This is a genomic window from Pseudomonas sp. SWRI50 (assembly GCF_014269095.1).
GTDB lineage: Bacteria > Pseudomonadota > Gammaproteobacteria > Pseudomonadales > Pseudomonadaceae > Aquipseudomonas > Aquipseudomonas kermanshahensis.
This window is the reverse complement of record NZ_JABWRW010000001.1, coordinates 169129-284471: the sequence shown is the minus strand read 5'-3', so window position 1 is coordinate 284471 and position 115343 is coordinate 169129. Positions and strand designations below refer to the sequence as shown.

102 protein-coding genes and 2 pseudogenes (2 of these 104 only partly in view) are annotated in these 115343 nt (G+C 62.0%); 46 read left to right on the top strand and 58 right to left on the bottom strand.

Annotation, left to right across the window (positions count from 1 at the left end; translation table 11 throughout):
- From ydcS to HU750_RS01325, 5 genes are all read left to right on the top strand, one after another.
- Positions 1-892, top strand: partial view of a putative ABC transporter substrate-binding protein YdcS gene (gene ydcS / locus HU750_RS01345; protein ID WP_186675881.1) — the 3' portion only. It extends 260 nt beyond the left edge of the window; only the last 892 of its 1152 coding nucleotides appear in the window; its start codon lies beyond the left edge, outside the window; its stop codon occupies positions 890-892.
- Positions 893-1024: 132 nt separating this feature from the next.
- Positions 1025-2065: an ABC transporter ATP-binding protein gene (locus HU750_RS01340; protein ID WP_186675879.1), complete on the top strand. Its 1041-nt coding sequence runs from the start codon at positions 1025-1027 to the stop codon at positions 2063-2065.
- Position 2066: 1 nt separating this feature from the next.
- Entirely contained in the window at positions 2067-2999 is a 933-nt protein-coding gene (locus HU750_RS01335) for an ABC transporter permease (protein ID WP_186675877.1), read from the top strand.
- The gene (locus HU750_RS01330) at positions 2989-3795 is read left to right on the top strand and encodes an ABC transporter permease (RefSeq protein ID WP_186675874.1); all 807 of its coding nucleotides are present in this window, start codon (positions 2989-2991) and stop codon (positions 3793-3795) included. The genes HU750_RS01335 and HU750_RS01330 overlap by 11 nt, the downstream gene beginning before the upstream one ends.
- Positions 3796-3812: 17 nt before the next feature.
- A complete protein-coding gene (locus HU750_RS01325; RefSeq protein ID WP_186675871.1) occupies positions 3813-5237 on the top strand; it encodes a gamma-aminobutyraldehyde dehydrogenase in 1425 nt (474 codons plus the stop codon).
- Positions 5238-5537: 300 nt separating this feature from the next.
- On the opposite strand, the gene HU750_RS01320 is transcribed toward HU750_RS01325, so the two are convergent.
- The 3 genes from HU750_RS01320 to HU750_RS01310 form a co-directional block, all read right to left on the bottom strand.
- Positions 5538-6644 carry an NADH:flavin oxidoreductase/NADH oxidase gene (locus tag HU750_RS01320; protein ID WP_186675862.1) on the bottom strand — a complete coding sequence of 369 codons (1107 nt, stop codon included), beginning with the start codon at positions 6642-6644 and terminating at the stop codon, positions 5538-5540.
- Between the two features lie 492 nt (positions 6645-7136).
- Entirely contained in the window at positions 7137-8846 is a 1710-nt protein-coding gene (gene recJ / locus HU750_RS01315) for a single-stranded-DNA-specific exonuclease RecJ (protein WP_186675859.1), read from the bottom strand.
- Between the two features lie 30 nt (positions 8847-8876).
- Complete coding sequence (locus HU750_RS01310) at positions 8877-9419, bottom strand: YaeQ family protein (protein ID WP_186675856.1); 543 nt, start codon at positions 9417-9419, stop codon at positions 8877-8879.
- Between the two features lie 132 nt (positions 9420-9551).
- Here HU750_RS01310 and HU750_RS01305 point away from each other — a divergent pair, with 132 nt between their 5' ends.
- Together HU750_RS01305 and HU750_RS01300 are read left to right on the top strand one after the other, a co-directional pair.
- A complete protein-coding gene (locus tag HU750_RS01305; RefSeq protein WP_085272722.1) occupies positions 9552-10751 on the top strand; it encodes a CaiB/BaiF CoA transferase family protein in 1200 nt (399 codons plus the stop codon).
- Positions 10752-10766: 15 nt separating this feature from the next.
- Entirely contained in the window at positions 10767-11642 is an 876-nt protein-coding gene (locus HU750_RS01300) for a TIGR02285 family protein (RefSeq protein WP_186675853.1), read from the top strand.
- 139 nt (positions 11643-11781) lie between these two features.
- On the opposite strand, the gene HU750_RS01295 is transcribed toward HU750_RS01300, so the two are convergent.
- From HU750_RS01295 to xerD, 6 genes are all read right to left on the bottom strand, one after another.
- On the bottom strand, positions 11782-12063 hold the full coding sequence (locus HU750_RS01295) for a DUF3509 domain-containing protein (protein ID WP_027595730.1): 282 nt from the start codon (positions 12061-12063) through the stop codon (positions 11782-11784).
- 79 nt (positions 12064-12142) lie between these two features.
- Positions 12143-12559 carry a response regulator gene (locus HU750_RS01290; protein WP_027595729.1) on the bottom strand — a complete coding sequence of 139 codons (417 nt, stop codon included), beginning with the start codon at positions 12557-12559 and terminating at the stop codon, positions 12143-12145.
- 130 nt (positions 12560-12689) lie between these two features.
- A complete protein-coding gene (thrC, locus tag HU750_RS01285) occupies positions 12690-14099 on the bottom strand; it encodes a threonine synthase (protein WP_085272719.1) in 1410 nt (469 codons plus the stop codon).
- Positions 14100-14157: 58 nt separating this feature from the next.
- Positions 14158-15462 (bottom strand): homoserine dehydrogenase, encoded by a 1305-nt coding sequence (locus HU750_RS01280; protein ID WP_085272718.1) that lies wholly within the window; start codon positions 15460-15462, stop codon positions 14158-14160.
- Between the two features lie 82 nt (positions 15463-15544).
- Positions 15545-16306, bottom strand: a complete 762-nt coding sequence (locus HU750_RS01275; RefSeq protein WP_027595726.1) for a thioredoxin fold domain-containing protein — start codon at positions 16304-16306, stop codon at positions 15545-15547.
- A 153-nt stretch (positions 16307-16459) separates the two neighbouring features.
- The gene (gene xerD, locus HU750_RS01270) at positions 16460-17356 is read right to left on the bottom strand and encodes a site-specific tyrosine recombinase XerD (RefSeq protein WP_085272717.1); all 897 of its coding nucleotides are present in this window, start codon (positions 17354-17356) and stop codon (positions 16460-16462) included.
- A gap of 68 nt (positions 17357-17424) precedes the next feature.
- Between xerD and HU750_RS01265 the strand changes: the two genes are divergently transcribed.
- Entirely contained in the window at positions 17425-19251 is a 1827-nt protein-coding gene (locus tag HU750_RS01265) for a cation:proton antiporter (RefSeq protein WP_186675850.1), read from the top strand.
- A 3-nt stretch (positions 19252-19254) separates the two neighbouring features.
- On the opposite strand, the gene HU750_RS01260 is transcribed toward HU750_RS01265, so the two are convergent.
- The 6 genes from HU750_RS01260 to ffh form a co-directional block, all read right to left on the bottom strand.
- Complete coding sequence (locus tag HU750_RS01260) at positions 19255-19662, bottom strand: acyl-CoA thioesterase (protein ID WP_027595723.1); 408 nt, start codon at positions 19660-19662, stop codon at positions 19255-19257.
- A 96-nt stretch (positions 19663-19758) separates the two neighbouring features.
- On the bottom strand, positions 19759-20109 hold the full coding sequence (gene rplS / locus HU750_RS01255; RefSeq protein ID WP_027595722.1) for a 50S ribosomal protein L19: 351 nt from the start codon (positions 20107-20109) through the stop codon (positions 19759-19761).
- A 42-nt stretch (positions 20110-20151) separates the two neighbouring features.
- A complete protein-coding gene (gene trmD / locus HU750_RS01250) occupies positions 20152-20904 on the bottom strand; it encodes a tRNA (guanosine(37)-N1)-methyltransferase TrmD (RefSeq protein ID WP_008094486.1) in 753 nt (250 codons plus the stop codon).
- A gap of 3 nt (positions 20905-20907) precedes the next feature.
- Positions 20908-21444 (bottom strand): ribosome maturation factor RimM, encoded by a 537-nt coding sequence (gene rimM, locus HU750_RS01245; protein ID WP_027595721.1) that lies wholly within the window; start codon positions 21442-21444, stop codon positions 20908-20910.
- A gap of 5 nt (positions 21445-21449) precedes the next feature.
- The gene (gene rpsP, locus HU750_RS01240) at positions 21450-21701 is read right to left on the bottom strand and encodes a 30S ribosomal protein S16 (protein ID WP_011535318.1); all 252 of its coding nucleotides are present in this window, start codon (positions 21699-21701) and stop codon (positions 21450-21452) included.
- 259 nt (positions 21702-21960) lie between these two features.
- Positions 21961-23337 (bottom strand): signal recognition particle protein, encoded by a 1377-nt coding sequence (gene ffh / locus HU750_RS01235; RefSeq protein WP_027595720.1) that lies wholly within the window; start codon positions 23335-23337, stop codon positions 21961-21963.
- A gap of 263 nt (positions 23338-23600) precedes the next feature.
- Between ffh and HU750_RS01230 the strand changes: the two genes are divergently transcribed.
- The 3 genes from HU750_RS01230 to HU750_RS01220 all read left to right on the top strand — a co-directional run bounded on the left by HU750_RS01230 (position 23601) and on the right by HU750_RS01220 (position 27203).
- Positions 23601-24410: a cytochrome C assembly family protein gene (locus HU750_RS01230; RefSeq protein ID WP_027595719.1), complete on the top strand. Its 810-nt coding sequence runs from the start codon at positions 23601-23603 to the stop codon at positions 24408-24410.
- 9 nt (positions 24411-24419) lie between these two features.
- Positions 24420-25625, top strand: a complete 1206-nt coding sequence (locus HU750_RS01225; RefSeq protein ID WP_186675848.1) for a transporter associated domain-containing protein — start codon at positions 24420-24422, stop codon at positions 25623-25625.
- Positions 25626-25901: 276 nt separating this feature from the next.
- Positions 25902-27203, top strand: a complete 1302-nt coding sequence (locus HU750_RS01220) for an MFS transporter (RefSeq protein ID WP_099428458.1) — start codon at positions 25902-25904, stop codon at positions 27201-27203.
- Between the two features lie 135 nt (positions 27204-27338).
- Here HU750_RS01220 and purT read toward each other — a convergent pair whose 3' ends face one another.
- The 5 genes from purT to HU750_RS01195 form a co-directional block, all read right to left on the bottom strand.
- Positions 27339-28520, bottom strand: a complete 1182-nt coding sequence (gene purT, locus HU750_RS01215) for a formate-dependent phosphoribosylglycinamide formyltransferase (RefSeq protein ID WP_027595716.1) — start codon at positions 28518-28520, stop codon at positions 27339-27341.
- 76 nt (positions 28521-28596) lie between these two features.
- Positions 28597-29064 carry a 7-cyano-7-deazaguanine/7-aminomethyl-7-deazaguanine transporter gene (locus HU750_RS01210; RefSeq protein WP_027595715.1) on the bottom strand — a complete coding sequence of 156 codons (468 nt, stop codon included), beginning with the start codon at positions 29062-29064 and terminating at the stop codon, positions 28597-28599.
- Positions 29065-29126: 62 nt separating this feature from the next.
- Positions 29127-29330 (bottom strand): DUF1289 domain-containing protein, encoded by a 204-nt coding sequence (locus HU750_RS01205; RefSeq protein ID WP_186676208.1) that lies wholly within the window; start codon positions 29328-29330, stop codon positions 29127-29129.
- Positions 29320-29844 (bottom strand): gamma carbonic anhydrase family protein, encoded by a 525-nt coding sequence (locus tag HU750_RS01200; RefSeq protein ID WP_085272711.1) that lies wholly within the window; start codon positions 29842-29844, stop codon positions 29320-29322. Before HU750_RS01200 ends, HU750_RS01205 begins: the two co-directional genes overlap by 11 nt.
- Positions 29845-29901: 57 nt before the next feature.
- Positions 29902-30501, bottom strand: coding sequence for a CoA pyrophosphatase (locus HU750_RS01195; RefSeq protein WP_027595712.1), 600 nt, complete (start codon positions 30499-30501; stop codon positions 29902-29904).
- 125 nt (positions 30502-30626) lie between these two features.
- Between HU750_RS01195 and HU750_RS01190 the strand changes: the two genes are divergently transcribed.
- The 6 genes from HU750_RS01190 to HU750_RS01165 all read left to right on the top strand — a co-directional run bounded on the left by HU750_RS01190 (position 30627) and on the right by HU750_RS01165 (position 39187).
- Complete coding sequence (locus HU750_RS01190) at positions 30627-31178, top strand: NUDIX hydrolase (protein ID WP_027595711.1); 552 nt, start codon at positions 30627-30629, stop codon at positions 31176-31178.
- Positions 31179-31196: 18 nt separating this feature from the next.
- On the top strand, positions 31197-31751 hold the full coding sequence (locus HU750_RS01185; protein ID WP_027595710.1) for a L,D-transpeptidase family protein: 555 nt from the start codon (positions 31197-31199) through the stop codon (positions 31749-31751).
- 88 nt (positions 31752-31839) lie between these two features.
- A complete protein-coding gene (locus tag HU750_RS01180; protein ID WP_186675827.1) occupies positions 31840-32235 on the top strand; it encodes a hypothetical protein in 396 nt (131 codons plus the stop codon).
- A 9-nt stretch (positions 32236-32244) separates the two neighbouring features.
- Positions 32245-32763 (top strand): GNAT family N-acetyltransferase, encoded by a 519-nt coding sequence (locus tag HU750_RS01175; RefSeq protein WP_186675824.1) that lies wholly within the window; start codon positions 32245-32247, stop codon positions 32761-32763.
- Between the two features lie 200 nt (positions 32764-32963).
- Positions 32964-34631, top strand: coding sequence for a ShlB/FhaC/HecB family hemolysin secretion/activation protein (locus HU750_RS01170; RefSeq protein WP_186675821.1), 1668 nt, complete (start codon positions 32964-32966; stop codon positions 34629-34631).
- Positions 34632-34660: 29 nt separating this feature from the next.
- A complete protein-coding gene (locus HU750_RS01165) occupies positions 34661-39187 on the top strand; it encodes a hemagglutinin repeat-containing protein (protein WP_186675818.1) in 4527 nt (1508 codons plus the stop codon).
- A gap of 145 nt (positions 39188-39332) precedes the next feature.
- Here the strand turns inward: HU750_RS01165 and gspN are convergent, their stop codons facing one another.
- From gspN to HU750_RS01105, 12 genes are all read right to left on the bottom strand, one after another.
- Positions 39333-39992, bottom strand: a complete 660-nt coding sequence (gene gspN, locus HU750_RS01160; protein ID WP_186675814.1) for a type II secretion system protein N — start codon at positions 39990-39992, stop codon at positions 39333-39335.
- Positions 39989-40375 carry a type II secretion system protein GspM gene (gene gspM / locus HU750_RS01155; RefSeq protein WP_186675809.1) on the bottom strand — a complete coding sequence of 129 codons (387 nt, stop codon included), beginning with the start codon at positions 40373-40375 and terminating at the stop codon, positions 39989-39991. Before gspM ends, gspN begins: the two co-directional genes overlap by 4 nt.
- Complete coding sequence (gene gspL, locus HU750_RS01150) at positions 40372-41457, bottom strand: type II secretion system protein GspL (RefSeq protein ID WP_186675807.1); 1086 nt, start codon at positions 41455-41457, stop codon at positions 40372-40374. The genes gspM and gspL overlap by 4 nt, the downstream gene beginning before the upstream one ends.
- Complete coding sequence (locus HU750_RS01145) at positions 41454-42044, bottom strand: PulJ/GspJ family protein (RefSeq protein WP_186675806.1); 591 nt, start codon at positions 42042-42044, stop codon at positions 41454-41456. Before HU750_RS01145 ends, gspL begins: the two co-directional genes overlap by 4 nt.
- The gene (locus HU750_RS01140; RefSeq protein WP_186675805.1) at positions 42041-42409 is read right to left on the bottom strand and encodes a type II secretion system protein GspI; all 369 of its coding nucleotides are present in this window, start codon (positions 42407-42409) and stop codon (positions 42041-42043) included. Before HU750_RS01140 ends, HU750_RS01145 begins: the two co-directional genes overlap by 4 nt.
- Entirely contained in the window at positions 42406-42873 is a 468-nt protein-coding gene (gene gspH / locus HU750_RS01135; protein WP_338109059.1) for a type II secretion system minor pseudopilin GspH, read from the bottom strand. Before gspH ends, HU750_RS01140 begins: the two co-directional genes overlap by 4 nt.
- A gap of 102 nt (positions 42874-42975) precedes the next feature.
- Positions 42976-43410: a type II secretion system major pseudopilin GspG gene (gene gspG, locus HU750_RS01130; RefSeq protein WP_027595700.1), complete on the bottom strand. Its 435-nt coding sequence runs from the start codon at positions 43408-43410 to the stop codon at positions 42976-42978.
- Positions 43411-43427: 17 nt separating this feature from the next.
- On the bottom strand, positions 43428-44630 hold the full coding sequence (gspF, locus tag HU750_RS01125) for a type II secretion system inner membrane protein GspF (protein WP_186675790.1): 1203 nt from the start codon (positions 44628-44630) through the stop codon (positions 43428-43430).
- Between the two features lie 3 nt (positions 44631-44633).
- On the bottom strand, positions 44634-46082 hold the full coding sequence (locus tag HU750_RS01120; protein WP_186676205.1) for a GspE/PulE family protein: 1449 nt from the start codon (positions 46080-46082) through the stop codon (positions 44634-44636).
- Positions 46082-47857, bottom strand: a complete 1776-nt coding sequence (gene gspD, locus HU750_RS01115) for a type II secretion system secretin GspD (protein WP_186675788.1) — start codon at positions 47855-47857, stop codon at positions 46082-46084. Before gspD ends, HU750_RS01120 begins: the two co-directional genes overlap by 1 nt.
- 3 nt (positions 47858-47860) lie before the next feature.
- Entirely contained in the window at positions 47861-48286 is a 426-nt protein-coding gene (locus tag HU750_RS01110) for a pilus assembly protein PilZ (RefSeq protein ID WP_186675786.1), read from the bottom strand.
- Positions 48283-49923, bottom strand: a complete 1641-nt coding sequence (locus tag HU750_RS01105) for a bifunctional UDP-sugar hydrolase/5'-nucleotidase (protein ID WP_186675784.1) — start codon at positions 49921-49923, stop codon at positions 48283-48285. The genes HU750_RS01110 and HU750_RS01105 overlap by 4 nt, the downstream gene beginning before the upstream one ends.
- Before the next feature lie 224 nt (positions 49924-50147).
- Here HU750_RS01105 and HU750_RS01100 point away from each other — a divergent pair, with 224 nt between their 5' ends.
- The gene (locus HU750_RS01100; protein WP_186675782.1) at positions 50148-52226 is read left to right on the top strand and encodes a PhoX family protein; all 2079 of its coding nucleotides are present in this window, start codon (positions 50148-50150) and stop codon (positions 52224-52226) included.
- Positions 52227-52667: 441 nt separating this feature from the next.
- Here the strand turns inward: HU750_RS01100 and gspK are convergent, their stop codons facing one another.
- On the bottom strand, positions 52668-53633 hold the full coding sequence (gene gspK, locus HU750_RS01095; protein WP_186675780.1) for a type II secretion system minor pseudopilin GspK: 966 nt from the start codon (positions 53631-53633) through the stop codon (positions 52668-52670).
- A 147-nt stretch (positions 53634-53780) separates the two neighbouring features.
- Here gspK and tatA point away from each other — a divergent pair, with 147 nt between their 5' ends.
- From tatA to tatC, 3 genes are read left to right on the top strand one after another with little or no spacing between them, the layout of a single operon-like run.
- The gene (gene tatA / locus HU750_RS01090) at positions 53781-54014 is read left to right on the top strand and encodes a twin-arginine translocase TatA/TatE family subunit (RefSeq protein ID WP_099428441.1); all 234 of its coding nucleotides are present in this window, start codon (positions 53781-53783) and stop codon (positions 54012-54014) included.
- Positions 54014-54304: a Sec-independent protein translocase protein TatB gene (gene tatB / locus HU750_RS01085; RefSeq protein ID WP_186675777.1), complete on the top strand. Its 291-nt coding sequence runs from the start codon at positions 54014-54016 to the stop codon at positions 54302-54304. The genes tatA and tatB overlap by 1 nt, the downstream gene beginning before the upstream one ends.
- A complete protein-coding gene (gene tatC / locus HU750_RS01080; RefSeq protein ID WP_027595690.1) occupies positions 54301-55062 on the top strand; it encodes a twin-arginine translocase subunit TatC in 762 nt (253 codons plus the stop codon). Before tatB ends, tatC begins: the two co-directional genes overlap by 4 nt.
- Positions 55063-55165: 103 nt before the next feature.
- Here the strand turns inward: tatC and HU750_RS01075 are convergent, their stop codons facing one another.
- On the bottom strand, positions 55166-55477 hold the full coding sequence (locus HU750_RS01075; protein ID WP_027595689.1) for a YqfO family protein: 312 nt from the start codon (positions 55475-55477) through the stop codon (positions 55166-55168).
- A 3-nt stretch (positions 55478-55480) separates the two neighbouring features.
- Positions 55481-59380, bottom strand: coding sequence for a phosphoribosylformylglycinamidine synthase (gene purL / locus HU750_RS01070; RefSeq protein WP_186675775.1), 3900 nt, complete (start codon positions 59378-59380; stop codon positions 55481-55483).
- A gap of 302 nt (positions 59381-59682) precedes the next feature.
- Between purL and mltF the strand changes: the two genes are divergently transcribed.
- Both mltF and HU750_RS01060 read left to right on the top strand, forming a co-directional pair.
- Positions 59683-61140: a membrane-bound lytic murein transglycosylase MltF gene (gene mltF / locus HU750_RS01065; RefSeq protein ID WP_186676186.1), complete on the top strand. Its 1458-nt coding sequence runs from the start codon at positions 59683-59685 to the stop codon at positions 61138-61140.
- A 234-nt stretch (positions 61141-61374) separates the two neighbouring features.
- Positions 61375-61908 carry a hypothetical protein gene (locus tag HU750_RS01060; RefSeq protein WP_186675773.1) on the top strand — a complete coding sequence of 178 codons (534 nt, stop codon included), beginning with the start codon at positions 61375-61377 and terminating at the stop codon, positions 61906-61908.
- Positions 61909-62007: 99 nt separating this feature from the next.
- On the opposite strand, the gene tadA is transcribed toward HU750_RS01060, so the two are convergent.
- Both tadA and HU750_RS01050 read right to left on the bottom strand, forming a co-directional pair.
- Positions 62008-62505: a tRNA adenosine(34) deaminase TadA gene (gene tadA / locus HU750_RS01055; RefSeq protein ID WP_186675770.1), complete on the bottom strand. Its 498-nt coding sequence runs from the start codon at positions 62503-62505 to the stop codon at positions 62008-62010.
- Positions 62505-63887 (bottom strand): multicopper oxidase family protein, encoded by a 1383-nt coding sequence (locus HU750_RS01050; RefSeq protein WP_186675767.1) that lies wholly within the window; start codon positions 63885-63887, stop codon positions 62505-62507. The genes tadA and HU750_RS01050 overlap by 1 nt, the downstream gene beginning before the upstream one ends.
- Positions 63888-64084: 197 nt before the next feature.
- Between HU750_RS01050 and HU750_RS01045 the strand changes: the two genes are divergently transcribed.
- Together HU750_RS01045 and HU750_RS01040 are read left to right on the top strand one after the other, a co-directional pair.
- Complete coding sequence (locus HU750_RS01045) at positions 64085-67045, top strand: membrane-targeted effector domain-containing toxin (RefSeq protein WP_186675764.1); 2961 nt, start codon at positions 64085-64087, stop codon at positions 67043-67045.
- Between the two features lie 74 nt (positions 67046-67119).
- Entirely contained in the window at positions 67120-67368 is a 249-nt protein-coding gene (locus HU750_RS01040; protein WP_186675761.1) for a hypothetical protein, read from the top strand.
- A 275-nt stretch (positions 67369-67643) separates the two neighbouring features.
- Here the strand turns inward: HU750_RS01040 and guaA are convergent, their stop codons facing one another.
- The 4 genes from guaA to HU750_RS01020 all read right to left on the bottom strand — a co-directional run bounded on the left by guaA (position 67644) and on the right by HU750_RS01020 (position 72215).
- Entirely contained in the window at positions 67644-69221 is a 1578-nt protein-coding gene (guaA, locus tag HU750_RS01035) for a glutamine-hydrolyzing GMP synthase (protein WP_027595681.1), read from the bottom strand.
- 78 nt (positions 69222-69299) lie between these two features.
- Positions 69300-70769, bottom strand: a complete 1470-nt coding sequence (gene guaB / locus HU750_RS01030) for an IMP dehydrogenase (RefSeq protein WP_027595680.1) — start codon at positions 70767-70769, stop codon at positions 69300-69302.
- Positions 70770-70855: 86 nt separating this feature from the next.
- Positions 70856-71413: a hypothetical protein gene (locus HU750_RS01025; RefSeq protein WP_027595679.1), complete on the bottom strand. Its 558-nt coding sequence runs from the start codon at positions 71411-71413 to the stop codon at positions 70856-70858.
- Between the two features lie 46 nt (positions 71414-71459).
- A complete protein-coding gene (locus HU750_RS01020; RefSeq protein ID WP_186675758.1) occupies positions 71460-72215 on the bottom strand; it encodes a sulfite exporter TauE/SafE family protein in 756 nt (251 codons plus the stop codon).
- Positions 72216-72312: 97 nt separating this feature from the next.
- On the opposite strand from HU750_RS01020, the gene HU750_RS01015 reads away from it, so the two are divergent.
- The 4 genes from HU750_RS01015 to leuA all read left to right on the top strand — a co-directional run bounded on the left by HU750_RS01015 (position 72313) and on the right by leuA (position 77617).
- On the top strand, positions 72313-73194 hold the full coding sequence (locus tag HU750_RS01015) for a LysR family transcriptional regulator (RefSeq protein WP_186675755.1): 882 nt from the start codon (positions 72313-72315) through the stop codon (positions 73192-73194).
- Between the two features lie 115 nt (positions 73195-73309).
- The gene (gene xseA, locus HU750_RS01010; RefSeq protein WP_186675752.1) at positions 73310-74689 is read left to right on the top strand and encodes an exodeoxyribonuclease VII large subunit; all 1380 of its coding nucleotides are present in this window, start codon (positions 73310-73312) and stop codon (positions 74687-74689) included.
- 3 nt (positions 74690-74692) lie between these two features.
- Positions 74693-75520 carry a M23 family metallopeptidase gene (locus HU750_RS01005; protein WP_186675750.1) on the top strand — a complete coding sequence of 276 codons (828 nt, stop codon included), beginning with the start codon at positions 74693-74695 and terminating at the stop codon, positions 75518-75520.
- Positions 75521-75943: 423 nt separating this feature from the next.
- Positions 75944-77617 (top strand): 2-isopropylmalate synthase, encoded by a 1674-nt coding sequence (gene leuA, locus HU750_RS01000; protein ID WP_085272692.1) that lies wholly within the window; start codon positions 75944-75946, stop codon positions 77615-77617.
- Between the two features lie 58 nt (positions 77618-77675).
- On the opposite strand, the gene HU750_RS00995 is transcribed toward leuA, so the two are convergent.
- Positions 77676-78413 (bottom strand): monalysin family beta-barrel pore-forming toxin, encoded by a 738-nt coding sequence (locus HU750_RS00995; RefSeq protein WP_186675748.1) that lies wholly within the window; start codon positions 78411-78413, stop codon positions 77676-77678.
- A 22-nt stretch (positions 78414-78435) separates the two neighbouring features.
- Positions 78436-79131: a monalysin family beta-barrel pore-forming toxin gene (locus HU750_RS00990; protein WP_186675733.1), complete on the bottom strand. Its 696-nt coding sequence runs from the start codon at positions 79129-79131 to the stop codon at positions 78436-78438.
- 342 nt (positions 79132-79473) lie between these two features.
- Here HU750_RS00990 and HU750_RS27455 point away from each other — a divergent pair.
- Positions 79474-79709: pseudogene (locus tag HU750_RS27455) on the top strand (transposase); the annotation flags it as partial.
- Between the two features lie 45 nt (positions 79710-79754).
- On the opposite strand, the pseudogene HU750_RS00980 reads toward HU750_RS27455, so the two are convergent.
- Positions 79755-80020 (bottom strand): annotated as a pseudogene (locus HU750_RS00980) (beta/alpha barrel domain-containing protein); the annotation flags it as partial.
- A gap of 266 nt (positions 80021-80286) precedes the next feature.
- Here HU750_RS00980 and HU750_RS00975 point away from each other — a divergent pair.
- The 5 genes from HU750_RS00975 to HU750_RS27385 all read left to right on the top strand — a co-directional run bounded on the left by HU750_RS00975 (position 80287) and on the right by HU750_RS27385 (position 85828).
- Positions 80287-81345, top strand: a complete 1059-nt coding sequence (locus HU750_RS00975) for a hypothetical protein (protein WP_186675720.1) — start codon at positions 80287-80289, stop codon at positions 81343-81345.
- Positions 81346-81347: 2 nt separating this feature from the next.
- Positions 81348-82865, top strand: coding sequence for a hypothetical protein (locus HU750_RS00970; protein WP_186675718.1), 1518 nt, complete (start codon positions 81348-81350; stop codon positions 82863-82865).
- The gene (locus tag HU750_RS00965) at positions 82858-83334 is read left to right on the top strand and encodes a hypothetical protein (RefSeq protein WP_186675716.1); all 477 of its coding nucleotides are present in this window, start codon (positions 82858-82860) and stop codon (positions 83332-83334) included. Before HU750_RS00970 ends, HU750_RS00965 begins: the two co-directional genes overlap by 8 nt.
- Positions 83335-83558: 224 nt before the next feature.
- Positions 83559-84530, top strand: a complete 972-nt coding sequence (locus HU750_RS00960; RefSeq protein WP_186675714.1) for a Rossmann-fold NAD(P)-binding domain-containing protein — start codon at positions 83559-83561, stop codon at positions 84528-84530.
- On the top strand, positions 84521-85828 hold the full coding sequence (locus tag HU750_RS27385) for an MATE family efflux transporter (RefSeq protein WP_186675712.1): 1308 nt from the start codon (positions 84521-84523) through the stop codon (positions 85826-85828). Before HU750_RS00960 ends, HU750_RS27385 begins: the two co-directional genes overlap by 10 nt.
- A 59-nt stretch (positions 85829-85887) precedes the next feature.
- Here the strand turns inward: HU750_RS27385 and HU750_RS00950 are convergent, their stop codons facing one another.
- The 3 genes from HU750_RS00950 to zwf are packed head-to-tail and all read right to left on the bottom strand — an operon-like array spanning position 85888 to position 88755.
- A complete protein-coding gene (locus tag HU750_RS00950) occupies positions 85888-86568 on the bottom strand; it encodes a bifunctional 4-hydroxy-2-oxoglutarate aldolase/2-dehydro-3-deoxy-phosphogluconate aldolase (protein WP_099453051.1) in 681 nt (226 codons plus the stop codon).
- Between the two features lie 17 nt (positions 86569-86585).
- Positions 86586-87299: a 6-phosphogluconolactonase gene (gene pgl, locus HU750_RS00945; RefSeq protein WP_186675710.1), complete on the bottom strand. Its 714-nt coding sequence runs from the start codon at positions 87297-87299 to the stop codon at positions 86586-86588.
- Positions 87286-88755 carry a glucose-6-phosphate dehydrogenase gene (zwf, locus tag HU750_RS00940; RefSeq protein WP_085272690.1) on the bottom strand — a complete coding sequence of 490 codons (1470 nt, stop codon included), beginning with the start codon at positions 88753-88755 and terminating at the stop codon, positions 87286-87288. The genes pgl and zwf overlap by 14 nt, the downstream gene beginning before the upstream one ends.
- A 211-nt stretch (positions 88756-88966) precedes the next feature.
- Here zwf and hexR point away from each other — a divergent pair, with 211 nt between their 5' ends.
- A complete protein-coding gene (gene hexR, locus HU750_RS00935) occupies positions 88967-89830 on the top strand; it encodes a DNA-binding transcriptional regulator HexR (protein ID WP_172960401.1) in 864 nt (287 codons plus the stop codon).
- Here hexR and HU750_RS00930 read toward each other — a convergent pair.
- From HU750_RS00930 to edd, 10 genes are all read right to left on the bottom strand, one after another.
- Positions 89823-90677, bottom strand: coding sequence for a D-hexose-6-phosphate mutarotase (locus HU750_RS00930; protein WP_027595669.1), 855 nt, complete (start codon positions 90675-90677; stop codon positions 89823-89825). The two genes, hexR and HU750_RS00930, sit on opposite strands and share 8 nt — an antisense overlap.
- Before the next feature lie 117 nt (positions 90678-90794).
- The gene (locus HU750_RS00925; RefSeq protein ID WP_099453047.1) at positions 90795-92138 is read right to left on the bottom strand and encodes a carbohydrate porin; all 1344 of its coding nucleotides are present in this window, start codon (positions 92136-92138) and stop codon (positions 90795-90797) included.
- Between the two features lie 41 nt (positions 92139-92179).
- A complete protein-coding gene (locus tag HU750_RS00920; protein ID WP_186675708.1) occupies positions 92180-93334 on the bottom strand; it encodes an ABC transporter ATP-binding protein in 1155 nt (384 codons plus the stop codon).
- Positions 93335-93337: 3 nt separating this feature from the next.
- Positions 93338-94183, bottom strand: a complete 846-nt coding sequence (locus HU750_RS00915; RefSeq protein ID WP_186675706.1) for a carbohydrate ABC transporter permease — start codon at positions 94181-94183, stop codon at positions 93338-93340.
- Positions 94176-95084: a carbohydrate ABC transporter permease gene (locus tag HU750_RS00910; RefSeq protein ID WP_027595665.1), complete on the bottom strand. Its 909-nt coding sequence runs from the start codon at positions 95082-95084 to the stop codon at positions 94176-94178. The genes HU750_RS00915 and HU750_RS00910 overlap by 8 nt, the downstream gene beginning before the upstream one ends.
- 189 nt (positions 95085-95273) lie before the next feature.
- Positions 95274-96560 carry an ABC transporter substrate-binding protein gene (locus HU750_RS00905; protein WP_186675704.1) on the bottom strand — a complete coding sequence of 429 codons (1287 nt, stop codon included), beginning with the start codon at positions 96558-96560 and terminating at the stop codon, positions 95274-95276.
- 145 nt (positions 96561-96705) lie between these two features.
- Positions 96706-98160: an ATP-binding protein gene (locus tag HU750_RS00900; protein ID WP_027595663.1), complete on the bottom strand. Its 1455-nt coding sequence runs from the start codon at positions 98158-98160 to the stop codon at positions 96706-96708.
- The gene (gltR, locus tag HU750_RS00895) at positions 98141-98866 is read right to left on the bottom strand and encodes a two-component system response regulator GltR (protein ID WP_186675702.1); all 726 of its coding nucleotides are present in this window, start codon (positions 98864-98866) and stop codon (positions 98141-98143) included. Before gltR ends, HU750_RS00900 begins: the two co-directional genes overlap by 20 nt.
- 177 nt (positions 98867-99043) lie before the next feature.
- Complete coding sequence (locus HU750_RS00890; RefSeq protein WP_186675700.1) at positions 99044-100003, bottom strand: glucokinase; 960 nt, start codon at positions 100001-100003, stop codon at positions 99044-99046.
- Positions 100000-101826, bottom strand: a complete 1827-nt coding sequence (edd, locus tag HU750_RS00885) for a phosphogluconate dehydratase (RefSeq protein WP_085272682.1) — start codon at positions 101824-101826, stop codon at positions 100000-100002. The genes HU750_RS00890 and edd overlap by 4 nt, the downstream gene beginning before the upstream one ends.
- Positions 101827-102089: 263 nt before the next feature.
- Here edd and gap point away from each other — a divergent pair, with 263 nt between their 5' ends.
- From gap to HU750_RS00855, 6 genes are all read left to right on the top strand, one after another.
- On the top strand, positions 102090-103091 hold the full coding sequence (gene gap / locus HU750_RS00880) for a type I glyceraldehyde-3-phosphate dehydrogenase (protein WP_027595659.1): 1002 nt from the start codon (positions 102090-102092) through the stop codon (positions 103089-103091).
- A gap of 231 nt (positions 103092-103322) precedes the next feature.
- Positions 103323-103835 (top strand): RNA polymerase sigma factor, encoded by a 513-nt coding sequence (locus tag HU750_RS00875; protein WP_027595658.1) that lies wholly within the window; start codon positions 103323-103325, stop codon positions 103833-103835.
- Between the two features lie 91 nt (positions 103836-103926).
- Positions 103927-104889, top strand: a complete 963-nt coding sequence (locus HU750_RS00870) for a FecR domain-containing protein (RefSeq protein ID WP_186675698.1) — start codon at positions 103927-103929, stop codon at positions 104887-104889.
- Between the two features lie 150 nt (positions 104890-105039).
- Positions 105040-107628: a TonB-dependent receptor gene (locus HU750_RS00865; RefSeq protein ID WP_186675697.1), complete on the top strand. Its 2589-nt coding sequence runs from the start codon at positions 105040-105042 to the stop codon at positions 107626-107628.
- Positions 107629-107801: 173 nt separating this feature from the next.
- Entirely contained in the window at positions 107802-108395 is a 594-nt protein-coding gene (locus HU750_RS00860; RefSeq protein WP_027595655.1) for a biliverdin-producing heme oxygenase, read from the top strand.
- Between the two features lie 54 nt (positions 108396-108449).
- Positions 108450-108863 (top strand): YbaN family protein, encoded by a 414-nt coding sequence (locus HU750_RS00855; RefSeq protein ID WP_186675696.1) that lies wholly within the window; start codon positions 108450-108452, stop codon positions 108861-108863.
- Here the strand turns inward: HU750_RS00855 and arcD (HU750_RS00850) are convergent.
- On the bottom strand, positions 108843-110270 hold the full coding sequence (arcD, locus tag HU750_RS00850) for an arginine-ornithine antiporter (protein ID WP_186675695.1): 1428 nt from the start codon (positions 110268-110270) through the stop codon (positions 108843-108845). The two genes, HU750_RS00855 and arcD (HU750_RS00850), sit on opposite strands and share 21 nt — an antisense overlap.
- Positions 110271-110703: 433 nt before the next feature.
- On the opposite strand from arcD (HU750_RS00850), the gene arcD (HU750_RS00845) reads away from it, so the two are divergent.
- The 4 genes from arcD (HU750_RS00845) to arcC all read left to right on the top strand — a co-directional run.
- A complete protein-coding gene (arcD, locus tag HU750_RS00845; protein ID WP_186675694.1) occupies positions 110704-112131 on the top strand; it encodes an arginine-ornithine antiporter in 1428 nt (475 codons plus the stop codon).
- 32 nt (positions 112132-112163) lie between these two features.
- Positions 112164-113426, top strand: a complete 1263-nt coding sequence (gene arcA, locus HU750_RS00840) for an arginine deiminase (RefSeq protein WP_186675692.1) — start codon at positions 112164-112166, stop codon at positions 113424-113426.
- 69 nt (positions 113427-113495) lie between these two features.
- Positions 113496-114506 carry an ornithine carbamoyltransferase gene (locus tag HU750_RS00835; protein WP_099453034.1) on the top strand — a complete coding sequence of 337 codons (1011 nt, stop codon included), beginning with the start codon at positions 113496-113498 and terminating at the stop codon, positions 114504-114506.
- 147 nt (positions 114507-114653) lie between these two features.
- Positions 114654-115343: the 5' portion of a carbamate kinase gene (gene arcC / locus HU750_RS00830; RefSeq protein WP_186675690.1), read on the top strand. Its footprint extends 240 nt past the window's final position; 690 of the gene's 930 nt are visible here — the first part of the coding sequence; it begins with the start codon at positions 114654-114656; its stop codon lies beyond the right edge, outside the window.

Here is a 115343-nt window from a genome sequence, read left to right as displayed (position 1 = left end):
GGGTGGCTACGACCTGGTCACCGCCTCGGGCGACGCGTCGCTGCGGCTGATCGCCGGCAAGCGGGTACAGCCGATCAACACCGCGCTGATCCCCAACTGGAAAAACATCGACCCGCGCCTGCAAAACGGCGGCTGGTACGTGGTCGACAAGCAAGCCTACGGCACCCCGTACCAATGGGGGCCGAACGTGCTGCTGTACAGCACCACGGTATTCAAGCAGCCGCCGACCAGCTGGGGCGTGGTCTTCGAACCGCAAAACCTGCCCGACGGCAAGCCGAACAAAGGCCGCGTGCAAGCCTACGACGGGCCGATCTACATCGCCGATGCGGCGCTGTACCTGAAGTCGGCCAAGCCGGAACTGGGCATCCAGGACCCCTACGAACTGAACGAGACCCAGTACAAAGCGGTGCTCGAACTGTTGCGCCAGCAACAGCCGCTGATTCACCGCTACTGGCATGACGCCACGGTGCAGATGAGCGATGTGAAGAACGAAGGCGTGGCCGCGTCCAGCTCCTGGGGCTACATGGTCAACGGCCTGAAAGCGGAGAAGCAGCCGGTGGCCTCGACCATTCCGAAAGAAGGCGCCACGGGCTGGGCCGACACCACCATGCTGCACAGCGAGGCCAAGCACCCCAACTGTGCCTACAAATGGATGGACTGGTCGCTGCAACCGAAGGTGCAAGGTGATGTGGCTGCCTGGTTCGGCTCGTTGCCGGCAGTGCCTGCAGCCTGCACCGGCAGCGAACTGCTGGGCGCCGAAGGGTGCAAAACCAATGGCTTCGACAACTTCGACAAGATCGCCTTCTGGAAGACCCCGCAGGCCCAGGGTGGCAAGTTCGTGCCGTACAGCCGTTGGACGCAGGATTATATTGCGATCATGGGTGGACGCTAAGGTCGAATGAGCCTGCACCGGCCCCTTCGCGGGACGAGCCCGCTCCCACAAGGGCAGCGTCGCTATGGCCCCTGCGGGCTTGCCCCGCGAAAGGGCCGGTGCAGGCACTACAAGCACAGCTGAGTACCGCCCATGCCCCTAGCCCTCCAGTTCACCCACGTTTCACGCACCTTTGGCGAGGTCAAGGCCGTCGACCAGGTCAGCATCGACATCGAAGATGGCGAGTTCTTTTCCATGCTCGGCCCTTCCGGCTCGGGCAAGACCACCTGCCTGCGCCTGATCGCAGGCTTCGAACAACCCAACACTGGCTCGATCCGCATCCATGGCGTCGAAGCTGCAGGCGTGCCGCCCTACCAACGCGACGTCAACACCGTGTTCCAGGACTACGCACTGTTCCCGCACATGAACGTGCGCGACAACATCGCCTACGGCCTCAAGGTCAAAGGCGTGGCCAAGGCCGAGCGTCACGCCCGCGCTGAAGAGGCCTTGGCGATGGTGGCGCTGGCCGGTTACGGTGCACGCAAACCGGCGCAGCTGTCCGGCGGCCAGCGCCAGCGCGTCGCCCTCGCCCGCGCCCTGGTCAACCGCCCACGGGTGCTGTTGCTCGACGAACCGCTAGGTGCACTGGACCTGAAGCTGCGTGAGCAGATGCAGGGCGAACTGAAAAAACTCCAGCGCCAGCTGGGGATCACCTTCATCTTCGTCACCCACGACCAGACCGAAGCGCTGTCGATGTCCGACCGGGTCGCGGTGTTCAACCGCGGCCGCATCGAACAGGTCGACACCCCGCGCAACCTGTACATGAAGCCGGCCACTACCTTCGTCGCCGAGTTCGTCGGCACCTCGAACGTGGTGCGCGGCGCGTTGGCCGAGCAGCTCAATGGCAGCCCCGCGCCGTTTTCCATCCGCCCCGAGCATATCCGCCTGGGCGAACAGGCCGCTGCCAGCCATGAAGTGCAAGTCAGCGGCCTGTTGCACGACGTGCAGTATCAAGGCAGCGCGACCCGCTTCGAGCTGCAGTTGGACAGCGGCCAGCTGCTGACAGTAAGCCAGGCCAACGACCGCTGGCAGGCACAGCCGCCCACCTGGCAGGCCGGCCAGCGGGTACTGGCGCGCTGGCCCCGTGAAGCGATGACGGCGCTGCAGGAAACCGTGCTCGACGAGGGCCGCTGAGATGAACGCCCCGCGCGCCAACCCAAGCCCGCTGCGCAGGTTCTCTAACCTGTTGTACCGGCGCCCCAACCTCTACCTGATGCTGCTGTTGATCCCGCCACTGAGCTGGTTCGGGGCGATCTACCTGGGCTCGTTGCTGAACCTGCTGTGGCAGGGGTTCTATACCTTCGACGACTTCACCATGGCGGTGACCCCGGACCTGACCCTGGGCAATTTCGCGGCGCTGTTCAACCCGTCGAACTTCGACATCATTCTGCGCACCTTGGGCATGGCAGTGGCAGTCTCGCTGGCCAGCGCGGTGCTGGCCTTCCCGATCGCCTACTACATGGCGCGCTACACCAGCGGCAAGACCAAGGCATTTTTCTACATCGCGGTGATGATGCCGATGTGGGCCAGCTACATCGTCAAGACTTACGCCTGGACCTTGCTGCTGGCCAAAGGCGGCGTGGCCCAATGGTTCGTCCAGGTGCTGCACCTGGACGGCCTGCTGCAGGCGGTGCTGACAGTGCCTGGCGTTGGCGGCAGTACCCTGTCGACCTCGCACCTGGGGCGCTTCATGGTGTTCGTGTACATCTGGCTGCCGTTCATGATCCTGCCGATTCAGGCCTCGCTGGAGCGCTTGCCGCCGTCCTTGCTGCAAGCGTCGGCGGACCTGGGGGCCAGGCCCAGGCAAACCTTCTGGCAGGTGATTTTGCCGCTGTCGATCCCGGGCATTGCCGCAGGGTCGATCTTCACCTTCTCCCTGACCCTGGGCGACTTCATCGTGCCGCAGCTGATCGGCCCGCCCGGTTACTTCATCGGCAGCATGGTCTATGCCCAACAAGGGGCGATCGGCAACATGCCAATGGCCGCCGCGTTTACCTTGGTGCCTATCGTGCTGATCGCGGTCTACTTGTCCATCGTCAAGCGCCTGGGGGCATTCGATGCACTCTGAAAACGCATCAACCGGCTTGCGCCTGGCGGCCTGGGGCGGGTTGCTGTTCCTGCACTTCCCGATCCTGATCATCGTCCTCTACGCCTTCAACACCGAAAACGCGGCGTTCAGCTTCCCGCCCCAGGGCTTTACCCTGAAGTGGTTCAGCGTGGCCTTCGCTCGCCCGGATGTGCTCGAAGCCATCAAGCTGTCGCTGCAGGTTGCCTGCCTGGCCACACTGATTGCCCTGGTGCTCGGCACCCTGGCCTCGGCGGCGCTGTACCGGCGCAGCTTTTTTGGCAAGGAGGGCATCTCGCTGATGCTGATTTTGCCGATTGCCCTGCCCGGCATCATCACCGGTATCGCCCTGCTCTCCGCGTTCAAGAGCCTGGGCATCGAACCTGGCCTGTTCACCATCGTGGTCGGCCACGCGACCTTCTGCGTGGTGATCGTCTACAACAACGTCATCGCCCGCCTGCGGCGGACCTCACAAAGCCTGATCGAAGCCTCGATGGACCTGGGCGCGGATGGCTGGCAGACCTTCCGCTACATCATCCTGCCCAACCTCGGCTCGGCGCTGCTGGCGGGAGGCATGCTGGCCTTCGCTTTGTCGTTCGACGAAATCATCGTGACCACCTTTACCGCAGGGCACGAACGCACGCTGCCGATCTGGTTGCTCAACCAGCTCAGCCGCCCGCGCGACGTGCCCGTGACCAATGTGGTCGCCATGCTGGTGATGCTGGTGACCATGCTGCCGATCCTCGGCGCCTATTACCTGACCCGCGGCGGCGAAAGCGTCGCGGGCAGTGGCAAATGACCCTGGAGGAGTCTTCCATGCAAACGCAGATGCTGATCAACGGTCACCTGGTCGCCGGCGAGGGGCCGGCCTGGACCGTGCTCAACCCCGCCTCGGGCAGCGCCCTGGCGCAAATCAACGAAGCCAGCGAAGCGCAGGTCGACAGCGCCGTGCGTGCCGCCGACCAGGCCTTCGAGGGCTGGTCACAAGCCAGCCCCAAGGACCGCTCCCTGGCATTGCTGGCGCTGGCCGATACCATCGAGCAGCATGGCGAGGAACTGGCCCGGCTCGAATCGCAGAACTGCGGCAAGCCCTTCAGTGCTGCGCTGAATGACGAAATCCCGGCGATTGCCGACGTGTTCCGCTTTTTCGCCGGGGCGGCGCGCTGCCTGGGCGGCTCGGCGGCCGGCGAGTACTTGCCAGGGCACACCTCGATGATCCGCCGCGACCCACTGGGGGTGGTCGCCTCGATCGCACCGTGGAACTACCCGCTGATGATGTTGGCCTGGAAGGTCGCGCCGGCCCTGGCAGCCGGCAACACCGTAGTGATCAAACCGTCCGAACTGACGCCGCTCACCGCACTGCGCCTGGGCGAACTGGCGCAGGGCCTGCTGCCGCCTGGCGTGCTCAACATCCTCTTCGGCCGTGGCCAAACCGTCGGCACGCCGCTGGTCACCCACCCGAACGTGCGCATGGTGTCGCTGACCGGTTCGATCCCCACCGGCGCGCACATCATCAGCGCCACCGCCGACAGTGTGAAGCGCATGCACATGGAGCTGGGCGGCAAGGCGCCGGTGCTGGTGTTCGACGATGCCGACATTGACGCCGCCATCGAGGGTATCCGCACGTTCGGCTTCTACAACGCCGGCCAGGACTGCACCGCGGCTTGCCGCCTGTATGTGCAGGACGGCATCTACGAGTCATTCGTGCAACGCCTGGGCGAAGCGGTGGCCAGCCTCAAGCCCGGCCTGCAGGACGCCGAGGACACGGAACTGGGGCCGCTGATCAGTGCCCAGCACCGCGACAAGGTCGCAGGCCTTGTGGAGCGGGCTATCGCCCAACCGCACATTCGTCTGGTGACAGGTGGCAAGGCGATTGAGGGCGACGGCTTCTTCTTCGAGCCAACCGTACTGGCCGATGCTCTGCAGGATGACGAGATCGTGCGCAATGAGGTATTTGGCCCAGTGGTCTCGGTGACCCGCTTCACCGACGAGGCGCAGGCACTGGCGTGGGCCAACGATTCCAACTACGGCCTGGCGTCATCGGTGTGGACCCGCGACACCGGCCGCGCCCATCGCCTGGCGGCGCGCTTGCAGTACGGCTGCACCTGGGTGAATACCCACTTCATGCTGGTCAGCGAAATGCCCCATGGCGGGCAGAAGCATTCGGGGTATGGGAAGGATATGTCGGTGTATGGGCTGGAGGACTACACCTGTGTGCGGCATGTGATGATCAAGCATTGAGTTGGGGCTTGTCAGTGGATTTGTAGCGCCTCGAGATCGAGCGCCGCCCGCGCGGCGCTTCGCAGCACAAGGCTGCTCCTACATCTGTTTCGGGCCAATTATTCCTGCCATGGGCGCGCGGCTCCTTGGCGCCCGCCTTGATATCGAGACGTACAAACAAGGTGGTCGCGCGCGCAGGCACAGGCGTGACTGGCCCGAAATAAATGTAGGAGCAGCCTTGTGCTGCGAAGCGCCGCGCGGGCGGCGCTCGATGTCAGCACCCCCTTACACCCAAAGCCAGACACCCGCAAACCACTCAGTCTAATCCCGCAAATCCGACTCATGAATCGGGTTAGCCCGGCTGGTAGCCCGTTGATACTGCGCCGGCCAGGTGGCCTTGTTGCCGCCCAGGTCATCGTCGGCATGCAGCGGCCAGTAAGGGTCGCGCAGCAGTTCGCGGGCCAGGAAGATGACGTCGGCCTGGCCGGTACGCAGGATGTGCTCGGCCTGGGCCGGCTCGGTGATCATGCCCACGGTGCCGGTGGCGATTTCCGACTCTTTGCGCACGCGCTCGGCGAAGCGGGTCTGGTAGCCTGGGCCGGTCGGGATCTCGGCGTTGACCGATGTGCCACCGGATGAAACATCGATAAGGTCGACGCCTAGCGAGCGCAGGCGCCGTGCCAGCTCGACGGTTTCGTCAGGGTTCCAGCCGTCTTCGACCCAATCGGTCGCCGATACCCGCACGAACACTGGCAAATCGTCCGGCCAGACATCACGCACCGCCTGGGTGACGTCGAGGGTTAGGCGGATGCGGTTTTCAAAGCAGCTGCCGTACTTGTCACGCCGCTGGTTACTCAGTGGCGAGAGAAACTGATGCAGCAAATAGCCATGGGCGGCATGCACCTCGACCACTTTGAACCCCGCCGTCAGCGCGCGTCGAGCGGCATCGGCGAAAGCCTGGACGATACCGGTGATCTCCCCTTCCGACAGCTCGTGAGGCACTGCATGTTCAGGGTCGAAAGCGATCTTCGACGGCCCGACCGGCTGCCAGCCACCATCCTCGGCCTTCAGGCTGCCATGCTTGCCTAACCAGGGCCGGTGCGTGCTGGCCTTACGCCCAGCGTGGGCAAGTTGCACCCCAGGCACGGCGCCTTGGGCGGTAATAAAACGGGTGATGCGCTGCAGCGGGGCAATCTGTTCGTCATGCCACAGGCCGAGGTCTTCGGCGGTGATACGGCCGTCAGGGGTGACGGCGGTCGCTTCGGTAATGACCAGGCCCGCACCACCGACGGCGCGGCTACCTAAATGGACAAGATGCCAGTCGTTGGCCAAGCCATCGACAGCGGAATACTGGCACATCGGCGAAACCGCGATGCGGTTGGGCAACGTCAGCTTACGCAGGGTGTAAGGCTCGAGCAGCAGGCTCATGAGGGCACCTCCCAAGGACTCCAATGGTGATCCGGCCCGGACACTCAATTGCACGTCCCTGGCCCAGGTCCGGTCATAACTTCAGACTAGACCAGAATGGGTGGGGGGGAGGTTCCATGGGATTTGGGGTGGAATGCTGGGTGTTTGGTTTGATGAGGCAAGGCCTCCAGGTGTATGCCGGCAGGTTTGCAGCGCCTATGAGATCGAGCGCCGCCCGCGCGGCGCTTCGCAGCACAAGGCTGCTCCCACATCTGTTTCGGGCCAATTATTCCTGTGCCATAGGCGCGCGCACCCTAGGTGGATGGCTGGAGATTGATTAAAAACAGCGATGCCCCTTCGATATCGACGGGGCAGACAAGGCGAACAGAGGTGATCTCACAGAAGTGACTGGCCCGAAACAAATGTAGGAGCAGCCTTGTGCTGCGAAGCGCCGCGCGGGCGGCGCTCGGTATCCGCCGCACCACAACACCCAAGCCAATCACCTTGAAACCGTCAGCGCGGCTCCATATGGGCAATCATCAACTGCACGCTCTCATTACCGCGAAACTCGTTCACATCCAGCTTGTACGCCAGCTCCACCCAACGCACGGTAGGGTTCGGCCACACCTCGCGGTCGACGCCGAAGGCAATGCCATCAAGCTTCACCGAGCCACATTCGCTCTTGAGCACCACTTTCAGGTGCCGCTCGCCGACCACTCGCTGCTCGACCAGCTGAAACACACCATGGAACAACGGCTCTGGGAAGTGCTGCCCCCATGGCCCGGCGTGGCGCAGGGCCTTGGCCAGGTCGAGGTGAAACTCTTCCACCGCCAGGCTGCCATCCGACAGAAGCCGGCCGGAGAGGTCTTCTTCGCGCAGCTGGCGCCGCACTTCCTGGTCAAACGCCTCGGCGAATGCCGGGAAGTTGCCTTCAGGCAACGACAACCCGGCGGCCATGGCGTGCCCGCCGAATTTGCTGATCAGCTGCGGATGGCGCGCCGCCACCGCATCCAGCGCATCGCGGATGTGAAAACCCGGCACCGAACGTGCCGAGCCCTTGAGCATGCCGTCGCCGGCATCGGCAAAGGCAATGGTCGGCCGGTGATAACGTTCCTTCAAGCGTGAGGCAAGGATCCCGATCACGCCTTGGTGCCAGTCGGCATCGAACAGGCACAAGCCGTACGGCATCGATTCGACGGGCAGGTCCTTGAGCTGGGCCAGCGCCTCGCGCTGCATGCCCTGCTCGATTGACTTGCGGTCCTGGTTGAGGTCGTCCAGCTGCTGGGCCATTTCCTGGGCCAGGGCGGCGTCTTCGCACAGCAGGCATTCGATGCCCAGGCTCATGTCGTCCAAGCGCCCAGCCGCGTTCAAGCGCGGGCCCAGAATGAAGCCCAGGTCGGTGGAGGTGATGCGCCGGTGATCACGGCGGGCCACCTCAAGAATCGCCTTGAGCCCTGGCCGAGCGCGGCCGGCGCGAATGCGTTCGAGGCCCTGGTGCACCAGGATGCGGTTGTTGGCGTCCAGCGGCACCACGTCGGCGACGCTGCCCAGCGCCACCAGGTCGAGCAGCTCGCCGATGTTCGGCTGTGCTTGCGTGTCGTAGCGCCCCAAGCTGCGCAGGCGTGCGCGCAAGGCCATGAGCACATAGAAGATCACCCCGACCCCGGCCAGCGACTTGCTAGGGAAGTCACAGCCCGGCTGGTTCGGGTTGATGATCGCATCGGCGTCGGGCAATTGTTCGCCCGGCAAGTGGTGGTCGGTGACCAGCACCTTGAGCCCCGCCGCCTTGGCTGCCGCCACGCCATCGACACTGGAGATGCCGTTGTCGACGGTGATCAGCAACTGCGGCTGACGCTGTAGTGCGACGTCGACGATCTCCGGCGTCAGGCCATAGCCGAATTCGAAGCGGTTGGGCACCAGGTAATCGACGTGCGCCGCGCCCAGCAAACGCAGGCCCAGCACGCCAACGGTGCTGGCAGTGGCACCGTCGGCGTCGAAGTCGCCGACGATAAGAATGCGCTGGCGCTGGTCGAGGGCTTCGACCAGCAGGTCTACCCCCGCCTCGATGCCTTTGAGTTGCTGGTACGGCAACAGCCGCGCCAGGCTTTTGTCCAGTTCGGCCTCGGTCTGCACGCCGCGGGCGGCATACAGACGGGTCAACAAGGGTGGCAGGTTACCCAGCAAGGGCAAGGTCGACGGCAGGGGGCGAGGTTCGATACGCATGGGGTCTTCGGCAATCAGGAAAGGGTCAGGTCAGCCACGCTCACCGAGCAGCCACTCCAGCTGCACTTCGTGCTGGCCACGGTCATCGGTGACGAACACCGTGCCTTCGCTGATCATCACGTCCCACTTGATGCTGCGCGGCATGTCGGTGGCCAGGGTTTCCAGCACCTCCTGCGGCACTGCAGCGATGTTCAGGTTCTTCAGGCCCTTGACCGCAGGCACCACCTTGCTCTCCCACACCCGCAGGCTACCGTAGGCCAGCAGGCTGGTGCGCTCGGTGCGACGGGAGCACCAGGTCAGGCGGTCGGCATCCGGTTGGCCGACTTCGATCCAGTGCAGGACGCGATCGTCCAGGCTCTTTTCCCACAACGCCGGTTCGTCGACATCCGACAGACCACGACCAAACGACAATTGCTCGTTGTACCAGAGTGCGTAGGCCAACAGACGAACGGCCATACGCTCTTCGGTTTCCGAAGGGTGACGGGCAATGGTCTGCTTGACGCTTTGGTAGACGTTGCGATCGAGGTCAGTCAGATTCAGTTCGAATTTGTAGGTAGTGGACGGCTGGGCCATGGTCGACGGGCTTCTTGCGCAAAGAAAAGTCACACAGTCTAACCGATCCTGCCCCTCGTTGCGCCGCGGCAGTATCTGCCGCTTCGGAGCTATGATAAAACCACGGCTCTGCCCAGTTGCCACGGATGCCCCATGTCTACGCCCAGCAAACCCCTCGCCGGCCTGAAAGTCATCGAACTCGGGACCCTGATCGCTGGCCCGTTCGCGTCGCGCATCTGTGCCGAGTTCGGTGCCGAGGTGATCAAGGTCGAGTCCCCCGACGGCGGCGACCCGCTGCGCAAATGGCGCAAGATGTACGAAGGCACGTCACTGTGGTGGTTCGTGCAGGCACGCAACAAACAGTCACTGACCCTCAACCTCAAGCACCCGGACGGCCGCGAGATCCTCAAGCGCCTGCTGGCCGAGGCCGATATCCTGATCGAGAACTTCCGCCCCGGGGTGCTGGAAAAGCTCGGCCTGGGCTGGGATGTGCTGCACGCGCTCAACCCGCGCTTGGTCATGGTACGCCTGTCGGGTTTCGGCCAGACCGGGCCGATGAAAGACCAGCCAGGTTTTGGCGCAGTGGGCGAGTCCATGGGCGGCCTGCGCTACATCACCGGCTTTGACGACCGCCCGCCCGTGCGCACCGGTATCTCCATCGGTGATTCGATTGCCGCGCTGTGGGGGGTGATCGGGGCCTTGATGGCGTTGCGGCACCGCGAGGTCAACGGCGGCCAGGGCCAAGTGGTGGACGTGGCACTGTACGAGGCGATCTTTGCCATGATGGAAAGCATGGTCCCGGAATTCGACGTCTTCGGTTTCATCCGCGAACGCACCGGCAATATCATGCCCGGCATCACGCCCTCCTCCATCCACACCAGTGCCGATGGCAAGCATGTGCAGATCGGCGCCAATGGCGATGCGATCTTCAAGCGTTTCATGCAGGCCATAGGCCGCGCCGACTTGGCCGAAGACCCTTCATTGGCCACCAACGATGGCCGCGACCTGCGCCGTGACGAGCTCTATGGGGTGATCGACCGCTGGGCCAACAGCCAGCCGCTTGAGCAGCTCATGCAGGTGCTCACCACCGCCGAAGTACCTGCAAGCCGCATCTATTCTGCCGAGGACATGTTCAACGACCCGCAATACCTGGCGCGGGAAATGTTCCTGCAGGCGCGCCTGCCAGACGGCAAACCCTTCAAGATGCCAGGCATCGTACCCAAGCTTTCGGAAACACCCGGCTCCACCGAGTGGGTCGGCCCTGCGCTGGGCGAACACACTGACGCACTGCTCACCGCCCTGGGCTACGACGCGGCCGCCATCGCCGGCCTGCGCGAAGCAGGCGCGGTCTGACGCCTGCCGCCGCCGATGCGAGCTGCCCACGGGTTACGCACCCTGCTTTTACTGTGCGCGCTGCTGCCTGCACTGGCCGTGCCGCACGCGGCGGCCAAGGAGCGCTTGTTGTGGCTGGTTCGTGACCTGCCGCCCTTCACCATTTTTGAAGGGACAGAGAAAGGCCAAGGGGTCATTGACCGCCTGCTGCCACTGCTGATCGAGCAGATGCCCGAATACGATCACAGTATCGTCCGGGTAAACCGTGCCCGCGGTATCCAGATGCTTCAGGACCCGAACACTTTTACCTGCGACCCGACCTTGCTATGGACGCCGGAGCGTGCCGAGTACGTGCACTTTTCCATACCGTCGCTGGGGGTGTTGAGCGGGGGGCTGGTGGTGCGCAAGGCAGGTGAGGCACTGCTGGCGCCGTTTCTCACCGACAACGAGGTCGACCTGCCCGGGCTGATGAGCCACACCCCGTTGAAGCTCGGCATCGTCGCCGAGCGCAGCTATGGCACGCAGATCGACGAGATCCTGCGCCAACTGCCAGGCTCAGCACTCAGCCGCCACTACGGCAACGATGCCACCGCCAACCAGTTGCAGATGCAACAACTGGGGCGCCTGCACATGGTGATGGGGTATTGGCCAGAAGTGCGTTACCTGATCCAGCAACAAGGCGGGTCACTGGGTGACTACCAGTTTCATCCGGTTCGGGGCGTGAACCGCTATCAGTTTCTGCATGTGGGCTGCTCAGACTCGGCACTGGGTCGAGAGGCCGTTGCGCATATCGACCAGCTATTGCCCACGCTACGCCAAGAGACCTTGCCAGGGCTCTATGCCCGGTGGCTGGACCCTGAGTTGCAGGCAACGTACCTGGAACAGAGCAAGCAGTTTTTCAAACAACCCTAGTACTGCAGACAAAAGAAACCCCGGAACGCTGGGGAGGACGCCCGGGGCTAATTGAAAGTCCCTTGGGACTTCCCGTGACAGCCTGCCAGCACCGGAGCAATGCGCTGGCTAGCTGCCCTTACTGTGTCTGATAAGCAATTCAGGCAAAGGTTCCCGGCATTTGCTGTCGCTGTTGCAAGGCAGCAATCACACAGGGCTGCAAGCGGCCTTCGGCAATCTGCAGGTCACGGTGCAAACCATCTACCAGGTCAATGAGCAGGCGCTGTTCCTGCAACTGGCGCAGGCTCACCGTGCGTTGCAGGGTGATGCCTTCAAGGCTGTCAAAGACGGTCAATTGGCGGTTGCCACTGGCATCGGCAACGCCCAGGTGCGTCTGGTAGGGGGTCAGGGCTTCGTTCAGCAGTCTGCAGATTCTTTCCATCCGGATCACTCGCTGCGTGGTGGGCTATGGAGAAACTGACCAACAAGCGCAGCACAAAGTTCGAAACGCTGCGGCTGTTTCAGTGAGCATGCGGGGCGCAGGTGACAGTTTGAATACGCCCGCCCAGGCGCTGAAGTGCGCGTTGCAGATGGGCCATGGACAGTGGCCACGGCAGCTCGGCGACGACCCACAGCCCCCGTCGCTTCGCCTCCAAGGCCAGGTTCTGCTGTTCGGGTGTGGCTTGGCCGACGAACAACAAGGCGCGCAAGGCGTGGCTACCTGCAAGTTTTTTCAACAGCGCAAGCCCTGCCCTTTTGGGCATGGCGTGATCGAGGATCAGCAAGTCAGGGCAACGCTTAGCGCTCAGGCACGCGTGCAGGTCAGCGGCTTCTTCAGTGATGCGCACATTGAAGATGCCTTGGGCATTGAATGCCTGATGCAGGAGGATTTGATGGGAAGGGCGTGCCTGGTGAATCAGCACATAAGGCCTGGACATGAGCCACTCCTGGAAGAAGGACTGGCAAATCTAGGCAACATCCCAAGAGGGTTAAATAGGAAATATCCGAAATATCAGATGGAAAACCAGACAATCAAGGGCCGCTAAGCAGCCCTTGATATCACCGCAATTAAAGCGGCTTACCGCGGTTACCATGCTGGCTGACAAAGCCCTGAACGGCCTTCAGGTCATTGGCCAGCACCGTGCAACGCTCTTCGCGGCTGAACAGATCGGCCAGGTGTGCAGGCAATTCCAGCGCCTTGCCAACACCTGCCTTCTCCACGGCTTCCGGGAACTTGACCGGATGCGCGGTACCCAGCACCACCATCGGCGTGTCCAGGCTACGACGGCACTCGCGGGCGGCCTTGACGCCGATCGCGGTATGCGGGTCGAGCACTTCGCCGGTGCTGGCGAACACTTCGGCGATGGTCTCGCAGGTCTGCTCGTCACTGACGGCCAGCGAGTCGAACAGTTTGCGCGCTTCGGTCCAGCGGTCTTCGTCAACGCTGAAACCGCCACCCTGCTTGAAGTTGTCCATCAACGCGGCAATGGCTGCACCGTTACGGCCGTGCAGGTCGAACAGCAGGCGCTCGAAGTTGGACGACACCATGATGTCCATCGACGGCGACAGGGTCGCGTGCAGGGTTTCCTTGACGTACTGGTTGCCGCTCATGAAGCGGTGCAGGATGTCGTTACGGTTGGTGGCGACCACCAGCTGGCTGATCGGCAGGCCCATGTTGCGTGCCAGGTAACCGGCGAAGATGTCGCCGAAGTTGCCGGTGGGCACCGAGAACGCCACCGAGCGGGCTGGGCCGCCCAACTGCAGGGCTGCGTGGAAGTAGTAGACGATCTGGGCCATGATCCGCGCCCAGTTGATCGAGTTGACGGCCACCAGGCGGGTGCCCTTGAGGAACGACTGGTCGGCGAAGCTGGCCTTGACCATCTCCTGGCAGTCGTCGAAGTTGCCTTCGATGGCGATGTTGTGGATGTTGTCGCCGAAGATGGTGGTCATCTGCCGACGCTGTACTTCCGACACGCGCTGGTGCGGGTGCAGGATGAAGATGTCGACGTTGTCGCAGCGGCGGCAACCTTCGATGGCAGCGGAGCCGGTGTCACCGCTGGTGGCACCGACGATCACCACACGCTCACCGCGCTTGACCAGCACGTGGTCGAGCAGGCGGCCGAGCAGCTGCAGGGCAAAGTCCTTGAAGGCCAGGGTCGGGCCGTGGAACAGCTCCATCACCCACTCGTTGCTGTTCAACTGGCGCAGCGGCGCCACGGCGGCGTGGGCGAACGCGCCGTAGGTTTCCTCGAGGATCTTTTTGAAGTCGGCGTCGGCGATGCTACCGGCGACGAACGGGCGCATCACGCGGAAGGCCAGTTCGTGATACGGCAGGCCAGCCCAGGAAGCGATCTCTTCCTGGGTGAAGCGCGGCAGGTTTTCAGGGACGTACAGGCCGCCGTCGCTGGCCAGGCCAGCCAGCAGGACATCTTCGAAATTCAGGGCCGGTGCCTGGCCACGGGTGCTGATATAGCGCATGGTGCAAACCTTCGATACTGAGGCCGGGGCCGCGTGCGCGGCCCGACGGCATGATTCGTTAATTGAGCTGTTCGACGCGGATGCGCACGACCTTGCCGACCACATCCTGCAGGGCTTCCAGGGCGACAATGGCGTCGTTGATGCCCTGCTCGACCACGCGATGGGTCAGCAGAATCATCGGCACCAGGCCGTCCTGTTCCTCGGCTTCCTTCTGCATGATCGACTCGATGTTGATGCCACGCTCCGAGAGGATGCTGGCCACCTGGGCCAGCACGCCGGGGTGATCCTTGGCCTGGATGCGCAGGTAGTAGGCGCTTTCACAGGCTTCGATCGGCAGAATCGGGTGCGCCGACAGCGAGTCTGGCTGGAAGGCCAGGTGCGGCACGCGGTTTTCCGGGTCTGAGGTCATTGCGCGTACCACGTCGACCAGGTCGGCGACGACCGACGAAGCGGTCGGCTCCATACCGGCACCTGCGCCGTAGTACAGGGTCGAACCGGCGGCGTCGCCGTTGACCATGACCGCGTTCATCACGCCGTTCACGTTGGCGATCAGGCGATCGCTCGGGATCAATGTCGGGTGCACGCGCAGCTCGATGCCTTCAGCCGTGCGACGTGCCACGCCCAGGTGCTTGATGCGGTAGCCCAGGGCCTCGGCGTAGTTCACGTCAGCGGTGGTCAGCTGGGTGATGCCTTCGGTGTAGGCCTTGTCGAACTGCAGCGGGATGCCAAAGGCGATGGACGCCAGGATGGTCAGCTTGTGGGCCGCATCGATGCCCTCGACGTCGAAGGTCGGGTCGGCTTCGGCATAACCCAGGGCCTGGGCTTCGGCCAGCACGTCCGGGAAGGCACGGCCTTTTTCGCGCATTTCGGTGAGGATGAAGTTACCGGTGCCGTTGATGATGCCGGCCAGCCAGTTGATACGGTTGGCCGACAGGCCTTCACGGATCGCCTTGATCACCGGGATGCCACCGGCAACCGCCGCTTCGAAGGCGACGATGACGCCCTTCTCGCGGGCCTTGGCAAAGATTTCGTTGCCATGCACGGCGATCAGCGCCTTGTTCGCGGTGACCACGTGTTTGCCGTTTTCGATGGCCTTGAGCACCAGGTCGCGGGCGATGGTGTAACCACCGATCAGCTCGATGACGATGTCGATTTCCGGGTTGGTCGCAACGTCGAACACATCAGCGGTAATGGGGGTACCGGTAATCTGGCAGTTCGGGTTCTGCGAGCGCATGGCAATCTGTGCCACTTCAATACCGCGCCCGGCACGGCGGGCAATCTCCTCGGCGTTGCGCTGAAGTACATTGAAGGTTCCGCCACCGACGGTCCCCAACCCACAGATGCCTACTTTGACCGGTTTCACTGTGAACTCCCCATTGAACGGCCGGCACCTGCGCCGACCGTGAAACGTGCCGTCACCCCATGACGACGGCGTACTGTATTGATTACTTGGCTGCTTGCTGCTGGCCGGCCAGGGCCAACTTGGCCACTTGCGGCGCCGGCTGGTAGCCCGGGATTACCTGGCCGCTTTCGAGGACGATCGCCGGCGTGCCGTTGACGCCGATCGACTGGCCCAGCTGGAACTGCTTGCTGACCGGGTTGGCGCACTTGGCGGCCTTGATTTCCTTACCCTCGACCATCTTGTCCAGCGCCGCACGGCGGTCGCTGGAGCACCAGACTGCCTGCAACTGCTGATCACCTGGCGAACCGAGGCCCTGGCGCGGGAAGGCGACATAGCGCACTTCGATACCGCGGCGGTTGAGCTCCGGCACTTCGGCGTGCAGCTTGTGGCAGTACGGGCAGGTGGTGTCGGTGAACACGGTGATGTGCGACTTGGTCTCGCCCTTGGCAGGATAAACCACCATCTCGGCGGCTGGAATGCCGTTGATGAGCTTGGCAACGCCTTGGCGCTCGGTCTTCTCGGTCAGGTTGACCGGCTTGCCGTCCTGGATCTGGTACAGGTAGCCCTGCATGACGAACTGGCCGTCAGCACTGGCGTACAGCACGCGGCCGCCCTGCAGCTTGACTTCATACAGGCCATTGAGCGGGCTGCTGGCGACGCTTTCAACCGGCACTTCCAGTTCGAGGTTCTGCAACGACTTGCGAATGGCCTGCTCGGCACCGGCATTGCTGTCGGTTGCCGCGGCAACGGCAAAGGTACTGGCCAGCGCCAACGCGGCGGCGGCGAAAATCTGGGTCACGCGCATGGGAACTCCTGAAGGCGGACAGGGGCCGGAGGGCGTCGCCTGCGGAAAAAACGCGGCGACCGTGCGGCCCTTGGTGCAAACCGCCCAAGCCTACCACAACACGCTAGCCGTGAAGGGGTCTGCGAGTACCGGTCGGCGGAACATGAAAATCATTCATCCACGCGGGTGATGCTGGGCGTGCAGTTGCTGCAGACGGGCTTTGGCCACGTGGGTGTAGATCTGCGTGGTCGACAGGTCGCTGTGGCCCAGCAGCATTTGTACCACGCGCAGGTCGGCGCCGTGGTTGAGCAGGTGGGTTGCGAAGGCATGGCGCAGGGTATGCGGCGACAGTGATTTGTCGATCCCGGCGACCTGTGCCTGGTGCTTGATACGGTGCCAGAAGGTCTGGCGGGTCATCTGCTCGCCGCGCAGGCTGGGGAACAGCACATCGCTCGGGCGCCCGTTCAGCAGCTCGGGGCGGCCATTGCGCAGGTAGCGTTCCAGCCATACCACCGCCTCTTCCCCCATCGGCACCAGGCGCTCCTTGCTGCCCTTGCCCATCACCCGCAACACGCCCTGGCGCAGGTTGACCTGATCGAGCGTCAGGCTGACCAGTTCGGTCACGCGCAGGCCACAGGCATAAAGGACTTCGAGCATGGCGCGGTCGCGCTGGCCGATGGCTTCGCCGAGGTCCGGCGCCTGCAGCAACGCCTCGACGTCGGCTTCTGACAAGGATTTGGGCAACGGCCGGCCCAGCTGCGGCATCTCGACCTGCAATGTGGGGTCGACAGCGATCAGCTTTTCCCGCAGCAAGTAACGAAAGAAGCCACGCAGCCCAGACAGAAAGCGTGCTGTAGAACGTGGCTTGTAGGCTTGGTCGAGGCGCCAGGCCAGGTGATCGAGGATCAGCTCACGCCCCGCGTCAGGCAAGGCCACGCCCTGCTCCTGCAGCCAGCCATTGAACAGCGCCAGGTCGCTGCGGTACGAAACCCGGGTGTTGTCGGACAGGCCTTTTTCCAGCCACAGGGCATCGAGAAACTGGTCAATCAGGGGGTGGTCGAGGGCGGGCATGAAAACTCGGTGGCAAACGACGAAATGACGCTTAGTCTTTCATAACAACGCCGGCATAGGGAGCCCGCATGAACGAACAGCAGATCCTGCTCAGCGTCGCGGGCATCGGCGGCGCCGCCCTGGCCTGCCAGTGGCTGGCGTGGCGCCTGAAATTGCCGGCAATCCTCTTCCTGCTGCTGGCCGGCATCACCGCCGGCCCGCTGTTCGGCTGGCTCGACCCCCAGGCGCTGTTCGGCCCACTGCTGATGCCCTTGGTGTCGCTGGCCGTGGCACTGATCCTGTTCGAGGGCAGCCTGACGTTGCACTTGTCGCAGTGGCGCGACATCGGCAGCGTGGTCCACCGCCTGGTCACAATCGGCGCCCTCTCGACCTGGCTGGTGATCGCTCTGGCGACTCACTGGCTGCTGGGGTTCGACTGGCCGCTGGCGATCCTGTTCGGCACCTTGACCCTGGTCACCGGGCCGACGGTGATCGTGCCCATGCTGCGCGTGGTGCGGCCGAAGGCGGCGATCGCCAACATCCTGCGCTGGGAAGGCATCGTCATCGACCCGATTGGCGCCCTGCTCGCCGTGGTGGTGTACAGCTTCATCATCGCCAGTGCCGATGGCAATGGCCTGAGCCAGAGCCTGGCCACCTTTGCCGGGGTGATCTTCTGTGGCAGCGCACTGGGCGCGGCCGGCGGCTGGTTACTGGGGCAGGTCATGCGTGAGCAGTGGCTGCCAGAGTACCTGCACAACCTGGCTGCACTGGCGGCAGTGCTGGGCATTTTCATTGCTGCCAACCAGATCGTTCACGAATCCGGGCTGCTGGCCGTGACGGTGATGGGCATGTGGCTGGCCAACATGCGCGGGGTGGATGTGCGGCAGATCCTGCACTTCAAGGAAAACCTCAGCGTACTGCTGATCTCGGGCTTGTTCATCCTGCTGGCCGCACGCCTCGACCTGCATGCCCTGATCGGCCTGGGCCCGGCGGTGCTGGCGCTGTTGCTGGTGATCCAACTGCTGGCGCGGCCGCTGAACGTCTTTTTGTCCACCCTCGGCTCGGGGCTGAACTGGCGCGAACGGGCCTTGCTGGCCTGGATCGCACCGCGCGGTATCGTGGCCGCGGCAGTCTCGGCGATCTTCGCCATCCGCCTGCACGAAGCCGGCCATGAGGATGCACTGCTGCTGGTGCCGCTGACCTTTGCCGTGATCATCGGCACCGTAGTGCTGCAAAGCGCCACGGCCAGGCCCTTGGCGCGCCTGCTCAAGGTGGCCGAGCCTGCCCCCAGCGGCTTTCTCATCGTCGGCGCCAACGGGCCCGCGCGCACCCTCGGCAAAGCCCTGCAGCAACTGGGCTGCCGGGTATTGCTGACTGACTCAAGCTGGGAAAACATCCGCGCCGCGCGCATGGACGGGCTGCCAACCTACTTTGGCAACCCGGCCTCGCAGCATGCCGATGCACACCTGGACCTGGTCGGCCTCGGCCATCTGCTGGGGCTGTCCCCTGCAGGTGAGATCAACGCGTTGGCCTGCGCACGTTTTCGCCACGATTTCGGCCACGGCCGCCTGTTCGTGCTGGCCAGCGGCCTGGAAAAACAGCGCAGCGACAAGCACCGCGCCAGTGAGGAACACCGCGGCCATTTGCTCGGCTCAAGCCCGATGACCTACCAACAACTGGCCAATCGCTTGCACCACGGCGCCGAGCTGTACAGCACCACCCTGACCGAGGGTTTCGACTGGGACAACTATCAGGCACTGCATGGCGAGCGTGCGCACCTGTTGTTCGCCCGTGACAGCCACGGCTGGGTGCATGTGTCGAGCCCTGACAACCCGCTCACCCCGCAACCTGGCTGGACCCTGGTGGCGCTGGTAGAACCGGCGCCAGTCGCGGGCACGGCCACCACACCAGGGTGAACCTCAGGCTGCTGGCAGCACCGGCACCGGGCGCTTGTCTTCGTCGATGGCGACAAAGCTGAACACACCATGGATTGCCCGTTCACGGCCATCCAGGTACATGTTCTCGACGAACACATCCACCTGCACCTGCAGGCTGGTGTTGCCCACTTTGATCACCGTGCCGACCAGCTCGACGATCGAGCCCGCCGGGATCGGGTGCTTGAAGTCGATACGGTCGGTCGACACCGTTACCAGCGGCAAACGGCAAAAGCGCGTGGCCGCGATGAACGACACTTCATCCATCCAGGCCAGCGCAGTGCCGCCGAACAGGGTGTTGTGGTGGTTGGTGGTGTTGGGGAACACCGCCTTGGTCACGCGGGTCACCGACAATTCGGTGCGGCGCTGGATTTCCTGGTCTCGGGTTGTCATGTCGGGTCACATCGCTTGGGGTTCAAAACGCAAAAAAGCAGCCCGAAGGCTGCTTTTTTTCTCGCAAGGCGGCCTGGGCCACCGGTCAAACTGCACTCAGGACAGTTTTTCCTTGATGCGAGCGGCTTTGCCGGACAGGTCGCGCAGGTAGTACAGCTTGGCTTTACGCACGTCACCACGACGTTTCACGGCCAGGCTGTCGATCTGCGGGCTGTAGGTCTGGAAGGTACGCTCTACGCCAACGCCGCTGGAGATTTTGCGCACGGTGAAGGCGCTGTTCAGACCGCGGTTACGCTTGGCGATAACGACGCCTTCGAACGCCTGCAGACGGGAACGCTCACCTTCCTTCACTTTAACCTGGACGATAATGGTGTCGCCCGGTGCGAAGGTTGGGATTTCCTTGCTCATCTGCTCGGCTTCGAGCTGCTGGATGATCTTGTTGGTCATGCTGTGCTCCTAAGATGGATACGTGATCCACCATCGATACGTTTAACTATCGTCCCGCTCGCGGAGGTATTCCTCGAGCAGCTTCTTCTCTTCTCCAGAAAGCGAGCGACTTTCCAGAAGATCGGCGCGTCGTTCGAAGGTCCTACCAAGGGACTGCTTCATCCTCCAACGCCGGATATGTGCATGGTTGCCACTTAGCAACACGTCGGGAACACGCTGATCCGCATACACCTCAGGTCGGGTGTAGTGCGGGCAATCGAGCAGACCGTCGGTGAAAGAGTCTTCCTCCGCCGAGTCCACATGCCCTAAAGCTCCGGGCAGCAGCCGCGTAACCGCATCGATCAGTACCATGGCCGGCAGCTCGCCACCGGAAAGCACATAGTCGCCAATCGACCACTCCTCATCGACATGAGCCTCAATAAAGCGCTCGTCGATGCCTTCATAACGACCGGCGATCAGGATCAACGATTCCTGTTCGGCCAGGCCTTTGACCGCTTGCTGAGTCAGCTTGCGGCCTTGCGGCGAAAGGTAGATCACCTTTGCCGATGCTCCGGTCGCTTGCCTGGCGCTAACCAGGGCGTCTTCCAGAGGCTTGATTTTCATCACCATGCCCGGACCACCGCCAAACGGCCGATCATCCACGGTATGGTGGCGATCTGTGGTGTAGTCCCGCGGGTTCCAGCACGTTACCTGAAGCAACCCCTGTTTTACCGCGCGGCTGGTAATGCCGTACTCCGTGATGGCCGAGAACATCTCGGGGAACAACGTGATGACGTCTACGCGAAGGTTACCCATCGTTTAGAAGTCCGCGTCCCATTCAACCCGCATCACGCCTGCTTCGAGGTCGATTGCCAGCACGCATTGCTCCGTATAGGGCAACAAACGCTCGCGATCATCCAGGCTGCCTGCGCACGGCTTGACCACCATTACATCGTTCGCACCGGTCTCCAACAGGTGATCGACCTTGCCGAACAGATGTTCGTCCTGGTTGATGACCTTCAAGCCCTGCAACTGGTACCAGTAGTACTCGTCGACGGGCAGGTTGGGCAAAAGGCTCCGCGGTATGCAGATCTCGTAACCACTCAGAAGACGGGCTTCATCGCGATCATCGAGGCCTTTCAGTTTCACGACCAGGCCCTTTTGGGAGCCACGACCGCTGACCAGCTCTACCTGTTTTACCTTGCCTTCGTGCTTGAGCGTCCAGCGTGGATAATCCAACAGGTTTTCAATCGGATCGGTAAAGGAATACACCTTCACCTCGCCGCGAACGCCGTGAACCGAAAAAATCTTGCCAACGACGATGAGGTCGTCAGCCTTTTCTGGCGTCGCGTTCATATATCTTAGGCAGCGGCCTTGGCAGCTTCCTTCAGCAGCTGAGCAACACGCTCAGACGGCTGCGCGCCCTGGCTCAGCCAGTAGGTGACGCGTTCCTGGTTGACCGACAGCTTGACTTCGGCGCCCGATGCGATCGGGTTGAAGAAGCCAACGCGCTCAACGAAACGGCCGTCACGGGCGTTACGCGAGTTGGTCACGGTCAGGTGGTAGAAAGGGCGCTTTTTCGAGCCGCCACGGGCCAGACGAATGGTTACCATGTGAACATCGTTCCTATAGTCGGTGCTGCAGTTGGTACTGCAGTCGGTGCTGCAAATCTGAAAGCCAAATAGGCACATGCGTGCCCAAAAGGCCGCATATTCTCGGGGAATACACGGACATTTGCAAATGACTTTTTCGGCAAGGCCTCGCCATGCCGTCCAGATTCGCCGGTTAAGCCACGCTTTTCGCGGCCATTGCCCCGCCACGGCGGGGGTTCTGAGCGCTCGTCCGGTAAAAGACAAGCGCCCGGAATAGGGGTTACAGCTTCGGCATGCCGCCGCCTGGCATCATGCCGCCAAGGCCGCGCATCATCTTGGCCATGCCGCCCTTGGCAGAGAATTTCTTCATCATCTTCTGCATCTGCTTATGCTGCTTGATCAGCCGGCCGACGTCCTGCACCTGGGTGCCGGAGCCGATGGCGATGCGGCGCTTGCGCGAACCGCTGAGCAGGTCAGGATCGCGGCGCTCGGCCGGGGTCATGGAGTTGATGATCGCCTCCATCTGCTTGAACTGCTTCTCGGCCGCGCCCTGGGCATTGCCCATCTGCGACAGGTTGACCCCGCCGATGCTCGGCAGCTTGTCCATCAAGCCGCCCAGGCCGCCCATGTTCTTCATTTGCTGCAGCTGGTCGCGGAAGTCTTCGAGGTCGAAGCCCTTGCCCTTCTTCAGCTTCTTGGCCAGCTTGTCAGCCTTGGCCTTGTCGATGGTCTGCTCGGCCTGCTCGATCAGGCTGAGCACGTCGCCCATGCCGAGGATGCGCGAGGCGACGCGGTCCGGGTGGAACGGCTCGAGGGCCTCGGTCTTCTCACCCATACCGATGAACTTGATCGGCTTGCCGGTGATGGCACGTACCGACAACGCGGCACCGCCACGGGCATCACCGTCGACCTTGGTCAGCACCACGCCGGTCAGCGGCAGGGCTTCACCAAAGGCCTTGGCGGTGTTGGCGGCGTCCTGGCCGGTCATGGCGTCGACCACGAACAGGGTCTCGACCGGCTTGACCGCAGCATGCAGCGCCTTGATCTCGTCCATCATGTCGGCGTCGATGTGCAGACGGCCGGCGGTGTCGACGATGACCACGTCGATGAATTTGAGCTTGGCTTCGCGAATCGCCGCTTCAGCGATGGCGACCGGCTTCTGGCTGATGTCGGACGGGAAGAAGGTTACGCCGATGTCGTTGGCCAGGGTTTCCAGCTGCTTGATCGCGGCCGGGCGGTAGACGTCGGCCGAGACCACCATCACGCTCTTCTTCTTGCGCTCCTTGAGGAAGCGCGCGAGCTTGCCGGCGGTGGTGGTCTTACCTGCACCCTGCAAGCCAGCCATCAGCACCACGGCAGGTGGCGCGGCGTTCAGCGCGAGGTCTTCGTTGGCCGCGCCCATCAGGCTTTCGAGCTCGGCCTGGACGATCTTCACGAAGGCCTGGCCTGGGGTCAGGCTGCGCGACACCTCGGTACCGACCGCACGTTCCTTGACGCTGTTGACGAAATCCTTGACCACCGGCAAGGCAACGTCGGCCTCGAGCAACGCCATGCGCACTTCGCGCAGCGTGTCCTTGATATTGTCTTCAGTCAGCTTGGCCTTGCCGGTGACATGGCGCAGCGTCTGTGACAGGCGGTCGGTCAGGTTTTCGAACATGGTGATCCTTTCAGGCCCAGTAAAAGCCGAGGTTTGTCAGGCGCCCAGGGGGGAAATGCACACACCCGGGGCACAGCAAGGCGGCGATTATAGCGAAGTGCGGCGGCGGCGCACACCTTGCCTTCCCAGCGGCAAGCTACGGGCGCCAGGCGGCAAGAAAATGCAGCCACCTCGCGGATCCGCCTTTGCTTGTACCTTGCGGCTTCCAGCTTGCAGCTCTCTATGCCAAACTCCGTCTCTTTAAGGCTCGCCAACCAGGACTTATGTTCTCCTCACCCAGCCTCATCCCCAACCTGATCGCCGCCGGCCTTTATATAGCTGCGACCCTCTACCAGGGCACGCACCTGGCCCAGGGCCGCAAAGCTGACAAACGGCTGCTGGGCCTGCTCGGCGCCCTGGCTGTCATCGCCCAGGGCGGCGCCCTGTTCTTCCAGCTGATCACCCCGCTGGGCCTGAGCCTGGATTTTTTCAGCGCCGCCAGCCTGATCGCCGTTGCGGTCATTACCCTGACCTTGCTGGCGTGCCTGCGCATCCCGGTAGAAAACCTGCTGGTGCTGCTGTTCCCGCTGGGCGCGGTCACTGCGCTGCTGGCCCAGTTCGCGCCCCCTGGTACCGTGCCGCTGATCAACGAAGAGCCCGGCATCCTCGCACACATCCTGCTGTCGATCCTCGCCTACGGCCTGTTCACCATCGCGGTGTTCCAGTCGTTGCTGCTGTTGCTGCAGGACCACCAGCTGAAAAACAAGCACCCGTCAGGCCTGATCCGCAACTTTCCGCCGCTGCAAACCATGGAAAGCCTGCTGTTCGGCTTTCTCTGGGCCGGCTGGTGCCTGCTGTCGCTGTCGCTGATTTCTGGCTGGCTGTTCCTCGACAACCTGTTCGCCCAGCACCTGGTGCACAAGACCTTGCTGGCCTGCGTCGCCTGGGTGGTGTTCAGCGTGCTGCTGTGGGGCCGCACCCGCCTGGGCTGGCGTGGCCACAAGGCGATCCGCTGGACGCTGGCCGGTTTCTGCCTGCTGATGCTGGCCTATTTCGGCAGCAAGCTGGTTCGCGAATTCATCCTGCATATCTGACGGCCGCCCATGGACACCCTGCCGTACGCACCGCTCCTCGGCACTCTGGCACTGGCGCTGCTCTGGTCGGCGCTTTTCAGCGCCGTGGATGCCGCCCGCCTGCAGCTCAATGGTTCGCTGCGCAATGGCGACGACGGTCAAGCCCCCCTGCCCGCCCAGGCGCTGGTGCTGTGCGCCAGCCTCGGCAAGTTGCTGGTGCTGGGCCTGGCGTGCCTGATTGGCCAGCGCTACAGCGGCGAACACGGCTTCTGGCTGGCCGGCCTGGGCGCGACGCTGGCCTTGCTGGTGTTTGCCGAATTCCTGCCGCGGCGCCTGGCGCGGCGTAACCCGCAGGCGTTTACAAGCCTGGGTGCAAGCCTGCTGAAAGTGCCCCTGGCGCTTCTGCAACCCTTGGCCTGCCTGCTCGATGGCTGCGCCAAGCTGCTACTGCGCCCATTCCGTGTGCAGCCTACGGCGGTCGCCTTGCACCCGGAGCAAGACGACGACTTCGACGAAGACGAGGAGCACGAGCCTGCACGCCATGGCCTGCTCGACGGTTTGCAATCGCTGGACAAAGTCACCGTCAACGACATCCTGGTGCCGCGCAACGAAGTCGATGGCATCAACCTGGACGACCCGATCGAACGCATCATCGAGCAGCTGATCGTCAGCCGTCACACCCGCTTGCCGGTCTATCACAACGACATCAACCAGGTTGAGGCGATCCTCAACACCAAGCTGATCAGCCACCTGCTGCCCAAGGCGGAGCTGACCCTGGAGAAGCTCCACGGCGCCTGTTACGAGCCCTATTTCGTACCCGAAAGCACGCCCCTGCAGCTGCAGTTGCTGAACTTCCATAAACAGCAACGCCGCCTGGGTGTGGTGGTGGACGAATACGGCGAGGTGCTGGGCATCGTCACCTTGGAAGACATCCTCGAAGAGATCGTCGGCGAGTTCGAAGACGAACAGGGGCTGGACAACCCGCACGTACACCCCCAGCCCGATGGCACCTTCGTCATCGAAGGCACCGCCTCGCTGCGCGAGATCAACCGCACCTTGGGCTGGCACCTGCCCTGCGATGGCGGGCCAAAGACCCTCAACGGCCTGGTCACCGAAGCACTGGAAAGCATCCCGGAAAGCGCCGTTTGCCTGAAGATCGGCCGATATCGCCTGGAAATCCTCGAAACAGAGGACAATTGCGCCAGCAAGGTACTGGTGTGGACCGTGACCCGATAGCTATACTCGGGTCACGCTTACCCAGCCCCGCCGTCCCGCCTGCTACCCGCACCCGGCGCCACACGGCCAGTCCGCTCCACTGACACGCCCCGCGGTCCTGCTTCAACACCCCGAACAGTGCCCGCTCCCGCCCCTATCCCCCTTGGGCTATCGTCAGTCGGGCGAGCAAAAGAACAATACGCTCCGGCGTCCGTATAGGCGTGCCTGCCCTTCGAAGGTACGCGCCCTGGCGGATCAAGCCCTTGGAGCACGACCAGACTGTTAGGGACCTACTTAATGACCACGAGCAGCACCTATGCCGAAGCGCCTGCCGCGCCGGTCAACTCCCCCGCACGGGTGGCCACTGCCAGCTTCATCGGCACGGCCATCGAGTTCTACGACTTCTATGTTTACGCCACGGCCGCCGCGCTAGTGATCGGCCCGGTGTTCTTCCCGTCCGGGTCGGGCACCGCGCAGATGCTCGCGGCCTTCCTCACCTTCGGCATCGCCTTCCTCGCTCGCCCGCTGGGCTCGGCGCTGTTCGGCCATTTTGGCGACCGCATCGGCCGTAAATCGACCCTGGTGGCGTCGCTGCTGCTGATGGGTGTTTCCACCACCGCCATCGGCGTGCTGCCAGGCTACGACAGCATTGGCGTCTGGGCGCCGATCATTCTTTGCCTGCTGCGCTTCGGCCAAGGCCTGGGCCTGGGTGGCGAATGGGGCGGCGCAGCGCTGCTGGCCACCGAGAACGCGCCACCGGGCAAGCGCGCCTGGTTCGGCATGTTCCCGCAATTGGGGCCTTCGATCGGCTTCCTGGCTGCCAACGGCCTGTTCCTGACCCTGGCCCTGGTGCTGAGTGACGAGCAGTTCCGTGAATGGGGCTGGCGCATTCCGTTCCTGCTCAGCGCCGCACTGGTACTGGTGGGCCTTTATGTACGCCTCAAGCTCGAAGAGAGCCCGGTGTTTGCCAAGGCCATTGCCCGCCATGAGCGCGTGAAGATGCCGGTGGTCGACCTGTTCTCCAAATACTGGGTACCGACCCTACTGGGCGCTGCGGCGATGGTGGTGTGCTATGCGCTGTTCTATATCTCGACGGTGTTCTCGCTCAGCTACGGCGTGAGTACCCTGGGCTACAGCCGTGAGACGTTCCTCGGCCTGCTGTGCTTCGCGGTGGTGTTCATGGCGCTGGCCACGCCCCTGTCGGCTTGGCTCAGCGACCGCTACGGGCGCAAACCGGTGCTGATCGTCGGCGGCCTGCTGGCCGTGGCATCGGGCTTTACCATGGAGCCGCTGCTGACCTCGGGGTCGACCACCGGCGTGGCGCTGTTCCTGGCCATCGAGCTGTTCCTGATGGGCGTGACCTTTGCGCCGATGGGGGCGTTGCTGCCCGAGCTGTTCCCTACCCATGTGCGCTACACCGGCGCGTCGGCCGCGTACAACCTGGGTGGCATCGTGGGGGCTTCGGCGGCGCCGTTCTTTGCTCAGAAACTGGTGAGCATGGGCGGGTTGAGCTGGGTGGGCGGGTATGTGTCGGTGGCGGCGGTGATCAGCTTGATTGCGGTGCTGTGCCTGAAAGAGACCCGACATACCGAACTGTAAGTGATCGGGGCTGCTTTGCAGCCCATTCGCGGGGCAAGCCCGCTCCCACAGAAATATCGCAATGCCTGAGGCCAACGATAATCCTGTGGGAGCGGGCTTGCCCCGCGAATGGGCCGCGGCGCGGCCCCTGCTGAATCAGAACTCGACCTTGACTGCCTGCGAAGCGCGAGTCGCCTTGGCTCGCGCCGCTTCGATCGACTCATCACGTGCCAGGCATACGCCCATGCGACGGGTACCGTTGATTTCCGGCTTGCCGAACAGGCGAATGGCCGTGTCCGGCTCGCTCAGCGCAGCGCCAAGGTTGGCGAAGCTGGTCTGTTGCGATTGGCCTTCTGGCAAGATCACCGCCGACGCCGATGGCCCAAACTGACGCACCACCGGAATCGGCAGGCCCAGAATGGCGCGTGCATGCAGGGCGAACTGCGACAGGTCCTGGGAGATCAACGTCACCAGGCCCGTGTCGTGCGGGCGCGGCGACACTTCGCTGAACCACACCTGGTCGCCTTTGACGAACAACTCCACGCCGAACAGGCCACGGCCGCCCAAGGCATCGGTGACTGCCTGAGCCACGCGCTGCGATTCTGCCAGGGCTTTCGGGCTCATGGCCTGGGGCTGCCACGATTCTTGATAATCGCCTTTCTCCTGGCGATGGCCGACAGGCTCCAGGAAGGTGGTGCCGCCGACGTGACGCACGGTCAGCAGGGTGATTTCGTAATCGAAATCGATGAAGCCTTCGATGATCACCCGGCCCTTGCCGGCGCGGCCGCCTTCCTGGGCGTAGTCCCAGGACTTCTGCAGGTCGGCATCGCTGCGCAGCAGGCTCTGGCCTTTGCCCGACGAGCTCATCACTGGCTTGACCACGCACGGGTAGCCGACATCGGCCACGGCCTTGGCATAGTCTTCGTAGGTGTCGGCGAAGTGGTACGGCGAGGTCGGCAGGTCCAGCTCTTCGGCGGCCAGGCGACGGATGCCTTCGCGGTTCATGGTCAGCTGGGTGGCGCGGGCGGTGGGCACCACGGTGAAGCCTTCGTTTTCCAGCTCGACCAGGGTCGCGGTGGCAATGGCTTCGATTTCGGGGACGATGTAATGCGGCTTCTCGGCTTCGATCACTGCGCGCAGGGCGACGCCATCGAGCATGTTGACCACATGGCTGCGGTGCGCCACCTGCATGGCCGGTGCATTGGCGTAGCGGTCTACGGCAATCACTTCGACGCCCAGGCGCTGCAGCTCGATCACCACTTCCTTGCCCAGCTCACCGCAGCCGCAGAGCAGTACTCGGGTCGCGGTGGGCGACAATGGGGTTCCGATACGGGTCATTTCAGGTCCTCGAAGGCGTCCGGGGCTGCGCCAGGCTGAGCGCCGCCCGCTGAAAAAGGACCCGTATTCTACACCATCAACCGACCGCGGCAGCCCGCCGGGCGCGAAATGCCATGGCCAGCCACACGGCAGTGACACCGGCGAACTTCGAGGCCATTGCCGTGCCGATCACGGCCGGCGTCAGGGCGCCGATCATGCCGAAGAAAATGAAGGTATCGACCGGGATGCTCAGCGCCGAGCTCAGCCACAGGCGGTCGCGCAGCGGCCGACGGGTGATGCTGAACACCAGCCAGTCGATCAGCTCTGAGATGAAGAAGGCGGTGGCGCTGGCCAGCGCGATGGCCGGTTCCGAGGTGACATACGACAGAACAAGGGCCACCAGCATGGCGACCAAGGCGCCATGCCCGAAACGGGTCTGGACCATGTCGCGCAGGATGAACACCAGGCCGCCCCAGGCAGACCAGATGATGTCCAGGTGCGGGGCACTGGAAAAGGCGTAGTTGATCAGCACTACGCTGCTGATATAGGCAATGAGATAGAACATGAGCAGTAACCGTCAGACAAGCCGCACAGGTTACTTGATTTTGGGGTCAGCGGCAGCCGCGCCTACAAAATCATCCCGGCAGCCACTGCCCGCTCATGGCAAAGCTTCAGCACGGCGCGGCGCTCAGTGTTATCCATGCGCCCCCAGCGCCCGATCTCGGCCACCGTACGTTGGCACCCCGTGCAGATGTCCTGCTCGTCCAGCGCGCAGATGCTCACACACGGCGACGCCACCGGGCGCTCTGCCTTGACCGCTTCACTCATCATCCACCACCAAGTCACGGGCATAGCGCTGGGCGTTGTGCACATAGTGCGCGGCGCCGGCCTCGATCAAGCGCATCTGCTGCTCGCTGAGCTCGCGCACCACCTTGCCCGGCGACCCCATCACCAGCGACCCGTCGGGAATTTCCTTGCCCTCGGGGATAAGCGCATTGGCGCCGATGATGCAGTGTTTACCAATCCGCGCCCCATTGAGGATCACGGCATTGATGCCGATCAGGCTGTAGTCGCCAACCGTGCAACCATGCAGCATGGCGTTATGCCCCACCGTCACCCCCTTGCCCAGGGTCAGGGGCGAACCCATGTCGGTGTGCATCACCGTGCCGTCTTGGACATTGCTGTCTTCGCCGATGTCGATCAGCTCATTGTCACCCCGCAATACAGCGCCAAACCAGACACTGGCACGGGCCTGCAGGCGCACGTTGCCGATCACGGTGGCGTTGGGCGCGATCCAACTGGTCGGATGGCTGTCGACCCGCAGGTCGCCCAGGCGATATTTCATGCTCGCTCCTCAGGATAAACGGCGGCGGTTTGCGGCAAACGGCAGGGTGGGCCCCGCTCAGATCTCGATGTAACGTTCCGGGGGTTGATGCAAGCTGATACCCGCGTCATACAGCAGGTTGACCAGCTCGACGATCATGATCGCCGACAACCCCCAGATCTTGTATTCGCCGTAACGGTAGCTGGGCACATACCAACTGCGGCCCTGGTAATCGATACGGTGGGTGTGGTCCCGCGGGTCCTGGCGGAAGAACTCCAGCGGCACGGTGAATACTGCCGCGATCTCCGCATCATTGGCGCGGTATTCGACGTAATCGGGGATAAGCCCGACGAATGGCGTCACTTTCAGGCCATGCAGCGAGATCAGCGGGCTCAGCGGACCGATCACTTCCACCAACCCAGGGGGCAGGCCGATTTCTTCTTCGGCCTCGCGCAGAGCGGTAAACACCAGGTCCGGGTCTTCGGGGTCGCGGCGGCCACCGGGGAAGGCGACTTCGCCACCATGGGTCGACAGCCCCTTGGCGCGCAGGGTCAAAACCAGTTCGGGCGCTTCGCTGCGGGTAATGGGCAAGAGTACCGCCGCTTCGGGAAACCGTCGGTCAGTTTCCAGTGATGCAGGTTCATGGTTGCTCATTCGGCGAAGAAGCTCGTCCAGCATTGCGCACTCTCGTATCCAAGGCCTGTCTTGCATGATGCACCAAAGCCGCGAAGCACCCAAGCCCCGTGCGCTTGCGGCGGCCCCGTCGGCGCGCCAAGATAGCCCAGTCAAAAGGGAAGAACAGCATGAAATTCTGCAGCGCATGCGGCCAACCGGTCGTTCAGCGGATCCCCGAGGGCGACAGCCGCCTGCGGTACGTCTGCGAGTATTGCCAGACCGTTCACTACCAGAACCCCAACATCGTCGCGGGTGTGCTGCCCACCTGGGGTAGCCAGGTGCTGCTGTGCCGGCGCGCCATCGAGCCACGCCGCGGCTACTGGACCCTGCCCGCCGGGTTCATGGAAAACGGCGAAACCCTCGACCAGGCCGCCCGTCGCGAAACCGTCGAGGAGGCCTGCGCCCAGGTAGGGCCCATGGCCCTGTACCAGTTGTTCGACCTGCCGCACATCAACCAGGTACACGTGTTCTTCCGCGCGGAACTGGCCGACCTAAGCTTTGATGTGGGCATCGAGAGCCTGGAGGTGCGATTGTTCGAACAACATGAGATACCGTGGGACGAGCTGGCTTTCCGCACCGTCACACGCACACTAGAATGCTACTATCGCGACCGCATCGGGCAGCACTACCCCATAGGCCATGAGTACCTGCCGCCGATGAACGTCTCGCCCACTACTTAAGCCTGCAGGTGCTGCTTCATGCGCTGGTTGTTTGCCCTTTTCTGCCTTTGCGTTACCTCGGTGTCCCAGGCTGCCTTCACCGAGACCATCATTCGCAAGCCGCAGCCACCGGTGCCTGCGCAGTCGCAATCGCAGGCCGCCATGCAGCCGCTCATCGACAAGGTGCTGGTGATCAAGTCCGAGCGCCGCCTGCAACTGATCAGCCGTGGTGAGCCGCTGAAGACCTACCGCATTTCCCTGGGCAAGCAGCCCAAGGGCGCCAAGGAACGCGAAGGCGACAAGAAGACCCCCGAGGGCCTCTACTGGTTGGACTGGCGCAAACAGAGCGACCGTTTCAACCTGGCCATGCATATCAACTACCCGAACATCAGCGACGCCGCCCGCGCCACCCGCGAAGGCGTAAGCGCCGGCAGCATGATCATGATCCATGGCACGCCGATCAACGACGAATACCCGGAGTGGTACTTCCATACCCTGGACTGGACGGACGGTTGCATTGCCATGCGTAACCGCGACATGCAGGAAGTCTGGGAACTGGTCAAGGACGGGACATTGATCGAGATCCGCCCCTGACAGGGCGCTTGTAGCGACTTGTAATCAATGCTTGGAACTCGGTGTCAAGCTGTATGTGCTACGATCGGCATACCCAGAGGGACTCACTGTGAACAAGCAATTGCAATCAAAAGCACGCCTCCCAATTGCCGGCAGGAAAGGCGTCATCGCCTTGCACAGCAAGAGTGGCATGGTCACGGCTTATCGCAATGCGGGTGCAGTAGTTGAGGAGCATGCGACAAAAAGCCTGAGCGTCCGCGTATTGAGCTCAGGCACTTCGCGCGGGCGTACCAGCCGTGCACCACACTTGTCCGACATGGAAAAAGAACTGGCCGAACTCAAAAAGGTGGTTGCTGCCCTGGCTGTTCGCTCTGTAATCGAAGATGAGGTTTTGAACTTCGATCAGGAAGGCATGACTGTTCTGGACGCCGACATCGCTGATCAGTTGCTCGATAACCCTCCAGAGCCCAATGAAGCGCTTCGCAACTTACTTGCCTTGCGCTAAGGCCTTGCGATGGAATTCATCACCGTAGCGTTTGATAAGACGATTGATCGAACTTCGTTCGACTGCTCTACCCACCCCGCTCTGAATACCTACATAGCCCAGCAAGCCGGCCAGGACGAAAAGCGCAATGTCTCGCGCACCTTCATGTACCTGGAGGACGGAATGCTGCTTGGCTACTACACCCTTGCGAATACTTCAGTAGCGCTCGATGAGCTGAGCGAAGAACAGGCGAGAAAGATGCCTCGGTACCCCATGCCGGCAGCCATGCTGAGTCGCCTGGCTGTTGATCAGCGCATGCAGCGAAAGGGGCTTGGACAGCGGCTGATGGCCGACTTTTTCCGTCGTATCTACACGGTTTCAATGCACTCGGGGGTGGCCTTCATCGTTGTGGACGCAAAAGATGAGCAGGCAGCCAAGTACTATCAGGAGCTGATGTTCATCCCCTCGAAACACAACCCACTCCGCCTGCTGCTGTCGACTGCGACAATCATTCAAGGCCTGCGACCCCAAGAGCAGCTTAAAAACTAACGCTCGCTGCACGGGACTGGCTCAATGGCTGCACTTCCATGCTTCCTACATACCCCTCATCGTGTAGGAGCTTTCGCACCTTCAACCGCGAACCCGCCTGACATCCGCTTAGGCGGCGTACTGCATCCAAGCGAATCACTTAATTCTTAGCATCCACGCAGACGAATACGAAATCCGTACGTCATCTGCGGGGTGCTTCAATGCCGTACCGAATACGCATCATTGCCAGCAGCCTGCTTGCCTGCTGGCTGGCCAGCCCCCTGGCCTGGGCCGCCGACCTGGCCAGCCAGCAGTTGCGCGACCAGCAGCAAACGTTACGCCAGCTGGAACAGCAACAACGGCTCGAACGCTGGCAGCGTGCCCCCGCCTCGCCAGGCGATGACGAAAACCAGGCCATACAGGCGGTCGACAGCCACTGCTGGGCGGTGACCGGTGTTCGTCTGGCAGGCCATCGGCAGGTGCCGGGCACGGCACTGGAAGCGACCGTGCTGCCCTTCATGCAGCCTTGCATGGGCATCGTCGACATCAACCTGCTGCTCAAGGCCATCACCCAGCGCTACGTGCAGGCGGGCTACCCCACCAGCCGCCCTTACCTGAGCCAGCCGCCCGAGGATGGGGCGCCACTGGACATCCTCATCAGCGAAGGCTTCGTCGAGTCGATCGAACTTGGGACCGACCTGCCGCTTTCCTTGCGTGGCGCTTTTCCTGACGTGCTGGGGCAGCCGCTGTACCTGCCAGCGCTGGAGCAAGGGCTCGACCAACTCAACCGCCTGCGTGCCTATGAACTGAGTGTCGACTTGCTGCCCGGCGCCCTACAGGGCGGCACCCGAATAGTGGTTCAGCCCCACAAGACCGCCTCGCGCTGGCACCTGGACAGCCGCCTGGACAACCGGGGCAGCGAACTGACCGGCCGCCATCGCCTGAACCTCGGCATTGGCCTGGACAGCCCGCTTGGCCTGAACGACGACCTGCGCCTGTCGTTGGCCAGGACCGTCATCGATGCGCCGGGGCGAAGCAACGGTGTCACGGCGTACTACAGCATTCCTTACGGCCCGTGGACCTTCGCCGCCAGCGTCAGCCAATTGAGCTACCGCGCGCCCATCCCCCAGGGGCGCCAGACGAGCAGTGGCAACAGCCGCTTTCTAGGGCTCAGCGCCGAGCGGGTGCTATGGCGCAACCAGCAGGGCATGCTCAGCGCAAGCGCCCGGCTGGACCGCAAGCAGCTCACCAACCGCACCGGCGGCAAGGCCGTGAGCCTGCAGAGCCCCACACTGACCACGGTGGAAGCGGGCATCAACCTGCTGTGGCTCGAAGGCGGCCTGTGGCACGGCTACCTCGGGTTCGCCCAAGGGGTGGGCTGGTTTGGCGCGGACGCTTCAGCCCCCAGTGCGCTGGGCCCGCGCCCAGACTTTCACAAGTACCGCGGCACGCTGCTGCACCTGCGCCAAGGCCCGGCGCAGCGGCCCTGGCGCTGGCAGAGCGAACTGGGCCTGCAGTACAGCCGCGACCGGCTGCCGGCCGTCGAACAACTGCTGGCCAGCGATGATTCGGCTGTGCGCGGGTTTCGCCTGCGCACTTACTCCGGCTCCAGCAGTGCCGTCTGGCGTAACACCTTCAGTTATCCGCTGACGCCGGCCTGGGCCGGACCGCTGCAGCTGCGGCCCTATGCCGGCCTCGATCAGGGCTGGACACGGCTGGCTCGCGACAGCCCCGTTCAACGCCTGGCAGGCGCGGCAGCCGGCATCGAATTGAGCTTGCCCGACAGCCGCGTGCGCCTCGACTACCAGCGCGCCTTGTACACCAGTGACCTGCCCCGCGCGCTTCTGGAGCCGGGCTTCTGGGTGCTGGAGTGGAACCTGAGCATCTGATTCACCCCACAAAAAAAGAGAACGAGACCATGCAAACGCGCTCGCAGTTGACGTCTACCCGCCCGGATACCTTGCGTTGGGCCATCTTCCTCGCCCTGCTCGGCTCCAGCAGCGTGCTGGCCCAGGGCGGCCTTGAAGCCGCTACCGGCCCAGGTGGCACCCCGGTCATCAACAATGGCCATGGTGTGCCAGTCATCGACATTGTCGCCCCCAACGCCGGCGGCCTGTCACACAACCAGTACCTCGACTACAACGTCGGCAACCCCGGCGTGGTGCTGAACAACGCCACCCAGGCCGGCCAATCGCAACTGGCCGGTGCCCTGGCCGCCAACCCGCAGTTCCAGGGCCAGGCGGCTTCGACCATTCTCAATGAAGTGATCAGCCGCAACGCCTCGCTGATCGAGGGGCCGCAGGAAATCTTTGGCCGCCCCGCCGATTACATCCTGGCCAACCCCAATGGCATCACCCTCAACGGGGGCAGCTTCATCAACACCACGCGCGCGGGCTTCGTGGTCGGCACCCCAGAATTCGAAGACCAGCAACTCAAGTACCTCGACACCCTCAATGCCAGCGGCGCCCTGCAGGTACTGCCCGGTGGCCAAAGCAACAGCACCGGCGCGCTTGACCTGATCGCGCCGCAGGTAGACAGCAAAGGGCTGCTGATGGCCGGCGGTGAACTGAACGTCACGGTGGGCCGCAACCGCATCGACCAGGCCAGCGGCCAGGTGGTCGAGCACTTGCCCGGCACAGCGGCCAGTATCGATGCCAGCCTGTTCGGGGCCATGCGCGCCGGGCGCATCCGCGTGGTGAGCACCGCCGAAGGCGCGGGCGTGCGCATGGGGCCCGTTCAGGCACATGCCACCGACGGTATCGACATCCAGTCAGCCGGTGGCCTGCACATCAGCGGCAAGGCCGACACCCGCGCCGAACTTCACAGCGAACGGGGCGCCCTTGCCCTCAGCGCCGCCGACGACCTGACCCTGCGCGCCGTCGATGGCCAGGCACAACAGGTGGTGGTCACGGCCGGCCAGAAGCTCACCCTGGACGCCGACAGCCTGGAAAACACCCAGCACGATCGCGAAAACTGGAACAAGAAGTTCCTCTTCATCACCCGCGAAACCTACGACCGCGAGCGCACCACCCGCGACCGTCAACAGCAGGGCACGCAGTTGCGCGGCCATGACAACGTTCGGCTGCAATCGGGTGCCGATATGCGCCTGTTGGCCGCCGACGTAAGTACAGGGGGTGAGTTGAACGTCAACAGTGCCGGCAACCTGGACATCGTGGCGGGCATCGACAGCAAACACATCACCGAACAGGTGCGCCACCGCAAGGACCTGTGGCGCGGCGACAGCGATACCGAGCAAACCCGCGAAACAGCCCGGGGCAGCACGTTGAATGCCGGGCGCCTGACCCTCACGGCAGCCGACGCCCTCAAGGTTGAAGGCAGCACGCTGCATGCGAACAGCGACATGCAATTCAAAGCCCGGCACATCGAGGTCGGGACCACGGCCTTGCAGGAAAGCGGCACACAACGCAATTACCGCGGCGACCTGGTCTCCGGCACCTTCTTTGGTGACCGCAAAGGCAATGACACCCAAGCGCAGGTCGTGGCTGGCAGCAGTGTGACGACGGACGGCAAGCTGAACATGACGGCCGACCAGGTCACCATCAAAGGCAGCAAGGTGCATGGCAAGGAAGACTCGGTGCTCTACAGCGAAAACGGCCTGCTGGCGATCGAAGCCGACCGCGGTAGCAGCACCTCGACCGATCACCAGAGCGACAGCAAACTGTTCGGCCTGATCGGCAGCGACCGCAAGCACACCACACGCAAGGACCAGGTACTGGTCAGCGACGTCTCGTCCAGCAGCAACCTGCGCCTGGCCAGCGCCGACGAACTGCGTATCCACGGGGCAAAGGTCGAAGCAGGCAAACACTTGCAGGTAGAAGCCAAAGGCGATCTGGTGATCGACAGCGCGCAGTCGCGCAACGAAACCGACACCCGGCACCAGCAGCGTGGCCTCAGCGTCGGCGCCAAGCAGACTGAAGAGGCGCAGGATGGCAAACCGGACTCGCGCCAGTACGAGGCCAACCTGGGCTATCAGGTCGCTACCACGACCGGTACGACACAGGAATCATCACAAGTCTCCAGCGAACTCAAGGGCGCCTCGGTAGGCCTGCAAAGCGATGCCCATTTGCAGGTCAATGGTTCCAAAGTCCAGGCCAGCGCCGGTGACCTGAACGTGACCGCCAAGCACATCGCCCTGGGTGCAACCCGCAATGAGCGCGAGTCCATCAGCAAAAACAGCCAGAGCGGAGGCAGCGTTAAAGTGACGGGGGGTATCGACCGTTTGGGCAGCGCCTTCGCAGGCCATCACAACACCCAGACTCAGCTCGAACGTGACAGCACGGTACAAGGCAGCGAATTGAAGGCCAGCGCCGGGGTGAAGCTGGAGGCCGAGCATTTGCTCACCGAAGCCGCACGCGTCGATGCCGGCCAGCAACTGAAGGTCACCGCCAAGCACATCGAGAACCGTGCCGTGCAGGACACCCATGAGCGTGAAAGCGTCACAGACAATTGGGCCGGCAGCCTCGGTGCCAGCGTGGAATACCGTGACCTCACCCGCCCCATCGAACGCCTGGTACTCGGTGAGGAGGCCGCGCGCTTTCAGCAAGCCTCGCCCGAAGACGCGATGGCGGCCCCGAGCGTCGGCGCCGACATGACCGTGGACCATCTCAAACGCCTGGAGAACCAGCGCCGCAGCTTGGCCCAGGTGAGTGAGCTGACCGGTGCAGCGGTCGAGGTCAAGGCCGGTGTCATTGATGACCAGGGCACCGCGTGGAACGCCAACGCCGGGAAATTGCTGATCGACGCCTCGCAGCACACCCTGCGGGCAGCCGAGAACACGCAGGTAGATACCGTGCAGCGCATGGCCTATGGCGGCGATGCCCGCGTGGACACCAGCAGCGGCAACGACCTCAATGTTCGCGCCGCCGGCAAGGGCGGCTCGCTGGGCAAACAGGACACCGCCAGTACCGCCGTGGCCGGAAGCCTCTATGGGCAACAGGGCATCCAGGTACAGCTGGGCAGCGATGGCCTGTACGAAGGCACGCGCATCGACGGTGGCGAAGGCAACGTGGCCATGCGCAGTGGGGGCTCTTTGACGTTGTCCCAAGCCAATGACCGTAATACCCAAGCAGCAGGCCAGCTTGACGGCAACGCCTGGGCCAAGGTCGGCAATCGCCCCGGCAGCACTGGCGTCGACGCCCGCGGCTACCTTGATCACCGCCAGCAAGACAGCGCGCAGACCAAGGCCCAGGTTGCGCAGATCGATGCCAAGGGCGATGTTCACCTGAGCAGTGATGGCGACCTGAAGCTGGAGGGGACGCGTATCGGCAGCCGTGACGCCAAGGTCGGGGATACCCTGCTGGAAAGTGGTGGCCGCTTGCAGGTCACCGCAGGCAGCGATACCCAACAGGCCAAGGGCGGCAACCTGGGCGGCGGCCTGGAGCTTGCGGTCAAGACCGGCGCAACGAAAGGGGGCGGCATCGGCGGGCACTTCAACCACGGCAAGCAGAACGAGGATGCCAGCCAGGCTGTCGATGCCCGCTTCGACAGCGCCGGCACACTGACGCTGAGCAGCCGTGCCCGCGAGGACATCGCCTTGCACTTGCAAGGGCTGCACGCCTCAGCCGAACAGATCGTGCTCAACGCCGCCGGGGGCGGCATGCGGGTGGAAGCATCCAGCAACCGGGAGCAACGCGACAACCTCGACATCACCGCGGGGGCCGGTTTCAACATGGCCAAGGGGGATACCGATACCCGTGGTCTGCATGGCCGCGCACAGGTCGCCCTGGACAAACGTGACAACCAGACCTGGAACGCCAGCCAGCTGCGCGCTGAGGGTATCCAGTTGCACAGCCGTGGCGACACACGCATCGAAGGTGCCAGCCTGGAGGCAGGGCGTATAACCGGTGAGGTCGGCGGCGATCTGCGCATTGCCAGCCGCAAGGACAACGTCGATAGCCTGACCGTGAAAGCTGACGCACGCCTGAGCCAGGAAAAGAACCCGCAAGGCTACACCAACGCCGCCACCGCGCTGGCAGGGCCGCTGGGTAGCAAGGTCGGCGAAAAGGCCGGCCCAGCCTTGAGCAAGGCCGAACCTGGTTTCTCACCGACCTTGCGCCTGGACCTGTCCCATCAACAGCGCGACACCGTGGCCAAGCAGACCACGCTCAAGGGCAGCGAAGGCATCGCGCTGAAGGTCGCGGGGGATGCTCGCTTGGTCGGCGCGCGGTTGCAGTCGGCCAAGGGTGATGTCGAGCTGAGCGCCAATGCGATTACCCAAGAGACCCTGAGTGGCAGCGACTACCGCCGCGATGTGTCGATTGACGTGTCCAACTCGCCGGTGGACCTGGGCACAGCAGTGGCTGAGTTCACCAAGGGCAAGGGCGCGGCTGACGGCGAGAATGCGCTTGATCTTGGGGTATTGCGTACCAGCGGGCATAACCGCAGCGAGCAATGGGTGTCGAGTACCCAGGGCAAGGCGGACTGACCCCTCGTCTAACGCGCCCCGGTAGGAGCAGCCTTGTGCTGCGAAGAGGCCAGTGGCAGCAGCCAAGATTTAGTGTGTTGTCACCGGCCTCTTCGCAGCACAAGGCTGCTCCTACAGGGGAGCGCTTGGCCGAAGACTCGGGGGATTACCAACGGACCCGCCGCTGCCCTGCCGTTGCCTCTGGCCCCAGCCACTGCGCGCCGCGCAGCAGTGGGGTCAGGGCAGCATCGGGTTGCAGCGCGATGGCGATCTGGGCCTGTCGCCCCCGCACATCGGCATCCACGTCGAGCTGATGCTGCCCTGCCTGCAGCAACTGCCCTAACAGGTGCCAACCCCTGCGGCACTGTACCTCGAGCCAGCCCTGCCCCAACCCCAGCGACCAGGGCTCACTCAGCGCCAAGTCCGTAACCGTGAGGCGCCCATCGCTGGCCAGGCATTGCCGCCACGCACCCAGTACACGCACCGAACCCTGCCACTGCCCGGCCAGGCGATACGCCGCCGGTACCGTCACCTGTGCCGCTGCCGGGCGCACTTCCCCCTCCCAGCGCCAGGGCCAACCGCGGACCTGCACGTGCCACGCCTGCCCCTGAAACCCCAGCGCGCCCTGCCCTTGCAAACGCCAAGGCTGTAAGGACCATTGCAACGGCCCGAACGGGCCGATCTGCAGCGCCTGCCCCTGCCACAGGCTGCCGCTCACACCCGCGGCCGTTACCCCGAAGCCACGCACCAGCCAGCTGGCGGGCAACTGCACCAGTAAGGTCAGGCTGAACACCAGCAGCAACCACGCCACTGCGCCCCGGCTCATGGCCGAAGTACCAGGTCGAAGCGCATGCCCTGGGTGTCTTGCTCCAGCCCCCACTGCAAGGGCTGCGCGCCTTCGGCCTGCAGCGCACGTACCCAACCCAGCAAGGCCTGCTCATCGCCCACCTGACCGCGCAGGTGCCAGGCCTCGCCCTGCGTGACCACCTCCAGTAATTCGACCTGCCGCGCCTGAGCCGACTGGCGCAGACGCTCCAGGTTCAGCGTCGCACCGCCCTGCAAACCTACTGCCATTTGTGCCAGCGCCTGCCATTGGCCCAGCGCGCGCCATTGCGCCACGCCTTCACGTAGCAGCAGCACGCTCGACAGCAGCGCGATGAGGCACACGGCCAGCGGCAAACGGTGACGCTGCATCCACGCCGTGCTCATGCCGCCACCTCCAAGTCGAACACCACGGTTGGCGACGACTCGCCGCCACTCACCTGCACCTGAGCGCCCACCGCACTGGCCATCTCGCGCCAAGGAGGTGTGGCGCCCTCGCCCTCCAGCCGCACATGCCAGCGCTGGCCATCAAAGCGCACCGCTTGCAGGCGCCAGCCGGGATGCTCACTCAGCCAGGCGTGCAAGCGCCCTTGTAGATCGTCGAGCTGACGCAGGCGCCCTTGCTGCTGCAAGCCGGCCTCACGCAGGCGCTTGAGCGCCTGAGCAGCCTGCCTGGGGCCCGCCTGCTCACCCGTCACGGCAATCACCTGGGCTTGCCAGAGCTGGGCCTGGCGCCATTGCTGGGCCGCCCACACGCCGCCCCAGGTGCACGCCAACAGCAGGCAGGCAGCCATGAGCTGGCACTGCTGCCGCGTCGGCCCCGCCAACGTGCGACGCCGCCGCTGCTCGAACAGGCCAGGCAAGCTGTCCAGCGCTGCCAATGCTGTAGGCCACTGGCCTTCCAGAGGTAGCCTGCGTAATTGCGGCCAGGGTTCGACCAGCACCTCGCCCATGGCTTCAGGCCAGGCCAGCCAATGCTCGCCAGCGTCTTCGCTCAGCCCCTTAAGCAGGCTGACCCCGTCTTGCTTGCGCCACCACCAGGCGACCCCCGCCTCGGGTGCCGGCAGCAACTGGAATTCGGCCCAGCAGCGCTCGGCCGTCAGCCCCCAGTCGGCGCATTGCCCGCGCCAATCGTCCAGGCGCTCGCGCGCCACCACCAGTAACCGAACTTGCCCGGCCTCACGCCCCATATACCCGCACACCACCTCATCCGCGCTTTGCAGCAAGCGGTCTTCAAGCAGCAATGGCCATTCTTCACGCTTGAGCCCTGGCGGTGCGGGCAACTGGAAATGGCTGCAGTGCTCGGCCGGCACGATCAACGCCACCCGTGCCTGCAGGTTCGCCGGCGGTTCGCCCTGCCCCTGGCGTAGCGCGACACCGCCCTCGACCAGTAACCAGTCCCAAGGGCTGCCAGGACGCACCAACAGCCAAGCTCGAGCGGGTGAGCGTCGACGCCAGTCAAGGTTCATGAGCGCCCCCAGGGAAGGACGAAGGTGCAGGCATACGGTGCTCCATCACGTTGCAATTCCAGGCGCACGCCACGGCCGGGGTGCGCGGGTTGGTCGGAAGGCCAGGGCAGCCAGCGGCCACCCTGGTGGTAAAGGATGTTCATCGCGCTCACCCGCTCTAGCTGTTCACGCAGCACCCAGCGCGGCGCCGAGGCGGCATACAGGTCCGCCGAGGTTTCCAGCAGCAGGCGTTGCTCACGCGCCTCGAAGCGCAGACGCTGGCGCTGCAGACGCGACCCGCCTTCGGCTTCGGGCAGGCCTGTCGCCGCCACCCACAACAGTTGGCCGCTCGCCGCTTGCCAGTCGAACCAACGGCTGGGCAAGGGCAATCGCTGGTCATACACCCGGCGCAGGGCCGGGCTGTCGAAGCGCCGCTCCAGGGCCAGGCAGAAATCCAGCACCGACGCCTCCTGGTTGCTCACCTGCAACCGCTCACGCACCTTCAGCCAGCCACTGACCAACGCTGCCAGCATGACGCCGAGCAGCGCGGTGAGGGCCAGGGCCACCATCAGTTCGATCAAGGTCAGGCCTGCCTGCTGCCGCTTCATGGGCGCTCCAGAAACACACTGTATTGGCCAAGCGGCAGCCGCTGGTCGCGGTCGCCGAACAGCAGCAGTTCACCCCTGCGCAGGTCACGCACGCCGGTGCGGCGCAGTTTCAGTTGCCAATGGCACACCTGGCCACCCTGGCTCAGTTGCCCATCCACCTGATTGCGGGCCGGCCAGTACTGCTCGACGGTGAAACGGGCTTGCAGTTCGCGTGCGCAGAGCAGGCCAAGGCGGTGCTGTTGCAAGTTGTCCTGCACCGCCAAGCGCTGGCGCAGGACCTGGCTGGTGATGACCGCCAACACGGCGGCAATCGCCAGGGCCACGGTCACTTCCAGCAGGGTGAAACCACGCTGTTGGCGCTTCATGGCAGCGCCGCCGTCTGCAGGCGGCCGTCTCGGCTCCAGGCCCATTGCTGGCTGCCCTCGGCCCAGCGCCAGCGCACCGAACCCGGCTGCGCCCAACCTTGCGGGGTGAACAGCAGGCGCGGCTGCGGGCTGGCTGGCCAGTCGGGCTGCAAGCCCTTGGGCCACTCGCCCAGGCTGGCCGGTTCGACGACCCAGCCGTCGCGTTCACGCCGCACGAACTCCGGGCGCTGGCCGGTCCAGCGCAGCCCACGTAACTGGCCGGCATGCCGAGCTTCGGCGGCCTGCACGTGCACCTGTGCAGCCAGCCGCTGCAAGGCCTGATCGACGCTGGCCTTGCCGCTGTCGAGCGACGCCACGGCGAGCCCGGTCATCAGGCCGGCGATGGCCAGTACCACCAGCAGTTCGATCAGGCTGAAGCCTTGTTGATGGGCTTTTGGGGGCGCTTTGCGCCCCTTTCGCGACACAAGGCCGCTCCTACACGCACAGCGCCGGCCTGTAGGAGCGGCCTTGTGTCGCGAAAGGGCTGCAAAGCAGCCCCATGCGGCATTGGATTCATCGCACATCGGTTACAGCGCCCAGTTACCCAGGTCGGCATCCTGACCTTCGCCGCCCGGCACACCATCGGCGCCCAGCGAATAAACATCCACCCGGCCATGCTCACCGGGCATGCGGTACTGGTAAGGAGTACCCCACGGATCTTCCGGCAAGCGGCGCACATAACCATCGCTGCGCCACGAACGCGGCAGCGGCTCCTGGGCCGGTTTTTTCACCAGCGCGGCCAGGCCTTGTTCATTGCTCGGGAACCGCAGGTTATCCAGCCGATACATGTCCAGTGCCTGTTCGAGGGTGGCAAGGTCGGCCATCACCTTCTGCCGCATGGCTTTGTCTTGGTTGCCCAGCACGCTGGGGGCGACCACGGCGATCAGCAGGCCGATGATGAAGATCACCACCATGATCTCCATGAGGGTGAAACCACGCTGACGGTTACGACGATGCTGCATGGAAATACTCCTTGTGTTCACAGTTGCAGGCCCTGGTTGAGTTGCATGATCGGCAGCAGCACCGCCAGCACGATGAACAGCACCACGGCGCCCATCACCAGGATCATCAGGGGTTCGAAAAGCGCCATGGCGGTGTCCACTTGGCGGGCGAAGCCGCGCTCCTGGTCGTCGGCGACGCGTTCGAGCATGTCAGCCAACGTGCCGCTGGCTTCGCCGCTGCCGACCATGTTCACCAGCAACGGCGGAAACTGTTGGCAGGCATCCAGCGCACGGTGCAGGCTGGTGCCGCCCTGCACCTGCTGGCGCACCTGTTCCATGGCCTGGCGAATGCGCCGGTTGGCGACCGTCTCGGTGGCCACCTGCAACGCTTCGAGCAGGGCTACGCCACTGCCGCTGAGAATCGCCAGGCTGCGCGCCAGGCGTGCGCTTTCCAGCACCTGCAGCAGGCTGCCGATACGTGGCAGGCGCAACAGCCACGCGTCACGGCGCAGGCACCAATGCGGCTTGCGCAGCAGCCAGTTGGCGAGCAGCGCCCCTGCCAGCGCCAACCCCAGTAGCCACGGCCCGGCGTGCACCAGCCCTTGGCTCAGGCCGATCAGCACGGCGGTAATCAACGGCAGGCTCTGCCCGGCGTGGGCGAACTGTTCGGTGAGCTTGGGCACTACGAACGTCATCAGGCCGACCACCACCGCCAGCGACACGCCCATCAGCACACACGGGTAGATCAAGGCAGTACGCGCTTTGTGCTGTTGCCGTTGCACCTGCTCCAGGTGATCGGCCAGGCGCGTGAGCACCTGGGCCAGCCGCCCAGAGCGCTCACCGGCCTCGACCAGCGCACAGTACAGGCCACTGAACGGCGCCCCCTGGCGGGCCAGGCTACGCGCCAGCCCCAGGCCCTCGGCGAGCGAGCCGCGCAAGGCGACCAGCACGCTGTGCAAGGCCGGCTGGCGCAATTGCCGTTCGAGTGTGGCCAAGGCATCGACCAAGGGTATGCCCGCGCCAGTCAACGTCGCCAACTGGCGGGTCAACTCGCACAACTGTGCACGGCTCAAGCGCTGGCGGCGGGGTTGCCGGGTACCTGCCTCCTGGCGTTGCAATTGGCGAGCGAACAGGCCCTGCTCACGCAACAGTTGCCGTGCATGGCGCTCGCTGTCGGCCTGCAGGCTGGCCTTGTGGGCCTTGCCGGCCAGGTCGACGGCTTGATAGCGATAAGTCGGCATGGCTCAGCCCTGCACCGCGCGCAGCACTTCGGCCAGGCTGGTTTCGCCCCGCGCCAGGCAATCACTGGCCATGGCCACCAGGCTGCGCCGACGATCGGCCAAGTAGTCCTGCATGGCTTGCTCACTGGCGCCGTCGTACAGCAGCGCGATCAGGCCGGCGTCCAGTTCGATGAATTCGTAGAGGCCCAGGCGCCCGACATAACCGCTGCCCTGGCACAGCTCACACCCCACTGCGTGGTAACTGCTGCCCAATGCACACAGCTCAGGCCACAGGTCACGCTCGGCCGCTTGTAGCGGCTGCGCCACCGCGCACTGGCACAGCCGCCGCACCAGGCGCTGCGCCAACACACCGCGCAGGCACGAGGCGATCAGGAACGGTTCGATGCCCATGTCGCGCAAACGGGTCACCGCGCCCACCGCACTGTTGGTGTGCAGGGTCGACAGCACCAAGTGGCCGGTGAGGCTGGCCTGCACGGCTATCTGCGCGGTTTCCTGGTCGCGGATCTCACCCAGCATGATCACATCCGGGTCCTGGCGCAGGATGGCCCGCAGGCCCGTGGCGAATGTCAGCCCGGCGCGGGGGTTGATCGCGGTCTGGCCGATGCCGGCGATGGCGTACTCCACCGGGTCTTCGACGGTGAGGATGTTGCGGCTGCCATCGTTGAGGCTGTTGAGGCTGGCGTACAGCGTGGTGGTCTTGCCCGAGCCGGTCGGGCCGGTGGACAGCACGATGCCATTGGGCCGCGCCAGGCAGCTGCGCAGGCCATCGAGCACCGCTGCCGGCATGCCCAGGTTGGCCAGCGCCAGCAGGCTGGCCTGCTTGTCGAGCACACGCATCACCACGCGCTCGCCATGGATGCCGGGCAAGGTCGACACCCGCACATCGACCTCACGCCCCGCCGCACGCAAGGTGATGCGGCCGTCCTGGGGCTGGCGTTTCTCGGCGATGTCCAGCCGCGCCATGACTTTGATCCGCGACACCAGCATCGCCGACAGCGCCCGCGGCGGGCGCAGCACCTCGCGCAGGTGGCCGTCGACCCGCAGGCGCACCACCAGGCTCTGCTCGAAGGTCTCGATATGAATGTCCGAGGCTCGCAGGCGCAAGGCCTGGCCGAACAGGCCGTTGATCAGGCGGATGACCGGCGCCTCGTCATCGCTTTCGAGCAAGTCTTCGATGCGCGGCATCTCGCTCATCAGGCTGTCGAGGTCTACCTGGTCGCCAATGCCTTCGATCAGCGCTTCGGTGGCCGCATCGCCGCCCTGATAAAGCTGGCCCAACTGCTCGTCGAATGCCGCAGGCTCCAGGTAGGCCAGCGCACTGGGCTGGCCATGCACGCGCAGCAGCTCCTGCAGCTGGCCGCTGTCGGCGTCGCGGCGCAGCCACAATTGCCAGCCGCTGTCGGTAGGGGTCATGGCCAAGCCAGTCTGGCGTGCCAGGCGATAGGGCAGTATCACCAGTCGCCCCCTTCCAGGCGCGCTCGGCTGGCGGGGAACACCTGCAGCAGTGGCGTACCACCTTCTGCGCCCGCAAGGTTTGGCAACTGGAGCGGGGTGGTCTGTTGCAAGGTGCGGTACTTGCTCTCGCTGAGCCCGGCCAGGCTCGGCCCGTCGCGCAGGATGCGCGGGCGGATGAAAACCATCAGGTTCTGCTTGGTGTTCTTGCTGGCGTCGGAGCGGAACAGCCGGCCCAGGTAAGGGATGTCCCCGAGCAGCGGCACCCGCTGGTTGCTGGTGCTCAACTCGTCGCTGATCAGCCCACCCAGAATCACCAGGCCGTTGTCTTCGACCATGACCTTGGTCTTGATCTCGCGCTTGTTGGTGATCACATCGCTGGCGGCGCTGGAATCGGCAATCGACGAGACCTCCTGGACGATGTCCAGGCGCACGCTGTTGTCGACGTTGATCTGCGGCTTGATCCGCAGCTTGACCCCGACTTCCTTGCGCTCGATGGTTTGGTAAGGGTTGGCGTTGTTCTGTGTCACGGAGCCGGTGACAAAGGGCACTTCCTGACCGACCAGGATCGACGCCTCGGCATTGTCCAGGGTCAGCAGGGTCGGGGTGGAGAGCAGGTTGAAACCGCTCTTGCCCTTGAGCGCATTGACCAGCATGGCGAAGTTGAAACCGCCCCCAAAATGGCCGATGCCCGCCGTGGCACCCGTGGTGGCCGACAGCAGTTTGCCCAGTGCCTCATTGTCTTCGCTGGCCGCAGCCCCCGCAATGTTGGCGATGTTCACCCCATTGCTGCCAAAGTTGACGATACCGGCACCGAACTTCTCGTCAGCGAACAACCACTGCACGCCCAGCTCTTGCGCACTGCTGTCGGAGACCTCGGCGATGATCGCCTCGACCACCACTTGGGCGCGGCGGATATCCAGTTGCTCGACGATGGCGCGGTAGGCGGCCAGTTCGCTGTCGGGGCCGACCATGACCACGGCATTGGTGCCCTCTTCGTACTCCAGGCGGATGCCCGAACTACTGGCAGCGGCCGTCACCGGCGGCTCTTTGCTCTCCCCTTCGCCTGTGCTTTGCGCCGGTGCCATGCCTTCCTGGCTGAGCCCGCGCAATACCTTCACCACTTCACTGGCATTGGCGTGGCGCAGGTACATGACTTGGGTGCTGGCGCTGCCCACTGCTTCGCTGGGGCGGTCAAGCTGGCGCAGCAGGCTGGCGATGCGTTCGAGGTTGCTGCGCCAGTCGGTAACCACCAACTGGTGCGCGGCCGGGTACGGGGTGATCACCCCTACCCGTGGGTCGACCAGGGGTTTGAGGATGCCAACCACTTGCTCGGTGGCCGCGTTGCGTAAATCGAATACCCGCGTGGCCACGCTGTCGCTGCCCGCGCCCTGCTGCCCGGCAGGCTCCACCGGCACCGGCTCCAGGCGCGCCGCCTGGTCGGGGACGATCTTCACGCTGCCATTGGGCAGGTCAACGGTGGCGTAACCCTGGGCGCGCAGCTGCGCCAGGAAGATGTCATAGATGGCATCGGCGTCGTGCAGGTCGACGGTGCGCACGGTGACCTTGCCCTTCACCCGAGGGTCGACGATGAACGTGGTGCCGGTGATGCGCGACACGCTGTCGATGAACTCGCCCAGTTCGGTGTCGACGAAGTTCACTTCGTACATCGGCGTGCCGTTGTCATCGAACACCGGCTCCTCGGCGCTGGCCTGGGGTAAGGCCACGGCCAAGGCCAGGCTCAGCGCAGCCGCCACGCAGTATTTAACAGGCATCGTTCATCCTTGCCGCTTGAAGCCGGTCACGGCGGGGCGTGGCGGCCAGGGCAGGCGTTCGCGCCGCCCCTGGTTGTTGAAAATCAGGCCATCGGTGTCGATGTCCTGCAGCACGATCCCTGGCGCCAGGCGCTGGCCGCGGGCCAGCGTGCGCACCTGCTGGCCGTAGCGCAGCACCACTACGCTGGCCGACAACGGCTGGGCCTTGAGGCCGCCCAGGTAGTGCAGTGGCAAACGGGTGATGACGATCGCGCCGTCATCGACCGGCGCCTGCCAATGGCCGACCATCAACCCAGGCAACTGGGCTGCGGCCGCCTGGGCGGGGCTGGCCGGTTGTGGCTGGCGGCCCAGTTGCAGCACGCACTGCGCCGCCAGCCAACCTGCCAACGTCAGGCAACCACCGGTGAGCAACCGCGCGCCAAGGCTCACGAAGCCAACTGCCGTGGATGCCAGCCCGGGTGCCCCTGCACATAGCGCACCTCGGGCACCTGCAGCGGTGCCAGTTGCCAGTCGGCGCCTTGCCGCGTCAGCCAGGCTTCTACCCGCTGCCAAAGTGGCTCGCCGGCCTGCGACGCGAACTGCAGGCCAAAGGTGCGGCACAGCCCCTGGACCGGTTCCAGGCCGGTGATGCGCTTGCCTTGCGGGCTGTAGCTGACACCCCAGGCCTGGCCTTGCCAGCGCGGCAGGTCTTGGCTGTTGTCCAGCAGCAGCGGGTCGCCGAACAACTGTTCTGCGGCATTTTCCAGCACTTGCTCCACCTGCCGGGCCGGGGCCTCGACCACCGGGGCCGGGTACCCGCCGGTCAGGCTGATCAGGTGCTCGCGGGTGATCGCTGCACCTGCGGCCAATGGGCAGTCATAACGCAGGCCCGGCAGCAGCACAGGCAAATTGTTGTCATCGGCCAGGGCCTGGTGCAGCAGGCGGTCCCAGCTGCCGCCGCGGGTGTCACGCCGCCACAAGGCCTGGGGTGCCTTGGCCAGTGGTTGATCGAGCCACGCCGCGTGGCCGGCGCGCTGTTGGTTCAGTTGTGCCTGAAATTGCCCGGCGCGCACCCGTGCAGCCGGGGAAAGCTGCTGTTCGAACGCTGGGAAGAAACGCCCCTCGAACTGCCATTGCCCGGCCACTTGTTGGCAACGCAGGCGAAACGCCCCACTGCCCCGGCACCCGGCGAACAGCACCGGTACGCGGCGGCCGTTGGCCTGGGTGGCCTGCACGGGCGTCGGCCACAGGTCCTGGCCACGCGCACAGAGCAACACGTCGATTGCCGGCAGCCGTTCAGCCAGCCACAGCCCAGGCCCGGTGCCCACATCGGCCATGGCCACGACCAGGTCGGCTTCGCGCCGGGCCTGCTCGAATACCGGCAGCAAAGACTGGTACCACTGTTTGAGGGAGGCTTTCTGGTCTTGGGCGTAAGGGTCGGTCACGCCGACCACGGCAATCCGCGCACCGCCCCGCTCGAACAGGTGCAGTGCTTCAAGCCCCAGGGTTTCACGTTGTTCGTCGGCCAGCCCCGCGCCCAGCGTAATGGCAGCAGCCTGCCGGTACAGCGCCGTGCTGCGCTGCGGCCAGAGCACACGCTCGTCACTGCTGACGCGTGCGTCGCTGCCCAGCAGTTGGCTGCCCTGCACGCCGCTTTCACCTTGGGTCAGGTAGGCCAGGCCGCTGCCGTTCCAGCCTTGGCCGTTTTCCAGGGTCAGGCTGTTGCCCGCCCCGGCCTCGCCACGCAACTGCTCCAGCAATGCGGCCAGCACGGCGTAACCACCGAGGTTGGCGTGCGCGGCCTGGCTGGCATCGAGCAAGGGGGCCAAGTGCGGGAAGGCGATGCTGGCACTGGCACCGGTCATCCACGGCGCACGCCCCAGGTGGCTGACCGGCCCCAGGCGCGTTGCCGGGACAACGGCCAACCCGGGCTGGCGGGCATCGAGGGTGTCGGCGACATACAGCAAATCCAGGTTGGCCTTGCCACCCCGTTGGCCTGGCAAGGCGGAACAGGCGCCGAGCAAGGGTGCCAAGGCACCGACGCCCATCCAGCTGATCACTTCGCGCCTGTTCACACTGCTTACCATCGAGCCCGCCATCCTTAACCAAGTTCACGTTGGGCTCCGGATGTTGCGGCGTTCGCATGACAGTTTGATGGCAGAAATCAGACAGCAATTCCGAATTGATCTGTCAGTTCCAAAAGTAAGAACGAGTAGTTTTAAGCGCGCGTTCATATTTCTGCCAAGGAATCATCATACTTGCGCTCTAAAGTCGCGGTTTCCTCTAACTCAGCCAACAAAAGGACACCCTGATGAGTCGAGATACCGGCGACAACCTGGACCGGAACCACAGCGGCAATCTGCCGATGGCCAGCGTCATGGACGCCTACCTGAGCCGCCGCAGCATCATGCGCGGCAGCCTGGGCGCCGCCATTGCCATGATCGCCGGGACCGGCCTAACAGGCTGCTTCGACGGTGATGGCGGTTCCGATCACGATGATCCTGTCACCGAACCACCGGTGACCGAGCCACCGGTAACCGAACCGGAAGTCCCGAAACTGGCACTGGGCTTCCAGTCCATCCCAGGCTCGCGCACCGATGCCTGTGTCGTCGCCGCAGGCTACAGCGCCTATGTGCTGGCACCGTGGGGCACCCCGCTGAACAGCAATGGCAACCCGTGGAAGTCCGATGGCAGCAACACCTCGACCGACCAGGCCAATGCCATGGGCATGCACCACGACGGCATGCACTTCTTCCCGATCAATGGCAGCTCCGAAGACGGCTTGCTGGCCATCAACTTCGAATACATCGACGCGGCAGCCCTGCACCCGGCCGGCCCGACCACTGACGTCAACGGCAAGCGCCCGGCCGAAGAAATCCGCAAAGAGATCAACGCCCACGGCGCCGGCGTGGTACGCCTGCAGAAAGTCAGCGGGCGCTGGCAGGTGGTCGACAACGACCCGCTGAACCGCCGCTTCACCACCGCCTCGCGCATGGAGATCACCGGCCCGCTGCGCGGCACCGACCACGTCAAGACCAAGTACTCCACGGGCGGCACCCACTGCCGCGGTACCAACAACAACTGCGGCAACGGCTACACCCCGTGGGGCACCTACCTGACCTGCGAAGAGAACTGGCCGGGCATCTTCGTCAACAAAGGCACCCGCCCTGAAGACCAGCGCCGTATCGGCGTAGGCACCTCCAGCGGCCAGTACAAATGGGAAAGCGCCGCCGGTGACAGCACCGAGGTGAATGACGAATTCGCCCGTTTCGACGTAACGGTCAAAGGCGCCAGCGCCACCGACGACTACCGCAACGAAGCCAGCACCTATGGCTACATCGTCGAGATCGACCCGTACAACAGCGCTACCCTGGCCACCAAGCGCACCGCGCTAGGCCGCTTCCGCCACGAAGGGTGCTGCCCAGGCCTGCCGGTGGCCGGCAAGCCGCTGGTCTGGTACATGGGCGACGACTCGAACAACGAATACTTGTACAAGTTCGTCTCCACGGCCGTGTGGGACGCCGCTGACGCCAGCCCGGCCGACCGCCTGGCCACCGGTGCCAAGTACATGGACCAAGGTAAGCTCTATGTGGCCCGCTTCAATGCCGACGGCACCGGCGTGTGGCTGTTGCTCGACGTCGCCACCCCCACCACCGCCGGCAGCACCCTTGGCGCGCTGTACGGTGACCTGCCGGGCATCATCCTCAACACCCGGGGTGCTGGCGATGCCGTGGGCGCGACCCCGATGGACCGCCCAGAATGGACCACGGTCAACCCGCTCAATGGCGATGTCTACCTGACCCTGACCAACAACAGCGCGCGTACACCAGAGAAAGTCGACGCGGCCAACCCGCGTGGCCCTAACCGCCACGGCCACATCATTCGCTGGCACGACAGCGACGACCAGTTGAGCTTCACCTGGGACATCTTCGTGTTTGGCGCCAATGCCGCCGGTACCGCCGACATCAACCGCTCTGGCCTGACCGAACTGAACCAGTTCGCCAGCCCTGACGGCATGAGCTTCGATAGCCGTGGCGTGTTGTGGTTCGAGACCGACAACGGTGAAACCACGCTGACCGACTACACCAATGACCAGTTGCTGGCGGTAATCCCCACTGACCTGGTAGATGCCACGGGCAAGCAAGTGCCGGTCAACGCGCAGAACCAGGTGGACTTGCGGCGCTTCTTTGTCGGGCCGAACGGTTGCGAGGTGACGGGGATTGCCTTCAGCCCGGACAACAAGTCGATGTTCGTCAACATCCAGCACCCGGAGAACTGGCCGTATACCGACAAGGCGACCGATGCTACCCCGGCTGGGGCTACGGTAAGGCCGCGGGCTTCGACCGTGGTGATTCAGCGTGATGATGGCGGGGAGATCGGGACGGTCTGATCGCCAGCCGGTCAGTCAGCCTTGTGCTGGCTGTACCGGCCTCTTCGCGGGGCAAGCCCGCTCCCACAGGCAAACCCGCCAGTCTCAAGGACAGTGTGGACCTGTGCCCACAAGTACCACACTGGTTTCAAGGGCAGTGAAGTCTCTGTGGGAGGCAAGCCCGCCAGTCTCAAGGACAGTGTGGACCTGTGCCCACAAGTACCACACTGGTTTCAAGGGCAGTGAAGTCTCTGTGGGAGGCAAGCCCGCCAGTCTCAAGGACAGTGTGGTACCTGTGCCCACAGTTACCACGCTGGTTTCAAGGGCAGTGAAGTCTCTTTGGGAGGCAAGCCCGCCAGTCTCAAGGACAGTGTGGACCTGTGCCCACAGGTACCACACTGGTTTCAAGGGCAGTGAAGTCTCTGTGGGAGCGGGCTTGCCCCGCGAAGAGGCCGGCATGGTTTACCAGAGCATGGGCTCACGACTCCTCACCCGCACCTGCTGCGCCGGCACCCGTGCATGCCACTGCACCACCCCCAGCGCCTCGACCTGAAACGCGCTGCGCATCACCCGCCCCTCTTCCTCGAACGACAGCTGCAACAGAAAATGCCCACTGTTGAGCAGCAACCCTTCGCTCAACCGTTCGAACGTCTCGTCATCCACCGCCCCCAACGCCTTGCGCAGCGCAGCGGCATCCACATACCCCGACGCCGGCCGGCCACTGATGATGCGGCTGAGCAGCGCGCGTGGGTAGCGCCCCTCGTATAACGCTTCGAGCATGGGCAGATGCTCCAGGCCCAAGGCATTGGCGTTCAAACGCCAGCCAGTGGTTTGCGGCAAAGCGCACAGCATTGGGTAGCGGCCCTGGCGCGTGGCATCTGGCTCCAGCAGCAAGTTCAGCTCGCTGGTGTCGAGCATCGGTTGGTTGGCCGCCAGGCGCGCGGGTTGCTGGCGCAAGTACTGGGCACTTTCGGCCCCTTGCAGGCGCGTATCGCTGTCATTGTCGAGCCAATCGGCCAGGGCATCGACCAGGCGTTCTGCCGCCATGTCGTCGCCCAGCAGGCGGCGCAACTGGCGCTCGGCCCGCTCACCGTCAGCACCGAGCAATGCGTTGACGTTGAAACACGTGTGCTGGTCGCGCACCCGCAGTTGCGCCTGGCCTGCGCCAAAATCGTAGTTCAGCGGTTGCCCGCGCAAGGCCTGCCAGAACAACGGGCTCAGCCGCCAGGCCGGGTCGCGCAGCGCCTGCTCGGCATAGGCCAAGCCGGCCTGCTCCATGGCCCTGACCTGCACCCGCTGGTGCAACAGGCGCACTTCATCAACCTGGCGCCGGCCATCTTCCACCAGCCAGGCCATACCGGCAGCGAGCATCGCCAACACCATCATCACCATCAGCAGGGCCGCGCCGTGCTGTCGTTTACCGCCCATCTGCACCCGCCTCTCATGCCCAATAAAAACGCCAGTCAACACGCCGGTTGTTGCAGGTAGATGGCAAGGGTGCGTTCCGTCATGTTCACGTCATCTACACGAGGCAGGATTGCCCTTCCTTTTCATGGCCTTACAGGAGTAGTCGCAATGGGTGGCATTGGAATCTGGCAACTGGTGATCGTACTGATGATCGTATTCCTGCTGTTTGGCACCAAGCGCCTCAAGGGCCTGGGCAGCGATGTTGGCGAGGCGATCCAGGGGTTTCGCAAGTCCATGGGCGGTGACAACGACGTCACCCCGCCCGGCACCGCACAGGTGCAGCAACAGGCGCCGTTGACCGGCCAGGCAACGCCCCAGCCGCAAGCGGACCGTCAGGCCTGATGTTCGAGGTAGGCTTCAGCGAGTTGCTGCTGGTCGGCATCGTCGCACTGCTGGTGCTGGGCCCCGAGCGGCTGCCGGTTGCGGCACGCACGCTTGGGCGTGGCCTGGGGCAGGCGCGCAGGGCCATGCAGGGCCTGCGCGCACAGATGGAGCGCGAGATCGAGTTGCCCAACTTCGACAGCGCGCCCCTGCAGCGCCTGGAACAGGAAATGCGCCAGGGCATCAGCCTTGCCGCACCACCAGCCAATGACCCGGCAACCGTCGCTGCACCCAGGGAGAATGCCTCATGAGCCTTGCCATGGACCCTGCGGCAGGCATGCCGCTGACCGAGCACCTGCGCGAACTGCGTAAGCGCCTGGTGCGTTGCCTGGGGCTGGTCGCCCTGGTGTTCGCCGGCCTGTTCCCCTTCGCCCAGACCCTCTACACACTGATCTCGGAGCCACTGCGCCGCTTCCTGCCAGAGGGCGCCAGCATGATCGCGACCAGTGTCACCTCACCGTTCCTGACACCCTTCAAGCTGACCGCGATGTGCGCGCTGTTCGTCGCCATGCCGCTGTTGTTGCACCAGGCCTGGGGGTTTCTGGCGCCGGGGCTGTACCGCCGGGAACGGCGCATTGCCCTGCCGCTGCTGGTGTCGAGCATTCTGCTGTTCTATGCCGGCATGGCGTTCGCGTTCTTTCTGGTGTTCCCGATGATGTTCGGCTTTTTCGCCAGCGTCACGCCCGACGGGGTGGCGATGATGACCGACATCAGCCAGTACCTGGACTTCATCATGGCGCTGTTCCTGGCATTCGGGCTGGCGTTCGAGATCCCGGTGGCGACGTTCATCGTGGTCTGGGTGGGGTTGGCGGATGTGGCGACACTGCGCCGTAGCCGGCCCTACGTGATCGTCGGGTGCTTTGTGGTGGGGATGATTCTGACGCCACCGGACGTATTTTCGCAGACGATGCTGGCGGTGCCGATGTGGGTGCTGTTCGAGGTGGGGTTGTTGGCGTGTAGCGGGTTGAAACGGCCTGAGCCTGGCAATGAAGTTGTGGCGGGATTATAGGGCCTCTTCGCGGGCAAGCCCGCTCCCACAGGGATATCACAAGCTTCAGTACCGGTGATATCCCTGTGGGAGCGGGCTTGCCCGCGAAGAGCTTTAATGCGGTCTAGAAGTCGGCCAGTGGCCAGACTTCATAGGCTGGCGTCTCGTACGGGTGGCTCTGCTTGAGCGCGGCAACGACCTGAGCGATCAGGTCGTCAGCCACCACCAGCTCTACCTTCCATTCCTCGACCACCTCGACCTGGCCGGTTTGCCCGAGAAACGGCTGGCTGCCGTCCAACGGGCGAAACTGGCCCTGGCCCAGGGTTTGCCAGGCGCAGTGGTCATAGTCACCGATTCGCCCGCCACCGGCGGCGAATACGGCAGCCTTGACCACCTCGACATGGCTGGCCGGGACGAAGAAGGCGAGCTTGTACACGCCTTAGTTCACCCAGACGCGCGCGTTGCGGAACATACGCATCAGCGCAGCATCTTCCTGCCACTCATCCGGGCGCCAGGAGTTCTGCACAGCGCGGAACATACGCTCCGGGTGCGGCATCATGATGGTCACGCGGCCGTCACGGCTGGTGAGGCCGGTGATACCACGCGGCGAGCCGTTCGGGTTGGCCGGGTAGGTTTCGGTGACCTTGCCGTGGTTGTCGACGTAGCGCAGGGCCACGCAACCGGACACGTCGGCTTCCAGCAGTGCCGCTTCGTTGGCGAACTCGGCATGGCCTTCGCCGTGGGCGATGGCGATCGGCATGCGCGAACCGGCCATGCCCTGCAGGAAGATCGAGTTGGACTTCTGCACCTCGACCATGGCCACACGGGCTTCGAACTGCTCGGAACGGTTACGCACGAAGTGCGGCCAGAACTCGGTGCCCGGGATCAGCTCGTGCAGGTTGGACATCATCTGGCAACCGTTGCACACGCCCAGGGCGAAGCTGTCGCTACGCTCGAAGAAGGCCTGGAAGGCATCGCGGGCACGGGCGTTGAACAGCGCCGACTTGGCCCAGCCCTCACCGGCACCCAGCACGTCACCGTACGAGAAACCACCGCAGGCAACCAGGCCTTTGAAGGCTTCGAAGTCGACACGGCCAGCGAGGATGTCGCTCATGTGCACGTCAATGGCGGCGAAGCCGGCGCGGTCGAAGGCGGCAGCCATCTCGACCTGGCCGTTGACGCCCTGCTCACGCAGGATCGCCACTTGCGGGCGCACGCCTTTCTTGATGTACGGGGCAGCGATGTCGTCGTTGACGTCGTAGCCCAGCTTGACCGACAGGCCCGGGTTGTCTTCTTCGAGCAGCGCGTCGAATTCCTGGTCGGCGCATTCGGCGTTGTCACGCAGGCGCTGAACCTGGTAGCTGGTCTCGGCCCACTGGCGTTGCAGCAGGCGACGGTCGCCCTTGAACAGTTCCTCACCGTTCAGGCGCACGACCACTTCGCTGTTGTTGATCGGCTGGCCGATCACCGCGACGCAGTCTTCACCCAGGCCAGCGGCGCTGAACTGGGCCAGTACGTCTGGGGTGGCATCCTGGCGAACCTGGATGACCGCACCCAGCTCTTCGTTGAAGAGGATGGCGGCGACTTTTTCCGCTTTGCTGGTCAGGGTGTCCAGCTCCAGGTCGAAGCCGCAATGGCCGGCGAAGGCCATTTCCAGCACGGTGGTCATCAGGCCACCATCGGAACGGTCGTGGTAGGCCAGCAGGTGGCCGTCGGCGTTGAGGCCCTGGATCACGGCGAAGAAGGCCTTGAGGTCTTCGGCATCGTCGACGTCCGGTGCGGCACTGGCCAACTTGCCGTGGGTCTGCGCCAGGATCGAGGCGCCCATGCGGTTCTTGCCGCGGCCCAGGTCGATCAGGATCAGGTCGGTTTCGCCCTTGTCCATGCGCAGTTGCGGGGTCAGGGTCTTGCGGATGTCGGTGACCGGGGCGAAGCCGGTGATGATCAACGACATCGGCGAGGTCACGCTCTTCTCGACGCCCTCTTCGCTCCACTTGGTCTTCATCGACATCGAGTCTTTGCCGACCGGAATGGTGATACCCAACTCAGGGCACAGCTCCATGCCGACAGCCTTGACGGTGTCGTACAGGCGGGCGTCTTCACCCGGGTGGCCGGCGGCGGACATCCAGTTGGCCGACAGTTTGATGTCGGACAGCTTCTCGATCCGCGAGGCGGCAAGGTTGGTCAGGGTTTCGCCGATGGCCATGCGGCCAGACGCCGGGGCGTCGAGCAGGGCCAGCGGGGTGCGCTCACCCATGGCCATGGCTTCACCGGTGTAGACGTCGAAGCTGGTGGCGGTAACGGCGCAGTCGGCCACCGGCACCTGCCATGGGCCGACCATTTGGTCACGGGCTACCAGGCCAGTGATGGTGCGGTCGCCGATGGTGATCAGGAAGCTCTTGCTGGCCACCGCAGGGTGGTGCAGCACGCGCTCGACCGAATCGGCCAGCGACAGGGTGCTTGGGTCGAATTCATCGCCAAGTTCGGCTTCACGGGTGACCGAACGGTGCATGCGCGGCGGCTTGCCCAGCAGCACGTCCAGCGGCATGTCCACCGGGGTGTTGGCGAAGTGGCTGTCGGTCACGGTCAGGTGCGGCTCTTCAGTCGCCTCGCCGACCACGGCGAACGGGCAGCGCTCTCGTTCACAGATGGCCTGGAAGCGGTCGAAGTCGACAGCGCTGACGGCCAGCACGTAACGTTCCTGCGATTCGTTGCTCCAGATTTCGTGCGGGGCCATGCCCGGCTCATCGTTGGGCACATTGCGCAGTTCGAAGCGGCCACCGCGGCCACCGTCGTTGACCAGCTCAGGGAAGGCGTTGGAGATACCGCCGGCGCCAACGTCGTGGATGAAGGCGATCGGGTTCTTGTCGCCCAGCTGCCAGCAGCGGTCGATGACCTCTTGGCAACGGCGCTCCATTTCCGGGTTTTCGCGCTGTACCGAAGCGAAGTCTAGGTCGGCAGAGCTGGCACCGGTGGCGACCGACGAAGCCGCACCGCCACCCAGGCCGATCAGCATGGCCGGGCCGCCGAGCACGATCAGCTTGGCGCCGACGGTGATCTCGCCCTTCTGCACGTGGTCTTCACGGATGTTGCCCATGCCGCCGGCAAGCATGATCGGCTTGTGGTAGCCGCGCACTTCTTCGCCGTGCGGGGTGTTGATCGCCTGCTCGAAGGTACGGAAGTAACCGGTCAGGGCCGGGCGACCGAATTCGTTGTTGAACGCCGCGCCACCCAGTGGGCCTTCGACCATGATGTCGAGGGCGTCGACGATGCGCTCAGGCTTACCGTACGCCTGCTCCCATGGCTGTTCGAAGCCTGGGATGCGCAGGTTGGACACGGTAAAGCCGGTCAGGCCAGCCTTGGGCTTGGCGCCACGGCCGGTGGCGCCTTCGTCGCGGATTTCGCCGCCGGAGCCGGTGGAAGCACCGGAGAACGGCGCGATGGCGGTCGGGTGGTTGTGCGTCTCGACCTTCATAAGGATGTGCACCGGCTCCTGCACCGCGCCGTACTGGCGGGTTTCAGGGTTCGGGAAGAAACGGCCGGCAACGTTGCCGACGATCACCGAGGCGTTGTCCTTGTACGCAGACAGCACGCCTTCGCTGTGCATCTGGTAGGTGTTCTTGATCATGCCGAACAGGCTCTTTTCCTGAGCCTGGCCGTCGATGTCCCAACTGGCGTTGAAGATCTTGTGACGGCAGTGCTCGGAGTTGGCCTGGGCGAACATCATCAGTTCGATGTCGTTCGGGTTGCGCGCAAGGTTCTGGAAAGCGGCGACCAGGTAGTCGATCTCGTCTTCAGCCAGGGCCAGGCCCAGGTCGACGTTGGCCTTGGCCAGGGCGTCGCGGCCACCGGCGAGGATGTCGACCGAGGTCATCGGCTTGGGCTGGGCGTGGCTGAACAGGTCGGATGCCTGCTCCAGCTGGGCCAGCACGCGCTGGGTCATGCGGTCGTGCAGTTCGGCGGCGACGGCCTGTGCATCGGCTTCGCTCAGGTTGCCGGCGACGTAGTAGGCGATGCCGCGCTCAAGGCGCTGGATCGACTGCAGGCCGCAGTTGTGGGCAATGTCGCTGGCCTTGCTGGCCCAGGGCGAGATGGTGCCCAGGCGCGGCACGACCAGGAACAGGCGGCCGGTCGGCTCCTGTACCGGCACACTCGGGCCGTACTTGAGCAGACGGCCCAGCACCTGCTGCTGGTCGGCGGTCAGCTCGCCGTCGACATCGGCGAAGTGGGCGAATTCGGCATACAAACCAGTAACAGCGGGGACTTTCTGGCTCAGTTGCTCGAGTAATTTACCGTGGCGAAAGGCAGAAAGGGCAGGAGCGCCGCGCAGGATCAACATCGTCGGGACAGCCTCAGGAAGGGGTGTGCTTAGAGGCCGTGCATTCTAGCCTAATTCCACGGCTTTCGGCACCTGCTCTACGCCGCGCCTGTCGGGCGGTGGAACCGGACTTGCGGGTCAATATTTCGGGTGCTCGCCTCAAGAGGTTTATGGCCTGTGAGATCGAGCGCCGCCCGCGCGGCGCTCGATCTGCCAGGCGGCACACCTCTAACGGCAAACACCCTGAACACAGAACCCGCTACCAGACAAGCTATCTGTTGTCGAGATATGGCGCTGCCTGTCCTTTGCGTATACTGCAAGCTATGTTCGCCCACACTGCTTTGCGCCAGCGCTGCGCCAGATGGCTCATCGCAACCGGACTCTTTCTGATGCTCGGTGCCTGTGTTGAAAAACCCAGCACCCTCGAGCGCGTGAAGGAGGATGGCGTGCTGCGCGTAATCACCCGCAACAGCCCGGCGACGTATTTCCAGGACCGTAACGGCGAAACCGGCTTCGAATACGAATTGGTCAAGCATTTCGCCGATGATCTCGGCGTAAAGCTGGAGATCGAGACCGCCGACAACCTCGACCAACTGTTCGACGAGCTGGGCAAGCCCTCCGGCCCAGTGCTGGCAGCCGCCGGTCTGGTAAGCAGCGAGCGGCGCAAGACCCAGGCGAAATTCTCCCACCCGTACCTGGAAGTCACCCCTCAAGTCATCTACCGCAACGGCCGCTCGCGCCCGACCGAAGCCAAGGGCCTGGTCGGCAAGAAGATCATGGTGCTCAAGGGCAGCAGCCATGCCGACCAGCTGGCTGAGCTGAAAAAGCAGTATCCGGGCCTGGAATACGAAGAATCCGACGCCGTCGAGGTGGTCGACTTGCTGCGCATGGTCGATGAAGGCCAGATCGACCTGACCCTGGTCGACTCCAACGAACTGGCGATGAACCAGGTGTACTTCCCCAACGTTCGGGTCGCCTTCGACCTGGGCGACACCCGCGACCAGCGCTGGGCGGTGGCGGCCGGCGAGGACAACAGCCTGCTCAACGAGGTCAACGAGTTTCTCGACAAGGCCCAGAAGAACGGCACGCTGCAGCGCCTGAAAGACCGCTATTACGGCCATGTCGATGTACTCGGCTACGTCGGCGCCTATACCTTCGCCCAGCACCTGCAGCAGCGCCTGCCCAAGTACGAGAAACACTTCAAGAGCTACGCCAAGGTCGAACAGGTGGACTGGCGCCTGCTGGCGGCCATCGGCTACCAGGAATCGATGTGGCAGCCGGAAGTCACCTCCAAGACGGGCGTGCGCGGCCTGATGATGCTCACCCAGCGCACGGCGCAGGCCATGGGCGTGTCCAATCGCCTGGACCCGAAACAGAGCATCCAGGGTGGTGCCAAGTACTTCATGCTGATCAAAGAGCAACTCGACGACAGCATCCAGGAACCCGACCGCACCTGGTTCGCACTGGCTGCCTATAACGTTGGCAGCGGCCACCTGGAAGACGCCCGCACCCTGGCCAAGCGCGAGAAGCTCAACCCGAACAAGTGGCTGGACGTGAAGAAAATGCTGCCACGCCTGGCGCAGAAGCAGTGGTACAGCAAGACCAAATACGGCTACGCCCGTGGCGGCGAGCCGGTGCACTTCGTGGCCAACATCCGCCGTTACTACGACATCCTGACCTGGGTGACCCAGCCGCAGCTCGAAGGCCAGGTGGCCGAGGGCAACTTGCATGTGCCTGGGGTAAACAAGGACAAGCCGGCAGAGCAGTCGCCGCCGATGTAACCTGTACGGGCCTGTTCGCAGGAATGACCGGCATTCACTCCCTTCCCGGCTTCATCCGTAAGTTCACAGCACCTCACCCTAAGCGATTTACGTTTCAAGTCTCTTGGAACGCTATACATCGCTTGATGTGATTGCAAAAACCTAACGATTACGCAACTGGTAAATATGCCAGTTGTCGCCTAGCACAGCCCATTTTATATATGCATCTCCACAACCATAGCGCTGGAGATCGACATGACCAAACCACTTATTATTATTGGGTTGCTCAGCCTGACTGCGTTCGCACACGCACAACCACTCCGCCCAGATGATTACAAGGCCGCAGAAGTGAAAAGGGCGGAGTCCCAAGCCAGCACCCCAAATATGGCCGTGGGAAAACTTCATCTTTACAAGAGAAATTCCGACAGCGCCTGCGCATCTTTGAACATAGAATACCGAAAAGAAGCTGCCTACATGGGCAATTACAACTGCGGCAATGATCAGGTTTATTCTTTTAAGGTAAGCAATGCATCAAAGGGCAACACAATAAAACTGGGGAGCGACAGACCTGTAAAAGAATCTGATTACAGCTATTGCCCAGAAAATGACTGGCGCTTCGTACTCGAGGTAACTGACGATGCAGTTGATACAAGCAAAATCTCTATCTCAGACCTTAGAAATATTGAAAACGGGCAAATGGTCGCCACTGGATTAAAAATGCAGAAGAAACACTACAGGAGCGGAACCATCGCTGGAAAGCTCTCTTGTGTAGACACCAACAATCGATAACAACCTAAGTCAGCCCTGTAGCATTCGACACCCCCTCATTTAGCAGGATGGGTGTCGTAATGCTATATCGACCGCCAGAGAATGCGCCTTGATGTATCGTTAGCCACCTGCTACCCCCCCCCTCTTTACCCTTCGCGCCTTGAAGAAGTCACTGAGGATCTGCCCACACTCCTCCGCCAGCACCCCGCCCTCGACCATCACCCGATGGTTGAGGAAGCCCTGGCCAAAGAATTGCCCCTGGCTCTGCACGATACCCGCCTTGGGCTCCAGCGCCCCGTACACAACCCGCGCCACCCGCGAATGCACGATCAACCCCGCGCACATGCTGCAAGGCTCCAGGGTCACATACAGCGTGCTGCCCGGCAGCCGATAGTTGCTCGCCGACTTGGCCGCAGCCCGAATGGCGACCATTTCGGCATGCGCACTCGGGTCGCTGTCGATAATGGGCCGGTTGAAGCCCTGGCCGATTACCTGGCCATGCTGCACCAGCACCGCCCCCACCGGCACCTCGCCCATGGCCGCGCCCTCAGCCGCCAGGGCCAGAGCAATGCGCATGAATTCCTGATCGCGGCTGCGATCGATGATGTGTGGGCGCATCAGACCACCGCTATCGCGGCCATCAGGCCGGTTTCCATGTGGTCGATGACGTGGCAGTGGAACATCCAGGTGCCCGGGTTATCGGCCACAAGTGCCACTTGGGCCCGCTCGTTCTTGCCCAGCAGGTAGGTATCGGTGAACCACGGCTCCTTGATGTCGTGGCGGTTGGAGGCAATCACCTTGAAACTCATGCCATGCAGGTGGATCGGGTGCTGGTACTGGGTCATGTTCTTCAGCTCGAAGATGTAGCTCTTGCCCTTCTGCAGCGTAGCGATGGGCCGGTCGGCGCATGTCTTGTCGGTGATGTCCCAGGCCTGGCCGTTGATCTGCCACAGGCTCGATGGTTTGTTCGGGTCAGGGGTGACAGAGACTTTGGCCGCCCACTCGAAATTGAAGTTGAGCTTTTCAGCATTCTCCAGGTCCGGCTCGGCGATCGGGTTGGCCGGCAGCGCTGGCGGCCAGTCACTCGGCGCGTGGTTGCTCGGCACCGAACGCAGGGTACCCAGGCGCACGAAACCGTCGCGCAGGGAAATTTCCTCACCCGCTTCGGGAATCCGGATGGCCAGGCAGATGCGCATGCCAGGGCCAAGCCAGTACTCGTCTTCCAACAGGCGCGGGGTCACCGGGTTGCCGTCGAGGGCGTAGATCTTCGCCTCGCAGTTGCCCTTGAGGTTAAGGCGGTAGGTCCAGGTGTTGTCCAGGTTCAGCAGGCGCACCCGCACCACCTGGCCGGCCGGCAGCTCGGTGACCGCGTCGGGCTGGCCGTTGATGGTGATCAGCCGCCCGGCAGTGCCGTTACGCGCGGCCTCACGCGGGATGCTGAACGGCAGCCAGGCGCCCTGCTCGTCCACGTGCCAGTTTTTCAGGCTCAGCGTGCGCTCGTGCAGGAACCCGGTAGGCTCGCGCTCCTCGACGATCAATGGCCCGACCAGCCCGCGGCCGAGCTCTTCCGAGCTGCTGACATGTGGGTGATACCAGTAGCTGCCGGCATCCGGCACGCGGAACTTGTAGTCGAAGTATTCGCCCGGCTTGACCGGCAGCTGCGACACGTACGGCACGCCGTCCATTTCCAGCGGCAAGCGGATGCCATGCCAGTGAATGGTGGTTTCGACCGGCAAGTGGTTGATGAACCGCACCCGCAACCAGGTACCCTGGCGTACCCGCAGCTCGGTGCCCGGCGCCGAAGGGCCAAAGGCCCAAGCCTCGGTCTTGAAGCCCGGCACCAGCTCCACGTCCAGGGGCGCGGCGATCAGCTCGTAGTCGTGCCCGGCATTCTCGTCCTCGACCTTGCCCAGCCAGTACCGCGCTGCGCCTCCGGCGCCCAGGCCTACCACAACCAGGCCGGTGAGGCCCTTGAGCATTTGTCGACGGGTGAAGGACATTGGTGCGGGTACCTCGTGTTCGGCGCAATCAAGCTGCCAGCAGGGCTGGCGATGAAGGGCGAATACGATACACCTGCAAATGGGAAAGATTAAGTGAAAGCCACCTTTACTGGCCGTTCAGGCAAGCAATATGCACCGCCTTCATGGCCCGTGCCCCTTCGAGACTGACGTTTATCCTTCCAGCCAGGACAAACGTGATGCCCTCCAACACCCCCACTTCCAACGAACAGCAAAGCCTGCTAACGCTGGCCCGCCAGCTCACCGAAGCCTGCCCTGACATGCGCGAGATGGCCCGCGAAGTTGCCCAACAGGTCCTTGAACGCCACGGCCTGACAACACTGGACCCCGACAACGTTTACCTGCACCGCTTTCACACCGCCGTCAGCAGCCACAAAACCTTCAACGGCTGGCAGCACCTGGACCCGCCGTACGAATCGCTGACCTTGCCCCAACTGGTCATGCACCGCTTCGATGCCAACGACCAGGACAACGCCGACCTGCTGAGTTACCTCGTTGGCTTTTACACCGAAGGGCCTGGCGGGGATGCCTACGACGAGCGTAATGAAATCCGGCTTGAAGCCAAGGACGTTCTGGAATACTTCTGGAGCATCGACTTTGCCGTCGATTTCAAAGATCGGCTGACGTCTTTCTGGTCGAAACAGGCGGGCCACTTCCGGACGTTGGCCAAGGCCAATTTCCTCAGCAAAGTACTGGAAGCCTGCGCCCATGACCCCGCGTCAGCGCTGGCCAGCCACTGCCGCGATGTCGTGCAGGCGCTGGCGGGTGACACACCCTGGCCGCCGTCACTGGAAGCGCTGCAACAACAGGTAGTACCTGACGCTGGCGTGCGCGTGTGCACGTTCGATATCGGCGGGCATGTGGCCACAGATATCCTGCGTCTGCAGCTCAAAGATGGCAGCCAGCTGATCTACCTACCTGGCGACGTCGATGGCCTGCATTACTTTGCGGATGACCAGGCACTGTTCTGGTGGGTACTCATCAACTGCAACCATGCCGATAACCGCGCACGCTTCCTGGCGCACTTCTCCCTCGATGACCGCGATGAGGGCGACAGCAAGGTCGGCCTCAATCACCTGGTCGATCTGCTGTACCAAGGCTGGGGCAGGGATGATTATTCCGGCATCAACACCCTCGATCAGCAGATCCATAAGGACGTCTTCGACTGGCTGCGCGACAAAGCCCTACAGCGGATGATCGATGATGCGCACTTCTCCCTGCGCTCCAACGCCGACTTGCGCAAACAACTGTGGATCGGCTACCTGAGTGCCGGCCTGAAAGTGTTTGGCCCCCTGGCGGCAGTGGACTGGCCCGTGGCATTGGCGCTGGTCGGCGCCGGCATCGCTGAAACGGGCTTGAACATCGACCAGGCAATTACCGGGCATACCACCCGCGAACGCAAGGCAGGCGTTACCGGGGCAATCTTTGCTGCCATCGAGACGCTGTTCAACGCAACGTTTTTGCTCAGCGCACCGAGCAAACCACTCGCCGAACTCGGCGAAGCCGCTGAAACAGGCGGAGAAACGGGTGCAGGGCAAAGCCCCACAGCACCAGAAGAACCCGCCGCTGTTGGCGAAACCGAACCCAGCGACGAAGACCCTTCAAGCGTAGCGGACGCCGTGAACACCTGGGTACCAACGCCCTTCCAGCCAGTGAAACGCTGGGCGCTGTTGAAGCCCTTCGAAACCAATATGCTGCTCAGCGGCGAGCCTGGCTCGGGCACCTTCGCAGGCATTTACACACAAGACGGGCAGTTTTATGCGCTAGTCGAGGAGCAGCCTTACCAGGTGCGCTTTGTGCCCGAACTGAATACCTGGACCATCGTCGACCCGGAAAACCCGTTTTCTTTCTACAAGCACCAACCCATCCGCCTTGATGCCGATGGCCAGTGGTACCCCCTCGAACGTGGAGGCCTCAAAGGCGGCATGCTCTCGCGGTTGAAGATCTGGGGCAGGCCATCAGCGGCGGCGAACGTGCCTGCCCTTGCCGAAACCCCTTATGAAGTCCCCCCCAGCTTGCGCTCTGCACTTGCGGACGTGGCGGACGAGGAGATCACAGGCGCACGGGAAAACATTCACGACCCTGAACGATACGCTGCCATCGCGCGCTTTCGCACCCTGCGTGAGCAACTGGCGACCGATGCCAACCAGTTCATGACCACGGTAGATGTGCCAGCTCGCCCGCCAATACCGGAATTACCTGCTGGAACTACGCCTAAACAGGTACTGCAACGTATCTATGAAAACAGCAACGGTCTAGTGGTCGGCGAGTCGCACAGCAGCCTTGGCAGCAAGCGGTTGTTGATCGAAAACATGGGACAGTTGCGCAAGCTGAAAGTGAAGACGCTGTACATGGAGCATTTCACCACCGATTTCCAGCAAGCGGACCTCGACACCTTCAACCGTAGCGGCGTCATGCCGAGGGCGCTGGAGCGGTATGTCACGGCTCAGGACTTCGGGCACCACACCGACCCTGCCGGTCGCTACACCTTCCGCCGGATACTGCTTGAAGCACACAGAAATGGCGTGCGCATCCAGTCCATCGACTGCATGGCCAGCTATCGTCAGGCATGGGCAGAGCCGGTGTCCGATGTAGCGCGTCAGCAAATGATGAATTTCTACGCCCACCTGATCATCGACGCTGACCAGGCTACGCGTGGCCCAGGAAGGTGGATTGCGCTAGTCGGTAACACTCACGCCAACAACTTCCATGGCGTTACCGGCCTGGCTGAAACCGAAGGTGCGATTGGATTGCGGGTCGAAGATACCCCTGCCGGCGGAGTCGATACCTACACAGCCGACCCCGGCACGGATTCCGCTGACAGCAAAGGCAAGCTGTGGCACTTGCAAAGCGACCTGCGGCTGCAAGCGGCGGTAACCCCTGCGCGCTCACCGTCGCCAGACCTGGAAAGCATGCTGGTCAGGCCAGGTGACTACACCTTCGAAGAGGCCAACGGCGAGCAGTACCTGGTTAACCGCAGCCGTGACATGCGCTTGCGACGCACATTGATCAGGCGGGATGGGCGCTTCTACTACATCGAACGGCCAGACTGGCCAACCGTCCATCAACGCCGCCTGACGCACCTTTCCGATCTACATACTTGGCTGAGGCAGCGTGGCATGCGGCACATCACACCTTGAGCTGCTTACGTTTGCTCACCGACTCGCCGACCGTCGTATACGCACAATGGCGCTTTCAACGTGAGGCCGAACGTATGACAGCCATAAGCTTTCGCCCCGCAGTACCTGAAGATGCCGCAGCGTGTATGACCCTGCGCGCATTGACCCAGGAAAACGCATTCACAGAAGAAGACCTGCGCGCGCTGGGCATCACCGTCGATTCATGGAGCAGCGGCATTCGCGATGGAAGCGGCCCAGGCTTCGTGGCCTGGACGTCGACAGGCGAGCACGACGAAGCGGGAGATGAGATCTTGCAGCTCAGGGTCGATAGACGCGCTCGGTGAAACGCAAAAGCCCGCAATCATGCGTAATGCTGTTCACTTAAGTTATCCATCGCCTGTATGGGGGCCGCTTTGCGGCCCATCGCGGCACAAGGCCGCTCCCACAATGTTCGCGCATGCCCTGTAAATAGGGTTATTACGCGGTCGGTGTGGGAGCGGCCTTGTGCCGCGAAGGGCCGCAGAGCGGCCCCGGCATTCTTAAGTGAACAGCATTACGCAATCATGCGGGCTTTTGGTAGCTTCCTGCTATCGGACGCCGGCCGTGGCCGGGCGCGAAATCATTCCCACTCGATAGTGGCCGGCGGCTTGCTCGACACGTCGTAAGTGACGCGCGAGATACCTTCGATTTCGTTGATGATACGGCCGCTGACGGTCTCCAGCAGCTCGTACGGCAGGTGTGCCCAACGCGCAGTCATGAAGTCCACGGTCTCGACGGCACGCAGGGCCACGACCCAAGCGTAACGACGGCCGTCGCCAACGACGCCAACCGACTTGACCGGCTGGAACACCACGAAGGCCTGGCTGGTCTTGTGGTACCAGTCGGCTTTGCGCAGTTCTTCGATGAAGATGTGGTCGGCGCGACGCAGAATGTCAGCGTATTCCTTCTTCACTTCACCGAGGATACGCACGCCCAGGCCTGGGCCTGGGAACGGGTGGCGGTAGACCATGTCGTACGGCAGGCCCAGCTCCAGGCCGATCTTGCGGACTTCGTCCTTGAACAGCTCGCGCAGCGGCTCGACCAGCTTGAGGTTCATTTCCTCTGGCAGGCCACCGACGTTGTGGTGCGACTTGATCACGTGGGCCTTGCCGCTCTTGGCGCCAGCCGACTCGATCACGTCCGGGTAGATGGTGCCCTGGGCCAGGAACTGGATGTTGTCCAGCTTGCTGGCTTCGGCATCGAAGATGTCGATGAAGGTGCGACCGATGATCTTGCGCTTCTTCTCAGGGTCCGCTTCGCCTTCCAGGTTGCCCAGGAATTGTGCCTCGGCGTCGGCACGGATCACCTTGACGCCCATGTTCTCTTTGAACATGGCCATCACCTGGTCGCCTTCATGCAGGCGCAGCAGGCCGTTGTCGACGAACACGCAGGTCAGCTGGTCACCAATGGCGCGGTGCAGCAGCGCGGCAACCACGGAGGAGTCCACGCCGCCGGACAAGCCCAGCAGGACGTTGGCCGAACCAACTTGCTCACGCACCTGGGCGATGGCGTCTTCGACGATGTTGGACGGGGTCCACAGGGCTTCGCAGCCGCAGATGTCCTGAACGAAGCGCGAGAGAATGCGACCGCCCTGCTTGGTGTGGGTCACTTCCGGGTGGAACTGCACGCCGTAGTAGCCGCGCGCGTCGTCGAACATGCCGGCAATCGGGCAGCTCGGGGTGCTGGCCAGCACGTGGAAGTCGCCAGGCATCTGGGTGACCTTGTCACCGTGGCTCATCCACACGTCCAGGCCCAGCACGCCGTCGGCGTCTACGTGGTCTTCGATGCCGTCGAGCAGGCGGCTCTTGCCGACCACATCAACGCGGGCGTAGCCGAATTCGCGCAGGTCGGAACCGGTCACCTTGCCGCCCAGTTGCTCGGCCATGGTCTGCATGCCGTAGCAGATGCCCAGCAACGGTACGTTCAGGTCGAACACAGCCTGCGGCGCGCGCGGGCTGTTGGCTTCGTGTACCGACTCGGGGCCGCCGGCGAGGATAATGCCGCGCGGGTTGAATTCGCGGATCGCTTCATCGTCCATGTCGAACGGATGCAGTTCGCAGTAGACACCGATCTCGCGCACGCGGCGGGCGATCAGCTGGGTGTACTGGGAACCGAAATCGAGGATCAGGATGCGGTGAGCGTGAATGTCGAGGGCCATGACTCAATCTCGTCAGTGGAAATCGGAAACGACGCGGGGCTGTCGTGACAGCCCCGCATGCTGATAGTGCTGGAAGCCTCAGCCTACGCGGTAGTTAGGGGCTTCTTTGGTGATCTGCACGTCATGCACGTGGGACTCGGCCATGCCGGCACCGGTGATGCGCACGAATTCCGGCTTGGTGCGCATCTCTTCGATGGTTGCGCTGCCGGTGTAGCCCATGGACGAACGCAGGCCGCCCATCAGCTGGTGGATGATAGCTGCCAAGGCACCCTTGTACGGTACGCGGCCTTCGATGCCTTCCGGTACCAGCTTCTCGGCGCCGGCCGAGGAGTCCTGGAAGTAACGGTCGGACGAGCCCTGCGCCTGTGCCATGGCACCCAGCGAGCCCATGCCGCGGTAGGCCTTGTAGGAGCGGCCCTGGAACAGCTCGACTTCACCTGGGGCCTCTTCGGTACCGGCGAACATCGAACCCATCATCACGCAGGAAGCACCGGCAACGATGGCCTTGGACAGGTCACCGGAGAAGCGGATACCACCGTCGGCGATCAGCGGGACGCCCGTGCCTTCCAGCGCAGCGGCGACGTTGGCGATGGCGCTGATTTGCGGCACGCCGACACCGGCGACGATGCGGGTGGTGCAGATCGAGCCTGGGCCGATACCGACCTTGACGGCGTCTGCGCCAGCCTCAGCCAGGGCCTTGGCCGCAGCGCCGGTGGCGATGTTGCCGCCGATCACCTGCACTTGCGGGTAGGTTTCCTTGACCCAGCGTACGCGGTCGATCACGCCTTTGGAGTGACCGTGGGCGGTGTCCACCACCACCACGTCAACGCCAGCGGCAACCAGGGCAGCAACGCGCTCGCCGGTGTCCTTGCCGGTACCGACGGCAGCACCGACGCGCAGGCGACCTTGGTCGTCCTTGCTGGCCAACGGGTAGGCCTTGGCTTTTTCGATGTCTTTGACGGTCATCATGCCCTTGAGGCTGAACTTGTCGTCGACGATCAGGACTTTTTCCAGGCGGTGCTTGTGCAGCAGCTCGCGGACTTCGTTCTTGTTGGCGCCTTCGCGCACGGTGACCAGACGCTCTTTGGGCGTCATCACATCGCGGACCTTGGCATCCAGACGGGTTTCGAAGCGCACGTCACGGGAGGTGACGATACCGACCAGGTCACCGTTCTCCAGCACCGGAACACCCGAAATGTTGTTCAGGCGGGTCAGGTCGAACAGGTCGCGCACGGTGGCGTCTGCTTCGATGGTGATCGGGTCCTTGACCACGCCAGCCTCGAACTTCTTGACCTTGCGCACTTCGCCGGCCTGCTGTTCGATGGTCATGTTCTTGTGGATGATGCCGATGCCGCCTTCCTGAGCCATGGCAATGGCCAGACGCGCTTCGGTCACGGTATCCATGGCGGCGGAAACCAGAGGGATGTTCAGCTCGATGCCACGAGTCAAACGGGTCTTGAGACTGACTTCATTGGGCAGTACCTCGGAATAGCCAGGTACAAGGAGGATATCGTCGAAAGTCAGGGCTTCTTGGCTGATACGCAGCATCGCGGGGGCTCCCGGGCGGGAAAAATGGAAGCGCGCCATTATACTCATCCACGGCGCGCCGCTCAATGCAAAATAAGGGCCTTCGGTCAGCGTTCTGGCAGTTTTACCTGCACGACCGCCACTGGCTGGTCGAGCCAGTCGGCGAAGCTGTCGAGAAAGGCCTGGGTGAACCCGGCCTCGCCCCAGTTGTTGAAGATGAACCCCAGGTTGGAAAAGGCACATGGCTGCAGGTAAAGAAAGCCATTGATGTCGTCTTCGAAGCCGCACAGCGGGCAGGTAAAGTTGTCACTGACCCCTGGCATCCACTCCTCCAGGCTCTCGAACAGCGGCTCGCCGACTTCACGGCGGCACTCCGGGCAGCCGGCTTCTTCGAGAAAACCGTCGGTCGGGGTATAGATGCAGCGCTTGAGCATGATCTCGAGGCCGCTGGCCTGCTCACCGAAGGGCAGTTTCTCGGGGTGCAGGGCTACCTTGCGCGCACCTTCGGCCAAGGCATGGCCCATGCGGTTTCCGGTGCGGCCACAGGTGGTGAGTTGCTCTTCGACGATTTTCTCGCGCACCAGCCAGCGTACGATCGCCCGGGCGCGGGCCTCGTTGGCCGGAACGGTGGAAAGCTTGGGGACGATGATGCTCTGGGTGTTCATTAAGGAAGCAAACCTGCGAACTGCGGTAATGCCGCAATTCTACCGCTCACAGGCTCAGGTAGCGACCAATCATGGCCAAGCCACTGGCCAGCACCAGCCACGTGACCAGGCGCACAAAGGCCTCGCGGGACAGTTTCAGCGTCAGCCGGCGCCCTAACCACAAGCCGAAGAACATCACCGGCAACAGGCAGGCAGCGAGCAACAGCAGGCTGCTGTCGGCGTAGACCCCGGCGATCAGGAACAGCGACAGGCGCACCACCGTGCTGCAACTGATCAACGCACTTTGGGTAGCCCGCACCTGCTCTTTCGCCTCCAGGCGAGCACTGAGGTACAGCGCATAGAGAAAACCACCACTGCCGAACAATGCGCCGAACAAGCCCCCTATCGTGCCCATGGGTACCGCCCAGAAGCCGGACAAGGTCGCCGGACGCACCTTCACCGCCAGGTTATAGAACGCATAGGCGCTGACGAACAGGCCCATCAGCAACAGCAGTAGGTCGGACTTGAGCCGCAGCAGGAACACCACCCCCAAGGTGCACCCTATCGCCATGAAGGGCAGCAGACGCAGCAGCTCGCCGCGCACCACATCCCGGCGCGACGGCAGCAAGTTGCCGAAGGCCGCCACGAAGTCCAGCAGCACCAACAGCGGGATGATCCGGGACAGCGGCATGAAGTGGATCAGCACCGGCGCCGCGACCAGCGCAGTGCCGAAACCGGCAATGCCGAAAACGATGTAGGCCAGGCCGACACCGAGCAGGATGGGCAGCCAATCGAGGCCGGAAAAGGACAATGAGGTGAACATGGCGTGTGTTCCTGAGATGTTACGCAAAGGTTAGCCAGCCATGAGCCATGCCGACTAATATGCCTTTGCGCCATTACCCATCTCGAAAAGGCATGACATGACGTCGATCCGCCAGTTGCGTTACTTCGTGGAAATTGCCGAGAGCGGCAGTTTCAGCGCCGCCGCCGAGCGGCTGTACATCGCCCAGTCGGCGCTGAGCCGGCAGATCAAGGAGCTGGAGCAGCACCTGGGCACGCCATTGTTCGAACGCACTGCGCGCCTGCCACGCCTGACGCTCGCCGGGGACGCCTTTTTGCAGCGTGCCCGCCGCTTGCTGGCCGACCTGGCACAGGCCGAGCGCATCACCCGCGACATGGGCGACGGCTTGCAAGGCAGCCTGCGCCTGAACCACTCCAGCACCGTGCCGCTGACCGGGCCTCTGCTGGCTCGCTTGGGCGCGTACTTGCAAGGCAACCCTGGGATTGCACTGGAGATTGCGCAGCAGTCTTCAGAGGCGCAATTGGAAGATATCGCCGCCGGGCGGCTGGATATCGGCCTGTTGCGGCTGCCGGTGCTGCGCCAGCATGAAGGCGTGGTGCTGCATGAGCTGTTCAGCGAGCCTTTGTTGCTGGCTGTCGCCGCCGGGCACCCCTTGGCTAAAGCGCCGGTCGTGCAACTGGAGCAGCTACGTGGCGAGCGCTTCATTTCGATTCCTCACCGGGACCGCGGCGGGTTGAGCTACTTGTCGGCCTCGCTGTGCATGAATGCAGGGTTTTTCCCGCAGGCGGCCCAGGTGGTTTCACGCAAGACCACGCAGCTGCAGCTTATTCAGGCAGGGTTCGGGGTGGCGCTGTTGCCGGCATGCATGCGCGATATTGCGCCGGCATCGGTCAGGTTCGTGGCGCTGGGTGAGGTGTGTGAGAGTACGGTGGCACTGGCGTGTCGGCGGGATGCTGGGCTGATGGTGCGCCAGTTTTTGGCGGCGATGCAGGGGGTGTGATGGGGGCCTTGGTGCATGACGGGGGATTTTCGGCGGCGTTGAGATCGAGCGCCCAACACCCGCACGCCCCCAACCCAATTCCCGCCACCCCCCGATGTCCTTTATGATGCCTGCCATGATCAGAGACCCTTTCGAACGACTCGGCCTGGACCGCGAGGTCCTCACCGTCAGCCAACTCAACGGCCGCGCCCGGGTGCTGCTGGAAGACGTATTCCGCAGCGTCTGGGTGGAAGGCGAGATTTCCAACCTCGCCCGCCCGGCCTCCGGCCACATGTACTTCACCCTCAAGGACAGCGGCGCCCAGGTGCGCTGCGCGCTGTTCCGCCAGAACGCCACGCGGGTCCGCCAGGCCCTGCGTGATGGCCTCGCGGTGCGGGTGCGTGGCAAGGTCTCGCTGTTCGAGGGGCGTGGCGACTATCAGCTGATTCTCGACACCGTCGAACCGGCCGGGGATGGCGCCCTGCGCTTGGCGTTCGAGGCCTTGAAAGAAAAACTCGGCGCCGAGGGCCTGTTCAGCGCCGAGCGCAAAAAGCCGCTGCCGGCCCACCCGCAGCGCATCGGCATCATCACCTCGCCCACCGGCGCGGTGATCCGCGACATCATCAGCGTATTCGGCCGCCGCGCCCCGCAGGTCGAACTGAACCTGATCCCCACGGCGGTACAGGGCCGCGAGTCCATCGCGCAAATCGTGCGCGCCGTACAACTGGCCGACAGCCTCGGTTTCGATGCGCTGATCCTGGCCCGTGGCGGCGGCTCGCTGGAAGACCTGTGGAGCTTCAACGAGGAAGCTGTGGCACGTGCCGTGGCCGCCTGTGTCACGCCCATCGTCAGCGCCGTCGGCCATGAGACCGACGTGTCGATCTGCGATTTCGTCGCCGACGTACGCGCCCCCACGCCATCGGCCGCCGCCGAACTGCTGGCCCCCGACAACAGCGGCCTGCAGCAACGCCTCGACGGCCTGCAACGGCGCCTGCTGCTGCGCATGCAAAACCGCCTGAGCCACGACCGCCTGCGCGTGGAATCGCTGGCCCGACGCCTGCGCCATCCGGGTGAGCGCCTGCGCCAGCAAGCCCAGCGCCTGGACGACCTGGACATGCGCCTGCGCCGCGCCTTCTTGAACACCCTCAACCAGCGCCGCGAGCGCCTGGGGCGCCTCGACACGCGCCTGGCCGCGCAACACCCGGGCCGCACCCTGAAGCTGCTCAACCAGCGCCTGGACAGCCTCGCCGAACGCCTGCCTCGGGCCATGCGCGAGGTGCTCAAGGACCGTCGCCAGCGCTTCCAGGCACAACTGCAGACGCTGCAAGTGGTCAGCCCGCTGGCCACCCTCGCCCGCGGCTACAGCATCCTGCTCGATGAGCGTGGCCAGGCCATCCGCAGCGCCGAGCAAACCCACAACGGCCAGCGCCTGACCGCCCGCCTCAATGAAGGCGAACTGCAGGTGCGCGTCGAAGACAACCACCTGACGCCCATCACCCTCTCACTACTGGATTGACCCATGCCCCGCCTGTTCGCGCCCCTGCTCGCCCTTTCCCTGCTGTTGCTGGCCAGCGGCGCCCAGGCCAGCTATATCACCCGTGCCTTGAACAAACCGGTGCCCGGCGGCGTGGCGGTGGTCGATCTAGGGCCCGGCAGCGCAGCGCCGAACGCGCGCTTTGACGGCAAGCCGGTGCTGGTGGTCAAGGAGCAGGACAACTGGCTGGCGATCGTCGGCATTCCGCTGACCCAGAAGCCCGGCACCGCGGTGTTGAGCCAAGGTGGCCGCAACCTGCCCTTCACGGTCGGCAGCAAGCAGTACCCCGAGCAGCGCATCACCCTGAAGAACACGCGCCAGGTCAACCCAAACCCGGCCGACCTCAAGCGCATCGACCGCGAGCTGGCCGAGCAGATCAAGGCCTACCGCAGTTTCAGCCCGACCTTGCCGAGCAACTTGATCCTCGACAAACCGGTCAGCGGCCCGCTGTCGAGCAAGTTCGGCGTGCGCCGCTTCTTCAACGGCGAAGAGCGCAACCCGCATGCCGGGCTGGACTTCGCCGTGCCGGCCGGCACGCCAATCAAGACCCCGGCCAATGGCCAGGTAATCCTGGTAGGGGATTACTTCTTCAATGGCCGTACCGTGTTCGTCGACCATGGCCAGGGCTTTATCAGCATGTTCTGCCACATGTCGAAGATCGATGTGAAGGTGGGGCAGGCGTTGCGTCGCGGCGATGTGGTGGGCCGGGTTGGCTCGACCGGTCGAGCTACCGGGCCGCACATGCACTGGAATGTCAGCTTGAACGATGCGCGGGTCGACCCGGCCATCTTCATTGGTGCGTTTCAACCCTGAGATCGGCGCCAGCCTTTTCGCGGGCAAGCCCGCTCCCACAAGGCTGGCGGCGCAGCTCAGATCCCTGTGGGAGCGGGCTTGCCCGCGAAGAGGCCGGGCCAAACACCCCCACTTCCCTTGTCTTGCGCCATCAAAAAGTACCGCGCAAAAACCTCAAAGCCTTGCCGCAATAAGCGCTACAAAATCTCGCTATATAGCTTTTTTTAAGCATTCCTCTCAATTTTTTACGAACACTTGCCATCCCTCACCCCACTGGTTAGGGTTGAGGCATGAAAACCTTCAGCACCCTCATTCTGCTCCGACAACATCGCAGCCTCTGCCTGGTCAGTGCCCGACTACCAGGGTGAATCGCGTCGCCTCGCCTTTTCATCTCGTTATTGCTCGGCAGGCCCGATCTCGGCCGCATACAAAAGGATTGCTTCCATGACCATGCTCAAAGACCCTTCGAAGAAATACCGCGCGTTCCCGACCATCGACCTGCCTGACCGCACCTGGCCGTCGAAAACCATCACTGCAGCGCCGATCTGGTGCAGCTCCGACCTGCGTGATGGCAACCAGTCGCTGATCGAGCCGATGGATTCGGAGAAGAAGCTGCGTTTCTGGAAGACCTTGGTGCAGGTTGGCGTCAAGGAAATCGAAGCCTCGTTCCCGTCCGCTTCGCAAACCGATTTCGACTTCGTCCGTACCCTGATCGAAGACGGCCACATCCCGGACGACACCACCATCCAGGTGCTGACCCAGGCCCGCGAAGACCTCATCGCCCGTACGTTCGAATCGCTGCGCGGCGCCAAGAAGGCCATCGTCCACCTGTACAACGCCACCAGCCCGTCGTTCCGCCGCATTGTCTTCAACCAGGACAAGCAAGGCGTGAAAGACATCGCAGTGAACGCGGCCAAACTGTTCGTCAAGTACGCCGCCCAGCAGCCGGAAACCCAGTGGACCTTCCAGTACTCGCCTGAAACCTTCAGCGCCACCGAACTGGAATTCGCCAAGGAAGTCTGCGACGCGGTCATCGAGGTGTGGAACCCGACCCCTGAGCACAAGCTGATCCTCAACCTGCCGGCCACCGTGGAAGTCGCCACGCCGAACATCTACGCCGACCAGATCGAGTGGTTCTGCCGCAACATCAGCCGCCGTGACAGCGTGATCATCAGCCTGCACTGCCACAACGACCGCGGCACCGGCATCGCCGCCACCGAGTTGGGCTTGATGGCCGGCGCCGACCGCGCCGAAGGCTGCCTGTTCGGCAACGGCGAGCGTACCGGCAACGTCGACCTGGTGACCTTGGCACTGAACCTCTACACCCAGGGCATCGACCCGCAGCTGGACTTCTCCGACATCGACGGCGTGCGCAAAGTCGTCGAAGAGTGCAACCAGCTGCCGGTGCACCCACGTCACCCGTATGTGGGCGACCTGGTCCACACCGCGTTCTCCGGCTCGCACCAGGACGCCATCCGCAAGGGCTTCGCCAAGCAACAGGAAGGCGAGCTGTGGGAAGTGCCCTACCTGCCGATCGACCCGGCCGACATCGGCCGCAGCTACGAGGCGGTCATCCGCGTCAACAGCCAGTCGGGCAAAGGCGGCATCACCTACCTGCTCGAGCAGGAATACGGTATCAGCCTGCCGCGCCGCATGCAGATCGAATTCAGCCAAGTGGTACAGGGTGAAACCGACCGCCTCGGCCTGGAAATGACCGCCAAGCAGATCTACAGCCTGCTGCAGAAGGAATACCTCCAGGCCAACGCCCCGTATGCGCTGGTCAGCCACCGCCTGCAGGAAGAAAACGGCCACAGCGCCGTGGAAGTGGAAGTCGCCGGCGAAGGCGAAACCACCCTGCACTGGCGCGGCAAGGGCAATGGCGCCCTGGAAGCCCTGGTGGCCGGCCTGCCGATTGCCGTGGAAATCATGGACTACAACGAGCACGCCATTGGCGCTGGCACCAATGCCAAGGCGGCAGCGTACATCGAACTGCGCGTGGCCGGTGGTCGCCCGGTTCATGGTGTGGGCATCGATGAAAACATCACCACAGCCAGCTTCAAGGCGTTGTTCAGCGCGCTTAACCGCTCGCTGAGCCAGCAGGAAGCCAAAGCGGCCTGATGCGCTTTGTAAAGAAACCGCACCCAGCGTGCGGTTTCTTTTACAGCACCAACCTCACTCAGTATCGGCTGCCAGGTGTATGGTACGCGCCGTAGTTAAATATCCATCGGCCACTATTTCCAGGGAAGTTGTGCCCCTTCATCAAGGCGGCTTCTTGAATCTCACCCCACCCTAATGGCTTTACCGAGTTCGCGCTGGCCACAGTGATAATGGAACTGGTTGCCATCGAGGTCAGAATACAAAGGTCTTCCCTGAATGTCTCACCGCCTATTTGTTTTGTCTTTGCATACTTGAAGAAATCTGCAAAACCCCCGGCCCCCGTGACACAATGGGCATATACCAAATGCATCTGATAAAAATTATAAATTCCAGGCCCTTCAATTTCAATTTTTCGGGAGCGGCCCGTTGACTTGCTGATTCCCTCAGTCGTACTAGACGTTAACTTCCCCCCCACCACACTGCCCAAAAAACCAGCACCTAGGTTGACTTCAGTTTCCATGGAAGAGGTGAATGCGTAACTGTATCCCTCCACAATGGAAACTTCCTCAGCATGAGTAACGCTACTGGGTACCCGCGCCATCCCCAGGTACTCAAGATAGGCCAAGATCGGCGTACTGTAGGTGCCCCAGTTCTGATTCCCGAGATACATATCCCCATAGACCGTATCGCCAAAAATCCAGCAGCCAGCATTGACTTTTCCATCACCTCCATACAGATGTTTCTCAATGTCGTAAAGCCCACGCTTGTGTGGGAAATTATCAATCTGCCTGATCATTTCTTTATCAATAAAGCTCATGCAACATCTCCAGCACGCTTATTTAAATGTAACGATTGAATTTCTCAATCTGCCCAACATCAGCGAGCGACGTCATATCGAAAGCTGATTCCTGCAGTAGCTTCTGCTTAACTGCACTCCACGACTCAGGCTCGACGCTATCCTCAAGTTTGACTGCCAAGAGCCGGTCGAAGCCAAGGGACGACAGCATGATCCGTTGGCTATCAACGCTATGAAATGCCTCAGATAGCGCCTGACTGCCCTGAATTTTTTTTAATGACTTACCCACTGCACAATGGGCATACACCATGTGCATTTGATAGATAGAGAAGTGCCCCGCTCCGCTCAGGGGAATGTCCTTGAAACAAGTACTTGGCTTCGCCCACAGTTTGCGCGGAGATACACCACACACAATACCCGACAGGGCATTGACTCGATCGATACCCGGACTGACTTTGAAGCCTCCCACCACTTCGGAATAAAACCAGCTACTGAAACCACACTGATAGGGTTGGCGATGAACACTCCCTCCCGAGACGGTGCCTTGCACCATCTCACAATGCGCCAGATACGCATAAACCGGCCGAGTGAAGCACTCCAGTGACTTTCCGTGAACGTGTATAGCGCCTAGAACCGTATCACCGCCTACAAAAACTCCAGACTCGCCTACACTCAAGGAGTAAAGACTTCGCTCTATTTCATACGACCCATTAAATCTTACTGATGCGTAATCACTCATTACTGACGCTCCGCGATCAAAATTGGCGCATCATCATAGCCATCACGTTATGGCATAAATAATCGGGAAAGAGTTCTCACCCCGTTTGAATAAGCTCCATGAGCAGAGGGCTGACTGCATTAAGATTGAAAGCATCAATGCACTGCACAACAGCAGGCATTAAAGATACTCTTCACTGAATGCTGGAAAAGTGCGGCTGCGATTGATTTCTCGCAGGGAAATAGGTGTAGACCACTAAGTCGCTGCCACAGCAACTTCAGCCAAGATGCTTCTTCACACTTAAAAAAGGTTCTTCACGGAATCCCGGGAAAGACAGAAACAAGAACGGCGGCTTGATAGATGATGATTAACTGGGTTCGAGTGGATGAGGCCAACCGCCTGCGGCATGACAAACTTCCACGCAAGCTCATCAAGCAAGCGCAGTGGCATGGCTTGCTGATGGAAGTGCGTTACCGGCACTGAAGCAGTTTGCTAAACGACGGAGGGGCTACTGGCGCGGATCCTGAGCAGGGGTGCGTTTGCCCATGCACACTGGACAGCTAGAAGGGATTAACAACCGGATCAAGGTCAAAAAAAGGGGGCGCCGACCAAGCGCCCCATAAGCCGTAAAGCACACAACAAATTCAGTTAGCGTCCAACAACGCCATCGCCTCGGCACTGCACGCCTCGATCCGCGCCCAGTCGCCGTTCTTGATCCAGCTGCTGTCGAGCATCCAGGTGCCACCCACGCACATCACATTGGGCAGCGCCATGTAGTTGCGCACATTAGCTGGGTTGACCCCGCCAGTTGGGCAGAAGCGAATGTCGCCAAACGAGCCGCCAAACGCCTTAATCCCCGCCACGCCACCGCTGATTTCCGCTCGAACAGTTTGGACTGGTGATAACCGACAAGCTTGATGCCTTAAACAGCCAGGCCTTGTGGTTACTTATACCCATCAATCGTCGACATCAAAAAAATCGTTGTGAATTGGATCATTTCACCCCGAAAAACAATTTGTTTAACTCCATCGAAAACAATAGGAATTGACTGTAACGTAGCAAGGATAAATCCTACGACCAGGAAGGACGTTTCGCCCTAGTTAAAATCCATTATCGAAAGCACACTCCAAGGCACCTCGCCATTCACTTCGAATGCGAACTTAAAAGGTGCTTACGATGAACACACTTATAAAAACCCACAACTCAAGCATTACAGAAAACGAAATCATAATTTTAGATGGCGAAGTAACCATACCTCTTGACTACTTACGAAGTCGTTGCACGCTTGAAAGCACCAGCACTTTGATTGCATCAGGCTCTCTGATTGAGGGAATAGGATCAATCCACTCCGATATAGACTGCATCGTGTTGTGCGAAGCTCGCCCTAAGGCGAACGATGTAACCGCAAGCAATCATGCGCTAGTAACTGACATAAACTACCACTACCTGCGCCAGAACAGCGAAGTTCACAACACAACTGACTTCTATGGCACAAGCGGCCTACACATTGATATAGATTACATTACATACACAGAGGTTCATGAAATAATAAAAAAAATCCATACATCCTACAATGAAGTTACGAAAGACCAACGATTCCTATATAGCCCAGTGCTCCTAGAGCGGGAAAACAACGTAATCCATCGAACACTAACCGGGCACCCACTATTTAATATCCCACTATACAGTGAACTTAGATCTCGCATCCCAAAGGATAAACACACCTATCTATCCCATAGAGAAAAGCTGCCGGTATTCTATGCATTCCAAGATATCCAGGGATGCTGGCAATCCGGGAATTTATGGATGGGATGCGAGATAGCACGTGATTTAATGTTCAAATCAACGATGAGTCTTACATTTTTGTCCGGAATGACAAACAAGCACCCCAAGTGGATTTACTCCAATATGCATATGTTGTCTGGGCATGAAGAGCTAAAGAATAGTTTTTTTGAGCTTTCTCGACGTGGAGCACGCTCGGAATCAGAATGCCGTAGATATATCGAAGAAACCCTAAACTATATTGACCGTGTATTCAAAGCATTGGAAAAAATTCTAGGCACCTCAACAAGTTTACCCTCACAGAAAGAATCGCTGGCCGCGTTGGATGAAGAGTTTAACAATAGAAAGCATACAGAGCACAAAGTATCCACTTGTGAGTACTATTTTCGGAAAAAATATTTTGCCGCCGAGGACACCCCCTCATTAGTAAGCCTTTTAAAAGAATGGGACTAAAAATGACACCCATCCTCCCCTACGAAAGAACAATACTTTCTATAAACGTTGGAAGCTCTTCCATAAAGAGCGCAATATTCAATCGAGACCAGCGAGTAGATATCAATATAAATTACATCGGACTAAAAAAACAAACCGTCAAGATCACATTCAAAAACATAACAACGCATGAAAACAAAATATTTTCACTTTTCATCGGCGATGATTTGGATCTTGCTGCATCAACACTTATCAGCCTACTCAATACAGCAATTAGAACTCTTGACTGGAAAAAACCATCCATTATTGGACATCGAGTTAAATTTGCAGGTCATGGTGCTGACATTGAAAAGTTATCACCTAGAATTGAGCAAATACTTGAATTTAACGACTACCTAAGTTCTCGACACAACAAACTTTGCCTATCAGTTATCTCGCATGCGAAATCCTCATTCAAAGAAACTCAGCAATTCATAGTTCGTGACCAAGCAGTTTCTGATCTATCACTGCATACACCCAATGAAATCCCGTTCGAAAGTAAAATTATTCGCCGTTATGGCCTTATCTCGCATGGCTATCACGGACTTGCTTCAAAAGCTTGTTTGAGAACACTAGAAAAAAAGTATGGCATTCCGAATTTTACAGGTTTGCTTACTCAGATTGGCTCAGGCGTAAGCGTGACGGCCATCGTCAACGGCGCCATTTCATATAACAGCATGAAGTTTGCTGCTTGCGACGGGCCGGTTATGCACAACAGATCAGGATCCCAGCCTCTAGGCTTAGTTTTGCGCATGCTTAAATATGGCTTTCCAGCCAATAGGCTTTCTGAAGCTGTTAACCGTAATAGCGGGATTTATGGGCTTTCAGACCTTCCATCTAATAGCACCGTTACTGTCGAAGAAATCCTTGGTGATGAGCAACACAAGGAAGCTTGCGACAACTACCTACTATCAATTGCATGTGAAATATTCAGATTAACCTCAAAGAACAAAGATCTACACCATTTTATATTTTCGGGAGGTCTGGCAACCCGACATCCTTGGCTGGCCCCGAAAATCCTACAGATTGCTAAAATTATAAATCCTGACGAAGCAGATGAGTTGACTCGACAACTAAAAAACGGATCACATACAGCGTCAACCGCTTTCACAGAAATCTATTTGGTTGATATCGACGAACACGAAATAATACGAAACATATTGCTCACACCAAAACCCTCCCCCATCATTTTTGACACAACCGGCTCGATTTGCGAGGTTGCTGGCACTACGATTGGAAAAGTTCTGCATGGTATTACCCCAACTGACTACAGTGCTATTAGCATAAACTTTGCAGATACCCCCTTTGACTTAAAAGCCCCGCCACCCCTGGCCTATATATTTGCAGGAACTGATCGATCCTCCTTTTTTGTTCGGGCCAGCGTCGCAAGATCTCGCGAAATACCGACACTATTCATAAACTCAATCAAAACTGCAAAAAAACTAATTAACCGCTCAATATATCTCGACACCCCAACAAGGACAATTATCGAATATGATTAACTCAATCAGCGAAAGCCTCAAAGAGCTACTCAAATTAAATATTATATCAAAAAGCATATTTGAACATTGCGTAAACATTTCGGAGGAAACTACCAGTTTTTCCAAAATTAACCATGCATTCCTTTACCAAATAGGCGCTCGTCTAGCACAAGAAGGCGATAAGGAAAAATCTCTCACCTGGAAAACGCTTTCACTATGCCAGCTTACTCAGGAAATTATACTCGAATGCAACTTATTAAAAGCGCAAACCCCGCCCAATTATGAATTAGATATAGATACTCAGACCTCCCTTAGACTTCCGTATTTTTACTCAGAAACTGAACACCCTCTCTCTCAGTTATTTGATCACTTAAGCGCCCACACGCCTGACGCAACCATCGTTTCAGTCCTATCAGGACGCTACATGGAGATCCTTCATGAGTTAATTACCTCCTCCAACATGGACTTTATACTCAAGGACATCAAATGAACAACATAAAGTCTATTTCTGATCAAGCCCCACCCACCAAAAGATTGAATTACTTTAACGCATCAGGCATATCAAATAAACTATACACCAAAATATTGGCACATCACGAAGCCATAAACCACAAGAACCTAGACAACTGCATTGTATTTAGCGTAATGCACCTAAGCACCACCGTAAATTTGAGCATTGCCAATCAATGGAGCGGCATTTTTTAGAACCTGTATTTGATACCCAAAAAAAGCTCACTCAATAAGGATCTTTTAGCTCACATCAGTGATCCAACGAGAATAATAAAGTCTCGCTCTCGCAGAAACTTTGAAACAACCGTTGAAGAAGTCTTACGAATATCAGCAACTAGCACCCTTCCAATAATAATTATCGACATAGGGGGCTATTTCGCTCCTTTCATCAATGCAATTCAAGAATCTCTAGGCAATCGCCGTCTCTTGATAATTGAAGACACTGCCAATGGTCACAAAAAATACGAAAGTACTCGCATTTTCAAATCAGATGAACTTTTCAAATCAGTAGCATTTTCGCCTCACAAAATGGCAGAAAATGTCATGGTAGCAAACCTGATAGTTGCGAACCTGCCGTCATTCATACAGTCATGGAACTTACAGAAAAAAATGCTGGTAATAGGCTACGGGCGTATAGGCCGATCATTATGTCTGGGATTGAGGGCTCACGGCGCAAAATCAATATATGTTCTGGACCAAGATGCAACAAGACTTTTCATGGCTGCCACAGAGAATTTCCCCACACTAAACCGCTCAGATATGAATTCATATAACGATTTCTTTGATTATTGCTTTTCGATGTCCGGCGATAAAGGTACTGACTTTCAAGTAGCTCGCCTCTTAAAAAATAACTCCTGGATAACATTTGTCACTTCCTCAGATGATGAACTTTCCCCCGACCTAATCGAAGTGATTGACCTCCAAAACGGTATGTTACAAACTTCTACTAACAAGAAAATCAACATCATAAACCATGGGCACCCAATAAACCTAACAGACGGGGCAATATTTGACACGCGAAACCTTTCTCTTCACTTCACATTCACCAGAATCTTAATAATATGCCTTGAGTTCCTGGAACTCAGCTCGAAGCACCCTGTGCCGGACGATTTGTTTGACGACATAATTAAAGAAATCAAAACTCTAAATAGGCACGGGATCAATCAGTGGAAATAATAAAACTTGCGATACCCCTTACACTGTCGAGAATTGGGGAAATAATCTTATCTTTTCTTTATTTTTCTTTTATTGGCCATATCTTCGTAAACACGCTCGAAGAAGCTTCTATAGCTTGGGCTTTAGTTTCATTTCTCACTGTACTAGGCATAGGCTTCTTTTCTCCGCTAGTGGTAAGGGTGGCAGGTGCGTCCGTAAACAATAAGGCGCATAGCACTGCTTACTTACAAACTACCGCATCCTTACATTATGCCTTGGCAGGTGGCACTATAGTTGCCCTGCTCGCTTTCGCATTCCTACATGCATCTACACCCGCGGGAACAATATCAAATCACACTCCACTCTTACTGCTCACAAGCTTGCCTGCCATCTACATTCAAACTGTAATTTTCAACTTTTTCAATGCCACAGGCAAACCGAAACTCGAAATAATTTTTACGACCTCACTCAACTGCTCTCTACTTATATACATTACATTGACTCTCTGGCTTTCACCTTCCAATACTGTCTTAGATTTCATTGTCGCATACTCCACCCTTCGATGGATCCATGTCGGCTTCGTAGCAACCCTCTACTACCGTGAACTCAAGAAGCAAAACATTGCATTACCCAGTAATACTTCGAAACTCCTAAGATATAAAAACATCTTTAAAGATGGAGTACCTATGGCTGTGTGCTTCGCTGGCGAGAGCGCTGTCTACCTTATCATTACGCTGATCGCCAAAACTCAAGAAAATATAAGTCTACCTGCATACCAAGCCTCGCTTCACTTTATGACGTTTGTATACATGGTGTCGATTGGCAGCGCAACAGCGACAGGTATACTTACCGCACGAGACTACAAAAAAGAATTAAAGAGAAAATTCTGCATTGACTTTCGAAACGGCATGATCTGTGGGGCAGTTTTACTCATGCCACTGATAACTGCATGCCTCTTTTTCGGTGACTTTATCGCAAGCCTCTACACGTCCGACCCTGAAATAAAACTGGACATAGCAAAATGCCTGACTGCGTCAACACCTTTCTTAATATGTGAGTACATCTACATCGTTACTCGCTCCACACTTAGAAGCATGCTTGACTTTTGGATCCCCACACTAATGAGCATAGCCTCATTAAATTTTATCGGAATTGGTTTAATTTATAGCTTAATTGATACCTCACCTGATCCACTGCTTTTTATCTACTATTCTTTATCCTTCTCATCTTTTATTCTAATGCTTCTGCTGCTTTGGCGCTTTCGAGCTAAGTACAACCAGTTTTCCTGCAACTGCGCACAACGCATGAGGGAAGATTAACCCCCCAAAAAAAGGGGCGCCGACCAAGCGCCCCATAAGCCGTAAAGCACACAACAAATTCAGTTAGCGTCCAACAACGCCATCGCCTCAGCACTGCACGCCTCGATCCGCGCCCAGTCGCCGTTCTTGATCCAGCTGCTGTCGAGCATCCAGGTGCCACCCACGCACATCACATTGGGCAGCGCCATGTAGTTGCGCACATTGGCCGGGTTTACCCCGCCAGTCGGGCAGAAGCGAATGTCGCCAAACGGGCCGCCAAACGCCTTGATCGCGGCCACGCCACCGCTGATTTCCGCCGGGAACAGCTTGAACCGGCGATAGCCCAGGGCGTAGCCCATCATGATCTCGGACGGCGTACTGATACCCGGCAGGAGCGGGATATCGCTTTGCACACCGGCTTCGAGAATGTCCTGGGTAATGCCCGGGGTCACCACGAACTGCGCGCCAGCCGCTTCGACTGCCGCGAACATGCCGCGATCGAGCACAGTACCGGCACCAATGCACAGCTCTGGGCGCTGCTCGCGCAGCACCTGAATGGCCTTCAGGCCGTGCTGGGAACGCAGGGTCACCTCAAGGGTACGAATGCCGCCCGCAGCCAAGGCGTCGGCCAGCGGCAGGATGTCTTCCTCACGGGCGATGGTGATCACCGGCAGGATGCGCGCCTTGTCGCAGATCGCGTCGATCCGGGCGGCTTTGTCGGCCATCGAGAGCAGAGTCTGTGGGCGTTCAAGGGTGGTCATGACAGTGGATCCTTGGCTCATGGGCACCAGTAGATGTCCAGGGGGTCGTGAAGAAAGGCGCGTATCGGCATTTCGGTAAGGTCTTCGCCCGCCAGCGCGGCGCGCAGGGTAGCGAGTTTGCCCTGGCCTTGCACGGACAGCGCGGTAAACGCGGCACTGGCCAGCAAGGCGCGGGTCATCGACAGGCGCTGATGCGGCACGCTGGGCGCCAGCATCGGCAGGCAGCGACGGGAGCTGTTTGGGGCCAGGCCGTCGTCCAGGTTGGGGCTGTTCGGGAACAGCGAAGCAGTATGGCCGTCGTCGCCCATGCCCAGCACCAACACGTCGATGGCGGGCAGGTCTGCCAGCGCCTGGTCGGCGTTGGCGGCGGCGCGCTCAAGATTTTCAGCCTGCTGATACAGGCCCATGAAGCGTGCCTTGGCGGCAGTGCCCTTGAGCAGGTGGCGGGCCAGCAGGCCAGCATTGCTGTCGGCATGCTCCACCGGCACCCAGCGCTCATCCGCGAGGCTCACGGTGACCTTCGACCAGTCCAGCGCCTCGGCGGCCAAGCGCTCGAGAAACGGCACCGGGCTGCGCCCACCGGACAACACCACGCAGGCCTGGCCTTTGGCGGCAATTGCCACCCGCAGGCGCTCGGCCACATCCCGGGCCAGCGTTGCGGCCAGGGTCTTGGCATCCGCCAGTTCGTGCGCCTTCACCGCCGCCGGCAGTTGCAGTTCAGATATCGCCATACCACGCCCTCCCATCTCGTGTGATCAGTGCAATCGAGCTCATCGGCCCCCAGGAGCCCGCCGCGTAAGGCTTGGGCGCATCACCTGCGCTTTGCCAGCCGGCGATCAACTGGTCGCACCATTTCCAGGCATATTCAATTTCATCCTTGCGCACGAACAGGTTCTGGTTGCCGCGCATCACCTCGAGCAACAGGCGTTCGTAGGCATCCGGAATCCGCGCGCTGCGCCAGGCATCGGAAAAATTCAGCTGCAACGGGCCGCTGCGCAGTTGCATGCCCTTGTCCAGGCCTTGCTCCTTGGTCATCACCCTTAAAGAAATACCTTCGTCCGGTTGCAGACGGATGATCAGCTTGTTACCCACCTGCAAACGTTGTTCCGGGGCGAAGATGTAGTGCGGTGTTTCCTTGAAGTGGATGACGATCTGCGACAGCTTCTGCGGCATGCGCTTGCCGGTGCGCAGGTAGAACGGCACGCCCGACCAGCGCCAGTTGCGGATATCGGCGCGCAGGGCAACGAACGTCTCGGTGTCGCTCTGCGCGTTGGCGTTGTCTTCTTCCAGATAACCGGGCACCGGTTTGCCGTCGCTGTAACCGGCAATGTACTGGCCACGCACCACACGGGTGCTCAGCCCTTCGCCGGTGATCGGTGCCAGGGCCTTGAGCACCTTGACCTTCTCGTCGCGAATGCTGTCTGCCGAGAGTTCGCTGGGCGGGTCCATGGCGATCAGGCACAACAGCTGCAGCAGGTGGTTCTGGATCATGTCACGCAGCTGGCCGGCCTTGTCGAAATAGCCCCAGCGGCCTTCGATGCCGACCTTTTCGGCCACGGTGATCTCCACATGCGAGATCGAATTCTGGTTCCACTGGGTTTCGAACAGGCTGTTGGCAAAGCGCAGCGCGATCAGGTTCTGCACCGTCTCCTTGCCCAGGTAGTGGTCGATGCGGTACACCCGGTTCTCGGGGAAGAACCGTGCCACGGCATCGTTGACCCGGCGCGACGACTCCAGGTCGTGGCCGATCGGTTTTTCCAGCACCACCCGGGTACGGGAGGCCAGGCCAGCTCTGTCGAGGTTCTCGCAGATGGCACCATAAACGGCCGCCGCCGTGGCGAAATAGGCAATCAAGGGCAGCTCGCCCGGCGACTGCTCAGCCAGCGCCTGGTAGCCCTCGGGCTGGAGAAAATCCAGGTGCTGGTAGCTCAGCCGGCCGAGGAAGCGGCCCAGTGTCGCGGGCTCAAGGTCCGCGTCGGGGACATGCCGGCGCAAATGCGCTTCGATGGTGCTCAGGTGGTCCTGCGCACTGCCGCTCTCGCGGGCCAGCGCCAACAGACGCGTGTCCGGGTGCAGCAGGTCGGCGCGGTCGAGCTGGTAAAGCGCAGGAAACAGCTTGCGCAATGCCAGGTCGCCCAGGGCGCCAAACAGGGCAAAGGTGCAAGGTTCGACACTGATCGCAGCCATGATGTTGGTTCTTTCCTAAAGTTGGTCTAGGAATACCGCTTTCACATACGGTTTTCAAGGGGTAATGTAGTAAAACTAACAACATTACCGACGAGTATTACAGACAAGTGGTGCGCCACACGCACCGACAGTACGATAGACGACCGTGCAAAAGGCCTGCTGCTCCGTCAGCCGGCTGTCTTCCCGACCCAAGGACACACCCATGGACCGCGTGCGAAACCTCCTGGAACAGATCCAGGGACGCCTCGACGAGCTGAACAAGGCCGAACGCAAAGTCGCCGAAGTCATCCTGCTCAACCCACAACAAGCCACCCGGTTCAGCATTGCTGCGCTGGCCCAGGCGGCCAAGGTCAGCGAACCGACCGTCAACCGCTTCTGCCGTTCGTTCGGCGTCAGCGGCTACCCCGAGCTCAAGCTGCAACTGGCGCAGAGCCTGGCCAGTGGCGCTGCCTATGTCAGCCGCGCGGTCGAGGCCGACGATGACCCTGCCGCCTACACCCAGAAGATTTTCGGCAGCGCCATCGCCTCGCTCGACAGTGCCTGCCAGCAACTCGACCCGCAGCAGGTCAGCCGCGCCGTGGACATGATGATCCAGGCCCGGCAGATCCACTTCTTCGGCCTGGGTGCCTCGGCCCCCGTGGCGCTGGACGCCCAGCACAAGTTCTTCCGCTTCAACCTGGCGGTGTCGGCCCACGCCGACGTGCTGATGCAACGCATGCTGGCCTCGGTGGCCCACACCGGCGACCTGTTCGTGATCATCTCCTACACCGGCCGTACCCGTGAGCTGGTCGAGGTGGCACGCGTGGCCCGCGAAAACGGCGCCTCGGTACTTGGCCTGACCGCTGCCGGCTCGCCGCTGGCCCAGGCCTGCAGCCTGAGCCTGCACATTCCGTTGCCAGAAGACACCGACATCTACATGCCGATGACCTCGCGGATCATCCAGCTGACCGTGCTCGACGTGCTGGCCACCGGCATGACCCTGCGCCGCGGCGTGGACTTCCAGCCGCACCTGCGCAAGATCAAGGAAAGCCTCAACGCCAGCCGCTACCCGATCGAGGACGACGAGCTCAACTGAGCCGGTGCGCCTGCAAACGCAAGTGGGCACGCTGCCCCGGGGCCAGGCTGAGGCCCTCGCCACTGCCACTGGCGGCTTCGACACAAACAAAGCCCAGGCACTCGCGACCGCTCACGCCCATCAGCGGGCGATTGCCCGGGTGCCAGACCACGGTATCGTCGCTGTCACCGGTATCGATGCACAGCTCCCGCTGCCAGGCCGGGTCCTGTAGCTGCACCCGCGGGGTGCCCGGGTACACTTTCTGGCAGCCGCCCTTGAGCTTCAGCGCGCCATCTTCGCGGCAGGCCTGGCGGTTCAGGCGGTCGTAACCTTCGATATCCTCAAGCCCAGACAGCGCTATCTCGGACACGTCACTGATACGCCAGTACGCCAGCAGCGCATGGCTCAGCTGGCAGGGTTCGCTGTCCTGGTGCTCGGTGCTCAGGCTCAGCTCCATACGGCTGCCCAGCCGCGCATGCAGGTCGACTTGCCAGTCGCACAGGTCCAACCGCCACTTCAGCGTCACACCCTCTTCATCCTCGCGGCTGTCCACCAGCTTCCAGTCGAGCAGGCGCGCCCAGCCATGGGCCGGCCACAAGTCTTCGCTGGGGTGGCGGCCATACCAGGGCCAACACACCGGCACACCGCCACGAATGGCCCCCACTTGCGGCCACTGTTCGGCGCACCACAGCCAAGGCCGTTCGCCGGCCGGTTGAAAGTGCAGCAACTGCGCACCCTGCCGGCTGAATACCGCCTGGCAACGGGGGTGGTCGATGATCAGCACATCGCGCTGCTGGTAACGCTCCCACTCGAACGTCGGCCGGGGCCGTTGCGAGGAAAAGAAGCGATGTAGCGGATGTTCGGGCATGGTTCAGAGCTCTTGTTGTTTGAGATAGCGCTGTCTCGGCCTATCCCCGACAACCACTGCAAGCCAGTGGATGCCGGGAGCCGAAAATGGATTGGCGTAAATTTACAACAAATGCCCTCAGAATGACGACTGAATCTTCAAGCCCGCGACCAGCGCGTTATCCACCTCATCCACACCACCGGGGCTCTTGATGTACTGAAGGTTCGGGCGCACCGTCAGCCAGTTGGTGACGTGGAAGCCGTAATAGAGCTCGGCGTTGTACTCGGTGCGCTGCAGCGGCACGAAGCCTGGGTTGTCGTAGTCGTTGATGCCGCTCTGGCCATTGAGCAGCTCGGCGCGCTTCTTCACGTCGTCGTTGACGTGGATCCGCGCGACGCCAAAGCCGATGTCATCCTTGGGCCGAGCATCGAAGGCGCCCTTGTACACCAGGCCGACCTGCTGGTAGTTGTCGACCACGTTGGTGGCCTTGTCGTGCACGGTAAAGTTGGCGAACAGGCTGAGGCCACGGTTGACGTCACCGCCGTGGGCCGTGACCTGCTGCTGCGCCACCACCCACCAACCGTGCTTGCTCGAATGCGACTTGAAAGCCGCGCCCGTCAGGGCCTGCGGGTTGCCATTGACGTCGTCGTACACGTCGTCGGCCTTGGCCGTGCTGTAGTAGTAACCCAGGCGGTATTCACCCGGCAGGCCATTGACCTTGGGCGACCACACCGCCTCCACCGGCAGGATCGCACCCTTGGTGCCGCTGCCGCTGAGTTTGAAGCCGTTACCGGTTTCAAGGTTCGAGGGGTTTTGCTCGAAGGCGCCGACCTGGACGAAGAATTCCGGCGTGATGTTGTACTTGACCCGCAGCGCCCACTGGCTGACCGGCCAGTTGTACCAGATGCCACCCACCCAGTTACCTACCTGCGAGCCGCAGAACGCCAGGTTCTGGAAGTCGCAGGGGAAGCTGTTGAAGTCCTCGCCTTCGCCGAAGCGGCCGAACTTGACGTCTAGCGCCCCGTCGAAGTACTTCTGCTTGACCCACATCTGCGTCAGCCGCCAGGTCTGGCCGCGCCCCCACACTTCCTGCACCGAGCTGAATTGCCCGGCACGCGGGTCGCTGATGCGGTCGTTGGACAGGTTGCGGCCGCTGCGCTCGGTGATCGCTAATTTGAATTCGGCATCGTGCCAACCCAGGATCTTCTGCAAGTCCAAGTGCGCGCCAAGGGCAAACTGGTCGCTGTAGCGCGCCGTCTTGTCGTCGTTGTAGCCGCCGTTGAGGTTACCGGCCACTTCGCCGACGTAGTCGAGGGTGAAGTCGTAGCCTTTTTCCAGCAGCTCGGTGCGGGTGCCGCCCCAGTCGCCGGTCATCCATTTTGACTCGCTGGAGAAAGCCTCGGCGGCCTGCGCCCCACTGCTGCCCACCACGGCAAGCAAGGCCAATGAGCCCAAGGTCTTGATGCGATTGCGCTGTTCCATCCCTTTGCGTCCTCTTTTTTCTTATTGATGGTGTAGACGATTCAACGGCTCTTGAAGTGAGTCACGTTGTCCTTCACTGAAGCGTTGGCGGTGCTCACGTCCAGGCGCTCACCGCTGGCGGCGTCGAACAGCAGCACCCGCGCCGGGTCGAATTGCAGGTTGAGGCTATCGCCAACCCGGCACGCCACATCCGGGGCCAGGCGGCAGCAGACCTTGGTCTGGTTGAGGGTGACGAACACCAGCAGGTCAGGCCCGGTGGGCTCGGTCACCTGCACGTCGGCGCGAATGCCGGGCAGGCCGTTGCCCTCCCCCGTGCCAAGGGCGATCTGCTCGGGGCGGATGCCGAGGATGATCTCGCGCCCGTCCAATTCATCACTGGCCAGGCCCAAGGGCAGCTCGCAGCGCGCTTGGCCGCTGTCGAGCAGCGCCAGCAGGCGCCCCTCTTGCCGGGCCAGGCGAGCTGGGATGAAGTTCATCGGCGGCGAGCCGATGAAGCTGGCGACGAACTGGTTGGCCGGGTCGTTGTAGATCTGCTGCGGGGTGCCGAACTGCTGGATGATGCCGTCCTTCATTACCGCCACTTTGTCGCCCAGGGTCATGGCTTCGATCTGGTCGTGGGTGACATACACCGTGGTGGTCTTCAGGCGCTGGTGCATCAGTTTCATTTCGGTGCGCATCTCGACCCGCAGCTTGGCGTCGAGGTTGGAAAGCGGTTCGTCAAACAGGTAGATCTTCGGCCGCCGCGCCAGCGCCCGGCCCATGGCCACACGCTGCTGCTGGCCACCGGACAACTGCGCCGGCTTGCGCGCCAGCAGGTGCTCGATCTGCAGCAGCTTGGCGACCCGCGCCACCTCTTCGTCGATGGCGGCCTGAGGCATCTTGCGAATCTTCAGGCCAAACTCGATGTTCTCGCGCACGCTCATGGTCGGGTACAGCGCGTAGGACTGGAACACCATGGCGATGTCCCGGTCCTTGGGGCTCATGCCGCTGACGTCCTGGTCATCGATCAGGATCGCGCCGCCGCTGATGTGCTCGAGGCCGGCGATGCAGTTCATCAAGGTCGACTTGCCACAGCCCGAAGGGCCGACCAAGATCAGGAACTCGCCGTCCTTGATCGACAGCTGGATGTCCTTGAGGGTGTCCGGCAGGCCGCTGCCGTAGGTCTTGTTCACATTGCGAAGTTCAAGCGTTGCCATGACTTACCCCTTGACGGCGCCGGCCGTGAGGCCGCGGACGAAATACTTGCCTGCCACCACATAGACCAGCAGGGTTGGCAGGCCGGCGATCATCGCCGCCGCCATGTCGACGTTGTATTCCTTGGCCCCGGTGCTGGTGTTGACCAGGTTGTTGAGGGCCACGGTGATCGGTTGCGAGTCGCCGCTGGAGAACACCACGCCGAACAGGAAGTCGTTCCAGATCTGGGTGAACTGCCAGATCAGGCAGACCATGATGATCGGTGTCGACATCGGCAGGATGATGCGGCGGAAAATGGTGAAAAACCCGGCACCGTCCAGGCGCGCGGCCTTGACCAGCGCCTCGGGGATGCTCACGTAGAAGTTGCGAAAGAACAGCGTGGTGAAGGCCAGGCCGTAGACCACGTGCACCAGCACCAGGCCACCGGTGGTGCTGGCCAGGCCGAGCTTGCCGAGGGTGAACGAGGCTGGCAGCAGCACGGTCTGGAACGGCAGGAAGCAGCCGAACAACAGCAAACCGAAGAACAGCTGCGAACCGCGGAAGCGCCACATCGACAACACATAGCCATTCAGCGCGCCAATGGCCGTGGAGATCAGCACCGCCGGTACGGTGATCAAGATCGAGTTCCAGAAGTAACCACTGACGGTACCCCAGGCCTTGACCCAGCCAATGCCGCTGACCACCGTCGGCCAGCTCAGCAGGTTGCCGGTGCTGATGTCTTCCGGGGTTTTGAAGCTGGTCAGCAGCATCACCACCAGCGGTACCAGGTAAAGCACCACCGCAAGCAGCAGTACCGCGTGGATGGCCAGGCGGCCGAGGCTCAGCGCCGGTTTGTCGGCAGGGCTATGCATGGCGTTTGCTCCGCAGCTCCGAGTACAGGTAAGGCACGAGGATCGCCAGGATCGCCCCGAGCATGAGGATGGCACTGGCCGAGCCCATGCCCATCTGGCCGCGGCTGAAGGTGAACGAATACATGAACATCGCTGGCAGGTCAGAGGAGTACCCCGGGCCACCGGCGGTCATTGCCGCGACCAGGTCGAAGCTCTTGATGGCGATGTGCGAGAGGATCATCAGCGCACTGAAAAACACCGGGCGCAGGCTTGGCAGCACCACGGTCCAGTAGATGCGCGGCAGGCTGGCGCCGTCCATCTGGGCGGCGCGGATGATCGACTGATCGACGCCACGCAGGCCCGCCAGGAACATCGCCATGATGAAGCCCGAGGCCTGCCATACCGCGGCGATCACCAGGCAGTACACCACCCGGTCAGGGTCGATCAGCCAGTCCAGGCGAAAACCTTCCCAGCCCCAATCGCGCAGCAGTTTGTCCAGGCCCATGCCGGGGTTGAGCAGCCACTTCCAGGCAGTGCCGGTGACGATCATCGACAGGGCCATGGGGTACAGGTAAATAGTGCGGATGAAGCCTTCGCGGCGAATGCGCTGGTCCAGCAGCACCGCCAGCAACACGCCGATGGCCAGGCTGATGGCGATGAACAGGCCGCCGAACAGCAGCAGGTTCTTGCTCGCCACCCACCAGCGGTCGTTGTCGAACAGCCGCGCGTACTGCGCCAAACCCGCCCACTTGTAGGTGGGCAAGAACGTCGAGGTGGTGAACGACAGCACGAAGGTCCACAGGATGTAGCCGTAGAAGCCGACCAGGACGATGAACATGCTCGGTGCCAGTACCAGTTTGGGTAGCCAGCGCTGGAGAGCGTCCAGGGGTGAGGCCCGCAATTGGGCGGTGGTTGTGGTCATAGATCACCTTAAAGGCGTTGCTCACTTGTGTAGGAGCGGCCTTGCGTCGCGAAAGGGCTGCGCAGCAGCCCCACGGGTAGCCTGCACGCTCTGTCGGGTTGTCTTTTTCTTGAGGGCCTGGGGCTGCTACGCAGCCCTTCGCGACGCAAGGCCGCTCCTACAAGAGCAATGCGCCTGATTTGGAATTGGCTATTGGGCGGCCTTGATCGCCGCTGCCAGCTTCTTCGCCGCGTCGGCCGGATCGGCCTTGGGGTCGTTGATGTAGTTGGTCACCACATCGAAGAAGGCGCCCTGCACGGCCAGCGTGGTGGCCATGTTGTGCGCCATGCTCGGCTGCAGGCCGCCGGTCTTGGCGTCAGCCAGGAAGTCCTTGGCCGAGGTCTGGGCGCAGGCGTCGAAGCCGTACGCGCCCATGTCGGCGAGCATGTCGTTACGCACCGGGATCGAGCCTTTGTTGGTGCTGAACACCTTCTGGAAGTCCGTACCCAGCACCTTCCTGGCGATGTCCTGCTGGCCGGCCGCCGTGCCGGGGTCCTTCTGCTTGAACACCACCAGCGAGTCGATGTTGTACAGGAAGCCATTGCTCGTGCCGGGGAACGGCACGCACTGGTAGTCTTTGCCCGCGACCTTGTTGGCCAAGGTCCACTCGCTCTTGGCCCAGTCACCCATGATCTGCATGCCGGCCTTGCCGTTGATGACCTTGTTCGCCTCTAGGTTCCAGTCCTGGCCTTTGCCGTCAGGGTCCATGTAGGTGGCGATCTTCTTCAGCTCGGTCAACGCCTTGATCATGTCCGGGCCGGTCAGTGTGGCGCTGTCCAAGTCGACCATGGCCTTCTTGTAGCCTTCCACGCCCATCACCGAGAGCGCCACGCTTTCGAAGACAGTGCTGTCCTGCCACGGCTGGCCACCGTGGGCGAGCGGGATGAAGCCGGCCGCCTTGAGCTTGTCGGCGGCGGTGTAGAATTCGTCGAGGGTCGCGGGCGCTTTTTCGATGCCGGCTTTTTTGAAGACCTCGGGGTTGATCCACAGCCAGTTGGTGCGGTGGATGTTGACCGGCACCGCGACGTAGTCACCGTCGTACTTGACGACGTTAGCGACTTTCTGGTCGAGCAGGCTGTCCCATTTTTCGTCCTTCGCCACGTCCTTCAGCACGGCGCTGTCGAGCAAGCCGGTCGCGGCCCAATCCTGGATATCGGGGCCTTTGATCTGCGCGACACCTGGCGGGTTGCCGGCCACCGCGCGGCTTTTCAGCACGGTCATGGCCGTGGCACCGCCACCGCCGGCAACTGCACCGTCCTTCCAGGTAAAACCATCTTTCTCGACTTGCGCCTTGAGCACATCGACAGCGGCCTTTTCACCACCGGAGGTCCACCAGTGCACGACCTCGACATTGCCTTTGGCATCGGCAGCGAGGGCGCTGAGCGGGAACAGAGAAGCGAGGGAAATCGCGGCAGCGAGACGGAGCGTGGAATTCATCGAAGCACCTTTCTTGTTGTTATGCCGTGCAAGTCGGTCGCTTGCGTTGCATGCAGTCTAAGCGGCGTAGCCGACGCGCCAGGTAACGAAGCGATGCGCGAATGTCATCGTTTGGTGACATTCGCGGGGATACCCGCACACACGCTCACTCCAGCCCTCGCGGCAGATACAACGTGACCCGCAAACCACCCTCGCGCAGGTTGAGCAAGCTCACTTCACCGCCATGGCTATGGGCTATGTTGCGCGCAATCCCTAAGCCCAACCCGTACCCCTGCTGCTGCCCGGCCAGCCTGAAGTGCGGCTCGAACACCTGCTCCATCTGCTGCTGCGGCACCCCCGGCCCGTGGTCATCGACCTGCAGGACAAAGCCCTCGGCGCTGTCGATAACCCGCAGCCGCGCGCGCTCGCCGTACTTGATGGCGTTGTCGATCAGGTTGCCGATGCAGCGGCGCAACGCCAGCGGCTTGCCCGGGTAGGGCGCCAGCGCTTGGCCCTCCACCGTGATGCGGCCATCGCCAAGGTAAGGCTCGGCCAGGATGTCCAGCACCTGGTTAAGGTCGACCGGCTCGATGTTCTCGTGGATATCGGTGTCTTTCACACACTGCAACGCGCCTTTGACCAACAGCTCCAGCTCATCCAGGTCTTGGCTGAACTTGGCCTGCAGGCGCTCGTCTTCCAGCAGTTCGACGCGCAGGCGCAAGCGCGTGATGGGCGTACGCAGGTCATGGGAAATAGCGCTGAACAGCTGGCTGCGTTCGGTCAGGTAGCGGCTGATCCGCTCGCGCATGCTGTTGAAGGCCCGGCCGACTTCAACCACCTCACTGCCCCCGCCTTCGGCCACGGGGGCCACATCGGCGCCCAGCGACAACTCCCGCGCAGCGCGCGCCAGGCGCTTGAGTGGCCAGCTTTGCCAGTGCACCAACAGGCCGATGAACAGCAACAGCAAGGCGGTGGTGAGCACAATGAAACCGATCTGCTGGCGGGGCAGGCGCTCGGCCTCAAGGCCGGTGTAGGGCTCGGGCAGCAGCGAGGCGATGTACAGCCACTCACCCTCGCCCAGGCGGATCTGTGTCACCAGTACGGGTGGGTTGAGCGGCTCTAGGGTCAGCGAATAATGCGCCCAGGAACGTGGCAGTTCATCGAGTTTCAGGCCACTGTTGAAAATGCGCAGGTCATCGGGGGCGACGAACGCCACGCTGACTTCCATCTGCGGCCCCAAGCGTTCGTGCAGCACCTGCTGGAACACCTCGATCACCGCCTGCTTGCGTGGGGTGACGGGCAGCACCGGCATGTCCAGCGGCTTGTCGTTGAGCGACACGAAAAAGCGCGTGCCACCCATGCTGCGCAGCTGGTCGAGCACCATCGGCCGGTAGGCCACGGGCAGCGACCGGAAGTAGCTGACGCTGGCACTCATCGAATGGGCCAGGCTGCTGGCACTGGCGCGCAGGCCTTGCAGCTGGCTGGCACGCAGTTGAGCGACCCAGATGACACTGGACAAGCCTTGGGCCAGCAGCACCACCAGCAAGGTCAGCAGCAGCATGCGCCCGAGCAGCGAGCGAGGCAGCAGGCGCCAGCGCCGCTCAGGAAGCGCAGCAGACATGGGCAGCCAGCAGGTAGCCACTGCCACGCACGGTGCGGATCAGCCGTGGTGGTTTTTCGGTGTCGCGCAGACGCTGGCGCAGGCGGCTGACCGCCATGTCGACGATACGGTCCAGCGGCATCGGTTCACGCCCCCGGGTGGCATTGCCGATGGTGTCGCGGTCGAGGATTTGCTGGGGGTGATCGAGAAACAGTTTCAGCAGGGCGAAATCGGCACCCGACAAGATCACCTCTTCGCCATCGCGGTGAAACAGGCGGTGGCTGACCGTGTCCAGGCGCCAGTCATCAAAGGCCAGCACGGCACTGCTCGGCGCCGCCTGGCCGAACTCGGCACGGCGCAGCAAGGCCTTGATCCGCGCCTGCAGTTCACGCGGGCTGAACGGTTTGCCGAGGTAGTCGTCGGCGCCCAGCTCCAGGCCGATGACCCGGTCGGCTTCGTCAGAGCTGGCGGTGAGCATGATGATCGGCACCCGCGCTTGACGCGGGTGTTGACGCACCCAGCGGCACAGGCTGAAGCCATCTTCATCGGGCAGCATCACATCGAGAATGACCAGGTCGCAGGGCGTGTTTTCCAGGGCCTGACGAAAGCCCCGCCCGTCGGCCTCGGCGTGTACCTGGAAGCCGGAACGGCTCAGGTAGGTTTGCAGCAGTTCGCGGATTTCCTGGTCGTCGTCGACCATCAGGATCGATTTTCCGGCAGTGCTCAAGATGGTCCGTCCTCTTGTTGTATGCAGGTCTTTTTGCCTGCTGTCGGGTATTGCTATTGGGGCTGCTTTGCAGCCCTTCGCAGCACAAGGCTGCTCCTACAGGAACCACGCCATCAGTGATCCAGCGCCATCCTGTAGGAGCAGCCTTGTGCTGCGAAGGGCCGCAAAGCGGCCCCATCAGTGATCCAGCGCCTGCTGCAACGCCACCCCGGCCCCCAGCAGCCCCGAAAACTCCGCCGTCACCAACCACACCGGCACCCCGGCAAAATACCCACTCATGCAGCCCTTGTCGGCAAAGCTCCTGGCAAACCCACTGCGCAGGAACAGCTCGGCAAACCGAGGGATCACCCCCCCGACAATATAAACCCCACCGCGCGCGCCCAAGGTCAGCACATTGTTACCCGCCACGCGGCCCAGAAAGCGGCAGAACTGCTCGACCACCGCCAACGCCCGCGGCTCACCGCCCAGGGCGGCATCGGTAATCTGCGCCGGGGTCTTGTGGCGCGGTGTGTCGCCATCCAGCGCGCACAGGGCTTGATACAAGCGCACCAGGCCTGCGCCACTGAGCACGGTCTCAGCACTGACATGGCCAATCTGGCTGTGAATCTGTTGGTGGATCGCGGCCTCACGGGCATTGCCCACCGGCAGGTCGACATGCCCACCTTCACCGGGTAGCGCCTGCCAGTGCTGCTCGCCAAGGCGCAGCAGGCTGCCGACACCCAGCCCGGTACCAGGCCCGATTACCAGCGCAGGCCGCAGCGGGTCGGCATGGCCAGGGCACACCTCGTGAAACTCGCCCGCTTGCAGGCGGGTCATGCCCAGCGCCATGGCCGAGAAGTCGTTGATCAGCATCAGCCGCTCGACCTGCAGCGTGTTGCAGAACGCCCGGCGGCTCAGGCGCCAATGGTTGTTGGTGAAGCGAAACTCATCGCCATCGACCGGCCCGGCCACCGCCAGGCACACCGCCGACAGGCCACCCCGGGCAATGCCCTGATCCTTCAGGTAGGCCTCGATGGCCTGCTCAGGGCTTGTGTAGTCCGCGGTCGCGAATACCTTCACCTGGTACAGCTGGTTGTCACGCCACAACGCAAAACGGGCATTGGTGCCACCGATGTCGCCAACCAGCAAGTCCTTCATTTGAGGTTCTCCAAAGCCGAGGTAAAGGCGCTGGCGCCCTGTTCGGCCGGGCTGAACGCCATGCGCATGAAGCCGAACAGCTCGCGCCCGCAACCCAGGTCATTGCCTTGGGGGGCGGGTGGCAGGTCACGGCTGGCCAGTTCTTCGGCCGATACCTTCACCTGCAGCGTGCCGGCAACGCCATCGACCCGCACGATATCACCCTCGCGCACGCGCGCCAGCGGGCCGCCATCGTAGGCTTCGGGGCACACGTGGATGGCGGCCGGGATCTTGCCCGACGCGCCCGACATGCGCCCGTCGGTCACCAGCGCCACTTTGTAGCCGCGGTCCTGCAGCACACCCAGGAACGGCGTCAGCTTGTGCAGCTCGGGCATGCCGTTGCAACGCGGCCCCTGGAAGCGCACCACGGCGACGAAGTCGCGCTCCAGCTCACCAGCCTTGAAGGCATCGGCCAGCGACTGCTGGTCGTGGAAGATCCGCGCCGGGGCCTCCACCACCTGGTGTTCGGGGGCAACGGCGGAGACTTTCATCACACCACGCCCCAGGTTGCCTTCCATCACCCGCAGGCCGCCTTCGGCCGAGAACGGCCGCGCCGCTGGGCGCAGAATGCTTTCGTCCAAGCTCTGCGTCGGCCCTTCGCGCCAGACCAGCTTGCCGTTGTCGAGGAACGGCTCTTGGGTATAACGGCGCAAGCCATGGCCTGCCACGGTGTTGACGTCTTCGTGCAGCAAGCCGGCATCGAGCAGCTCGCGAATCAGGAAAGCCATACCGCCGGCGGCCTGGAAGTGGTTGATGTCGGCCTTGCCGTTGGGGTAGACGTGAGACAGCGTCGGCACCACTTCGGACAGGTCGGCCATGTCTTGCCAGGTCAACTGGATGCCTGCCGCCTGGGCGATCGCCGGCATGTGCAAGGTGTGGTTGGTGGAGCCGCCGGTGGCGTGCAAGGCAACGATCGAGTTGACCAGTGCCTTCTCGTCGACGATCTCGCCCAGCGGCATGAAGCTGCCACTGGCCTTGGTCATACGCGTGACCTGCTGCGCCGCCTCGGCGGTGAGCGCGTCACGCAATGGCGTGTAAGGGTTGACGAACGAGGCGCCCGGCAGGTGCAGCCCCATCACTTCCATCACCAGCTGGTTGGTGTTGGCGGTGCCGTAGAAGGTGCAGGTGCCTGGGCTGTGGTAGGAGTTCATCTCCGATTCCAGCAGTTCTTCGCGGCTGGCCTTGCCTTCGGCGTAGCGCTGGCGCACGTCGGCCTTCTGCTTGTTGGAGATGCCCGACAGCATCGGGCCACCTGGCACGAAAATGGTCGGCAAGTGCCCAAAGCGCAGCGCACCCATCATCAGGCCGGGGACGATCTTGTCGCAGATGCCGAGCATCAGCGCGGCGTCGAACATGTTGTGCGACAGGGCAACAGCGGTGGACATGGCGATCACTTCACGGCTGGCGATGGCCAGCTCCATGCCCGGCTCGCCCTGGGTCACGCCATCGCACATGGCCGGCACTCCGCCGGCGAACTGGCCAACCGAGCCGACGTCGCGCAGGGCTTGTTTGATCTGTTCGGGGAAGTGCTGGTACGGCTGGTGCGCCGAGAGCATGTCGTTGTAGGCGGAGACGATGGCGACGTTGGCCGCGTTCATCAGGCGCAGGCTCTGCTTGTCCTGCGCGCCACAACCGGCGACGCCGTGGGCGAAGTTGGCGCACTGCAAGCTGGCACGCATGGGTCCGTCACTGGCCGCGCCGCGAATCAGCTGCAGGTAGCGTTCACGGGTGGCACGGCTGCGTTCGACCAGCCGTTGGGTGACCTCAAGGATGCGCGGGTGCATGTACTGGACTCCAGGCTAACTGTAGGGGCGGCTTACCGGGCATTTCCCCTCCAAACGATTGCGACCTAGGCTCTAGGAAAGGGCCTGGAGGTCTCGCTGGGGTGGCCTGCCCGACCACTCGTTGTATGTTTAAACAAAATACTGCCACTAAAAAGGCTTGTTTTCTATCTGATAGTGAATAATCTTGTAATTCCAACAACAAAACCGTTTCAGTGAAGCCCCTTTGTGCCACAGGCCTCACTCGAACCGCCAGAGGTAATGCCATGACCCTTCGCATCGCCATCAATGGATTCGGCCGCATTGGGCGTAATGTCCTCCGCGCACTGTATACCCAAGGCTACCGCCAGGACCTGCAGGTCGTCGCCATCAACGACCTGGGCGACAGCGCCATGAACGCCCATCTGCTCAAGTACGACAGCGTGCACGGCACCTTCGACGCCAGCGTCGAAGCCGATCATGAAAGCCTGACGGTCAATGGTGACCGCATCGCAGTCAGTGCCATCCGCAACCCGGCCGAACTGCCCTGGAAGGCCGAAGCGATCGACGTGGTGTTCGAATGCACCGGGCTGTTTACCGAACGCGCCAAGGCCGCCGCGCACCTCGCCGCCGGGGCTGGCAAGGTGATCGTCTCGGCGCCAGCCAAGGGCGCCGATGCCACCGTGGTGTACGGGGTCAACCACGACGTGCTGCGCGCTTCGCACCAGATCATTTCCAATGCCTCCTGCACCACCAACTGCCTGGCGCCCATCGCCCAGGTGCTGCACCGCGAGTTCGGCATCGAGCAGGGCCTGATGACCACCATCCATGCCTACACCAACGACCAGGTACTGACCGACGTCTACCACAGCGACCCCTACCGGGCGCGCTCGGCCACCCAGTCGATGATCCCCAGCAAGACCGGCGCCGCCGAAGCCGTAGGCCTGGTGCTGCCGGAGCTGGCCGGCAAGCTGACCGGCATGGCGGTACGAGTACCGGTGATCAACGTGTCGCTGGTGGACCTCACCGTCAACCTCAAGCGCGAAGCCAGCGCCGACGAAGTCAACCAACTGTTCCTGGAGGCCAGCCGACATTCCAGAGTATTGGGCTACAACGCGCTGCCTTTGGTTTCCTGCGATTTCAACCACAACCCGTTATCGTCGATCTTCGATGCCAACCATACCCGGGCCAATGGGCGGATGCTCAAGGTGCTGGCCTGGTATGACAATGAATGGGGGTTCTCTAACCGGATGCTGGATAACTGCCTGGCGTTGTGCAGCGCCCAGTAAGCCAGCGGCATACGTTTTCCTGCAGGAGCAGCCTTGTGCTGCGAAGAGGCCGGTACAGCCCAGCATTTTCGGGGCGTCTACCGGCCTCTTCGCAGCACAAGGCTGCTCCTACAGCGGGAGGCGCTAGGTTGGGTTAATCACAATCTTTACCATTTCTAAACACTTCCAGACTTGACCTTTGGTACAGATGATAAGCATTATCATTAACCTTTCGTCGGCCAGGTCCCCCCCGTGAGTCAGTCCCGGTTCAACTCCGTCTTCCTCGTCCAACGCCTGACCCTGCTGCGCACCCTGCAACGCATGGTGGGCAACCCCAGCACGGCCGAGGACCTGCTGCAGGAAACCTATCTGCGGGTGTCCCGTGCCTTGAGTGAGCGGCCCATCGAGCATATCGAACCCTTCGTGTTCCAGACTGCGCGCAACCTGGCCCTCGACCACCTGCGCGCACGCCGGGTGCAAGCACGCATGTTGGTCGATGACGTGCCCGACGAGGTGCTGCACAGCATTGCCGCCCCTGCCAGCAGCAGCGAAGACGCCGCCCACGCCGAGCAGTTGCTCGAGCACCTCAGCGTCAGCCTCAACCAACTCAGCGAGCGCCAGCAGCGCATCTTTATCCTCAGCCGCCTGCATGGCGCCACCTACCTGGAAATCGCCGAGCAATTGAACGTCTCGGCCAGCACGGTTCAGAAGGAACTGAAACTGATCATGGCGATCTGCATGGGCGTCGCCGACCGCCTCAAGTGAAACGACCACCGGCCCGCCAGGCAACGCAAAGCGCTTGCCACACCCCGCCTTAGCCTTGATCATTCGTGAATAACCCTTTCAAGGATTCACCGTGACCGACCACCCCGCCCCTCGCCCGACACCCGCCGGGCTCAATGCCCGTGCCCGTGCCAGGGACGAGGCGCTGGACTGGCTGGTACGCCTGCAATGCGCCGATGCACAGGACACCCAGGCCTTCGAAGCCTGGCTCAGCGCCGCACCGGAAAACGCCGAAGCCTACGTTGAAGCAGAAGCGCTGTGGAATGGCATGCCGCTGCACCAGGCTGCCGTGCAACTGCATCAGGGCCAGCGTCGGTCGTTGCGCGGGCGCCTGCGCAGCCACTGGAAGCCCTTGGCCACCGCTGCGGTGCTACTGGTCGGCCTGTTCACCCTCGGCAACCTGCCCATGCGCCTGCAGGCCGACCACCTGACCGTCGTCGGTGAGCGCCAGCGCCTGCAGCTGGACGACGGCGCAAAAGTGCTGCTCAACACCAATTCGGCGTTTGCCAGCGACCTGCGCGAAGGGCGTCAGGTGGCCCGTCTGCTCCAGGGCGAGGCCTACTTCCAGGTCCCTGAGGGCGGGCAAGTGCCGCTCGAAGTCCAGGCCGGCCCTTTGCGCGCCCAGGTGCGTGATACCGACTTTGCCGTGCGTTACCTGGACGGCGAAGCCCAGGTGCGGGTACAGCGCGGTGACGTTGACCTGCAGGCCTCAAGTGACCAGCGCATCCGCCTCAGTGCCGGCGACAGCATCAGCGTCGGCCCTCAGGGCTTTGGCCAGCGACAGCGCGCAGACATGCAAAAGGACCTGGCCTGGGTCGATGGCCGCCTGGTATTCGAGAACTGCCCGTTGAGCCAGGTGCTGGCCGAGGTCAGGCGCTACTACCCCGGCTGGATCATCAACCGTAACGCCGGCCTCGAAGACGTTGCGGTGACCGGCAACTATCGCCTCGACCAACCGTTGGAAACCCTGCGTGCCTTAGCCCACATCACCTCTGCCCGGCTGCATGAATACCCCGCGGTGGTCATCCTCAACTGAGTGACCGCTGCATCCCTTGCCTGTGCGATAAATTATTTTTACGCGATCGCGCTGCCCCGCCCGTCTCGTTATAGCCAATGCAACTGATTCTTGTTTGAAAACAAGAACGGTCATCACCTATAACAGTTCGCGCGTCTGGGAGCGCTTTCGATGTCCACAGGTCCAACTCGCCCGTCCACACTTTCCCGCCGTACAGGGCAATTGTCCCTGCTGAGCCTGGCCCTGCTCGCCTGCGGCGCCTGCAGCCTGCCAGCCCTGGCCGCCGAACCTGCCCAGGCCAGCAGCCCGCGCATGGGCGACTATCGCTTCAGCATCGGCCAGCAGCCGCTGGTCTCGGCCATCAATGCCTTCAGCCAGGTGACCGGCTGGCAAGTCGGTTTCAGTGCCGAGTTGGCCGATAACGTGGCCTCGCCAGGGGTGCAAGGCGCGCTGCCACCAGAAGCTGCGCTCAAGCGCCTGCTCAAGGGCACGGGCCTAGGCTATCGCAAGATCAGTAACGGCAATGTGGTGCTCGAACGCCAGACCACGGGCAATGTCATCGCCCTGCAGCAGGTGACTGTCAGCGCCACGCGCAGCGCCCAGGACGTCAGCCAGGTGCCGAGCACCGTCAGCGTGCAGACCCGCGAGCAATTGGACCGGCAAAACGTCAACAACATTCAGGACCTGGTGCGTTACGAGCCGGGGGTTTCGGTGGCGGGTACCGGCCAACGCAGCGGCCTGAACGGTTACAACATCCGCGGCATCGACGGTGAGCGGATCCTCACCCAGGTCGACGGCGTGTCGATCCCCGACAGCTTCTTCTACGGCCCTTACGCCCAGACCCAGCGCAACTATGTCGACCCCGAAATCGTCAAGCGCGTGGAGATCCTGCGCGGCCCGGCGTCGGTGCTGTACGGCAGCAACGCCATCGGCGGTGCGGTGAGCTACTTCACCCTCGACCCAGACGACATCATCAAACCCGGCAAGGACGTCGGCGCCCGCTTGAAGACCGGTTACAGCTCGGCCGACGAAAGCTGGCTGACCTCCGCCACCGTTGCCGGCCGCCAGGGCGACGTCGATGGCTTGCTGCACCTGAGCCAGCGCAACGGCCACGAGACCGAATCGTACGGTGGCCACAGCGGTGACGGCCTGGCCCGCACCGAAGCCAACCCGCAGGACGCGCGCACCACCAACGTGCTGGCCAAACTGGGCTGGAACTACGCCGACGACGCACGCCTGGGGTTCACCTACGAGCGTTACAAGGATGACCGCGACCAGAATATTCTCAGTGCGGTGGGTGGGCCGTTCATTCCAGGTTTCGGCGGCATGGGTTACTACAAGGCACGCAGTGGTAACGACACCATCACTCGCGAGCGCTTCGGCATCAATCATGAATTTGGCCTGGACTCGCTGGTAGCCGACCACATGAAGTGGAGCCTGAACTACCAGATCGCCAAGACCGACCAGCACACCGAGGAAGTCTACGCACCACCTGGCCGTCAGGTTCTGCGAACCCGGGACACCACCTACAAAGACCGCCAGTGGGTGTTCGATGCCCAGCTGGACAAGGCCTTCAGCATCGGTGCTACCGACCATTTGCTGACCTATGGCACCACCCTCAAGCACGAGAAGGTCACCGGATCGCGCAGTGGCACGGGCACCTGCCTGGCGGTTGGCTCGGGTTGCAGCGCCGCCGGTGCAGACCGCCCGGCAGACGGCCAGGCCCTGGTCAGCGACTTCCCGGACCCGACCGTGAACACCTACAGCCTGTTCGTCCAGGACGAAATCCGCTGGAACAACTGGACCTTCCTGCCCGGCGCCCGCTACGACTACACGCACATGGAGCCCACGTTCACCGACGCCTTCCTGCGTGGCCTGGAGTCTACCGGCACGGCGCCTACCTCCCAGGACGACTCGGACAAGAAGTGGCACCGCGTCTCGCCCAAATTCGGCCTGACCTACGCCTTCAACGATAACTACACCTGGTACGGCCAGTACGCCGAAGGCTTCCGCACCCCGACCGCCAAGTCCATGTACGGCCGCTTCCAGAACCTAGAACAAGGCTACCGCGTAGAGGGCAACCCGGGGCTTGAGCCTGAGAAGAGCAAAAGCTACGAAACCGGCCTGCGCGGCAACTTCGATGCCGGTAACTTCGATGTGGCGGTGTACTACAACAAGTACCGCGACTTCATCGACGAAGACGCCGTGCAAAGCGCCAACCTGGAGCAAACCTTCCAGGCCAACAACATCAAGCACGCCACCATCAAGGGCGCCGAGGTCAAGGGCCGCCTGAACCTGGATCACTTCGGTGCGCCGCAAGGCCTGTACACCCAGGGCTCGATTGCCTACACCTACGGCCGCAACGATGACACCGGCCAGCCATTGAACACCGTCAACCCGCTCAAGGGCGTGTTCGGCCTGGGTTACGAACAGCAGAACTACGGCGGCCTGTTGAGCTGGACGCTGGTCAAGCGCAAGACCCGCGTGGACGACACCCACTTCTACGCGCCCGACGGTTCGAGCAGCAAGTTCCGCACCCCGGGCTATGGTGTGCTGGACCTGACCGGCTTCTACAAGGTGACCGACGACGTCACCATCAACGCCGGCCTGTACAACCTTGCCGACAAGAAGTACTGGCAGTGGGATTCGGTGCGCAGCTACGACGGCCAGGGTGAAGCGGCTGTGACCCAACCGGCCAACATGGACCGCCTGACCATGCCGGGGCGTAACTTTGGAATCAATGTGGTGTGGGATATCTGAGGTAGGCCTTGGGTGCTATAGCGCCTATGAGACCGAGCGCCGCCCGCGCGGCGCTCGATGTCCCAGGCGCTACACCACTCAAGGCCCACACCAGAAAACCCCAGTTTTTTTACTGTCCCGCCCCCGCTGTTTCGTCTTGTCTCTAGACGCCCCCTTTTTCCAAGGACTGCCCCATGACCGAACGCCCAGCCCTGCGCTCCCAGCGCCTCAACCAGATCACCCACGCCCCGCACGCCGAGCTGGATGCCCTGGTCAAGTCCCACGCGCCCTTCGACAGCCGTGAAAGCTTCGCCCGCTTCGTGGTCGCCCAGTACCTGTTCCAGTCCGAACTCAAGGCCTTGTACACCGACCCGCAACTGATCGCCATCGTCCCCGATCTGGCCGAGCGCTGCCGCGCCGAGCAGGCTCGCCTGGACCTCGCCGACCTCGACACCGAAGTGCCTGGCCCAGTGCCCGGCGCGGTACAAAATCCGAGCCTGGGCGAAGCCATGGGCTGGATCTTCGTCTCCGAAGGCTCCAAACTGGGCGCTGCGTTTCTGATCAAGCGGGCCGTGGCCCTGGAGCTGTCCGACAGCTTTGGCGCTCGCCACCTGGGCGAACCGGCCGGCGGCCGTGCCGAAGGCTGGAAACAGTTCACCCGTATCCTCGATGGCCTGGCGCTGTCGGCCGACGAAGAGGCCGCCGCCGAACGCGGCGCAGTCGCAGCCTTCGAGCGCTTCACCGAGCTGCTCAAACACGCCTATGCCGCGGATGCCGCGTTGGTCTGACACGCTATGCCCGGCCACCCCACCGGTGGCCGAACCGTTTTTTGCAGTGAGACCATGACCCAACCTGCCCGCTCGAAAATCGCCCGCCTGCTGTATGGAATCCTGGCTTACGTCAGTTTGGGGATAGGCCTGGTCGCGATCGTCATTCCTGGCCTGCCGACCACTGAGTTCATCTTGCTGGCCGCCTGGGCCGCCACCCGCAGTTCACCGCGTCTTTCTGCCTGGCTGGAGAACCACCGGTTGTTCGGGCCGATTCTGTTCAACTGGCGCAATGGCAAGGTGATTCAGCGTCGGGCCAAGGTCAGTGCAACCCTCTGCATGCTGCTGTGCGCGGGGCTGATGCTGACCTTCCTCGACCATCACTGGCCCGTGTTTCTGGCGATTGGCGGCATGACCCTGGGCAACCTGTGGATCTGGTCACGCCCAGAACAGGCCTGCCCAGCCGGCTCACAAGCTCAGCAACCCTGAATACAGGGCATACGCCGCCAGCGCAGCGCCCGCCAGCACCGCGGCAAAAATGAGCTTCTCCCACGTCGTGAACAGGGTCTGCCCCTGCTCGTGCTTGGCCCTGGCGAACAGAATCACCCCAGGGGCATACAACAGTGCCGACAGCAGCAGGTACTTGAGCCCACCGGCATACAGCAGCCACACCGCATACAGCAGAGCAACCAACGCCACCAGCAGGTCTTTGCGCCGCAACGCCGCTTGCCCGGCGTAGGTGTCTGCACGTACCGCCAACAACACCGCATACGCCGCTGACCACAGGTAAGGCACCAGGATCATCGACGACGCCAGGTAGATCAGGCTGGTGTAGGTCCCAGCCGAAAACAGCGTAATCAGTAGAAACCCCTGGATCATGCAGTTGGTCAGCCACAGGGCGTTGGCCGGTACATGGTTGGCGTTTTCCTTGGCCAGAAAGCGCGGCATGGTCTTGTCACGCGCGGTGGCAAACAGGATCTCCGCACACAGCAACGCCCAGGAAAGCAGTGCGCCGAGCAGCGAAATGGCCAAGCCGATACTGATCAGCAACGCACCCCACGGGCCGACGATGTGCTCCAGCACCGAGGCCAACGACGGGTTCTGCAAACCCGCCAGCTCTGGTTGGGTCATCACGCCCAGCGACAGCACGTTGACCAGCACCAACAGCGCCAGCACCCCCAGAAAACCGATCACCGTGGCCTTGCCCACATCCGAGCGGCGCTGCGCACGCCCGGAATACACACTGGCGCCTTCGATACCGATGAACACGAACACGGTCACCAGCATCATGTTGCGCACCTGGTCCAGCACATTGCCGAACTGCGGGTTGCTCAAGCCCCAGATATCACGGGTAAAGATATCGGCCCGGAATGCGAAGGCCGCGATGACGATGAAGATCAGCAACGGCACCACCTTGGCCACGGTGGTCACCTGGTTGATGAACGCCGCCTCCTTGATCCCGCGCAACACCAGAAAGTGCACCGCCCACAGCAGCAGCGAAGCGCAGCCGATGGCGATGGGCGTGTTGCCCTCGCCAAACACCGGAAAATAAAACCCCAGCGTACTGAACAGCAGCACGAAATAGCCGACGTTGCCGAGCCAAGCACTGATCCAGTAACCCCAGGCCGACGAAAAGCCCATGTAGTCGCCAAAGCCGGCCTTGGCGTAGGCATACACACCCGAGTCCAGTTCGGGCTTGCGGTTGGCCAGCGTCTGGAACACGAACGCCAGGGCCAGCATGCCAACCGCGGTGATGGCCCAACCGATCAGCACCGCCCCCACATCGGCACGCGCCGCCATGTTCTGTGGCAGCGAGAAGATCCCGCCGCCGATCATCGAGCCAACCACCAGTGCGATCAACGCGCCCAAGCGCAGCTTCTGTCCCGGTTCGCTCATGTGCCTCCCTTTTTTCACCCGCTGTCATGCGTTTGAAACAGCCGTGGCGGCCATATAAAAGGCATGATTTATATTGAATAAGGCCATAAAAGCTATAGCAGTCATAACTGCTTTGTCTATGCGATGCCTCAGTAAAAACTAGCAGCTGCCCAGCAACTAGGGAAGAAACTGTTAACACTCGAAATTCTTGTGAAAAATTTGCGAAAGCCTCAAAAACAGCTAGCTTCAAGCATCGCAGGCCGAACAGAGCGTTTGCTCTAGAAGGACATGGAGGTGCCAGCGTGCAAGGCCTGCAGCAAAGCTGTCGGCACTCTCCAGGAGCCACGTGAAGGATTTTTCCTACTTTACGTGCCCGTGAACTGACCCAAGTCAGCCCATGGTGCAGGCGTCGGATTTACTCTGTCGTCAACTTTCTCCTGGCAGGAGTTGTTAAATGTCTGATTCATCCGGAAAACTAAAACTCGGTGCGTTAGTTGCACTGGTAGTGGGCTCAATGATTGGCGGCGGGATCTTCTCATTGCCGCAAAACATGGCGGCCAGCGCGGGGGTTGGTGCAGTGCTGATCGGCTGGGCCATCACCGCGGTCGGCATGCTGACCCTGGCGTTCGTGTTCCAGACCCTGGCCAACCGTAAACCTGACCTGGACGGCGGTGTGTACGCCTACGCCAAAGCCGGTTTCGGTGACTACATGGGCTTCTCGTCGGCCTGGGGTTACTGGATAAGCGCCTGGCTCGGCAACGTCGGTTACTTCGTGCTGCTGTTCAGCACCCTCGGTTACTTCTTCCCGATCTTCGGTGAGGGCAATACCCCCGCCGCGATCATTGGCGCCTCGATCCTGCTGTGGGCCGTGCACTTCCTGGTGCTGCGCGGGATCAAGGAAGCGGCGTTCATCAACCTGGTCACCACGGTCGCCAAGATCGTGCCGCTGGTGCTGTTCGCCCTCATCTGCCTGTTCGCCTTCAAACTGGATGTGTTCACCGCCGATATCTGGGGCCTGGGCACACCAGAGCTGGGCAGCGTGATGAACCAGGTGCGCAACATGATGCTGGTCACCGTCTGGGTGTTCATCGGCATCGAGGGCGCGAGCATCTTCTCGTCACGGGCGGAAAAACGCAGTGACGTGGGCAAGGCCACCGTCATCGGCTTTGTCACCGTGCTGTTGTTCTTGGTGCTGGTCAACGTACTTTCGCTGGGCATCATGACTCAACCGGAACTGGCCAAGCTGCAGAACCCATCGATGGCCGCCGTGCTTGAACATGTGGTCGGCCATTGGGGGGCGGTGCTGATCAGCGTCGGCCTGATCATCTCGCTGCTGGGGGCACTGCTGTCGTGGGTGCTGCTGTGCGCCGAGATCATGTTCGCGGCCGCCAAAGACCACACCATGCCGGAGTTCCTGCGCCGCGAAAACGCCAACCAGGTGCCGGCCAACGCCCTGTGGCTGACCAACGCCATGGTGCAGATCTTCCTGGTCATCACGCTGTTCTCCAGCAGTACCTACCTGTCGCTGATCTACCTCGCCACCTCGATGATCCTGGTGCCTTACCTGTGGTCGGCGGCGTATGCCTTCCTGCTGGCACTGCGCAGCGAAACCTACGAGCAAGCCCTGGCCGAACGCAAGAAGGACCTGTTCATCGGCGCCGTCGCCTTGCTGTACGCCATCTGGCTGCTGTACGCCGGCGGCGTGAAGTACCTGCTGCTCTCGGCCCTGCTGTACGCCCCTGGGGCCATCCTGTTCGCCAAGGCCAAGCGCGAGGTTGGCCAACCCATCTTTACCAACGTGGAAAAACTGATCTTCGCGGCCGTGGTCGTCGGCGCCCTGGTGGCTGCCTATGGCCTGTACGACGGCTTCCTGACCCTTTGACCCACGTCTTCGCACACATGGAGGAATGAACAATGTCCGCTGAAAAACAGAAGTACGGTGTCCACTCCGAAGCCGGCAAACTGCACAAAGTGATGGTCTGCTCCCCTGGGCTGGCCCACAAGCGCCTGACCCCGACCAACTGCGATGAACTGCTGTTCGACGATGTGATCTGGGTCGACCAGGCCAAGCGCGACCATTTCGACTTCGTCACCAAGATGCGCGAGCGCGGCGTCGATGTGCTGGAAATGCACAACCTGCTGACCGACATCGTGCAGCAACCGGAAGCCCTCAAGTGGATCCTGGACCGCAAGATTACCTCCGACACCGTGGGTGTCGGCCTGACCAACGAGGTGCGTAGCTGGCTCGAAGGGCTGGAACCACGCCATCTGGCGGAGTTCCTGATTGGCGGCGTGGCCGGCCAGGACCTTCCAGTAAGCGAAGGCGCCGAAGTGATCAAGATGTACAACAAGTACCTGGGTCACTCCAGCTTCATTCTGCCGCCGCTGCCCAACACCCAATTCACCCGTGACACCACCTGCTGGATCTACGGTGGTGTAACGCTCAACCCGATGTACTGGCCTGCGCGGCGCCAGGAAACGCTGCTGACCACCGCCATTTACAAGTTCCACAAGGAGTTCACCGGTGCCGACTTCCAGGTCTGGTATGGCGACCCGGACAAGGATCACGGCAATGCCACCCTCGAGGGCGGCGACGTGATGCCAGTCGGCAAGGGTATCGTGCTGATCGGCATGGGTGAGCGCACCTCGCGCCATGCCATCGGCCAACTGGCTCAGAATCTGTTCGAGAAAGGCGCTGCCGAAAAAGTCATCGTCGCTGGCCTGCCCAAGTCCCGCGCAGCGATGCACCTGGACACCGTGTTCAGCTTCTGCGACCGCGACCTGGTAACGGTATTCCCCGAGGTGGTGAAGGAAATCAAACCCTTCATCATCACCCCAGACTCCAGCAAGCCCTATGGCATGAACATCGCGCCGCAGGATGCCTCGTTCCTCGAGGTGGTATCCGAGCAATTGCTGGGTAAGAAAGACAAGCTGCGCGTGGTCGAAACCGGCGGCAACAGCTTTGCCGCCGAGCGCGAACAGTGGGATGACGGCAACAACGTGGTGGCCATCGAGCCGGGCGTGGTCATCGGCTACGACCGCAACACCTACACCAACACCCTGCTGCGCAAGGCCGGTATCGAGGTCATCACCATCAGCGCCGGCGAACTGGGCCGGGGCCGTGGCGGCGGCCACTGCATGACCTGCCCAATCGTGCGCGACCCAATCGACTACTAACGACCATACGCCCGGCCGCGCCCACAAAGCGGCGGCCGGGATGTTTGCCAAACTCAAGGAGAAACTGTCATGGCGTTCAATATTCACAACCGCAACCTGCTCAGCCTCGAACATCACACCACGCGCGAGCTGCGCTACCTGCTGGACCTGTCCCGCGACCTCAAGCGCGCCAAATACACCGGTACCGAGCAGCAGCACCTGAAGGGCAACAACATCGCCCTGATCTTCGAGAAGACCTCGACCCGCACCCGCTGCGCCTTCGAAGTCGCCGCCTATGACCAGGGCGCCAACGTCACCTACATCGACCCCAACTCCTCGCAAATCGGCCACAAAGAAAGCATGAAGGACACCGCCCGCGTGCTCGGGCGCATGTACGATGCCATCGAGTACCGCGGCTTCAAGCAAGAGATCGTCGAGGAGCTGGCCAAGTTCGCAGGCGTGCCCGTGTTCAACGGCCTCACCGATGAATACCACCCCACCCAAATGATCGCCGACGTGCTGACCATGCGTGAGCACAGCGACAAGCCGCTGCACGACATCAGCTACGCCTACCTAGGCGATGCCCGCAACAACATGGGCAACTCGCTGCTGCTGATCGGCGCCAAGCTCGGCATGGACGTACGCATCGCCGCGCCCAAGGCGCTGTGGCCACACGACGACCTGGTCGAACGCTGCAAGAAATACGCGGAAGAAAGCGGCGCACGCATCACCCTCACCGAAGACCCGAAAGCGGCGGTCAAGGGCGTGGACTTCGTGCACACCGACGTCTGGGTATCGATGGGCGAGCCGATCGAAGCCTGGGGCGAGCGCATCAAGCAGCTCAAGCCTTACCAGGTGAATGCCGAGCTGATGAAGGCCACCGGCAACCCACGGACCAAGTTCATGCACTGCCTGCCGGCCTTCCACAACTCGGACACCAAGGTGGGCAAGCAGATCGCCGAACAGTACCCAGACCTGGCCAACGGTATCGAAGTGACCGATGACGTGTTCGAGTCGCCGGCCTGCATCGCCTTCGAGCAGGCGGAAAACCGCATGCACACCATCAAGGCGATCCTGGTGTCGACCCTGGCTGACCTTTAAAAGCCACACCTGATCTCTGTGGGAGCGGGCTTGCCCGCGAATAGGCCAGCCGCAACAACGCGTTGCCTGAGCTGACGCCTTCGCGGGCAAGCCCGCTCCCACAGGATCGGCGTCGACCGTCAACATTTCCGATAAAGGACATTCCCCATGCGTATCGTTGTTGCATTGGGCGGCAACGCCCTGCTGCGTCGCGGCGAGCCCATGACCGCTGACAACCAGCGCGCCAATATCCGCACCGCCACCGAGCAGATCGCCAAGATTCACCCCGGCAACGAACTGGTCATCGCCCACGGCAACGGCCCACAGGTGGGCTTGCTGTCGCTGCAGGCGCTGTCCTACAAGCCGGACGAAGCCTATCCGCTGGACGTGCTCGGTGCCGAAACCGAAGGCATGATCGGCTACATGATCGAACAAGAGCTGGGCAACCTGCTGGAGTTCGAAGTGCCGTTCGCCACCCTGCTCACCCAAGTCGAAGTGGACGCCAACGACCCGGCCTTCAAAGACCCGACCAAATTCATCGGCCCGGTCTACAGCAAGGAAGAAGCCGAGCGCCTGGCCAAGGAAAAAGGCTGGGTGGTCAAGGCCGACGGCGACAAGTACCGCCGTGTGGTGGCCAGCCCCAAACCCAAGCGCATCTTCGAGATCCGCCCGATCAAGTGGCTGCTGGAAAAAAGCAGCATCGTGATCTGCGCCGGTGGCGGTGGCATCCCCACCATGTACGACGAAAACCGCAAGCTCAAAGGTATCGAAGCGGTCATCGACAAGGACCTGTGCTCCGCACTGCTGGCCGAGCAATTGGAAGCCGACCTTCTGATAATCGCCACCGACGTCGATGCG

Bases quoted from the DNA above. Each gene is read 5' to 3' on its own strand.
- rpsP (WP_011535318.1), bottom strand. From the start codon at position 21,701: ATGGTAACCATTCGTCTGGCCCGTGGCGGCTCGAAAAAGCGCCCTTTC.
- HU750_RS00835 (WP_099453034.1), top strand. From the start codon at position 113,496: ATGGCGTTCAATATTCACAACCGCAACCTGCTCAGCCTCGAACATCAC.
- guaA (WP_027595681.1), bottom strand. From the start codon at position 69,221: ATGGCCCTCGACATTCACGCTCACCGCATCCTGATCCTCGATTTCGGT.
- HU750_RS00865 (WP_186675697.1), top strand. From the start codon at position 105,040: ATGTCCACAGGTCCAACTCGCCCGTCCACACTTTCCCGCCGTACAGGG.
- HU750_RS01200 (WP_085272711.1), bottom strand. From the start codon at position 29,844: ATGAAATATCGCCTGGGCGACCTGCGGGTCGACAGCCATCCGACCAGT.
- HU750_RS01205 (WP_186676208.1), bottom strand. From the start codon at position 29,330: ATGATGAGTGAAGCGGTCAAGGCAGAGCGCCCGGTGGCGTCGCCGTGT.
- HU750_RS01300 (WP_186675853.1), top strand. From the start codon at position 10,767: ATGCGAGCTGCCCACGGGTTACGCACCCTGCTTTTACTGTGCGCGCTG.
- ffh (WP_027595720.1), bottom strand. From the start codon at position 23,337: ATGTTCGAAAACCTGACCGACCGCCTGTCACAGACGCTGCGCCATGTC.
- HU750_RS01185 (WP_027595710.1), top strand. From the start codon at position 31,197: ATGCGCTGGTTGTTTGCCCTTTTCTGCCTTTGCGTTACCTCGGTGTCC.
- HU750_RS01190 (WP_027595711.1), top strand. From the start codon at position 30,627: ATGAAATTCTGCAGCGCATGCGGCCAACCGGTCGTTCAGCGGATCCCC.
- HU750_RS01275 (WP_027595726.1), bottom strand. From the start codon at position 16,306: ATGCGCGTGACCCAGATTTTCGCCGCCGCCGCGTTGGCGCTGGCCAGT.
- HU750_RS00860 (WP_027595655.1), top strand. From the start codon at position 107,802: ATGACCGAACGCCCAGCCCTGCGCTCCCAGCGCCTCAACCAGATCACC.
- HU750_RS00920 (WP_186675708.1), bottom strand. From the start codon at position 93,334: ATGGCAACGCTTGAACTTCGCAATGTGAACAAGACCTACGGCAGCGGC.
- gap (WP_027595659.1), top strand. From the start codon at position 102,090: ATGACCCTTCGCATCGCCATCAATGGATTCGGCCGCATTGGGCGTAAT.
- tatC (WP_027595690.1), top strand. From the start codon at position 54,301: ATGAGCCTTGCCATGGACCCTGCGGCAGGCATGCCGCTGACCGAGCAC.
- arcD (WP_186675695.1), bottom strand. From the start codon at position 110,270: ATGAGCGAACCGGGACAGAAGCTGCGCTTGGGCGCGTTGATCGCACTG.
- HU750_RS00855 (WP_186675696.1), top strand. From the start codon at position 108,450: ATGACCCAACCTGCCCGCTCGAAAATCGCCCGCCTGCTGTATGGAATC.
- HU750_RS01305 (WP_085272722.1), top strand. From the start codon at position 9,552: ATGTCTACGCCCAGCAAACCCCTCGCCGGCCTGAAAGTCATCGAACTC.
- tadA (WP_186675770.1), bottom strand. From the start codon at position 62,505: ATGCGCCCACACATCATCGATCGCAGCCGCGATCAGGAATTCATGCGC.
- HU750_RS00925 (WP_099453047.1), bottom strand. From the start codon at position 92,138: ATGGAACAGCGCAATCGCATCAAGACCTTGGGCTCATTGGCCTTGCTT.
- HU750_RS01040 (WP_186675761.1), top strand. From the start codon at position 67,120: ATGACAGCCATAAGCTTTCGCCCCGCAGTACCTGAAGATGCCGCAGCG.
- HU750_RS00965 (WP_186675716.1), top strand. From the start codon at position 82,858: ATGATTAACTCAATCAGCGAAAGCCTCAAAGAGCTACTCAAATTAAAT.
- guaB (WP_027595680.1), bottom strand. From the start codon at position 70,769: ATGCTGCGTATCAGCCAAGAAGCCCTGACTTTCGACGATATCCTCCTT.
- edd (WP_085272682.1), bottom strand. From the start codon at position 101,826: ATGCACCCGCGCATCCTTGAGGTCACCCAACGGCTGGTCGAACGCAGC.
- HU750_RS01140 (WP_186675805.1), bottom strand. From the start codon at position 42,409: ATGAAGCGCCAACAGCGTGGTTTCACCCTGCTGGAAGTGACCGTGGCC.
- HU750_RS00995 (WP_186675748.1), bottom strand. From the start codon at position 78,413: ATGAGCTTTATTGATAAAGAAATGATCAGGCAGATTGATAATTTCCCA.
- zwf (WP_085272690.1), bottom strand. From the start codon at position 88,755: ATGGCTGCGATCAGTGTCGAACCTTGCACCTTTGCCCTGTTTGGCGCC.
- trmD (WP_008094486.1), bottom strand. From the start codon at position 20,904: ATGGGTAACCTTCGCGTAGACGTCATCACGTTGTTCCCCGAGATGTTC.
- HU750_RS01225 (WP_186675848.1), top strand. From the start codon at position 24,420: ATGGACACCCTGCCGTACGCACCGCTCCTCGGCACTCTGGCACTGGCG.
- HU750_RS01170 (WP_186675821.1), top strand. From the start codon at position 32,964: ATGCCGTACCGAATACGCATCATTGCCAGCAGCCTGCTTGCCTGCTGG.
- HU750_RS01045 (WP_186675764.1), top strand. From the start codon at position 64,085: ATGCCCTCCAACACCCCCACTTCCAACGAACAGCAAAGCCTGCTAACG.
- HU750_RS00975 (WP_186675720.1), top strand. From the start codon at position 80,287: ATGAACACACTTATAAAAACCCACAACTCAAGCATTACAGAAAACGAA.
- HU750_RS01340 (WP_186675879.1), top strand. From the start codon at position 1,025: ATGCCCCTAGCCCTCCAGTTCACCCACGTTTCACGCACCTTTGGCGAG.
- HU750_RS00900 (WP_027595663.1), bottom strand. From the start codon at position 98,160: ATGTCTGCTGCGCTTCCTGAGCGGCGCTGGCGCCTGCTGCCTCGCTCG.
- rimM (WP_027595721.1), bottom strand. From the start codon at position 21,444: ATGAACGCGACGCCAGAAAAGGCTGACGACCTCATCGTCGTTGGCAAG.
- HU750_RS00930 (WP_027595669.1), bottom strand. From the start codon at position 90,677: ATGCCCGAACATCCGCTACATCGCTTCTTTTCCTCGCAACGGCCCCGG.
- tatB (WP_186675777.1), top strand. From the start codon at position 54,014: ATGTTCGAGGTAGGCTTCAGCGAGTTGCTGCTGGTCGGCATCGTCGCA.
- gspK (WP_186675780.1), bottom strand. From the start codon at position 53,633: ATGGGCGGTAAACGACAGCACGGCGCGGCCCTGCTGATGGTGATGATG.
- purL (WP_186675775.1), bottom strand. From the start codon at position 59,380: ATGTTGATCCTGCGCGGCGCTCCTGCCCTTTCTGCCTTTCGCCACGGT.
- thrC (WP_085272719.1), bottom strand. From the start codon at position 14,099: ATGCGCTATATCAGCACCCGTGGCCAGGCACCGGCCCTGAATTTCGAA.
- mltF (WP_186676186.1), top strand. From the start codon at position 59,683: ATGTTCGCCCACACTGCTTTGCGCCAGCGCTGCGCCAGATGGCTCATC.
- xseA (WP_186675752.1), top strand. From the start codon at position 73,310: ATGATCAGAGACCCTTTCGAACGACTCGGCCTGGACCGCGAGGTCCTC.
- HU750_RS01335 (WP_186675877.1), top strand. From the start codon at position 2,067: ATGAACGCCCCGCGCGCCAACCCAAGCCCGCTGCGCAGGTTCTCTAAC.
- HU750_RS01295 (WP_027595730.1), bottom strand. From the start codon at position 12,063: ATGGAAAGAATCTGCAGACTGCTGAACGAAGCCCTGACCCCCTACCAG.
- HU750_RS01330 (WP_186675874.1), top strand. From the start codon at position 2,989: ATGCACTCTGAAAACGCATCAACCGGCTTGCGCCTGGCGGCCTGGGGC.
- HU750_RS01325 (WP_186675871.1), top strand. From the start codon at position 3,813: ATGCAAACGCAGATGCTGATCAACGGTCACCTGGTCGCCGGCGAGGGG.
- HU750_RS00890 (WP_186675700.1), bottom strand. From the start codon at position 100,003: ATGAAGGACTTGCTGGTTGGCGACATCGGTGGCACCAATGCCCGTTTT.
- HU750_RS01260 (WP_027595723.1), bottom strand. From the start codon at position 19,662: ATGACAACCCGAGACCAGGAAATCCAGCGCCGCACCGAATTGTCGGTG.
- HU750_RS01265 (WP_186675850.1), top strand. From the start codon at position 17,425: ATGAACGAACAGCAGATCCTGCTCAGCGTCGCGGGCATCGGCGGCGCC.
- recJ (WP_186675859.1), bottom strand. From the start codon at position 8,846: ATGCGTATCGAACCTCGCCCCCTGCCGTCGACCTTGCCCTTGCTGGGT.
- leuA (WP_085272692.1), top strand. From the start codon at position 75,944: ATGACCATGCTCAAAGACCCTTCGAAGAAATACCGCGCGTTCCCGACC.
- HU750_RS00950 (WP_099453051.1), bottom strand. From the start codon at position 86,568: ATGACCACCCTTGAACGCCCACAGACTCTGCTCTCGATGGCCGACAAA.
- pgl (WP_186675710.1), bottom strand. From the start codon at position 87,299: ATGGCGATATCTGAACTGCAACTGCCGGCGGCGGTGAAGGCGCACGAA.
- HU750_RS01105 (WP_186675784.1), bottom strand. From the start codon at position 49,923: ATGGTAAGCAGTGTGAACAGGCGCGAAGTGATCAGCTGGATGGGCGTC.
- HU750_RS01230 (WP_027595719.1), top strand. From the start codon at position 23,601: ATGTTCTCCTCACCCAGCCTCATCCCCAACCTGATCGCCGCCGGCCTT.
- HU750_RS01195 (WP_027595712.1), bottom strand. From the start codon at position 30,501: ATGCTGGACGAGCTTCTTCGCCGAATGAGCAACCATGAACCTGCATCA.
- HU750_RS00915 (WP_186675706.1), bottom strand. From the start codon at position 94,183: ATGCATAGCCCTGCCGACAAACCGGCGCTGAGCCTCGGCCGCCTGGCC.
- HU750_RS00990 (WP_186675733.1), bottom strand. From the start codon at position 79,131: ATGAGTGATTACGCATCAGTAAGATTTAATGGGTCGTATGAAATAGAG.
- gspG (WP_027595700.1), bottom strand. From the start codon at position 43,410: ATGCAGCATCGTCGTAACCGTCAGCGTGGTTTCACCCTCATGGAGATC.
- xerD (WP_085272717.1), bottom strand. From the start codon at position 17,356: ATGCCCGCCCTCGACCACCCCCTGATTGACCAGTTTCTCGATGCCCTG.
- HU750_RS01025 (WP_027595679.1), bottom strand. From the start codon at position 71,413: ATGAACACCCAGAGCATCATCGTCCCCAAGCTTTCCACCGTTCCGGCC.
- rplS (WP_027595722.1), bottom strand. From the start codon at position 20,109: ATGACCAACAAGATCATCCAGCAGCTCGAAGCCGAGCAGATGAGCAAG.
- arcA (WP_186675692.1), top strand. From the start codon at position 112,164: ATGTCCGCTGAAAAACAGAAGTACGGTGTCCACTCCGAAGCCGGCAAA.
- HU750_RS01320 (WP_186675862.1), bottom strand. From the start codon at position 6,644: ATGAGCCTGCTGCTCGAGCCTTACACCCTGCGTAAGCTGACGTTGCCC.
- HU750_RS00905 (WP_186675704.1), bottom strand. From the start codon at position 96,560: ATGAATTCCACGCTCCGTCTCGCTGCCGCGATTTCCCTCGCTTCTCTG.
- HU750_RS01050 (WP_186675767.1), bottom strand. From the start codon at position 63,887: ATGTCCTTCACCCGTCGACAAATGCTCAAGGGCCTCACCGGCCTGGTT.
- HU750_RS01175 (WP_186675824.1), top strand. From the start codon at position 32,245: ATGGAATTCATCACCGTAGCGTTTGATAAGACGATTGATCGAACTTCG.
- arcD (WP_186675694.1), top strand. From the start codon at position 110,704: ATGTCTGATTCATCCGGAAAACTAAAACTCGGTGCGTTAGTTGCACTG.
- gspF (WP_186675790.1), bottom strand. From the start codon at position 44,630: ATGCCGACTTATCGCTATCAAGCCGTCGACCTGGCCGGCAAGGCCCAC.
- HU750_RS00970 (WP_186675718.1), top strand. From the start codon at position 81,348: ATGACACCCATCCTCCCCTACGAAAGAACAATACTTTCTATAAACGTT.
- HU750_RS01165 (WP_186675818.1), top strand. From the start codon at position 34,661: ATGCAAACGCGCTCGCAGTTGACGTCTACCCGCCCGGATACCTTGCGT.
- HU750_RS01015 (WP_186675755.1), top strand. From the start codon at position 72,313: ATGACGTCGATCCGCCAGTTGCGTTACTTCGTGGAAATTGCCGAGAGC.
- HU750_RS01020 (WP_186675758.1), bottom strand. From the start codon at position 72,215: ATGTTCACCTCATTGTCCTTTTCCGGCCTCGATTGGCTGCCCATCCTG.
- HU750_RS01210 (WP_027595715.1), bottom strand. From the start codon at position 29,064: ATGTTCTATCTCATTGCCTATATCAGCAGCGTAGTGCTGATCAACTAC.
- gspD (WP_186675788.1), bottom strand. From the start codon at position 47,857: ATGCCTGTTAAATACTGCGTGGCGGCTGCGCTGAGCCTGGCCTTGGCC.
- gspL (WP_186675807.1), bottom strand. From the start codon at position 41,457: ATGAACCTTGACTGGCGTCGACGCTCACCCGCTCGAGCTTGGCTGTTG.
- HU750_RS01220 (WP_099428458.1), top strand. From the start codon at position 25,902: ATGACCACGAGCAGCACCTATGCCGAAGCGCCTGCCGCGCCGGTCAAC.
- gspM (WP_186675809.1), bottom strand. From the start codon at position 40,375: ATGAGCACGGCGTGGATGCAGCGTCACCGTTTGCCGCTGGCCGTGTGC.
- gspN (WP_186675814.1), bottom strand. From the start codon at position 39,992: ATGAGCCGGGGCGCAGTGGCGTGGTTGCTGCTGGTGTTCAGCCTGACC.
- HU750_RS01100 (WP_186675782.1), top strand. From the start codon at position 50,148: ATGAGTCGAGATACCGGCGACAACCTGGACCGGAACCACAGCGGCAAT.
- HU750_RS01005 (WP_186675750.1), top strand. From the start codon at position 74,693: ATGCCCCGCCTGTTCGCGCCCCTGCTCGCCCTTTCCCTGCTGTTGCTG.
- HU750_RS01310 (WP_186675856.1), bottom strand. From the start codon at position 9,419: ATGGCCCAGCCGTCCACTACCTACAAATTCGAACTGAATCTGACTGAC.
- purT (WP_027595716.1), bottom strand. From the start codon at position 28,520: ATGACCCGTATCGGAACCCCATTGTCGCCCACCGCGACCCGAGTACTG.
- HU750_RS01060 (WP_186675773.1), top strand. From the start codon at position 61,375: ATGACCAAACCACTTATTATTATTGGGTTGCTCAGCCTGACTGCGTTC.
- HU750_RS01290 (WP_027595729.1), bottom strand. From the start codon at position 12,559: ATGTCCAGGCCTTATGTGCTGATTCACCAGGCACGCCCTTCCCATCAA.
- tatA (WP_099428441.1), top strand. From the start codon at position 53,781: ATGGGTGGCATTGGAATCTGGCAACTGGTGATCGTACTGATGATCGTA.
- HU750_RS00910 (WP_027595665.1), bottom strand. From the start codon at position 95,084: ATGACCACAACCACCGCCCAATTGCGGGCCTCACCCCTGGACGCTCTC.
- HU750_RS01145 (WP_186675806.1), bottom strand. From the start codon at position 42,044: ATGAAGCGGCAGCAGGCAGGCCTGACCTTGATCGAACTGATGGTGGCC.